This window comes from Mucilaginibacter sp. CAU 1740, assembly GCF_039839285.1.
Classification (GTDB): Bacteria; Bacteroidota; Bacteroidia; order Sphingobacteriales; family Sphingobacteriaceae; genus Mucilaginibacter.
The window spans coordinates 576713-692055 of sequence record NZ_JBDOQS010000002.1 but is presented as its reverse complement, the minus strand read 5'-3'; the positions used below and the strand labels follow the sequence as shown (position 1 = coordinate 692055).

General features: G+C 42.8%; 84 protein-coding genes (1 of these 84 cut by a window edge). 26 read left to right on the top strand and 58 right to left on the bottom strand.

Translation table 11 applies throughout. The annotated features are described in order from the left end of the window. The 5 genes from AAFN85_RS07045 to AAFN85_RS07025 all read right to left on the bottom strand — a co-directional run. Positions 1-364: the start of a VCBS repeat-containing protein gene (locus tag AAFN85_RS07045; RefSeq protein WP_347526366.1), read on the bottom strand. Its footprint begins 2978 nt before the window's first position; the window shows 364 of its 3342 coding nt (coding positions 1-364); it begins with the start codon at positions 362-364; its stop codon lies beyond the left edge, outside the window. Further along, the gene (locus tag AAFN85_RS07040) at positions 351-3653 is read right to left on the bottom strand and encodes a VCBS repeat-containing protein (protein WP_347526365.1); all 3303 of its coding nucleotides are present in this window, start codon (positions 3651-3653) and stop codon (positions 351-353) included. Before AAFN85_RS07040 ends, AAFN85_RS07045 begins: the two co-directional genes overlap by 14 nt. A gap of 70 nt (positions 3654-3723) precedes the next feature. After that, positions 3724-5262, bottom strand: coding sequence for a RagB/SusD family nutrient uptake outer membrane protein (locus AAFN85_RS07035; RefSeq protein WP_347526364.1), 1539 nt, complete (start codon positions 5260-5262; stop codon positions 3724-3726). Between the two features lie 10 nt (positions 5263-5272). Then, complete coding sequence (locus tag AAFN85_RS07030) at positions 5273-8266, bottom strand: SusC/RagA family TonB-linked outer membrane protein (protein ID WP_347526363.1); 2994 nt, start codon at positions 8264-8266, stop codon at positions 5273-5275. Between the two features lie 563 nt (positions 8267-8829). Continuing rightward, a complete protein-coding gene (locus tag AAFN85_RS07025; protein ID WP_347526362.1) occupies positions 8830-10440 on the bottom strand; it encodes a DUF6377 domain-containing protein in 1611 nt (536 codons plus the stop codon). Positions 10441-10836: 396 nt separating this feature from the next. On the opposite strand from AAFN85_RS07025, the gene AAFN85_RS07020 reads away from it, so the two are divergent. Together AAFN85_RS07020 and AAFN85_RS07015 are read left to right on the top strand one after the other, a co-directional pair. Continuing rightward, positions 10837-11436 (top strand): hypothetical protein, encoded by a 600-nt coding sequence (locus AAFN85_RS07020; protein WP_347526361.1) that lies wholly within the window; start codon positions 10837-10839, stop codon positions 11434-11436. A gap of 176 nt (positions 11437-11612) precedes the next feature. Next, positions 11613-12077 (top strand): RNA-binding protein, encoded by a 465-nt coding sequence (locus AAFN85_RS07015; protein WP_347526360.1) that lies wholly within the window; start codon positions 11613-11615, stop codon positions 12075-12077. A 75-nt stretch (positions 12078-12152) separates the two neighbouring features. Here the strand turns inward: AAFN85_RS07015 and AAFN85_RS07010 are convergent, their stop codons facing one another. After that, complete coding sequence (locus AAFN85_RS07010) at positions 12153-13889, bottom strand: phospho-sugar mutase (protein WP_347526359.1); 1737 nt, start codon at positions 13887-13889, stop codon at positions 12153-12155. Positions 13890-14264: 375 nt separating this feature from the next. Further along, positions 14265-15656 carry a serine hydrolase gene (locus AAFN85_RS07005; RefSeq protein WP_347526358.1) on the bottom strand — a complete coding sequence of 464 codons (1392 nt, stop codon included), beginning with the start codon at positions 15654-15656 and terminating at the stop codon, positions 14265-14267. Positions 15657-15887: 231 nt separating this feature from the next. Between AAFN85_RS07005 and AAFN85_RS07000 the strand changes: the two genes are divergently transcribed. Then, the gene (locus tag AAFN85_RS07000) at positions 15888-16397 is read left to right on the top strand and encodes a hypothetical protein (protein ID WP_347526357.1); all 510 of its coding nucleotides are present in this window, start codon (positions 15888-15890) and stop codon (positions 16395-16397) included. Positions 16398-16452: 55 nt separating this feature from the next. Here the strand turns inward: AAFN85_RS07000 and AAFN85_RS06995 are convergent, their stop codons facing one another. From AAFN85_RS06995 to AAFN85_RS06960, 8 genes are all read right to left on the bottom strand, one after another. After that, entirely contained in the window at positions 16453-16746 is a 294-nt protein-coding gene (locus AAFN85_RS06995) for a helix-turn-helix domain-containing protein (RefSeq protein WP_347526356.1), read from the bottom strand. A 146-nt stretch (positions 16747-16892) separates the two neighbouring features. Beyond that, positions 16893-17657, bottom strand: a complete 765-nt coding sequence (locus tag AAFN85_RS06990; protein ID WP_347526355.1) for a hypothetical protein — start codon at positions 17655-17657, stop codon at positions 16893-16895. Between the two features lie 189 nt (positions 17658-17846). Continuing rightward, positions 17847-19868 carry a hypothetical protein gene (locus tag AAFN85_RS06985; RefSeq protein ID WP_347526354.1) on the bottom strand — a complete coding sequence of 674 codons (2022 nt, stop codon included), beginning with the start codon at positions 19866-19868 and terminating at the stop codon, positions 17847-17849. A 95-nt stretch (positions 19869-19963) separates the two neighbouring features. Continuing rightward, positions 19964-20725 carry a ThuA domain-containing protein gene (locus AAFN85_RS06980; protein WP_347526353.1) on the bottom strand — a complete coding sequence of 254 codons (762 nt, stop codon included), beginning with the start codon at positions 20723-20725 and terminating at the stop codon, positions 19964-19966. Between the two features lie 15 nt (positions 20726-20740). Continuing rightward, the gene (locus AAFN85_RS06975) at positions 20741-21265 is read right to left on the bottom strand and encodes a hypothetical protein (RefSeq protein ID WP_347526352.1); all 525 of its coding nucleotides are present in this window, start codon (positions 21263-21265) and stop codon (positions 20741-20743) included. Between the two features lie 387 nt (positions 21266-21652). Further along, positions 21653-22411 (bottom strand): ThuA domain-containing protein, encoded by a 759-nt coding sequence (locus AAFN85_RS06970; protein WP_347526351.1) that lies wholly within the window; start codon positions 22409-22411, stop codon positions 21653-21655. Between the two features lie 24 nt (positions 22412-22435). Further along, entirely contained in the window at positions 22436-23566 is a 1131-nt protein-coding gene (locus tag AAFN85_RS06965) for a redoxin family protein (protein WP_347526350.1), read from the bottom strand. Between the two features lie 16 nt (positions 23567-23582). Continuing rightward, positions 23583-25430 carry a glycoside hydrolase family 9 protein gene (locus AAFN85_RS06960; protein ID WP_347526348.1) on the bottom strand — a complete coding sequence of 616 codons (1848 nt, stop codon included), beginning with the start codon at positions 25428-25430 and terminating at the stop codon, positions 23583-23585. A 361-nt stretch (positions 25431-25791) separates the two neighbouring features. On the opposite strand from AAFN85_RS06960, the gene AAFN85_RS06955 reads away from it, so the two are divergent. From AAFN85_RS06955 to AAFN85_RS06925, 7 genes are all read left to right on the top strand, one after another. Further along, positions 25792-26229: a hypothetical protein gene (locus tag AAFN85_RS06955; protein ID WP_347526347.1), complete on the top strand. Its 438-nt coding sequence runs from the start codon at positions 25792-25794 to the stop codon at positions 26227-26229. After that, positions 26222-26692, top strand: a complete 471-nt coding sequence (locus tag AAFN85_RS06950; RefSeq protein ID WP_347526346.1) for a PTS sugar transporter subunit IIB — start codon at positions 26222-26224, stop codon at positions 26690-26692. The genes AAFN85_RS06955 and AAFN85_RS06950 overlap by 8 nt, the downstream gene beginning before the upstream one ends. Positions 26693-26733: 41 nt before the next feature. Further along, entirely contained in the window at positions 26734-28320 is a 1587-nt protein-coding gene (locus AAFN85_RS06945; RefSeq protein ID WP_347526345.1) for a PTS system mannose/fructose/sorbose family transporter subunit IID, read from the top strand. A gap of 13 nt (positions 28321-28333) precedes the next feature. Further along, the gene (gene ptsP, locus AAFN85_RS06940; protein ID WP_347526344.1) at positions 28334-30046 is read left to right on the top strand and encodes a phosphoenolpyruvate--protein phosphotransferase; all 1713 of its coding nucleotides are present in this window, start codon (positions 28334-28336) and stop codon (positions 30044-30046) included. Beyond that, positions 30043-30309 carry an HPr family phosphocarrier protein gene (locus tag AAFN85_RS06935; protein WP_347526343.1) on the top strand — a complete coding sequence of 89 codons (267 nt, stop codon included), beginning with the start codon at positions 30043-30045 and terminating at the stop codon, positions 30307-30309. Before ptsP ends, AAFN85_RS06935 begins: the two co-directional genes overlap by 4 nt. Positions 30310-30482: 173 nt before the next feature. Next, the gene (locus tag AAFN85_RS06930; RefSeq protein ID WP_347526342.1) at positions 30483-31241 is read left to right on the top strand and encodes a 6-phosphogluconolactonase; all 759 of its coding nucleotides are present in this window, start codon (positions 30483-30485) and stop codon (positions 31239-31241) included. Positions 31242-31463: 222 nt separating this feature from the next. Beyond that, positions 31464-34373 (top strand): glycoside hydrolase family 9 protein, encoded by a 2910-nt coding sequence (locus AAFN85_RS06925; protein WP_347526341.1) that lies wholly within the window; start codon positions 31464-31466, stop codon positions 34371-34373. A gap of 231 nt (positions 34374-34604) precedes the next feature. On the opposite strand, the gene AAFN85_RS06920 is transcribed toward AAFN85_RS06925, so the two are convergent. The 4 genes from AAFN85_RS06920 to AAFN85_RS06905 all read right to left on the bottom strand — a co-directional run bounded on the left by AAFN85_RS06920 (position 34605) and on the right by AAFN85_RS06905 (position 42527). Then, the gene (locus tag AAFN85_RS06920; RefSeq protein WP_347526340.1) at positions 34605-35744 is read right to left on the bottom strand and encodes a glycoside hydrolase family 18 protein; all 1140 of its coding nucleotides are present in this window, start codon (positions 35742-35744) and stop codon (positions 34605-34607) included. 24 nt (positions 35745-35768) lie between these two features. Beyond that, on the bottom strand, positions 35769-37028 hold the full coding sequence (locus tag AAFN85_RS06915) for a DUF5009 domain-containing protein (protein WP_347526339.1): 1260 nt from the start codon (positions 37026-37028) through the stop codon (positions 35769-35771). Positions 37029-37047: 19 nt separating this feature from the next. After that, positions 37048-40047 (bottom strand): glycosyl hydrolase family 28-related protein, encoded by a 3000-nt coding sequence (locus AAFN85_RS06910; protein ID WP_347526338.1) that lies wholly within the window; start codon positions 40045-40047, stop codon positions 37048-37050. 995 nt (positions 40048-41042) lie between these two features. Beyond that, a complete protein-coding gene (locus tag AAFN85_RS06905) occupies positions 41043-42527 on the bottom strand; it encodes a PLP-dependent aminotransferase family protein (RefSeq protein WP_347526337.1) in 1485 nt (494 codons plus the stop codon). Between the two features lie 83 nt (positions 42528-42610). On the opposite strand from AAFN85_RS06905, the gene AAFN85_RS06900 reads away from it, so the two are divergent. Next, positions 42611-43216: a DoxX family protein gene (locus AAFN85_RS06900; RefSeq protein ID WP_347526336.1), complete on the top strand. Its 606-nt coding sequence runs from the start codon at positions 42611-42613 to the stop codon at positions 43214-43216. 25 nt (positions 43217-43241) lie between these two features. Here the strand turns inward: AAFN85_RS06900 and AAFN85_RS06895 are convergent, their stop codons facing one another. Next, positions 43242-44015, bottom strand: a complete 774-nt coding sequence (locus tag AAFN85_RS06895; RefSeq protein WP_347526335.1) for a hypothetical protein — start codon at positions 44013-44015, stop codon at positions 43242-43244. A gap of 224 nt (positions 44016-44239) precedes the next feature. Here AAFN85_RS06895 and AAFN85_RS06890 point away from each other — a divergent pair, with 224 nt between their 5' ends. Continuing rightward, positions 44240-45856 carry a carboxylesterase/lipase family protein gene (locus tag AAFN85_RS06890; RefSeq protein ID WP_347526334.1) on the top strand — a complete coding sequence of 539 codons (1617 nt, stop codon included), beginning with the start codon at positions 44240-44242 and terminating at the stop codon, positions 45854-45856. A gap of 89 nt (positions 45857-45945) precedes the next feature. Here the strand turns inward: AAFN85_RS06890 and AAFN85_RS06885 are convergent, their stop codons facing one another. Both AAFN85_RS06885 and AAFN85_RS06880 read right to left on the bottom strand, forming a co-directional pair. Next, entirely contained in the window at positions 45946-46542 is a 597-nt protein-coding gene (locus AAFN85_RS06885) for a dihydrofolate reductase family protein (RefSeq protein WP_347526333.1), read from the bottom strand. Positions 46543-46603: 61 nt separating this feature from the next. Further along, positions 46604-47026, bottom strand: a complete 423-nt coding sequence (locus AAFN85_RS06880; RefSeq protein WP_347526332.1) for a DoxX family protein — start codon at positions 47024-47026, stop codon at positions 46604-46606. A gap of 159 nt (positions 47027-47185) precedes the next feature. On the opposite strand from AAFN85_RS06880, the gene AAFN85_RS06875 reads away from it, so the two are divergent. After that, on the top strand, positions 47186-48166 hold the full coding sequence (locus AAFN85_RS06875) for a helix-turn-helix domain-containing protein (protein WP_347526330.1): 981 nt from the start codon (positions 47186-47188) through the stop codon (positions 48164-48166). A gap of 82 nt (positions 48167-48248) precedes the next feature. Here AAFN85_RS06875 and AAFN85_RS06870 read toward each other — a convergent pair whose 3' ends face one another. The 13 genes from AAFN85_RS06870 to AAFN85_RS06810 all read right to left on the bottom strand — a co-directional run bounded on the left by AAFN85_RS06870 (position 48249) and on the right by AAFN85_RS06810 (position 65987). Next, on the bottom strand, positions 48249-49985 hold the full coding sequence (locus tag AAFN85_RS06870; RefSeq protein WP_347526329.1) for a carboxypeptidase-like regulatory domain-containing protein: 1737 nt from the start codon (positions 49983-49985) through the stop codon (positions 48249-48251). 4 nt (positions 49986-49989) lie between these two features. Continuing rightward, positions 49990-50940 (bottom strand): FecR domain-containing protein, encoded by a 951-nt coding sequence (locus AAFN85_RS06865; RefSeq protein WP_347526328.1) that lies wholly within the window; start codon positions 50938-50940, stop codon positions 49990-49992. Between the two features lie 4 nt (positions 50941-50944). Continuing rightward, entirely contained in the window at positions 50945-51523 is a 579-nt protein-coding gene (locus tag AAFN85_RS06860; protein ID WP_347526327.1) for an RNA polymerase sigma-70 factor, read from the bottom strand. 42 nt (positions 51524-51565) lie between these two features. Further along, positions 51566-53947, bottom strand: coding sequence for a carboxypeptidase regulatory-like domain-containing protein (locus AAFN85_RS06855; RefSeq protein ID WP_347526325.1), 2382 nt, complete (start codon positions 53945-53947; stop codon positions 51566-51568). Positions 53948-54117: 170 nt separating this feature from the next. Continuing rightward, positions 54118-56490, bottom strand: coding sequence for a response regulator (locus AAFN85_RS06850; RefSeq protein WP_347526323.1), 2373 nt, complete (start codon positions 56488-56490; stop codon positions 54118-54120). 197 nt (positions 56491-56687) lie between these two features. After that, positions 56688-57050, bottom strand: coding sequence for a hypothetical protein (locus AAFN85_RS06845; RefSeq protein ID WP_347526322.1), 363 nt, complete (start codon positions 57048-57050; stop codon positions 56688-56690). A 392-nt stretch (positions 57051-57442) separates the two neighbouring features. Beyond that, the gene (locus AAFN85_RS06840; protein ID WP_347526321.1) at positions 57443-59875 is read right to left on the bottom strand and encodes a TonB-dependent receptor; all 2433 of its coding nucleotides are present in this window, start codon (positions 59873-59875) and stop codon (positions 57443-57445) included. Continuing rightward, complete coding sequence (locus tag AAFN85_RS06835; protein WP_347526320.1) at positions 59876-61240, bottom strand: HTTM domain-containing protein; 1365 nt, start codon at positions 61238-61240, stop codon at positions 59876-59878. It lies immediately after the preceding gene. A gap of 4 nt (positions 61241-61244) precedes the next feature. Further along, complete coding sequence (locus AAFN85_RS06830; RefSeq protein ID WP_347526319.1) at positions 61245-62375, bottom strand: imelysin family protein; 1131 nt, start codon at positions 62373-62375, stop codon at positions 61245-61247. A 78-nt stretch (positions 62376-62453) separates the two neighbouring features. Next, positions 62454-63560 (bottom strand): DUF4856 domain-containing protein, encoded by a 1107-nt coding sequence (locus tag AAFN85_RS06825; RefSeq protein ID WP_347526317.1) that lies wholly within the window; start codon positions 63558-63560, stop codon positions 62454-62456. A gap of 84 nt (positions 63561-63644) precedes the next feature. Beyond that, positions 63645-64292, bottom strand: a complete 648-nt coding sequence (locus tag AAFN85_RS06820) for a response regulator transcription factor (protein WP_347526316.1) — start codon at positions 64290-64292, stop codon at positions 63645-63647. Positions 64293-64500: 208 nt separating this feature from the next. Further along, positions 64501-65388 (bottom strand): SMP-30/gluconolactonase/LRE family protein, encoded by an 888-nt coding sequence (locus AAFN85_RS06815; protein ID WP_347526315.1) that lies wholly within the window; start codon positions 65386-65388, stop codon positions 64501-64503. 101 nt (positions 65389-65489) lie between these two features. Continuing rightward, positions 65490-65987 (bottom strand): hypothetical protein, encoded by a 498-nt coding sequence (locus AAFN85_RS06810; RefSeq protein WP_347526314.1) that lies wholly within the window; start codon positions 65985-65987, stop codon positions 65490-65492. Positions 65988-66065: 78 nt separating this feature from the next. Between AAFN85_RS06810 and lysS the strand changes: the two genes are divergently transcribed. Together lysS and AAFN85_RS06800 are read left to right on the top strand one after the other, a co-directional pair. Then, positions 66066-67787 carry a lysine--tRNA ligase gene (lysS, locus tag AAFN85_RS06805; RefSeq protein WP_347526313.1) on the top strand — a complete coding sequence of 574 codons (1722 nt, stop codon included), beginning with the start codon at positions 66066-66068 and terminating at the stop codon, positions 67785-67787. A 194-nt stretch (positions 67788-67981) separates the two neighbouring features. Then, positions 67982-68197 (top strand): hypothetical protein, encoded by a 216-nt coding sequence (locus AAFN85_RS06800; protein ID WP_347526312.1) that lies wholly within the window; start codon positions 67982-67984, stop codon positions 68195-68197. 57 nt (positions 68198-68254) lie between these two features. Here the strand turns inward: AAFN85_RS06800 and AAFN85_RS06795 are convergent, their stop codons facing one another. After that, on the bottom strand, positions 68255-68806 hold the full coding sequence (locus AAFN85_RS06795) for a DUF2892 domain-containing protein (protein WP_347526310.1): 552 nt from the start codon (positions 68804-68806) through the stop codon (positions 68255-68257). A gap of 72 nt (positions 68807-68878) precedes the next feature. Here AAFN85_RS06795 and ung point away from each other — a divergent pair, with 72 nt between their 5' ends. Next, positions 68879-69556: a uracil-DNA glycosylase gene (gene ung / locus AAFN85_RS06790; protein WP_347526308.1), complete on the top strand. Its 678-nt coding sequence runs from the start codon at positions 68879-68881 to the stop codon at positions 69554-69556. Between the two features lie 264 nt (positions 69557-69820). On the opposite strand, the gene AAFN85_RS06785 is transcribed toward ung, so the two are convergent. Further along, positions 69821-70291 carry an Lrp/AsnC family transcriptional regulator gene (locus AAFN85_RS06785; RefSeq protein ID WP_347526306.1) on the bottom strand — a complete coding sequence of 157 codons (471 nt, stop codon included), beginning with the start codon at positions 70289-70291 and terminating at the stop codon, positions 69821-69823. A gap of 130 nt (positions 70292-70421) precedes the next feature. Here AAFN85_RS06785 and AAFN85_RS06780 point away from each other — a divergent pair, with 130 nt between their 5' ends. Genes AAFN85_RS06780 through smpB form a run of 3 tightly spaced genes read left to right on the top strand, consistent with a single transcriptional unit; the run spans position 70422 to position 73450 of the window. Further along, positions 70422-71075 carry a metal-dependent transcriptional regulator gene (locus AAFN85_RS06780; protein WP_347526305.1) on the top strand — a complete coding sequence of 218 codons (654 nt, stop codon included), beginning with the start codon at positions 70422-70424 and terminating at the stop codon, positions 71073-71075. Next, entirely contained in the window at positions 71068-72969 is a 1902-nt protein-coding gene (locus AAFN85_RS06775; RefSeq protein WP_347526303.1) for an Nramp family divalent metal transporter, read from the top strand. The genes AAFN85_RS06780 and AAFN85_RS06775 overlap by 8 nt, the downstream gene beginning before the upstream one ends. Before the next feature lie 28 nt (positions 72970-72997). Continuing rightward, positions 72998-73450 (top strand): SsrA-binding protein SmpB, encoded by a 453-nt coding sequence (smpB, locus tag AAFN85_RS06770; protein ID WP_347526302.1) that lies wholly within the window; start codon positions 72998-73000, stop codon positions 73448-73450. A 112-nt stretch (positions 73451-73562) separates the two neighbouring features. Here the strand turns inward: smpB and AAFN85_RS06765 are convergent, their stop codons facing one another. The 4 genes from AAFN85_RS06765 to AAFN85_RS06750 all read right to left on the bottom strand — a co-directional run bounded on the left by AAFN85_RS06765 (position 73563) and on the right by AAFN85_RS06750 (position 80110). Next, a complete protein-coding gene (locus AAFN85_RS06765) occupies positions 73563-74222 on the bottom strand; it encodes a protein-L-isoaspartate(D-aspartate) O-methyltransferase (RefSeq protein WP_347526301.1) in 660 nt (219 codons plus the stop codon). A 215-nt stretch (positions 74223-74437) separates the two neighbouring features. After that, positions 74438-76069: a 2-oxo acid dehydrogenase subunit E2 gene (locus tag AAFN85_RS06760; protein ID WP_347526300.1), complete on the bottom strand. Its 1632-nt coding sequence runs from the start codon at positions 76067-76069 to the stop codon at positions 74438-74440. A 42-nt stretch (positions 76070-76111) separates the two neighbouring features. Next, on the bottom strand, positions 76112-77359 hold the full coding sequence (locus AAFN85_RS06755) for a competence/damage-inducible protein A (RefSeq protein ID WP_347526299.1): 1248 nt from the start codon (positions 77357-77359) through the stop codon (positions 76112-76114). 6 nt (positions 77360-77365) lie between these two features. Then, the gene (locus AAFN85_RS06750) at positions 77366-80110 is read right to left on the bottom strand and encodes a putative LPS assembly protein LptD (RefSeq protein ID WP_347526298.1); all 2745 of its coding nucleotides are present in this window, start codon (positions 80108-80110) and stop codon (positions 77366-77368) included. A 52-nt stretch (positions 80111-80162) separates the two neighbouring features. Between AAFN85_RS06750 and AAFN85_RS06745 the strand changes: the two genes are divergently transcribed. Together AAFN85_RS06745 and AAFN85_RS06740 are read left to right on the top strand one after the other, a co-directional pair. Next, positions 80163-81095 carry an N-acetylmuramoyl-L-alanine amidase gene (locus AAFN85_RS06745; RefSeq protein ID WP_347526297.1) on the top strand — a complete coding sequence of 311 codons (933 nt, stop codon included), beginning with the start codon at positions 80163-80165 and terminating at the stop codon, positions 81093-81095. Between the two features lie 111 nt (positions 81096-81206). After that, on the top strand, positions 81207-82151 hold the full coding sequence (locus AAFN85_RS06740) for an MlaD family protein (protein WP_347526296.1): 945 nt from the start codon (positions 81207-81209) through the stop codon (positions 82149-82151). A 266-nt stretch (positions 82152-82417) separates the two neighbouring features. Here the strand turns inward: AAFN85_RS06740 and AAFN85_RS06735 are convergent, their stop codons facing one another. The 4 genes from AAFN85_RS06735 to AAFN85_RS06720 form a co-directional block, all read right to left on the bottom strand. Next, positions 82418-83332: a ribonuclease Z gene (locus AAFN85_RS06735; RefSeq protein ID WP_347526295.1), complete on the bottom strand. Its 915-nt coding sequence runs from the start codon at positions 83330-83332 to the stop codon at positions 82418-82420. Between the two features lie 21 nt (positions 83333-83353). Further along, positions 83354-83731 carry an STAS domain-containing protein gene (locus AAFN85_RS06730; protein WP_347526294.1) on the bottom strand — a complete coding sequence of 126 codons (378 nt, stop codon included), beginning with the start codon at positions 83729-83731 and terminating at the stop codon, positions 83354-83356. Positions 83732-83780: 49 nt separating this feature from the next. Further along, complete coding sequence (locus tag AAFN85_RS06725) at positions 83781-84725, bottom strand: phosphoribosylaminoimidazolesuccinocarboxamide synthase (RefSeq protein WP_347526293.1); 945 nt, start codon at positions 84723-84725, stop codon at positions 83781-83783. 146 nt (positions 84726-84871) lie between these two features. Beyond that, on the bottom strand, positions 84872-85837 hold the full coding sequence (locus tag AAFN85_RS06720) for a PhoH family protein (protein ID WP_347526291.1): 966 nt from the start codon (positions 85835-85837) through the stop codon (positions 84872-84874). Between the two features lie 102 nt (positions 85838-85939). Between AAFN85_RS06720 and AAFN85_RS06715 the strand changes: the two genes are divergently transcribed. The 5 genes from AAFN85_RS06715 (at position 85940) to AAFN85_RS06695 (ending at position 91652) form a co-directional block, all read left to right on the top strand. Then, positions 85940-86716: an SAM-dependent chlorinase/fluorinase gene (locus AAFN85_RS06715; protein ID WP_347526290.1), complete on the top strand. Its 777-nt coding sequence runs from the start codon at positions 85940-85942 to the stop codon at positions 86714-86716. A 16-nt stretch (positions 86717-86732) separates the two neighbouring features. Continuing rightward, entirely contained in the window at positions 86733-87257 is a 525-nt protein-coding gene (locus AAFN85_RS06710; protein ID WP_347526289.1) for a hypothetical protein, read from the top strand. A gap of 29 nt (positions 87258-87286) precedes the next feature. Continuing rightward, a complete protein-coding gene (locus AAFN85_RS06705) occupies positions 87287-89119 on the top strand; it encodes an ABC transporter transmembrane domain-containing protein (RefSeq protein WP_347526288.1) in 1833 nt (610 codons plus the stop codon). 165 nt (positions 89120-89284) lie between these two features. Further along, positions 89285-90688, top strand: a complete 1404-nt coding sequence (locus AAFN85_RS06700; protein ID WP_347526287.1) for an MBL fold metallo-hydrolase — start codon at positions 89285-89287, stop codon at positions 90686-90688. A gap of 214 nt (positions 90689-90902) precedes the next feature. Further along, positions 90903-91652, top strand: a complete 750-nt coding sequence (locus tag AAFN85_RS06695; protein ID WP_347526286.1) for a hypothetical protein — start codon at positions 90903-90905, stop codon at positions 91650-91652. A 275-nt stretch (positions 91653-91927) separates the two neighbouring features. Here the strand turns inward: AAFN85_RS06695 and AAFN85_RS06690 are convergent, their stop codons facing one another. The 13 genes from AAFN85_RS06690 to AAFN85_RS06630 form a co-directional block, all read right to left on the bottom strand. Next, a complete protein-coding gene (locus AAFN85_RS06690) occupies positions 91928-92881 on the bottom strand; it encodes a D-2-hydroxyacid dehydrogenase (RefSeq protein WP_347526285.1) in 954 nt (317 codons plus the stop codon). Between the two features lie 86 nt (positions 92882-92967). Continuing rightward, positions 92968-94035 (bottom strand): 3-phosphoserine/phosphohydroxythreonine transaminase, encoded by a 1068-nt coding sequence (serC, locus tag AAFN85_RS06685; RefSeq protein WP_347526284.1) that lies wholly within the window; start codon positions 94033-94035, stop codon positions 92968-92970. A gap of 202 nt (positions 94036-94237) precedes the next feature. Beyond that, positions 94238-94888: a ribulose-phosphate 3-epimerase gene (gene rpe / locus AAFN85_RS06680; protein WP_347526283.1), complete on the bottom strand. Its 651-nt coding sequence runs from the start codon at positions 94886-94888 to the stop codon at positions 94238-94240. Between the two features lie 128 nt (positions 94889-95016). Beyond that, positions 95017-95484 (bottom strand): hypothetical protein, encoded by a 468-nt coding sequence (locus AAFN85_RS06675; protein WP_347526282.1) that lies wholly within the window; start codon positions 95482-95484, stop codon positions 95017-95019. Continuing rightward, entirely contained in the window at positions 95485-98073 is a 2589-nt protein-coding gene (locus tag AAFN85_RS06670; protein WP_347526281.1) for a hypothetical protein, read from the bottom strand. 135 nt (positions 98074-98208) lie between these two features. Continuing rightward, the gene (locus AAFN85_RS06665; protein WP_347526280.1) at positions 98209-100566 is read right to left on the bottom strand and encodes a GAF domain-containing protein; all 2358 of its coding nucleotides are present in this window, start codon (positions 100564-100566) and stop codon (positions 98209-98211) included. Positions 100567-100582: 16 nt separating this feature from the next. Next, on the bottom strand, positions 100583-104188 hold the full coding sequence (locus AAFN85_RS06660; RefSeq protein ID WP_347526278.1) for a BamA/TamA family outer membrane protein: 3606 nt from the start codon (positions 104186-104188) through the stop codon (positions 100583-100585). A 53-nt stretch (positions 104189-104241) separates the two neighbouring features. Then, the gene (locus AAFN85_RS06655) at positions 104242-105138 is read right to left on the bottom strand and encodes an SdiA-regulated family protein (RefSeq protein WP_347526277.1); all 897 of its coding nucleotides are present in this window, start codon (positions 105136-105138) and stop codon (positions 104242-104244) included. Beyond that, positions 105125-107170, bottom strand: coding sequence for a polyphosphate kinase 1 (gene ppk1 / locus AAFN85_RS06650; protein ID WP_347526276.1), 2046 nt, complete (start codon positions 107168-107170; stop codon positions 105125-105127). The genes AAFN85_RS06655 and ppk1 overlap by 14 nt, the downstream gene beginning before the upstream one ends. A 112-nt stretch (positions 107171-107282) precedes the next feature. Next, on the bottom strand, positions 107283-108530 hold the full coding sequence (locus AAFN85_RS06645; RefSeq protein WP_347526274.1) for a Pycsar system effector family protein: 1248 nt from the start codon (positions 108528-108530) through the stop codon (positions 107283-107285). 264 nt (positions 108531-108794) lie between these two features. Continuing rightward, positions 108795-111365: a DUF3857 domain-containing protein gene (locus AAFN85_RS06640; protein ID WP_347526272.1), complete on the bottom strand. Its 2571-nt coding sequence runs from the start codon at positions 111363-111365 to the stop codon at positions 108795-108797. Between the two features lie 156 nt (positions 111366-111521). Continuing rightward, positions 111522-111878: an endonuclease domain-containing protein gene (locus AAFN85_RS06635; protein WP_347526271.1), complete on the bottom strand. Its 357-nt coding sequence runs from the start codon at positions 111876-111878 to the stop codon at positions 111522-111524. Positions 111879-112056: 178 nt separating this feature from the next. Beyond that, on the bottom strand, positions 112057-115080 hold the full coding sequence (locus AAFN85_RS06630) for a DUF2723 domain-containing protein (protein WP_347526269.1): 3024 nt from the start codon (positions 115078-115080) through the stop codon (positions 112057-112059). Between the last annotated feature and the right edge of the window lie 263 nt (positions 115081-115343).

Sequence of the window (115343 nt, the reverse complement as noted above, 5' to 3'; positions counted from 1 at the left end):
CAGCCACTCCTGCTTTGGTGGTGATATCTTCAAACTTCATCCCTCCTTTGTTAAGGTAAAGTTTGTTATCGCCCTGGTTGGATACAAAATACAGATCGGGCAGGCCATCATTATTAAAATCGGCCGAGGCTACTCCAGCCCCATTATAAAAGTACAGGTAGTCCAAAATGTTTACCGAGTCGGATACGATGTTTTTATTGATAAAGCCCACACCAGTTTGGGTAGCGGGCAATAATTTAAATATACCCTCTCCTACCTTTTTTTGCTTGCACGAAAACAGGCATACCAGCGCAAGCCCAAACATAAAACCCAATGATAGAATCCTTTTAACCGGCAGCATTATGTAGATGTTAGCGTAGTTCATAAGCTTTAAGCGGTTGGTCGTTAATACCAAACAGATAATATTTGTTGCCTTTACTGTTTTTTATTATTGCCGATGAGCGTACCTGCCCGTTCAAGTTTAAACCCGTTGTTGCAGAGGGCGAATACACAAAACCATCTTTTGTATATTGATAAACCAGTCCCCGGTTAGCATCAAGTCGCCCAACTTCGGGTTTAAAACCGTAAAAGTTGCCGCCTAAAATTATTTTTGGTTTGCCGGTGTTATCCATATCATCGTACAAAATGGTATTCACCATTGATAATTGAGCATCGGCAGGCAAGGGTTTACAGGTAAAGTTACCGCCTTTATTAAAAAACACCGCCGAAGCCAGGAAATTCATTTGGTGTGTTTCGGCCCCCTGAAGCATATCTTCAGTAAATACCTCATTAAAAGGTTTACCTGCGTAATCTACATATCTTAAAAACCGCTTTTTCAGTATCGGCATCTGCCCTACCAGATCGGGCTTCATATGGAAAACGTAATTTATACCGTCGCTTCTGTACATGGATGTAACACATTCTTTGGTGCCGTTGTTATCAAAGTCTTTAACGTGGATCTCCATCGGCCTATCAAACGAGGCCCTGAATTTTGAATTAAGGCCTATATTACCGCCAATAATATCCAGGTTACCATCGCCATCAACATCAGCAATTTCTAGGCTGCTCCACCAGCCTTTATAATTATTAAGCTGTTTATCTTCGGTAAACTTGCCTTTGTTGTTTTTAAATATCCGGATCCCCATCCAATTACCGGCAACGATCAAATCGGGCGAACCATTTTTATCAATATCGGCCCATTTAGCTGTGGTTACCATTCCTAACTTGGTATCGGCACCTAAAACCTGTGCAGATACATCAGTAAAATGCCCGTTGCCATCGTTGTGAAATACGTATGATCTTGGTGAACAGCCATACAGTCCCGGCACGCTCCTGCCGCCAATAAACAGATCGGGCTTACCATCCCCATCATAATCGGCAGATACAACTACTGAAGTATTAACAGCCGCGGGCAAAGTCCGGCCTGCATCGCGGGTAAAGTTTCCTTTTCCATCGTTTATAAAAAAGCGTGGATTATAAACCGGTGTTTCGGCCTCATCGGCATTACCGCCCACGCCAATAATTAAATCCTGATCGCCATCTCCATCAAAATCACCGAAAACAGCACCCGCGTTTTCAATGTATTCCTGTTTCGCAAAATCGGGCGGAATGGTTTGTTTAAACCGGCCATCTTTTTGCTGAATGTAGATGGCTGCGAAGCTATTTTTCGAGCTACCGAAATAGAAGTCGTCCAGTCCATCACCATTAACATCGGCAGTTGCCATATAGGGGTTTTCTGTCGAGAGCATTTGCAGCATCAGTCGCTCGTTATCGAAATCTATAAAATCATCTTCCTTGTGTTTAGGGATACTATCAAATATCGCTTTGGTAACATCGGCAAACAGCGTTTTAACGGCGGGTTTGTTCCAATTATATTTCAGGTTGGCATCTGCTTGCCGGTAAGTATAAACACCTTCGGCTTTTACATTTTTAATAAGTTGATAACTGCCACCGGGCCAAATCACCTGAACCGAATCGGCCATGGTATATTTGCCCATACCAATGGTGAGCAGGTTTGCCGAAGTGCAGCTTTGAAAACCCCGTGTTGGCTGATTATAGTACAGCACCGCGCTGCCCTTCATAAATACTTTTATAGTGGCACCAATGCCAAAAGTATTTAACCCCATCCCCTTAAGCTTTATCTGAATATGATGATTGCCATTTTTTTCGGCATTGTTTTTATAAATTGAAGCAAGCGAATTTTCATTATTTACAATCAAATCGTTATCGCCGTCGTTGTCCAGATCGGCGTAGGATGAACCGTTGCTGAAACATGGCTTATCTAAACCAAAGTCTGCCGATTTATTAGTGAAAGTGAGGTTGTGGTTATTAAGATATGCATAGCTCGATACCGGCGTTGAGGCCATTTTATCGGTAAAATCTTTGTAATCGAACTTTTTACGGCCCTCTGCAATTTTGGCCATATTATCGCGGTTACCTAAAAACTCAATATAGTCCTGGTCGGTAAGATCTTTGTAAATACCGTTTGATACAAAAATATCCTTCCAGCCGTCGTTGTCCATATCAAACATCAGCGCGCCCCAACTCCAGTCGGTAGCGGCTACTCCCGAGTAAAAAGCCGTTTCGGAAAAAGTGCCATCGGCGTTGGCTACCTGTAAACAGTTTTGCATATACTGATTATAATAACCGTCGCGTTGTTTGGCCTTGATCACATCATACGATTCGAACGAGGTTACTCTTTTCAGGCGTTTATCCCCTTCGGGCAGCATTTCGGTAGTAAAGATATCATAGCGTCCGTCATTATTAATATCGGCAATATCCGAGCCCATCGAGGCAAGGCTCAGGTGGCCGGTAAGCTCCTGGATATCTTCTTTAAAAGTTCCGTTTTTTTGGTTAATGTAGAGGTAATCCCGCTCAAAAAAATCATTAGATACATAAATATCCGGGTAGCCATCCTGGTTAATATCAGCAACTGATACCCCCAAACCAAAACCAATATCACTCGAATAAATTCCCGCCTCTTTGGTTACGTTGGTAAAGTGCCCACCATCATTGCGGTATAGCCGAGCACCGCCAAGTTCATCAACTACAGCACGTAGGTTCTGGCTAAAGTCAAACGATTCTATTGGCCTGAACGAGTTATTTAATACAAAACAGTCCAGATCGCCATCGTTATCATAGTCAAAAAATATGGCCTGGGTTGATAACCCATTATCTACCAGGCCATATTTTTCGGCTTCTTCTTTAAATGTGCCATCGTGCTGATTGATGAATAGTTCGTTTCCTTTTTCCTTACCCCTTGCATTGCCGCTATGGCAAACATAAATATCCAGCCATCCATCGCCATTAATATCAACCATGGTGGTGCCCGTGCTCCAGTATTTTGTACCTTTTACGCCTGCCTTATCTGTTACGTTTTCAAACTTCCAGTTGCCTTTGTTAATGTATAACTGGTTACCTCCCATGTTTGACGTTAAATAAACATCGTTTAACCCATCGTTATTTACATCGCCAATAGCCACACCACCGCCATTATAGTAGTTGCGATAGGCAAATACATTAGTACGGTCCTGATCATTTAACTGGTTTATAAAATTGATGCCTATCGCTTCGTTATCCTGCAGCGTAAACAAGGTGGCTTTATTACCTCTGTTGCATGAGCATAAAATGATGATAGCGGCAAAAAAAAGTATGAGGGGTAATTTTAGACGCATATAAATGAAGATAAAACAAACGTAGCGGAATACTCCGCTACGTTCCTTTCAATCAAATAAATCTCAATTATTAATAACCTGAGTTTTGTTTCAAGTTAGGATTGGTATCAACCGCGCGTTGAGGAATTGGATAAACAGTTTTGCTTTTATCTGTTTTAGCTGGGCGCTGATCAACCGGATCGTTAAATTTCTCAAAGCGGATCAGGTCGTTCCTTCTCCAGCCTTCCCAGTACATTTCACGACCGCGTTCGGCAAGCATGGCAGTTAAGTCAAGCGATGCTAAAGCCGATGCACCACGAGGGGTACGAATTTGATTAACGATCTGTAAGGCTGTTTGGCCACCGGTAGCTGTACCGCCACGTAAAATAGCTTCTGCTTTTTCAAGTAAAACGTCGGCATAACGCAAAATTACATAGTCATTATCCTCTCCGCTATCGGTAACAGTTCCATCTGCGTTAGGGTGCGGGAAGTATTTGAATACCCTGATACCTTGCGCTTCGGTTGAATAGTTAAGGTTAACAACCTCGGTAAACACCAACGGCTGACCGCCCCTTTGTTTCAAAGCAACGTGGCCAGGGCCATATTGCTGCCCAATGGCGAAACCTGCACGTAAACCAACTTTATCAGTTAAGCCCGGATAATCAACACCACGGCGTTCATCGGTTGCTTCGAACGATTTGTAGAAATCGGCCAGAGTAGTGAAGCCATTCCATCCATCAGGTGTCTGGTTGTAGTGCAAACCCATTTTCCAACGGTTTTTTGATGATGCAGGTACGTTGGTAGGTGTATTGTAAATACCGAAGATATTACCGTGCGATTGCTCAGTGTTGTCCCATGCAAAATCCTGGAAGTATTTACCGGCCGGTTCAAGCGTATAACCGGCAGCTGTAACCTTATCGGCATACTCAATAACCTTATCCATATCGGCTTTGGCAAAGGTAAACGGACCACCAACAGTTGTAGCGGTGTATACAGCCCTGTTCAAATATACTTTAGCCAATAATGCATCGGCTGCCGCCTTGTTTGCTACACCTATGTTTGCAGATGTAGTAAGATTGGCGTCGGCAAATTCCAAATCTTTGATAATAAAATCGGTGGCGTCTTTACGGTTATATACAATAGGCGTAGCCGAGTTAGGTGCCGTAGGATCACGAAACGGGGCCTGGCCATATAAGTCAACCACCTGGAACATGAAGTATGCCCTAAGGAAACTTGCTTCAGCTTTGATCTTGTTATCAGTTGCCCTTGATATAACCTGGCTTGCACGGAATACACCGATGTTCAATTGATCCCAGGTATCGCTAACCTGGTTGTGTGATGGCGTCCAGGTGTGCGTATGTAGCTTGCGCCAGGTTCCAAAATCACCCCAGTCGGTACCGCGGGTTGGGCCCATCATTTCGTCTGTTGAATGCTCTTGTAAAGCGTATGTATTGGCCTGATCTGTTTGGCCGTATAGTTGAGAATAAACGCCGTTAAGATCTGCTGAAGAGGCGGCACCGCCTTGATCTACAGAAACCGAACCGTAGGTTTTCTCATTTAATTTTGCACAGCTTGCGGCAGTTAAAAGTATTATACCGCTAATAGCTGCTATTGATGCTCTTCTTTTCATGCTAATATTTTTAAAAACCTGCATTTAAACCTAATGTGAATACGCGTGCGCTTGGGTAAGGCGTGTAATCGATACCTCTTGATGGCACACCGTTTCTTTCTTTATTGGTATTAACCTCTGGGTCGAGACCGCTATAGTTGGTTATCAGGAATAGGTTTTGGCCTGTTAAAGAAACGCGTAATGTTTTGATAGACTTGCTTTTTACCGGCACGGTATAACCTAAGCTGGCATTGCTTAAACGCATAAAGTCGCCTTTTTCGAGGAAGCGTGTTGAAACTTCGCCAGAGTTAAGCGGGTTTTCGTTAGTAGCAGCAACATCTTTAGTTACGTTACGACCGCTAACTAAGTTGCCTTTGTAGAAAAACGCGTTGGCCGTGTTGTTATAGATATAAAAGCCGGTAGCGCCATTAAGCAAAAAGCTAAGCGTAAAGTTTTTATAAGTAAACGTATTGGTTAAGCTGGCAATAAATTTAGGGAGCGGGCTGCCTTGTGGTGAAGCCGCGTCAATGCCCTGCGGATAAATACCGAAACCGTTTTTATCAAGTCCTGAATAGTTAGGCAGGTTAAATGAATACAGCGGGTAACCATCGGCAATAAACTGCGCATATGCACCAGATAAACCCTGACCATCAATATTACCTGTAATAATGTTACGATTGCCAAAGTTTTCAACCCTGTTTTTGATCGAGGTCATGTTGTAGTTAACATTCCATGAAAAGTTTTTAGATTGAATGGCCATGTAATCAAGAGTTACCTCGATACCTTTATTCCTTACATTACCAGGCAAGTTGATCCAGATCCTTGAAGCAGAAGCTGGCTGTGCAATATCCTGTAAAAACAAGATATCGGTTTGTGATTTATTGAAATAATCGATACTACCTTTTAACACGCCGTTAAACACCGAGAAATCAATACCAGCACCGTAAGATGTTTGGGTTTCCCATTTCAAATCGGGATTAGCAGCACCTAACGTAGCGCTTGAAGTACCGGCGTAATTTGTTTGTTTTAATGATTTTGAAGCGTATGAAGGATAATCCTGGTTACCTGTTTTACCCCAGTTTAATCTTAGGCTCAGGTTATCAAAAGTACCTTTTGGCATAAACTCTTCATTGCTTAGGTGCCAGTTAAAACCAAAAGCCGGGAAGTTAGCATATTGACGGTTTTCGCCAAAGCGTGATGAACCGTCACGACGGATAATAGCGTTAAAGATGTAGCGGTCTTTATAGGTGTAAGTTGCACGGGCAAAATACGATTGCAGTTTGTAGCTGCTGCTATCAATACCGTTACGGTTACTAAAATCATGAGGCATATGGTTTTTAAAGGCATTAAAATCCTTTACAAACTCGCCTGCAGTTGGCGTGCCCCAAGCCAGGTTAGCCCTGTTAAAGCTTTTAAATGTTTGGAAAGAGTAGGCTGCCAATACCGTTAACGAGCTATTATCCTTCCATTTTTTATCGTAGTTTAAAGTATGCTCAGTGGTATAGTTCGTTAATTCGGTATGTACCAAAATACCGCGACCATTACCGGTTGCCGAAGGCACTTTAAAATCGCCAATGTTAGCCTCATCTGTAAAACCTACGATGGTTGGATCATAAAAAGTTTTTCTTTGGCCTCTTGAGATATCTGCGCCAACATTACCCTTGTAGTAAATGCCACCGAATAATTTTACAGTTAAGGTAAGGTTATTCAGATAGCGGTTGATATTGTCTCTATCATCGATCTGATTTAACAACGAAACAGGGTTCCTGAAGCTATTGCCTTTAGGGAAACCGTTTTCATAACCATTTAAGTTGAAATACCTGCCCTGATCATCACGAACCGGAATAGTAGGATTAGTTTGGATTGCAGCACCAATCAAACTACCGTTAAAGCCGGCATTGTTGGTAATTGGAGCAAATTGGTCGCGTTGGTTTGAGTATAAAGTTTGAAGCTCGAACTTAACCCTATCGCCCAAAAATGATTTAGTACCGTTAACACGTGCTGTGAAACGTTTAAGATTGGTATTTTTAATAATACCCTGTTGATTATCATAACCAACTGCTGCACGGTAATTGTTATTCTGATCTTTTCCGCCGCCAAATGAAAGGTTATAGCCTTGAGATACCGAAGTACGCAAGATCTGGTCTTGCCAATCAGTATTAGCACCATAATCAACCCCGCCGGCGCTTGAAGGGCCAGCGTTTGAGCCCACACTCTCAACACCTTTTAAAAAGCCTGTACGGTCAAGCAAATCATATCTTTTAGCAGCATTACCTAAACTTGTGGTTGCGCTAAACTGTATGCCTTGTCCTTTACGACCTTTTTTAGTAGTGATGAATACAACGCCGTTAGCGCCACGTGAACCGTAAATGGCCGCCGAAGATGCATCTTTTAACACCGAGATGTTTTCGATATCGTTAGGGTTGATAAACGCCAACGGGTTACGGGCAGATGAACTACCTGCGCCGCTATCAAAACCACCTGCAGTACCGCCATTATCCAAAGGAACGCCATCTACCACATATAATGGACTAGAACCCGAACGGATTGAACTGGCACCACGGATATTGATAGTAGCCCCCGCGCCAGGCTCACCGCTTGAAGGGGTAACCTGCACACCCGCGATACGACCTTGCAATAACTGCTCTGGAGTGGCAATTACACCTTTATTAAAGTCTTTACTGCCTAATGATGAAACAGCACCCGTAGCATCTTTTACTTTTTGTGTTCCGTAACCGATAACCACAACTTCGTTAAGCGCTTTGTTAGCTTCTTCCATTTGTACATTAATAACTGCGCGATCATTTAAAGGCACAGTTACATTTAAATAGCCCACATAAGTAAATGTTAAGCTTACCGCATTTGCGGGTACTGAAATTTTGTACGATCCGTCGGACGTTGTGATAGCGCCGCCCTGTGCACCAATCGCAGTAACAACTGATACTCCAATTAAGGCGGAGCCATCCTTTTTGTCGGTCACTTTACCGGTTATAACCTTATTTTGCGCCATAGCAGGCTGCATCATAAGGCATAAAACAGCAAAGAAACATACACTGAGTAAATGTTTAATTTGCATAAAACTTGAGATTTAGTTGAAATTGGTTTGTTTTATTGGCTTAGGTTTTAACCTATAAAATTGAGCACCTACATTTTTATACGGATCCACACATATATTGTTGGGGCACTATATTTAATAATACCTTCAATATAAGCTTTGTGCATTAAAAGCCTTCAAATACCAAACAGATTAAGCAGGTTAGTACAGGATGAAGGTTAACAATAACTGGTTGTTTAAAAATGTAACGGTTTACGATTATTACAGGTTAAAATCTAATGCAATTTAATTATAAAACAGATCAGAAAAAGGGTTATGGAGCGCGGTAACGGTGATAATGGCTTATTTTAATATTTTTATAACTTTTTTAGATGTTTTTTAAAATTAAAAATTTGATTTACAACATCTTAAGTTTAATTAACTTCAAAAAAATATAATGTTTTTTTAATGATTTATAATACTTTTTGAACAAAAAAAGGGAGCAAAATGGTATCTCTTGCTCCCTTTAGGGTATATCAAAAATCTTAAAATACTTAATCGTAATCAAAAGCTTTAATATCCATTATGCGTTGTTCAAAATGTTCGGGGTGTAATGATTTTGCTTTAATGCGCATTTTGTAAACGTAAATGGTATTAACAGAATACTCCAATATTTTGGCTATGGTTTCGTTATCGGCAATACCCATTCTTATAAGGGCGAATATCCGCAGGTCGGTATTTAATACTTCATCCTCATCGGGCCAGATCTGATCTTTCTCGGCAAACAAGCTATTGAACACGGTTATGAAATTAGGGAAGATCTTCAGGAAGATATGATCAAAGCTGTAATAGAGGTTCTCCCGCTCCTTTTTTATATCGATCTGATCTACAAAAGTATGGATGGCATCATACTTTTTCATTGATAGCTTGGCATCTATCGAGATCTTTAAATTTTCGAGTTTAACAATGTAACCCGATATCGCCTTAAAAAACTGGCCAATGTACTCTTCCTTGATCCTGGCATCTTCAATAAGCTTACCGTTAATATGGTTTAGCTGGGTGTTTTTACCTTCTATTATCCCCTCTTTAACTTTAAGCTTTTTTAACTGCTTGGCTATCATCACCAGGAAAAATACAACCAATAACGCCAATACCGTAATGATAACCAGGAAAATTAAAAACCTATTTTTTTGATGCTCGGTATTGTCAAGTTCTGCTGCTGCTATAAGCGGTAAAATGGCACCTATCTTGATTTTTCGCTGACGGGCACCGTAAAAATCCGCGTCGGACTTGGCTATCTGGATAAAATCATACGCATCCTTTATATTCCCTCGCTTATAAAGTATTTCGGCCACACTGTATAAAGCCATGTTTTCGCGGGTGGAGGATTTTATATCAGCTATTGCCGATTGGATCATTAGGTTAAGGCCCTCATCGGATTGGTTATCTTCAAGGTTGATCTGCCCTAAAGAACATGATACCATGGCACGCAGGTGCGTAGAGATAGAAATATCTTTTTCTAACAATTTGGTAAACCTTATCCTCCCCTCTTTAAAATCCTTTTTTTGAAACCCTTGCAAGCCGAGCAAATAGGTACGTGTTATTTGATCGCTACCGCAATAAGCTACTGCCGAATCAATAGATTGATTGCCAGCTTCAATGTAATTGGGGCTAAAATATTTGTCGTTATTATAGTTAGCCAGATCGTAATTGCATCGGCCTAAAAAAAAATAATAGTCAACCTTATCTGTATTGCTCAACGTGTTAACGTTCACCTTGCGCAAATAATCAAAAGTTTCGTTAAACATGCCAGATGATAGCAGGATAAACGCCATTTTAACATAGCTATGAAACTCTTTAGGCTTGTTACCGGTAACCTTGCTTAATAAGATCATCTTATCTACATAAACATAGGCCGAATCAAACTGGTAAGATTTATACTCGGTGTACAACTTATCCCAAACATCAAACCGGGCATCGTAGTCGGTTGGTGATAATTCTCCTAACGAAGCCTTTATACTTTTTATACGCTGCTCTTTAGCGTCTTCGTATTTTTCTTTTTTTGATATTTCGGTTTTTAACTCTTCCAGTATGTTATCAGTATTGCTTAAAGCATTGGCGCACATACTGAACAATAAGAATAGCAGGCAGAAGAAATATCTCATGTTTTGGTTTAACAGCTGTAAGAATATGGCAAGCTTTGCTTAATCCGGGTTTATATACCCAAATATATACATTACAAGCATTGCTAATACGTTTTATAAACTATTTGTTTTAGGGATAGTAAGTGAACATTTAAACAGAATACGGATACAATGTAAATTAATGGTTACTCTTTAATTGATGGCACGCAAAATAATTAACCATTAAATAAATCAAACGTTAGCAAAAACATACGCTGTTGTTTTTCGAAGACAAAACACATGTAATAATTTAATTAATTATTGCAAAACAGCTGCTAATAAACCCATAAAATTAAATTTTAAATAAAAGTTAATTAAAGCAAACATATAAGTTGTGGTGGCACTGGGCTTGTTTAGTTACTATTCAAATCCCTGAATATGAAAGCAAAACACAACACACAAATTTATCGGCTTGTAGGCGGGTTGTTTTTACTTATACTAAGCGTTACACCATCGCTGGTATGGTCACAGTCTGCAGTAAATGGCTCTGTCGAGTCCCTTAAAGCAAATAATGGTTTCGGGAACCTGGTTCTTGGCCATAATATCACTGAACTGCCTGCACAAAACCTCACTTACCTTGATGGCGATAGCAGAGTAGACCCGGATAGCTGTTTAAAATATCAATATAATGATGATAAACTACTGACCCTTGGCGATAGTTTATCTTTAGATGCCATTGGCCTGCGCACCTATCAAAACAAAATAGTTAATGTGTACCTGTTTTTTAAGATGCAGGATGCCTATAAAGTACTGAGCAATTTTTTAAATGCGTACGGCCCTTGCACCTCCCGGCCGGATGCCTACTCTGATATTTACAATTGGGATACCAGCCAACTAAGCCTTAGTTTAAGATACCAGGTAAAAACAGAGATAGGAGTTGCTATATTTACCAGCAAAGAAATGGAAAACACGATGGCTGCCGATAAATACAGCCAATCACTTAAAACAAGCTACCAATCAATTTCGGCTTTGCAATAAGATAGTGGATAATAAGTTGGGGCGCAAAATACCCCTACCTGTATAAATACTGTCGCAAATTGGCCGAAAGTGAAAATAAACTTTATCTTTAAGGTAAAAACATCCTTTTATTTAAAAAAAATGAAACGAAATTTGCAATCGGTGGTTATCTATCATCTTAAATCTTAATTTTATAAATGGTCAAATTATTTGTCGGCGGATTTCCACTGGAAATGACCGAACTGGAAATTGTTAAAATGATAGGCCCACATGGCGATGTGGAAACCATTAAAATTGTACGCGATAAAAAAACAAGGATCTGCAAAGGTTATGCATTTCTTGAAATGAAGGACCGTACCGGTGCCGAAAATGCTGTGATAGCATTGGATGGTATGCAAATAGCCGACCGTGTACTGAGCGTGAAAATAAACGATGATTTTGTAAAGAAAACGCCTCCTCCACGTAAATCATTTGGCGGCGGATATGGCAATAATAATCGCGGTAATAATTCGGGAGGCCCTCGCAGCTACGGAAGTGGTGGCGGTGGCGGCTACGACCGTGGTAATAGTAATGGTGGTGGTGGTTACAGATCACCTAACAGCAATGGTGATGCATCAGGCGCACCATCTGATAGGCCGCGTCGCCCAAGAAAAACATTGTAAATTCAATTTACTATCAAATAAAAAATCCCATCGGTTAATAAACACGATGGGATTTTTATTTATGGGGCGATTTGATTAAACGCCCAGATCTTGCATTATTGAGGTTACTTTGGCATCAAGTTGCTTATCTGTTTCGGCATAAGCTTCTTTATTTTCCAATTTACCGTTTACGCTGCAATAAAATTTGATTTTAGGCTCGGTACCTGAAGGACGTGCAGAGATGATACTGCCATCTTCGGTAATAAATTGCAACACATCTGATGTTGGCAATTCGATTGCTTTGGTGGTGTTGCTGGTTAAATCAGTTTCTACACGTTTTTCGTAATCTTTCAGCGTAACCACTTTTGATCCGCCCAAGGTGGCAGGAGGGTTAGTGCGGAATTTCTCCATCATCTCCTTGATCTCTTCAGCACCGGTTTTACCTTTTTTGGTTAATGAGATCAGTTTCTCTTTATAGAAACCATATTGGATATAAGTTTCTAACAAAGCCTCGAACAAACTGCTGCCTTTGTCTTTATAGTAAGCGGTCATCTCGGCAATAAACGCGCTTGATACAATAGCATCTTTATCTCTCACTAATTCGCCAATCAGGTAGCCATAGCTTTCTTCGCCACCGCCGATAAAGGTTTGTTTACCTTCAAACTGCGTCATCAATTCACCTATGTATTTGAAGCCTGTAAGCGTGTTGTAATAGGTTACTTTTTTTGCTTCGGCAATCTTTTCTATCAGGTTGGTAGTTACAATGGTTTTAACAATGTACTCTTTACCGGTAAGCTTGCCTTTATCTTCCCAGGCGCTTAATAGGTAATTGATGAGCATAGCACCTGTTTGGTTACCATTAAGCAGTATAAACTCACCATCGGTATTTTTTACAGCGATACCTACACGGTCGGCGTCTGGGTCAGTAGCCAATACCAGATCGGCATCAGTTTCCTGCGCTTTTTTAAGTGCGAGGGTTAAGGCTTCTTTCTCTTCAGGGTTTGGATAAATTACTGTTGGGAAGTTACCGTCTGGAGTGATTTGCTCTTCAACCAGGATCACGTTTTCAAAACCAAAGCGTTTTAAGGCCTGAGGCGTTAAGGTGATACCGGTGCCGTGAATTGGCGAGTAAACTATTTTCAGATCTTTTTGACGTTGGATAGCCTCCGGAGATACCGAAAGCTCAACAATTTTGCTCAGGTAAAGCTCGTCGATATCCTCTCCTATTTCTTCGATGTTGGCATCAACACGGGTAAATTTAATATCGTCAACGCTGGTGATCGCCGCAACCTCATCCATCACAGCTTTATCGTGCGGGGCAACAAACTGGCCACCATCGGCTCCATAAGCTTTATAGCCGTTATACTCTTTAGGATTGTGCGATGCAGTAAGCATTACACCGCTTTTGCAACCTAACTGGCGTACCGCGAAAGAAAGTTCGGGAGTTGGGCGCAACGCCTTGAAAAAGTACACGTAAATATCATTTGCCGAAAACACCTCGGCAGTAATCGTCGAGAAGAAATCAGCATTGTTACGGCTATCGTGAGCTATGGCAACTTTAATTTTTTCGCCGGGATATGTTTTTTTCAGATAATTGGCCAAACCTTGTGTGGCCGCGCCAATAGTGTATTTATTAATACGGTTTGAACCCGGGCCCATAATGCCACGCAGACCGCCGGTACCAAACTCCAGGTCGCGGTAAAACGAATCGGTTAGTTCGGTGTAGGCTTTATCGTCAATTAGCTTTTGAATTTGTTGCTTTACATCAGCATCGTAATTTCCTTGCAGCCATGAGTTGGCTTTTTCGAGAATAGTAGGGTCAAGTTCCTGCATATCGGGTATATGTTTTCAGTTTATCGGGTTCGGTTAAGTTTCAAAAACCTGTATAAAAACGGCTTTTTTAACGGGTTAAAGTTAAACCATCTTTTTAAATATGCCAGTTCAAAATGCAATAAGTTTAAAAATTGCTACACATATGTTCAAAGCGGATACGTTGCAATTAACAACGCTGTTTAGCTAAAGTTTGAACAGCCTTAACATAAAAAAGGCAAGTCAAATAAATGACTTGCCCTTTTTATCGGCTTTTATATTGCCTGCCAGCCGGTTCGCATTAAAGCAAACCGGCATTAACAGGCGGATATATAGGAGTTTGGAAAAGTATAGCTGTGAAATCGGCCCGCCAAGTTCCCCTATATTGGCAAGCCTCTCCTATTTATCCAATTCGGCTATGATCTTTTTGGCATTATCGTTTGTTGGATCGAGCTGTAGCGATTTTTTGTAATTGAGCAATGCTAACGGCTTATTACCCTGGTTATAATATGCTTCGCCCAAACTATCAAAAACGTTGCCCGACTTAGGAAATAATTTTGTGTTGTACTCAAAAACGGTGACTGCGTCGGCCATGCGTTTGTCGCCCATTAGGTAATAGCCTAATTCATTAAGGGTATCTTCACCGTCAAAACTATATTCATCAGCATGTTTAGCTTTAACATCATTATAAAAAGCGATGATCTGCGTGCCGTTTAACGAATCTATTTTAGTATGAAATTCGTCCGAGAACGACTTTTTGATCTGCGCGTAGGGTTTACTATCTAAAATAGCTTCTATCGATCTATCGATGGCGTAAAGGTTACCTTGCTTGTTATTGGTCATCAGGATAATGGTGATCCCTTCGGGCACTTTGCTTACCAGCAGTGCCTGGTAATTCATGCTGGTGCCATCATGTATATGGCTTATCATTTTATCGCCATCCATACTTCCACCGCCAAGGCCGGATTGCCTGTTTGCAGAAACACCATTAATAATCTCGCGGGTGGTAACCGGGTTGATGAGTTTAAATTTGGCTATAGCATTTGCCCATGCATGAAAATCATCAAGCGTTACAGCCGTCCAGCCAGATATCGGATAGAAAAATGGATCTGTTTTGCCTTGATTATCATACGCGCGAGCTACTAAAGCATCCTTTTCAGTTGGGTCGATAACGGCGGTGTTCATCCCTGTGGGTTTAAGTTCATAATCCTCAACAAACTGTTTAAAGCTCATGCCGGTTATTTTTTCTATGATCCGGCGTTGTAAAAACACGTTGTTATTGTTGTAGTTGTATTTTTTGCCCGGCTCGGAGTTAAGCTGCGTTATCTTCATTAAATCAGCCATATTATCGGCATCATTTTTAACGGTTTTCCATTGTACATCGGGCAAACCGCTGGTGTATTGCAACAGGTTGATAATGCTGATGGTGTTTGCCCAGGAAGGCAACTCTGGCAGGTATTTAGATACCTTATCATCCAGACTAAGTTTACCTTGTTGCTGCAACATCATGATGCCAACCGCATTAAACTCTTTGGCTATTGAGCCGATGTGAAACCGATAGGCCTCGGTAAGTTTGGTAGTTTTAGCGGCATCTGCATAACCTATTGCGGCCTTATAAATCACTTTACCATGATCGGCCACTAATAAGTTACCGTTAAATATGCCAAGCCTGTTGGCACGACGGACCAGCGTATCAATGTTCGCAATCTTACTTTGCTGCGCCTGGACAAATCCGACACCAGCCATAAAAGCAGGGAACAATAGCAAACTATGTTTTAAATTCAATTTCATAAGGCGGGGTTTTATGATATAGAGACGACACTAACCTACGTTATGTTACAAGCAATGTGCTATTACTTGATTTCCTGATTTATGGTTTTGATAAGAGGATTGACCGTGCGAAAATTATCGGGTACTTTACAGCTTTGAAGTCACAGGTGCTGTTGATTATTTAAGGCTAATTATGATGAGGAGTTTTGATGATATGCTTTGTTAATGGCTAAATTAGCAAAGCAATAAGCTATGGAGATTAAATATCAAACGGGTTTAAGAGACAATCCTGTAATCAAACCTACAACAGGAATAATGGCAACTGGAATAGACTTTTCCTTCACCCTTGAACCGTTAACTATTGATGAAATTATCCATTTAGAAATTAATTATAACTCTGGAAATCCATTTCCGACATCTCTACGGGAACTATTGTCTCTTGCAGGCAAGGACTGCTATGTTCTTGACTATAGCACATTTGACAGCCAGATAGATCTACAAAATGAAGTTCGTGCCGACCTTATGGAATTCAAATACAACATCGCGCGACCTTTTTTTGTTCTCGATGTGCATTATGGAACAATACCTTTTCTTTTTGTGTATTTAGATCAACCAACAGATGATCCTCCAGTGTATATGGCAGAATTAGATGAAAACATCCACGGAAAACCAAAGATGGAAATTAGATGGGTCAATTTCAGTTTGTCTTCATTTATTAACGATAGAGTTGAGTATCTGAAAGCTGGAGGGAATCCATTTTGAAATAAACAAATTGCACATGCAGAAAAACTGCTCTGGTGGCAATTTCAAAACAACATCATTCCCGTAATACCATTGCCAACATTTCATTTTTAATAGCCGGAGGCAAAATCATCATCGGTTTTGATACAATTTCTTTATCCTTTAACGGCGATGGGCAACTCCCAACCAAAACAAAGCAGCCTTTTTCGGCTTCAAAAGTCACTATTATTTTTAGTTGCTTAAGCGCTTCAATATCCTGGTAGGCGGTGCGGGTACTGATATTGAAATGTTGTTTCAGCAGGTCGATGCTCACCACATCCCTGCTTTGCAGCAATACCAATAGTTTAAGTAACCTGTCGGCCCTGTTCATGTCTTAACACATTTTTTCACACAAAGGTGTTATGGTGTAATGACAACAGTGTGTCAGCAGGAAAATTCGTGAGTGGGATATGCAGAACCAGACTTACGAAGTTTTAAAAACTTCGTAAGTCTTAAAAGATTGCTATTTTTAGTGCTTCAGCAAGGAAATATCAAAACCGGAAAATGCGCGTGGGGCTGCTCGGCATGAGCGTCGTAATGCTCCCAAACGGCATTTAATTGCGAACTGCGGTTGCTCAACACAAAAAGATCAACCTGCATAATATTTGTCAATACGTCGATAGTTTTAGCAACCTCTCTTTCTCTAATATTCATCAGGCTGAGGTTATGATTAATAAATGATTGTGCGAATACATTTTCAGCATAAGCATCGTGCATGTGCGGCACACCAGGTTCGGCTACGTTAAACAGCTTGGCGCTGGCCTTAGTTGATGAAATTAGCTGATTTATAAAATAAGTGATCGACTTTTTGGCAAACCTAAGATCGGTTAGATAACCGATGTTGTTCATGCTAAAACTAACATCTTCAGGCACTGCTAAAACCGGGTAGCATGAATGGTTAAGTGCCGCTTTTAGGTCGTCATTAACTTCACGCGAGGTTCCTGAAACTCCTTTTACAATAATGCCGATATCATATTTAACAGTTATTTCATGCAATGACATACCCAATGTATCCAGGTAGCTTAGATGGATAATATGATCGGCATGATGCTCATGCGCATTTATCTCATCGTGTATAAAATCATTATCCGTAACGTGTTGCGAAGCAGGTAAACTGCGCGACTCGGGTACCATGTACGTAACTACAACCTTTGCATTCAATTTTTCACTTAATTCACCGGCGTAAGCGAGGGCGTTCCGGCTCTCACTTTTTAGGTTGTGGATTACCAAAATAGATTTCATATATAGTAGATATTAGATGAGATGTGTTAAGATAAAACGCCATATAATTAAAAAAGGTTTTTTAATTTCTAATTAAATCCGTCATAAAATTGTCAAGTCATTATTAAAACCGGGTTAGAGTTATCAAAACAGAAAAAACCTTGTTTCGGCATCAAAACAAGGCTTAACTAAAAATTAATTGAAAAGGTTTTATTGATGATCAATATCAGATCCAACCTGCTTCTTTTCCACCGGTTTAAATTGTTGTTTGATAAACTCCGGATTGCTGTTTCCGTAGGTTGGATTACTTGAAAAGAAACCAAAAGGCATCAGCGTAAAACCCATGTGATGCACCGACATGATTGGCCATTCTTCCGGGCGAACAATGTGCGTGATGCCGGCCACGTACCAAAGCACCACATCGTTATCCCCTATCTCGCGGTTTTTGGCAGTCCACTCGGGCAAGCCGTCGTAAACTTTGTTACTGGCGGGGTATTTACCAGCGGGATAAATTTCGTTTTCATGATACTGCGTTACCCAAAATTGATGATTTAAAAAGCCTGCCTTTTTACACAGAAGCGAGGTTTGCGGAACAAAGGTTTTGGCCTGCCCGCCGGGCATCAGCATATAGCCTACGTGGCCGCCAAAATCATTCATCTCCTTATTATTCACCACGTGCCAGTTGCGGGCGCTTTGGTAGTTAACATCGCGTTGGGCTTCCTTCTCGTTCATAAACATGGTATCATCTACATAAAACGCGTTTTGGTAAGGGTTATCCTTACCCGGTGGCACGGCTTTGCTGTTCATTTCCATTACGCTATTATTCTGCGCGCCATCAATGTCCATATCCAACCTGAAAACAAAAAAGTGCTGGTGATTGATAGCCTCCACATGTTTATGCACCAATGTACCGAACGAGTGGCCCTGGTACGAATAATCATTTTTGTTGATACCCATGCTCATTTCGGTAGTGCGGTGTACGCCTTTCACTTCTACAATACCGGTAAGCTCGATATCTACATCGATAGTGCCATCCTCCTTAAACCGCCAGGTGAAGGCATAATCATAGTTCTCGATCATGGTATAGTATTTAATAACCAGGTTGGTAGCCCTGCGTGATACCGTGCCGTGACGCCATAATACGCCGCCGTATTCTTCATAAACAGCAACCGCCCTATCCACCTGGAAAGGCGTACCGTTTTCCCTATGAAGGATGGCTGGCATGTACTCTGCATTCTCAGGCGCGTCGGCACCGGGAGTTAGGGATTGTGCTGTGCCCTGCCCTAAGCGGTATTCGCCTGCATCAAAAAAATTATAGGTTGCCTGGAACAGATCGGGCGAGCCGTAGGGTACAACCATTTCGGGCATCGAACCGCGGTACATTATTGAGCGTTCCTTACCATTATCGTTAAATCGCACATCGTAAATTACCAATCCTTCGCGGTTATCTACCCCGTAGCGCAGTTGCCAGTTTTGCCAGGTAATTTCATGGCCGTTAACGGCAAAGGTATGCCCTTGGGGCTGTGTGATCATGAGCGGTTTTGGTGCGGGCAGTGTTTCTTTAACCGAATCTTTATTGAAATAATACAGATCGGTTTTATCGCTGAAAGCATTGGCTTCGTCCACAATCTTCAGGATCTTGCCTGTAGTGAAATCCGTGTAGGCCATCAAGCCCTCTATATCCACATTATTCTTTTTGCGCCGGGCAATCACCATCTGCTCCCGGTGACCGATAGGCGCGATACCGATATCGCCCACAAAAATGCTGCGGTGCGTTACCGAGTCGATAGAGATACCGCGTTTTTTCAAAGCAGCTACCCAGGCTTTATCCTTGCGTACAATGATGTTAGCTACCGAATCGGCCTCGAGCCCCATCCCTATTACATTGGGGATGTTTTTAACCGAGATCACTTTTTCTGCATTCAGATCAACCACGGCTTCGGTAACGCCGTTTTTGCTGTAATCATAAAAACTGGTAAAAGCCTCACGCCGGGTGTGCGCGCCGGGTTTATAGGCGAGCACCTCGCTTTTGGGCGGCTCTTTCAGGTTAATGATGTTAAAAATATCCTTGCCGGTTGTCGTTTTACTGTCTTTCAGTATCTGCACAACCTTCTTCATTTCTGCCGCCGAAAGCGGGTCGAGTGGGTAAGTGTTGCCGCCGGTTTGGGCAAATGCAGGGGCGCTGCAAAGCAACCCTATGCCAATAGCATAAAGTAATGGGGTTTTAATCATTTTATGTTGTTTAAAGAGTGTCGGTTGTTAAAGTCTCTCTTCTCAAACTTTAGGTTATAACCGGTCTCGCAAACAGTATAAAAATCAAAACGGTGTTATTTTTTAGCAGCTAACCACAAAAGGGCATCTTCAAACATTTGGTTTTGCTGGGGCAAGGTAAATATCAGGTCGCCGTGGCCCATGTTCATGTACAGCATTTTGTATTTGGTGTTGGTCCACACCACAGGGATATCACCATCGCGAATGATATCCTTTTTACCCAGCGGATAGTTTGCCGGATCGAGCGTTACAAGTACTTTAATATCTTTATTATCGCGCGGATTGGGTTTCCAGCCATACCACTCGTTTATGGGTGCTACATAGCTTTTGCCCAGGCTTTTGGTTACAGGGTGCATGTTATCGTCAACAATCATTTTGGCGGGCAGTGGCGGCCAGTTGTTGTTATAAAATGTAGCACCCAAAAAGCTCACAAACCACGGCCATTTGGTGTACTTATCATTATAGCCCGACACGTGAAAACCCAGCCATGCCCCGCCGTTAGTCATAAATTTTTCAAAAGCGCTGCGCTGAGCCTGGTTATGCGGAAACTCGTTAAGCCAAACCACCACCTGGTAGTCTTTTAGTTTATCATCGTTCAGGTCGCCCCAATTGCTGGTGGTATCAAAAACAAAGTTTTTTTCCTTAGCCATTTTGCCGTAGAATTTAATGGCATCCATGGCAAAATCAACATGGTCGCTCTCTACATCGGTAGAGTACAAGGCCAATACTTTAAATTGTGGTTGCTGAGCAAAGGCGATGTTACCCACCAAAAGCATCAGCATAAAAAACATTGCGGAGTATATAAGTTTCTTCATCATAAATGCTTTAGCGGGTTATTTATTCATTTCATTACCAAGCGAATCCATCACGCCATTTACAGCCGCGCTGATCCCCCTAAATAAAGGCTCATCATCGCCCGACCATGGGTGCCCTCGCCTGAAATCCCACCAGCGGTATTCAATTTTCGAGTATTCGTTTGAGATACCTTTTTCTATCGGCTTTTCATAAACATCATACACTTTTACCTCGTAGGTAGCATCGTAAACAATTATATCAACCACAACCCTCACAAAGTAATAATTGCCGGTAGTGCCGATGTTTACGCGGGTGGTGTAAGTGCCTATAATTTCGCCTTTCTTTTCGTTTGCGGTGGTTGTCGTTTTTTCATCGCCTTTAAACCAGTTTTGGGCTTTATTGTATAAGTCAGCTTTTTTAAAGGCTGGGCTGAGGGCGTAAACGTTATCAAAATACACTTTGCCATTGCGCATTTGCAGCAAAACGGGTGATGTGTTATTTCCTTGGGCTACGCTTATAAATGGCATTAGAAAAAGGAACAGGATCAGTAGTTTTTTTATCATAGTTTGATTGGTTATGAGTGGAGTTTGCGGTTAGGTAAATATCAAAAAGCCGGGGGTAGATTGTTAATTTGAAGGCACTATTTTAGCACTACAGGTTTGAAATAAATCTCGCAACTTCTTAACTGTCAGAAACAACATTAATTAAATAGATATACACAAAGCAAATAACAGTTTAACATAGTTATCGATACGAGGCACCTACGGAGCCCTCTATTTCTGTTTCCGTTTATGCTATAAACACGTTACTCCTACGGAGTACCTTGCAAACTTTTTAGCTTAAGCTTCTAATACTCCGTAGGAGTAACGTGTTTATAGCAAAGTACCTGCAATTATTCCCGGCTCCGTAGGTGCCACGTACTATAAAAGCGACTGGCTCAACGCCCTATTCTATTTTTTAGCAGCCCAGAAAATAGCGTTACTAAACAGCGTAGTATAATCCTTACTCTCAAAAAGCAAAGGCGAATGCCCCATAAAAATGTAAACGTTGCGCGCCTTTTTAGCCGGATTAGTCCAGATCACCGGGTGATCGCCCATGGTTATACCATCTTTTGGTTCATAAGTCGATTCATCTACCGAAGCCAGCACATGCACATTAGTCCGCGGACTTTTATCATACGTGTACCATTCCTCTTTCTGCACCAAAAACGATGATGATACCCCTTTCATAACCGGGTGGACTTTATCTTCAACGTTCACCGTGCCTTTGGCAAAAGTGGCTATGTAGTTTTTAAACTTAATGCCGCCCATATAGTTCCAAAACCAGTTCCACATCGGGTAGCCGTCAAACTCACCCAGCAGGGTTGCATGGTGAAAACCCATCCAGCCGCCTTTACCCTCGTCAATATATTTTTCAAAAGCTTTTACAGCCGGTTCTTTCCAGGCATAGGGCGGATAATCTAACTGGATAAATAGTTGGTAGTTAGATAAAAATTCTTCATTTATCTTATCTGTGTTTTGGATATAGTCGATAGAGAAATTGCTATCCGCAGCCAGTTTATCCAGCCAAACTTTAGCAGCTTTTGAATATTCGATGTGGTGGCCGCCGTTTTCATAAAGAGCTATAACTTTAAAACGCGGCGCTTTTTGAGAAAAGGCGCTTAATACAGTTAACAGGCAAAAACTTAGTATCAGGGTTATTCTTTTCATGTTGATGATTTACAGGTTGATGGTTTATTTATAGATCCTACCCATCATCGGGTTATTCCAGATCACTTTTTTTAGTTCCTCAATATCGATAGCACCTTGATGACTATACACCACTTTTCCTTCAAGATCAACCAGCATGGTATAAGGCAGCGCGCCATCCCATTTGGGATCTACAGCCTCGATCATTTTATATTTATCATCGCCAGTATAGATGTAGTTGGTACCGGATGATTGTTTGCGTTGTAAAAACTTCAGGGCTTTATCTTTATTAACGGGATCATCGGCACTGATGCTTACAAACTCTAATCCCCTATCACGGTACAGCCTGTTTAAAGTAACCAGGTCGTCGAACTCTGCAACGCAAGGGCCGCACCAGGTAGCCCAAAGGTTGATGAGCCTTAACCTGTCCGAATGATTTTTCACCACGCCTGCAATTCCGGCGGCGCTGATGGTATCTATCTTAACAGGTTCTTTAGCCCATTGTATTTGTGCTTTCTCGATCCAGTCCTTCTTTTCGGCCCATTTAACCGAGCAGCCAAAGGTTTTGGTAACCGGCACGGCCACTTCTTTACCGGCAAGCACGGCATCGATAGCATTTCTTACATCCTGCGACTTGGGTGTTTTTGCAGGGTTTTCCATATCATCAATACGGCCGTTGTAGCGCAGTTTTCTATCCTTATCAAACACAAAAATATGAGGCGTGGCTATCGGGCCGTATTTGTTGGAGGCTATTTCTGTTTCACCATCATACAAGTATGGGAAGTTGAAGCCTTTATCTTTGGCGCGTATTTTCATATCATCAAAACCGTCGCCCAAATCACTGTAGCCCAGCTCATCGTATCTTAATGAGGTTGGATTATTAGGATTAATAGCAACAACACTCACGCCTTTAGCAGCATAATCGCTGGTGAGTTTGATCACCCTATCCTCATAAGCCTGCGATGTTGGGCAATGATTACACATAAACACGACTACCAGCACTTTGGCGTTTTTAAAGGATTGCAACGTATAGGTTTTTCCATCGATGCCGGGCAAACTAAAATCCGGCGCCTGTGCGCCGATAGCCAGCGTTTTATGTTCATCGGCAAAGGCGAATGCCGGGCTGCACAATAACAGCGTGAGGATTAAGCTTATATGGGTCTTTAACTTCTTCATAGCAAGATATAATTGTTTATAATTGATCGCTTGTTGAAACTGCCAGCAGGTACCATGCCGTATGCGGAAGCCATTGCTCGGCCCAGCGCCAGTCGGAATCTTTGCCCGAAACTGCATAAGGGATATTGAAGTCAATATCATCCTCATTTTCAAAACCCGAGGTAATGCCGTTTACAATACCGCCCGGAGCATTGGTATATTCAAACGTGCCGAAAAAGCCGTAAGCCGGATTATTATGCCCGGTACCTTGCAACATACTTGCATCGAAGGGGTTTAATCCCAGTATCCAATTGAGTTGGTCTATCGCGAAAGCGGATAGCTGATCATGGAAAGGCTTATCGTCTTTAAACAGGTTAGCAGCCATCCTCGCGGCGGTAGCTAATGAGCCGAGCCGTGCGTTCTCTCCCTGCCACCACGGCGAGGCATCGCTGCCGTGCGGGAAAAAGAAAGCGCTTTTGCGGTTACCCAAAGTATCCTGCACCAACTCGCGACTATAGCCGAAGGGGTTATTTACCTCGTGGGTAATAGCCAACTCAAACTCCATTGATTTCCTTACGGCAGCTTTGATCTTAGCCTGCACAGCTGCCGAAGCCTGCGGATAGTAGTATAATAAACTCACCACCGGCAAACCTCCATCCGAAGGATGGAAGAACGGGCGGTCTTTATCATCGGCACGCCAAAAATTTTGGTATTTATTCCATGAGGTAAGGCGATTAAGCAGGTTATTGGCCCGTTTTTCGGCAGCGGTTTGGTAAACCGGTTTGTGGGTTACTTTATACAGTTCGGTAGCGGCGCTTAAGGCACAATAATCATCAAGGATATTTTCCTTTTTATCGTAATCCATTTGCGGATTTTCCTTCTCTAAAAAGGCAAAAGCGTTTTCGGCGGCTTTCAGATAATCGGCATTGCTGTACTCGCCCGATGTTGGATAAGCCGATGCCATAGCCAATGCAGCGATACTGATCCCCGCGCCCGAGCGGTAACTGGCCTGGTAAGTACGCCAATCTTTCCCGGTAGTAGTTTTGGTAAACGATTGATCTTTATTTTGTTTGATACGATAGCTACCCTCATCGGCCTGGATCACCCGATCTTTAGGTAATTTACCCGGCCCCGGCGATGATACAGAACGATAGAATGATCCGTTTTTGGCCTGCATGCGCACCAAATAATCAGCACCATACATAGCCTCATCCAAAATACGGCGATTAAACTGGCGGAAATCAGTTCCTGATCTGGCCGATAACAGTTCGTAAGTTTTGAATAGGCTAAAAGCAGTTAAGGAAATTTGCTGCGGGTTAAAGTAGTTGGAGAATGAGAGGTGTGATAAATGCTTGCCATAATCGCCGGTGGCATCGTACCAGCCACCATGTGCATCAATGGTATCGGTAGTTCCCGATAGTACCAAATGATGGTCGGCTTTGTCCAACAAACCAGAACTGCGCTGCCCTTTAAAGTAATATACTACATCAGATATGGTCGCTTTTTCCAATACATTTTTTCCTATTATAAAAGGATAAGATGAGACGGTGCCTTTTGGTGAGGTGAACTGTATTTTATAAGTACCTGGCGTAATAAAGCTGCTAAAATCAAGCGCCCAGAATTCAAAATTCTTCCATTTATTTACCGGGCCACTATAAGTGATCCCCCCTGAAAAAACAGTGTTGCCTTTTTCGGCATCTATTAAATTAAAATTGCTTAGTGTAAGGTGGCTATCGGCTACAATAACGGCGTGTTTAGCTTTATTTTCTTCATAACCCACATGGTTGGTCACCACTTTTATACTTTGTGCCTGCACAAAAAACGGAGATGCAGCTAAAAGCAAGCAAGCAGATAATACTATAGTTATATGTTTTTTCAGGTTCATATATAAAGTTAAGGAATTATAAAGCCGCGGTTAGGGAAGCGTTTTGCATCCGGTTTCAAAACTAAAAGATAATGTTACCGGTGGATATTTTGCTGCCACTACATTAGCACTACCATGGCTAAATCACTCAATTTGTTACAAATAGCCCACTAAGGCGCATCACCCTTGGTCACCCTTTTGCTTACCCGTTTTAGCGCGAAATCAATACAATAAATAACAGTAGTGGTGTTGTAGTGGCTTCAAAATAGCAATTGAACAAAGTTTCATTGATAATTGCAGAAGATTAAATTTCATACATTGTATAAACCAATTATGAAAAGCCGCGCCCACAAAACGCAGTTATAAAAACCTTAAATAATTAATGGAGAATACCGAAGGAACACGAAAATTTCTGATAGCTACGCATGGCAGGCTGGCTGGTGGTGTAAAATCATCGCTTGATATTATTACCGGCGCCATGGATAGTATTTTTTTGATAGAGGCTTATGTAGACGAAAACCGATCTATCGAGGATGATATTAAAGCGGTGGTTGACCAGGTTGGCGATAACGACGAGCTGATTGTGTTTTCGGATATTATGGGAGGCAGCGTTACCAACCAAATTTTGCAATACGCCCGCCAAAGCAATGTGCATGTAGTATCGGGCTTTAACCTGCCTTTGGTAATTGAGATAGTACTGGCAGATACCGATACCCCAGCGCAGGAAGTAATTGCCGAAGCCATAGAAAACGCCAAACAACAAATGGTGTACGTAAACCAGCTTTTAGCCGCACAAACGCAGGAGGAAGACAATGATTAAACTTATTAGAATAGATGACCGGTTGGTACATGGCCAGGTAGCCTTTACCTGGACACCCGCCCTTGGTGCTGATTGCCTGCTGATAGCTAATGATAAAGTAGCTAAGGACGAATTTATGAAGATGACCTTAAGCCTGGCCAAACCGGCGGGCACTAAACTGCTCATCAAAACCGTAAAAGACGCCGCCACTTTTTTAAACGACGAAAAAAGCAAAAACGCCAAAGTACTGGTGCTCATCAACAATGTAAAAGATGCCGCTGCTTTAGCTGCTGATGTGCCCGAGATCACCTCAGTTAACTTCGGCGGCTTACGTTCAAAAGAAGGTTCAAAGCTGATCTCGAAGGCCATCGCTGTAAATAATGATGATATTGAAATCATCCGCGAGATGCTGGCTAAAGGCCTCGAGCTGGAAGTACGGCAGGTACCTACCGATAACAAGCAGCTTGTTGAAAGCCTGATTTAATTAAACAGATTCAAAACCCATACAAACAATCATATAAATCCTTGTCAGTATCATACTTGCTCATCGCGCTGATAGCGATGTTTGGACATTCGGAAGATTTTCTGGGCACGACCCTGCTCAGTCGCCCGCTGGTGCTTGGGCCGCTGGTTGGCCTGGTGCTTGGCGATGTAACGCAGGGCGTGATCATCGGCGCAACTTTAGAGCTTATTTTTATGGGCAACATTAAAGTAGGCGCAGCCATTCCGCCAGATGTAATTACCGGCGGGGTGCTGGGCACAGCTTTCGCCATTATTTCGGGCAAAGGGCCTGCTATCGCGTTGGCCATAGCCGTACCGGTGTCCATCCTTGCCGAAATGGTGATTAGCGGGTTGTTTGTATTAAGGGCCATGCTCAACAAAAAATTCAGTCAATATGCCGATGAGGGTGATTTTGCAGGGATTCAACGGCTGCATATCATATCGGGTTTGTTACGGCCTTTGCTGATGGGCATAATAATAATGCTGGCGCTGCAGTTAGGCGCGGGCGCGATGAAATCGTTTTTGGATATGATCCCGGCATGGGTACAAACCGGCTTACAGGTTGCGGGTAATATGCTGCCAGCATTGGGTTTCGCCCTGCTCATGAACCTGATGTTCAACAAAAACATGGCACCATATTTCTTCCTCGGGTTCATGCTGGCGGCTTATTTAAAACTGCCGGTTATAGCTATAGGCGGTTTTGGGGTGATCATCGCGCTATTGGTAACACAGGTTGCACCAAAACCGGCCATTGATGACGATGATGATTTTGGAAATGACGAAGAGCCCGCCGAGCCAGTAAAACTCAACCCAAAACTGAGCAAAAAAGATATCCGTTCGCTGTTTTTCCGTTCGCTGGCATTGGAGGCCAATTTCAATTTCGAAACCTGGCAAAATACCGGCTTCGCTTTTTCCATTATCCCGGTTTTAAAAAAGTTTTATAATACTAAAGAGGGTATGGCCGCGGCTTTGAAAAGGCACCTGCAGTTTTTTAATACCAGCCCTTACGGTTCAACACTCATTATGGGTATCACCGCCGCCATGGAAGAGCAAAACAGCGGCGACGAAGATTTTGATGAAGAATCGATCAACTCGGTAAAGCTTGGCTTGATGGGACCATTAGCAGGCGTATTCGATTCTCTTTTTTGGGGAACTTTTAAAGTGATAGCTGCAGGGGTGGGTACTTCGCTGGCTATTAAAGGGAATATTATGGGGCCGTTGTTGTTCCTGTTGATATTCAATGTACCGCACTTGTTGCTTCGGTATAAGTTGACTTTTGTGGGATACAATGCCGGTACACGGTTTCTGCAAAACCTCGCCAAAAACAATGTGATGGACAGGCTCACCAAAGGCTCATCTATTTTAGGGCTAATGGTGGTTGGTGCCATGCCTGCTACACTGATGAATATCACTACGCCATTGCATATCGGCACCGATAAATCTGCCGTGGGTATCCAAAGTATTTTAGACCAGGTGGTGCCTGCCATGATCCCGCTGGGGCTTACCTTTTTAGTGTACTATTTTGTTAAAAAAAATATAAAAACCACATACCTGTTGTTAGGCCTGCTGTTGCTTGGTTTTGCAGGGAGTATTATTCACCTGTTTGCATAAAGAAAAGATATAAATGAAGGGAATTGGAGTTTCACCGGGCATAGCCATAGGCAGGGCGTTTGTGATCAAGAAAAACGCGCCCGCTACAAACGGTATTGTTTTAAAAAACCAGGTAGAGATTGTGACCGAGATCGAACGCTTTGATATCTCGGTGGTAAACGCGCTTGGCGAGATAGATGCCATCAAAAACAGCTCGCAACTGATGCTGAACGATGATGACATTGCCATACTCGAAACACAGGTTGAGCTGATCAACGATCCGCAGATCCGCGAGGATGTGGTAGCCAAGATCGAGGCCGAAAAGAAAACCGCTAACGATGCCCTGATAGAAGTTACAGCCGGCATTGTAGCGCTTTTTGAAAGCATGGACGATGAGTACATGCGTGCCCGCTCGGCCGATTTCCAGGATATCGGCAACCGCATCCTCAAATACATTAACCGTACCGGCGATACCAATGCCCGCTCGTTCGAGCCGGATACCATTGTTATTGCCGACGACCTCACCCCTTCCGACACAATCACATTAGACCTTAACCTTGTCACCGGTTTTGCAACACAGGCAGGCAGCCGCACTTCGCACGCGGCCATTATAGCCAAATCAAAAGGGCTGCCCGCTGTTGTAGCCTGCGGCGATGAGTTAATGACCATCAACCATAACGATTTTATTATTCTCGATGGCCTCAGCGGTTCAGTTTACGTAAACCCAGGAGAGGAGATTATCAGCCGTTACTCAGCCAAATCGGATTCATTCAAACAACAATCCGAAGTGCTGAAAAAAGTAAAGGATAAACCGGCCATTACAGCCGATGGAAAACAAGTAACCTTACTTGCAAACATCTCCAGCGCCGACGACTTGGACATGGTTCACGACAACGGCGGCGAAGGCGTTGGCCTTTTCCGCACCGAAATGCTTTTTATGGACCGCGATACTTTCCCGGATGAGGAAGAACAGTTTGAGTTTTACAAAAAAGCGGTACTGCAAGCCAAAGGTAAACCCGTAATTATCCGCACCATTGATATAGGCGGCGATAAACACCTCTCCTACTTTAACTTACCCGCCGAACTTAATCCTTTCCTCGGCTACCGGGCTATCCGTATCTCGTTGGATCAGGAAGGCTTGTTCATGGTACAACTGAAAGCTATTTTACGGGCATCGGCATTCGGCGCGGTAAGTATTATGTTCCCGATGATCTCGAACGTAAAAGAGATCCGTGATGCCAAACTCATCCTCAACAAAGCAAAAACCGAACTTACCGAAGCAGGCATAGCTTTTAGTGAAGATGTAAAAGTTGGCATTATGGTCGAGATCCCTTCGGCGGCGGTTACCGCGGATATACTGGCTAAGGAGGTTGATTTTTTCAGCATCGGCACCAATGATCTTTGTCAGTACACGCTGGCTGTCGACAGGATGAACGAGAAGATCACTCACCTTTACGACCCGTTTAACCCCGGCGTGCTGCGCCTTATTCTGAATGTAATTGAGCAAGGCCGCGAGCATAACTTACACGTAGGCATGTGCGGCGAAATGGCTTCTGATCCATTGGCTACCCTACTATTATTAGGCATGGGTTTGGAAGAATTTTCAATGAGCGCAGCATCCATCCCCGCTATCAAAAACATCATTATCAATAACACCGAAGCCCATGCCAAACAGGTTTGCCAGCAGGTAATGGCTATGGACAGTTCGGAAAACATTATTGCCTATTTAAAAGAGATAACCCAATGATAACTAAAGATTATATCATCACTTCGGCACAAGGCATGCACGCCCGACCGGCAACCCAACTGGTTAAACTGGCCAAAGGCTTTAAAGCCAACACCAGTTTAAAAAAGGGCGACAAAACTGTTAAACTTAACAGTCTGCTCAATATCCTATCACTCAGTATTAAAGGCGGTGAAACCGTTTCGGTAATTATGGATGGCGAGGATGAAGTGAGCGTAGCCGTTGTTATTGATGATTTTTTCACCAAACAGCTTAAAGAATTATAGAGAAGCGCTGTCCGAAGTCTCTGACTTCGGACGACTATGCAAGTAGTCTGTGACTACAGTGTATTTCGATAAAAATATATCATGTGCCTGTAGTTACAAACTACAGGCATACAAGTTCGAAGTCAGAGACTTTGAACAGCGGAACAGGGAAAGAAAAAAATACTACATTATAAATGAAAGTAACTATAACCAAAAGCGAACAGGAATTTGACATAACCGCGGCATGGCGCATCATAGCGCAGATGCTGGAGAAAAAAAACTCGGTGATCGGCCTGTCAACAGGACAAACTACTATTGGCATGCACCGTATCGTATCTGAAATTTATGCGCAGTATCCGTTCGATGTATCCAACATCACCCTGTTTAATGTTGATGAACTCACTAATTTGGAGCGGGAATATGCAGGCAGTTGTTATACCATGATATTGAACCAGATTGCCGGTCCGCTGGGGATACCTGATGAGAATTTTATTATGCCGCCTACCCTTTCGGACGATTTTGTGGCCGAGAGTATCCTGTTTGAAAAACGCCTTGCCGAACGTGGCGGTGCCGACCTGCAAATGCTGGGCATCGGCAGCAATGGCCATATCGGTATTAACCAGCCTGGTACGCCGTTAGAAAGCGAAACCTGGGTATCGCCAATGGACCCTGATTTTGAAGCGCGCGTTCGTCGCGAAACACAGGTACCGCCCGAGATTGAGCTTGGCGGTTTAACCCGCGGTATCAAAAACATTATGCATACCCGTAAACTCATCCTGATTGCAAAAGGCAGCCATAAAGCTGAGATTGTTAAACAAGCTATCCTTGGGCCGGTGGGTACGGATATCCCGGCTTCAGTGGTACAATTGCACCCTAACTGCGAGATTTTGCTGGATGCCGATGCCGGTGCTTTGGTTGCTGATCATGCTAAAGAACGTGGTTATAATTGGTAACCGATGATAAACTAATAAATAGAAAAAGGTATCCTGAGTTTTTTTGGGATACCTTTTTTATTAAACCCAACTCTCCACAGCGTCATTGCGAGGGACGAAGCAATCGCGAACTATACAGGGCGAATCTGCATGCCGCTCTGCTTCCGTGCGATTGCTTCGTACCTCGCAATGACGCGGCGGAATGGTATTGCAAACATTAATTACGCTAATCCCTCTTCTTCTATGAAATACATCTACCTCACACTAATCGCCGCCGCCCTTCTCCTATCTGGCTTCTACCTCATCCGCGAACCGTTGACCGAACATACTGAAGATGGCGCCGCCTACCGCTGGCTACACAAAAAAGTGGAGGACAAACGCTTGCTTGATGATATGGAGAATTTGGATAACTGGCGCTCCTTCACCTCATCGGGCGTACAGGTGGTTGATGCCCGCAAGGTAATGGTAACCCCGGATTCGAGCAGTTCGGTTGCAACTATCGAATTATCCGATAAATATGTGCATAGCGGTAAGCAGGCTTTGTTAATGAATACGCCTACCCGCCTGGCTAATGCCGCACCTAAAAACGGCAGACATTGGGGGCGCTCTGGTGTGCGGAGGTTATTTAACGGCGAGGACTGGACAAAATATAACCGAATTTCGATCTGGGTTTATCCCGATCTGCCCGGCTTTTACACCACCGCGCTGGATTGCCAGTTGTTTAACGATGGTGTAGAAAAACTCCCGGCCATCTTCGGACAGGAAGGACAAACTTCGCTCACGCTAAAAAACCATGAATGGAACCATCTGGTTTGGGAGATCAGCAACGTGGCGAGGGATAAGATCACGGCTTTCGAAATGTCGTACGGCTTATCGGGCAGCTACCCCGGCGAGGCTGGTAACATCCGCTTCTACTTTGATGATATGGAACTGGAAACAGTGAAAGCTGATAAGGTTGAAGGATGGGATGTTGAACAGGGCAAAATATCCTTTGCACATACTGGCTATCAAACCGGCGCGCAAAAAACAGCCATCGCAAACGGCATACAGGCAAAAGATTTCAAACTGGTTAATTCCGATAACGGAAAGATTATTTTACAGAAAGCCATTCAAAAAATAACATCACACCTTGGCAGCTTTGATGTTATGGATTTTTCAGAGGTACGCGCGCCCGGAAATTATATACTACAAGCGGGCAGCGTCAGTACGAGGCCCTTCAGAATCGATGTCGATCCCTACGAACGCACCGTATGGAAAGCTATCAACTTTTTCTACGCCGAAAGATGTGGAACCGAGATCCCCGGCATCCACGGCCAGGAACATGAAGACTGGCTTTGTGTACATGGTGATAAACGCATAGTGATTAATGGTGGCTGGCACGATGCTGGGGACTTATCCCAAAGTTTTGAGGCTACAGAAGAAATTACCTATGCAATGCTAAGCATGGCCGAAAAACTGAATACCCGCAATGAAAATCCTAAACTTTACCAACGTGTACTGGAAGAAGCCAAATGGGGGCTGGATTGGATCCTGAAAACAAGTTTTGGCGATGGCTACCGCAATACCGGTTCTATCAACAGCCGCCGTACCAATAACATCATTGGCGATGATGACGATGTGATCACTACGGCGCAGAACACCCCAATGGCCAACTTCGAGGCTGCTTCAGTAGAAGCTTACGGATATCGGGTATTTAAAGACATCGACCCAAGATATGCCAGCTACGCACTTCAAAAAGCTGAGGCTGATTGGCAATTCGCGGTAGATGGGCTGCCAAATCTTAAACCGGTTACAGATCAATGGCGCGGCACCTTCGATTCAAATAATGTGGAAGATGAACTACCATCGCAGATCATCCTCTCGTCCATCGCTTTATGGAAAGCCACAGGTAATAATAAATACAAAGAACTCGCCATAAAACAAGCACCTTTTATTACCAATGCCCAGCAGCGCGAAAGACCGGATTGGGATACGCCGCTAACCGGCTTCTTTTACACATCAACAGCAAAAGAACGCATCTTGCATTATTGCCATCGTGGCCGTGAACAGGCGCCAACCATGGCCTTAACACAGCTTTGTGAAGCTTTCCCTAATGATAAGGACTGGATCAAATGGTACACTTCGGTAACGCTGTATTCAGAATACCTGAAAACCATTGCCAAATACACCGCGCCTTACAATGTGATGCCCGCATCGGTATATACTGATACAGAATACGAAAGCGTGCCCGAAAGTCGCCGCGAATCATTTCGTAAACAGGTTTTAAAAGGTGTACCGCTCGGTAAGGGTCATTATCTGCGCCTGTTCCCGGTATGGATGGATTACCGCGGACATTTCGGTACTATTTTACCGCAGGCGCAGGCATTGGCAAACGCGGCCCATCTGAGGGGCGACCTGCCATCTGCACAACTTTCCATCAACCAACTGGAATGGATCATTGGCCGTAACCCATTCTCGGCAAGCACCATGTACGGCGAAGGTTATGATTATGTGCCGCTTTACACCCCATCATCCGGCGATATGGTTGGCGGCTTACCAGTAGGCATTCAAACTAAGGATGAAAACGATATACCATACTGGCCGGTTCAAGCGATGTGGACTTATAAGGAGATCTGGGGCCACCCGGTTACCAACTGGATATGGCTGTTGAAAGATGTAGAAGGCCCGGCCATAGTTGAAGGGATAGCCAATGCTCCTGTCATTTTTAAAGAGTTGAGCACCGGTTTAACTACCATTGTAAAACCAGACGCGCCAACCAGAAAGTTTAAAACGAGCCTGCCGCAGGGGCAATATGATATTACAAGCAACGGCCAGTCGCTAACCCAAACTTTATTGCCGGCATCAAACTATCATTTGGATCTCCGTAAGGATAAGTTCTTGAAATTTCAGTTATCAAAAACCGTGATGGCAGATGGCGAAGTAGCTATAAAAGTAAACGTATGGGGAAGCGGTTCCCATAGCTTTAGCATCCGTGCTGATAACTTAAACCTTGGTTCTGCGCCTAAACAAGTTACACTTAAGCAAGGGGTTCCTTTAAGTTTTGAATGGAAAGGAAATATTGATGATAAAAAAGCTGCGTGGGTAGCTGTGGTTATTCCGGATGATAATATATCGGCGAGGGAGGAGATTAGAGGGACTGTTTGGGAGAAGTAATTATAAAAAAATACAACTTCCTTACGCTGATCTGTGATGAGTGATATTCTACACGCCATTGAAAGGATATGTCAAAATTGGGCCTCCACTATTGCGTTACAAACGCAAAACCATATTAAGCACTCATCACAGATGAGCGCAAGAGAAAAACAAGCATAAGTTTATACCTAAGCAAAAAAGCCGCCCGGCAATCCGGACGGCTTTTTTGTTTGTACAAGATTTAGGTTATTATTAATTTAAATGACTGTTTGCTGCATCCAGCAGGTATTCCTTTTTATCATCGGCATATTCCCAAAACATCACTCCTGCCATCCCTTGCTTTTTAACATACTTACATTTCTTTTTTATCGACCATTCATCATCAAAAGATAAAAACTGGCGGGTAGTTGGATTGTACAGGTATGGGGCTTGCGCGCTTTTATCACGATAGTATTTAAAAGCTTTATTGGTTAACAAGCTATCTTTAATAAAAGTATAACCTCCGCCGCGCATCCTTCCGAGGCTTTTTGAACCCAAGCCTGTTTTGGTACTATCTGATACCCTTACCGAGCGGGAGTAAAACGCCATGCCCAGTACCAGTTTTTCGCGCGGTACACCTGCATTAATGAATGCCTGAGTACCAGCGTCGGAGTTATTTTCGGTTTTAAGGTATTTGGAGCCATATAGTCCGGTGTGGTGTACAGCCAAATCGGCACCGTAATCATAGGTCATGAGGTTGATGTAATCCAATAGCTTGCCTACTTTATCCATTTCGGTGTTTTGAGTAAACCGCTCAAAAGCGCCTACGGCAGCGGTAAGCAATTTCTTTTTTCCTGTCTCCTTTTGCAGTTTATCGAGTTCGGCACGCAACTCAACAAACATCAGGGTGTAATTCACTTTATCTTCCGGGCGGTAAACGTTACCTGCTCCATAGGCGTTAGGATACTCCCAATCAATATCTACCCCATCCATTTTAAACTGCCTAATAATATCCACAGCGCTTGCGGCGAATGCTTTACGACCTGTATCAGTAAGCGCCATATCCGAAAAGTTTTTACTCCAAATCCATCCGCCTATTGAAATGAGCACCTTAAGGTTGGGGTTCTTTTTCTTCAAACCAACAAGATATCTGAAGTTAGTTGTATCGGTGCGGCGATGCGTTAACCAAGCCCGGTTGTGCTGCACATCAACAAAAGCGTAATTAATGTGCGTGAGCTTTGTCGGGTCGACCATGGTGGTATCCGTTAGGCCTCGATAACCGCCCACATAACCTATTATCACATGTTTTTTTTGCTTCACTTTTTGCGCCTCGGCATTGAAAAACGCCAATATTAAACATGTAAGCACCCCGGCAAGGCGTAACACCCTGCAAAATTTAGAAATAGTTGTCATTATAATTATTTAGAGATGAAAGGTTTAAATTTTAAGTCGTAATCGTTTCTTTTCCATCAGGCCACCCAGCAGTATAATTAAAAAAGCTGTGGCAAACGACCGCAACAGGCCGGGCAAGCCGTTGTTGATCAGGCTGGGATATCGTACATTGAGCAATTCGAGAATAAACACCTGGAAGTATGGGATCAGGTAACATGTTAACGTACTGGTACCCGCCGGTTTTATCCATTTAAAGGCGTTCACCTTGCCCTTAACATCAACCACATAAATTAATATCAAAAACGCCAGCGTTGTAATACCCGAACAGATAAACACCCAGGCTGGCGTTGAGCGGATCTTAGAGATCCCTTCGGCATAAGGCCTTATTGCGAAACCTGCTACCAAAAGCAATACGCCAACAATAGCCAGCGTTGCCCAAATGCGTTGGGTTTTACCCGTTTCAACCAGTTTGGAATAAATACCCGAAATTACTACGCCTCCCATAGTGAGTGTCATTGTCGAGGCATCGTGGATGATCCATAATGGTTTTAAAAATATAATGGCATTGCCGATGAAAGTACCGGTAACATCATCGCCCGCAATTTTCACTATCGATTCATCGCGCATTACTTTGATTTTAAATACACTATGAGCAATAATATTGACAGCCGCCAATACGATCCAGGCTACAATGAGCGAATTTAATTTTCCCTTTACCGCGAAATAGATCAGCGCACATACCAGGTACGACCAGCCTATCAAACCCAATATTCCCCACCATGATGGTTCCATGCCATGAACCTCGCCATCTTCGCCGCCTTTATAAACCACAGCCATGGCAATCAATAACGCTATCCCTAAAATCTGGAGCGCATATCTCCTGCCCTTGGCCATGGTTTCGGGATAGTCCAGCCAGATGAGGAAAAACGCTGTAGTGACAACCAATGCCCAAACCGCTTTGGAGATCACAGCCGCATCCGAATTAAACTCTTCCATATTTACATGGAAAAAGCCCATGATAAGAAGAGCCCCACTGCGAACAAGGATGTAAAACAACACATCTTTAGCGCTATCCCCCTTTTTAATGCGATTATTAATAGCGAATGGCAACGACAAGCCAACAATAAATAAAAACGCCGGAAAGATAGTATCGGCAAAACCCATCCTATCTTCAAAACCTTTGGCATGATCAATCCATTCAGGAATATGCCTTACGCCGCTGGCATCGTTAACAAATATCATCAACAGCATAGTGATGGCCCGCAGAACATCGATAGATAAAAGGCGCTTGGGTAATTGTTGCATTAAATTGTAATTAGGTGTGTTATTTTATTTTTACCGAAAACAATGAGTTGTGACTTGTAATATACAAAGTATTATTTCCGGGTCCGCCGAAAGTTAAACCCGTTGGGCGTTCGGGTACTTTTATTTCGCCGGTCTGTTTGCCGGTGCTATCGTAAATGTATACTTGTCCGTCGGCTATGTATACGTTGCCCAAGGCATCGGTTGTCGAGGCAAACTCTCCCCTTTCGGCAAAGTATTTCAGATCGCTGATATAGCCTTCGTTGTTTACCGTTGTACTAACCGTACGTTTATCATACTCATCGCTGCTGTACAATGGCTTTCCCGGATAAGCCTGGGCCAGCGCTGTTGAACGGGCCAGGTCATAAACTACCGGAATAATGGTAACACCATCGGGCGCTACAAAGCATTCGGTTGGTTTATTTATGGTTACGGTATTAAAATCATGGTAATCCCTCCAGCGGTGAGCGGGATATAAAGCTTTATAAACCTGCTTTACCTGGCCCATAGGTATAGTATTCAGTTTTTGGATAGATTCATCAGGATTTTCCGGGTTGATAGAATAAGCCCAACTTGCAAAGCCTGAGTTTCCCCAACCGCTGAATGAGGTTCCCGCTGCATCGGCTGGGTTATCAAATTTTTCGGGTTTGCCATTTACCAGGTATCCGGACCTGGGTATATATTTAAAAACCACCAATAAGTTATCGTTTTTATCACAAGCTAATGAAAGCGGCTCCCAAGGATAATCGGCCAATAAACTGATCTGCTTAGTTACCGCCGACCATTTGTAGATCCGTTTCATCCGCTGCTCGCTGAAGTAAACATTTCCTTTACTATCGGCACACGCTGCCGAAGCAAATTCAAAACCTGTTGCCAGTTTGGTAATTTTTCCATCCGCAGGCAAATCAGCAATGTTACTTTGATCATTGATCATCAGCCTTGCAAATTCCCAGGGCCTTACTTCGGTATTGGTATTGATATCATACAGCGGCAAGGTGCTGGTATATTTGATTTGGCTGTAGTTGTGTACATTCAGCATTTCGATGTTTTTGCCGCCCCATTTGCGGATAGAATACGGCGCGGGTTTATTAACCCTGATCACCCTAAACATATACAGATTAGCAAAAACCATATTACCCGAATTTTCCAGTTCCATAGGCTGGCATTCGGTACTTTCACGGCTTTCCTCTTCCAGCTGCATAGCGTACACCTTCCAGTTGGCAACGTTGTTAAACCTAACCTCGTTACGTACGTGGTGCTCTATCGACATAGCGTAGATTCTGCCTGGAGTTTGGGTATTTGATATATAAGTACCCGCTGTTGCATAAGTATTAGCGCTCCAGATATCTTTAAAAGTACCGCCGCCACCGTTGGTTACCCAAAGGCTCCAGTACTGGGTATCCCAGGATGCATCACCGCCATTTTGCGCGCGACTGTAAGCACCACCTCCCGATTGCGTTCTGGGTGTACCAACCCTTTGCATGCCGCCGTGTCCACCTATAAACTTCACATCGTTCATATACGATCTTTCGCCCGCCATCCATTTGCAGGCCACTGCGCGCGGATTATCGGCACAGGTACAAAGACCTATCCCACTTAAAATATTATTGCCTCCTTTTGATGACTCGAGCAAAGCAACCGGGCCGCCGAAGCCGCCAAAAGCAGGCGTATTATCGGCAATTAGAAATTGGGTTGCTATCGGGTTGAGACCTATAAGTTTGGTATCTGGCTTTAATTTAATGGTTTGGCTAACGCGATACCAACCTTGCGGCACGTATATGGTTTCGTATTTATCTATCGCCGCCTGGATAGCCTGTGTATCGTCGGTAACACCATCGCCTTTAGCACCGAGGCTTTTTAAGTTTGCCCAGGTATTTATTGCGGGAAAATCGGGTATATCTTTTTGCGCAGGAGCGGGTAAAGCACTTAATTTTTCCTGCTCGTTAATGGTTTTATACTGCGGTTCGGCATCAAGGCCATCTATTTGCAGGCCGTAGGTAAAGTTTTTCACCCTATATATCGCCCCGGCTCCCGGTGTGGTTTTGCCGCTGCGCCGATAACTGGCCAACACCGGTACATTACGGCAAACTACATTGCGCAGGTTGATCTGGTTAAAGGCGTTATCCTCGTTACTGATAATGATGGCAGGCCCGCTTACCCCATCGAAACGGCAATCTTCCATAAAAAGCTTTTCGTGGTAGTTGGGATTGATACTGATCACCGTGGGCACATTTTTTACATTCATACGTACGATGGTCAAGCCGGCTTCCTGGGTACGGATGGCGGCTTCGCCCTGGCCTTCAAAATACGTATCCACCATCATAAATTGCCAGCCTGGTGATGGCTTAGTGGTGTAAATACCATATTGGCCGCCAAAAAAGCGTACATCTTCCATCTCGTTACCTACATCAAACATCCCGGCCAGGCCTTTGCCTATCTGTACATCAACATGGGCTATAAAACTGTGCTGGGCAAAGTGTGTGCGCATAGCTACGGCGTAAGGGTTGCCATCCTCTATTTTTAGATTGATGTTTGATATCGAGCTATAAAAGGTAGAAGCTCCGGCATCATGTACCTCATCGCCGGGTTTGGATAGGTTGCTCACAAACCAAAACATGTATTTAGCATGGCCTTTATCATTCTCATATTGAGTTTGAAAGCCGGGCGAATTTTTGGCGAGGATGATCTCCGGGCGATTTTTGCCGTAACCTATCAAGCGTACAGCAGTAGGTATGTAAATGGTTTTGGAGATGAGATATTTCCCTTCGGGGATGAAAAGCACGCCGAAATTGTGTTCGGTTTTTACTTTGGTGATGGCAGCCTGTAACTCGTCGGAAACATCGGTTTTACCATCGGCCTTGATCTTGAAATTATCCGGCGTAAAATAAACAGCGTCCGAATCCTGCAGGCGGGCGGGATAGATCGATTTACCGCCATCATCTTTTTTTATAGGTTTTGAAAGGCCAAAGCAAATACTTTGGGCAGAAAAGGCAACAGCAATTAACAGGGTTAATTTTTTCACTTCAGCTTATAATAATGGTTTATACGGCGTGAGATACTTGCTTAAAACAGAATAACCCACCCTGCAAATGTATCTGATAGGGTTATCGGATACTATTATTATGGCACTACATCACCACTACGCTGTGTAACATTATATATAAAGCGTTGATACAATAAAAGATGATGGTGCTGATAATGAAGGAAAAACGGAGAGAAATTGGTATAAAACAAAAATGGGCAACCAAAGGCCGCCCATTCATTAACTGTTTTTATTCAGCTGAAATTACTTTGCAGTTTTTCTGGCAGGAGTTAAAGGAACAATAATTACAGCTAAGAAAAGGGCAACTTCTAATACGGTTAACATGACTTTAATTTTTAATATTTTGATTATTGAGTTAATTTTTGCGGAATAACACAACCGTTCCTGCAGGCATGCCTTATGGCCGGGATGCAAGAACAATTGTACCTATCCCGGCTGCGTTTGCGCTAAATATGTGCCAGTAAAAAATCAATGCTATAAATCAGCTATTTAGATAAAAAACCCTCGTTTTTGAAATTGTTTTTTTTCGATTCCCGTTGAGAAAAAAGAGTTTTTAGACCATTTAAATTTCATTTTTTATTTAACTACCAGAAAAACAGGCATATTTTCATCCGAAAAAAATTAAAAAACCCTGTTTTATCAAATTTTTTCGGGTTAATACCATAAACAAGAAGTGAATTATTTTTTAAGAAATATTTTCATGACCTTATTGCTATCGACAGCAAAATGATCTCAAAAATTTTATTCAAAACATTACTTTGTCAAAAAAACAATCGGGCATCTCAAATTAAAACTCCGCTTAGCTTTTTTATAAAAATTTAACGCCATTTTGTCACTGACATGACACGAGGCGGTTTTGGCAGAAAAATTCCAGCTTGAAAGTATGACACGACCTGACATAGCACTGACAGCGTATTGATAAAAGGCATATCAACCTATAAAACACCCCTATGCCAAAAATCAAATCAGCATAACTAACGCACCTTAAGGATAGCCCGCTTCCAGATCTCTACAGCCTCAATCATTTCTTTTTCATTCAACGATGCAAAGCCTATCCGTACAAAACTGTGCTTAAATGATCTGTCATAATAATAATCGGTACCCGCCCCTATAGATAAACCCAACTCATTCGCTTTTTCAGATACCAGGGCCGAATCAAGGCCATTGCGATACTTTATCCAAATAGCAAAGCCGCCGTCGGGTATTTTAAATTCGATCAGATCGCATAACTGTTCGCTCAGCAAGCGGCATAGCGTGTCCCGGCGTTCGTGATAAAGTTTGTTGGCATTTTTAAGATGACGGCCTATATCACCATTTTTCAAAAGGTTTGCCATGGCTTCCTCCAACAGGTGCTCTCCCTGGCGGTCAATATGCCTGCGTAAGCGGGTGGCTTGCTGCAAAAAGTTTTTGGGGGCCACCATAAAACCTATCCTAATGCCAGGGGCTATGGTTTTACAAAAGGAGCCTACGTAAATTACATTGCCATCATAGTCGGCGCTGATAAGCGGTAGTATCGGCCCGCAGGTGTAATGAAAATCGAAATCATAATCGTCCTCAATAATAGCGAACTGGTACTTTTTGGCCAGTTCGAGCAGGCGCATACGTCGTTCCGAACTTAGGGTGACCGTGGTTGGTTGATGGTGATGCGGTACAACATACAACATCCGCACTTTTCTTTCGGCGCAAATAGCTTCCACAGCGTCGATATCCATACCCTGTTCATCCACTGGTACCAAAGCCAGTTTTGCCCCGGCCTGTTCAAAAACCTCATTGGCACCTATATAGCCCGGATCGGCCACAATAACCACATCGTTTTTGTTGATGAGCACCTCGGCACAAAGATAAATTGCCATTTGTACACCTTTGGTAATCAGGATATCATCGGCACTTACATGTAATCCCCTTGTCTCGCCCAAAAAACGGGCAAGTTCGGTGCGCAGGTTTTCTGATCCCTGCTCCGATCCATACATCAGGTATTTATGTGTGAAACGATAGCCTGCCATCCGCCGGTATTCGCGCACCATTAACTCAACCGGCGCTATCCTCGTATCCGGGAAACCTTCTGTAAAAGTGATATTACCTTCGGGAAGCGCTTTAAACTCCGAACGATGGTTTACACGTTCATTGTCTACCTTAAATGAGGTACTATCGGCAAGCTTATGCTTTTGTACAGTTTTATCAATTGACCGGGCCGATACCTCGGGCAGGTTATTAGCTACATAGATCCCCTTGCGGGCAATAACATCAACCCAGCTTTGGGCGTACAATTCATCGTATGCCGCCACCACCGTTTTGCGGTGCACATTTAACGATGATGCAAGCGCCCGGCTTGCCGGCAATGCCGAGCCCGGCTTTAAAGTGCCCTGCCTTATGTACCTGATAATACCATTACTAATTTGCAAATAAACAGGGATCTGGCTGTTTTTATCTACGCTTAATAAACTTTCGACAAGCATCATGGTGGACTATCGCTAATGTAAATTGTGGACTACAAACATAGTCCATAGCGTTGGTATTTTTGATCATCAAATCCAATAAAACCATGTCAATCAATCAAAAAGCATCATCCTTGTTCCTCCGGTTAGCCATCGGCGTAAGTTACCTTTGGGAAGTAGCAGATCGCCTCGGTTTATTAGGTCCTAACGGACAAGCACACGTAGGCTGGGGCGATTGGAAACATTTTACAGCTTACGCCAAACAGGTAATGAGTTTTTTACCATCGGCATTGGTAAATCCATTGGCCACCTTAGCAACCATTGGGGAGGGTGGCTTTGGCTTTCTACTCATCATCGGTTTATTTACTCGCATAGCAGCAATTGGCAGCGGCCTGCTTAGTTTATGTTTTGCTACCGCGATGGCCGTCTCCTTTGGTATAGAATCGCCGCTGGGATATTCAGTGTTTACATTGAGTGCCGCGAGTTTTTTGCTGGCGGGTTCAGCGCAATTTCCATGGAGTGTAGACAATTGGTTGGGATCGCGTAACATCAACAGGAAATTAACTTCCTATCAAACATCACAGCATACCGCAGAACAACCTGCCGTTGATCATCCCCTAACCATTAAACCCGCATACGATTATGAAAGCACCTACTCATCATCTGAAATAAAACAAATCAAAGCCCTGGTAAAGCTCGATTACCGGATTTAAAGTCCCCCCGCCGAAAGATTGCCTGTTACAATTTAGGATGGCGATCTTTTAAATTAACGATGATGGTATCTTCTGATATTTCCGGACTTCGGTATATGATCTGTAGTTTTTTGTTACTGATCTTTTTTGCAAGACCTTTAAAGGCGACAAGTTCTTTTAACAGGCGTTGATTGGTGGTATCTGATTTTATAACAACAATCTGGTCAATACCTGCAATACCATACGCGTTAGCAGCTTCCGGCAATGGCGGAAGCTGCCACTCCCAAATGGGAAACCAGTATAATGTGTTCCATTTACCGTGCTTGTATGTGAGGATGGTATAGCTATTTAAGCTGGACCAGTCGGCGTTGTTAGTTACGTAAGAGACCTCATCATTTCCATCGCCATTTAAATCACCTTCGTTTTTAAGATAAAGTAAACCAAAACTCCCTCCCGAATTTATTTCCAGCCTGTTAACAGATGGTTTATCACATTCTAAAAACGAATGCGTTTTTCTTTTAAAGGCCATATTATGGCTATAGTCATAATCCGCCTCATAAAATTTATTGGTTTCCTTATCGGTAATCCCATCGTGAAAACGCTCTATTAGCTTTTCCGGCTTTCCGTCTCCATCAAAATCGCCCGAAATAACAAACCGATAACCGAACACAGGTCGCGGCTTTTTAGTCACCGTGTCTGTTGGTGCTTTCTTATTTGCTGCTTTAGATTTTAGGTTAAGCGCATCGGTTTTGCGCGGTGCGTTATTGCATGAGCAAATACAAAAAAGTGCTATGACGATGTAAAACAGGCGTAGGTACATAAAACTATCGAATGATTAAATTTAGGTAAATTATATACCATTATTGATTGGCCAGCAATAATTTATCTGCCGAAATTATCCGCGTAAAAAAACTGATATATATTGCTTTTACAAAACCCATTGTGTTATATTCACACAATAAATTCATCACACGAGGATTTACTTCTTCGTTGTTATCTGCACCATTGGGATAACTTGTTTTGTAACCAATTAACCAATATATCATGAAAAGAAACAATACTTTCTTGTTGCTTTTATTTGCTTGTGTTTTATCATCATCTGCATTTGCTCAAAGCGCCGAGCCTGTTGTAGCCGGTAATGACGTAGCGATAACCAATACCGAAAGCGGGAAGGTAAAAGGCTATATCCACAACGGCATTTTCACATTTAAAGGCATCCCCTACGCCAAAGCCGATAGGTTTATGGCACCTCAAAAACCCGATGCCTGGACAGATGTGCGCAGCTCAAAAACCTACGGCCCGGTTTGCCCTACCGATCCAACGCTGACTGTAAACGACGAGTTTGAATTTGCCTTTCAGCATGATCTGGGTTATCAAAACGAGCATTGTCAATCGCTTAACGTATGGACACAAAAGCTAAACGACGGTAAAAAACGCCCGGTAATGGTATGGCTGCATGGTGGCGGCTTTACAGCAGGTTCATCAATCGAGTTACCATCCTATGATGGCGAGAACCTGGCCAAAAAAGGCGATGTGGTGTTGGTATCGGTTAATCATCGTTTAAATATCCTGGGCTTCTTAGATCTTTCGGCCTATGGCGATAAATATAAAGGCTCGGCCAATGCTGGCTTACTTGATCTGAAACTGGCATTGCAGTGGGTACATGATAATATAGCCCAGTTTGGTGGCGATCCGGATAATGTAACCATCTTCGGCCAATCGGGCGGTGGCGGTAAGGTTACCTGCTTAATGAACGCGCCATCGGCTAAAGGTTTATTTAAGAACGCTATTGTTGAGAGTGGCAGTTACATCACCAGTTTCAACGAGAAACCGGCTACCCAAAAAGTTGCCGCAGCCTTGTTGGATGAACTTCATTTACAAGCATCACAGGTTGATTCGTTACAGAAAATCCCTTACGATATATTGAACGAGGCAGGCAAACGGGCCATGCGCAAAGTATCTGCCGAGCTGCGTAAAGAAGGCAAAAGCATGAACGGCTGGGGACCAGCTTTAGACGGCGATATCCTGCCTTATCAACCATCTGACGCGACAGCTAAAGAGCTTGCTAAAAACGTTCCTCTTTTAGTAGGCACAACTAAAAACGAGTTTACACCATTTGTTCCTGCACCTAAAAACCAAACAATGGATGAACTGAAAGCCGTTCTGCAGAAAAAATACGGTGATAAAACTGATGCTTTTATGGCAGCGGTAAAAAGCACCTATCCTACGGTTTCAACCCCTGCCGGTTATACCGACATTGAATTTAATTTCCGTGCAATGGCTGTAAAGCAAGCTAATGAAAAAGCGGTTAGCGGTGCTGCACCCGTTTATATGTACTTGTTTACCTGGCAATCGCCGGTAAATGGCGGCATGTATAAGGCCATGCACTGCATGGATATCGCTTTTCAGTTTAACAATATCGCCCGTTGCCAGGAAATGACCGGCGGAGGTAAAGAAGCCTATGCATTGGCAGACAAGATCAGCAGTGCCTGGATCAACTTTGCTAAAACAGGCAATCCCAATACCCCATCGTTACCAAAGTGGCCTGCATATACTGCCGAAAACGGCGCAACTATGATATTGGATAATCAGTGCGCACTTAAAAATCACCCGGATGATGAATTATTGAAGATCGTTGCTTCGGCTACGCCGAAACCTTAAACACTTCTGATACCTTGCGCTCGTTTGCAACGAGCGCTTAACGTGGGTGTGCGTTTATAATGCACCGGCGATACAATCGCTAAACCATATTAAGCACTCGTTGCAAACGAGCGCAAGCTTGTTATATCCCTGCAAATCATTAAGCTCACGCCCGATCCAAATCTATTTACCGATATCGATTTCAATTCGTTTACAGGTTGATTGATGAATGGTACTCCCTTGCCCAGCATCACCGGATGCACCCACAGCTGATACTCATCAACCAAACCAAAGGCAGCCATTTTTTTTACCGTGCTGATGCTTCCGTAAGTAAGGATATCGCTTCCGGGCTGTTTTTTTAAATCACTTATCGCTTGTTTAACATCCGTATTTATTAATACCGAATTATGCCACGTAACATGCCGCATAGTTTTTGAAAGCACCACCTTGCGGTAGTTATTCATCATTTCGGCATAGGCAATATCTTCGCGCGGAAAGTTTATATTTTTTGCCTGAAAGGGCCAGTAAGCGGCCATGGCCTGATAGGTTTTTCGGCCCAACAATAATGTATCTGCCTGGCTCAGTATTTCTGCAACTTTATAGGCCTGCTCATTGCTCCAGCTTTGCAGGTGCCAGTCCAACCCACCATCTATATCGGCGGCAAAACCGTCGAGGGTGATATTTACTGATACAATGAGCTTCCGCATGGTTTACAACATTAGTCCGGCCTGTATTTTACTTGCCCGGCAAATTCAATTTGATCAATTATTAAGCTACGCTGGCGTTACCTGCCAATACGGTGTTGGTTGCAGACAGATCTTTTACCGATTCATATTTTTTCCATAAAAAGTAGGTGAAGAACATTACAGCCAGCATTACAAGTGGAGCTATATAATTGGCCGGACCGCCGCCAACAACCGTCCATGATAAAAATGCGCCAATGAAACTGATGGTGAAACCCGAGTAAGCCCACTCTTTAATAATACGGTACCTGGTTTGCAGAATGGCGATAATCCCAAAGATCTTTGCCGAACCCATAATTACCAGCAGGTACATTGGGTAGCCAAGTTTAGCCAGCGAATCCTTACCAGCCTGTTGCATGGTTATACCTCCGTAAGCATCGCCCAGCATAGCCAGAGCAAATAAAATGGTGAAGATCCAGTACAGGGTTTTGATTGTTTTTGGTTTCATGATGATATTGTATTGAGTGATTTGATTTTAATTGGTTAACGATACAAAGTTATACAGGTTGTTAAAATTGCGTGGTGTGTAAAAAGGACGAATAAAGGGGTTGATTGCGACTTTTGTGTTTTTTATCTTTATCAAAAACCAATTTACAAAAATCCACCAATGAAACATGTATCTATCCTGATCCCTAACGAAGCCGTTTTAGCAAGCATTGTTGATGCACGCACCATATTTACCGGTGCTAACGATTTTCTGCAGTCGCTGGGCCGGGAGCCGGTTTTTGATGTACAGATGATAGGTCTGGCATGGGACACCAAAGTACATAACGGCATGTTCTCGGTACACTCAGATCTGCTGCTGAGCGATCTTCACAAAACTGATATGGTGATCATCCCCGCTATTAGCGGCGATTTGGAAAACGCCGTTAAAGTAAACCAGGAATTTGTGCCGTGGATCATTAATCAATATAAAAATGGTGCCGAGGTGGCCAGTTTGTGTATAGGATCATTCGTATTAGCTTCAACCGGGTTATTGAACGGTAAAGAATGTTCAAGCCATTGGATCACTGCCGAAAAATTCCGGGCGATGTTCCCGGAGGTTACTTTGGTAGATGGTCGTATTGTTACCGAACAGCAAGGTCTTTACTCAAGCGGTGGTGCTACCTCCTACTGGAGCTTATTGTTATTACTGATAGAAAAATACGCAGGAAGAGAGATAGCCATTATGGCCGCCAAAATTTACGCTTTGGAAATAGACAGGAAAAGTCAATCGCCATTTGCCATGTTTACCGGGCAGAAAAAGCACGAAGACGACCCAATAAAACAGGCTCAGGAATACATTGAAAATAACGTTACCGAAAAGATCTCCGTAGAAGAACTATCATCAAGATATGCTATAGGCCGGAGGCATTTTGAACGGAGGTTTAAAAAAGCCACCAACAATACACCTGTTGAATATATCCAACGGGTAAAGATTGAGGCTGCGAAAAAACAACTCGAAACATCGCCTAAAAACATCAACGAGGTAATGTGGGATGTTGGCTATACCGATGCTAAGGCGTTTAGAACAGTATTTAAAAAGATAACGGGTTTATCGCCTATCGATTATCGGAATAAGTACAATAAAGAAGCGGCTGTGGCATAACTTCGCCTAAATTATAAGGCACGCAAAGACGCGAGGGCGCAAAGAAAAACTTAGCGGCTTTGCGCCTTTGCGTGCTTAAAAGCTACAACAAGCTAATCCCTGCCGTCCAACCTATCCAGCCCTTAGTTCTGCTCCCCCAATCAATTAAGCCGAGTTTGTTTTTGATGATCTGTTGAATATCGCTATCCCCGGCATGATCGCCATAATTGGTGTAAATATTAAATGATGGCCCGGCAAAAAAGCCAAATTTAGAGCCTGCTTTAATGTTGAACAAAGCGCTGAGCCTGTTTATCTGGTTTTGATTTTTCCAGCCTTTAGCCAACAACAAATGAGTCGCCCCTTCTGCCGAGAGCGAATACTTATCATTAAAAATAAAATCGTGCCCTACACCGAAGCCATAGCTGTAAAACTTGCGCTTATCGGTAAAATTAACACCGCCAGATATTACCGAGTATAGCTTAGCATTACCTGTTTTAAAAGCGAGGTTGGCAGTAGTGATCTCATCGCTATAAACCAATATTTTAGCGTAGCCATTTTTTGAAATATTGACCAGGCCAACGGCATAACCATCAAGCGTGTCTGCAACATTCACCATCGCGAAAGCAAAACCTTTCATAACGTGGGCTTTATTAAACAACCCTGCTACCTCTGCCCCCTTAGATGTGCCTTTGGTTATATTGGCTAATCCTGCAAACAGAAAGCCTTTGCTATCCTTTTTATCATAGTTATAAATACCTGCAACCTGGAAAGCATTGGCATAGCCATCAACATGGTTAAATATTCCGGCTATTTGCACACCGGTGAGCGTATCCTTCACCATGTTAAAAACACCGGCTGCCTGCAAACCCTTCATGCTTTTCAAATCATTATTGTTGATACCTGCCAGTTGCACACCGCTACTATTACCGCCAACCACATTGAACAAGCCCGCTGCCTGCAAAAATTTCACATCCTGCTTATTAAGGTTAAATAAACCGCCAAGCTCAACACCATCTACCCCGCCGTTGTATCCTCCCAATAAATTGAGCGAAAAATTATTCACCACCTGCCCACTCATCAAACCATGGCTACCCAGTCCCGGCAGAAACGAAGTTTGTACCGGCACTTTAGATACAAAACCGCCGAGGTTCATATTTTGAACTTTTTGTCCGGATGATACAAACCACCGGCCCAGCCAGCTGCGTTCGGTTTTGGTTGAAGTGGCACCTTCGCTGTAGTAGTAATTGCGGGGCTTGATGGATACATTTACATTACTTAAAAAGTTAATGCTGGTGTCTTTATACATTTCCTTACTCACGGTAAGGGTAAGTACGCCATCGGCTTTTACTTTGAGTTTGAAATAACCGCCGGCATCGGTAAGTGTAGATATGAGGGTACCTTTATCATAAATACTGGCATTTTCGAGCGGTTTGCCGGTATTATCATCAAGTACATGCCCGCTGATGTAGTACACATTAGCGGGATTAATTGTGCTATCGGGTATTAAGGATAATCGGTAAGGTGTGGGCCTTAGGATAATGTAGCCCTGCGCTTCCTTGTAATCAACCTTGCCATGAAACAGCTCATTAAGCAGGTTTTTAATGGTTTGTCCAGATGTTGCCATGCTTACAACGCTATCGGTTTTAATAACGTCATTACTATACGAGAAATAGAATTTCCCCTTATCGCCTATGATGGTAAGCACATCGGCTATTTTCTTTTGCTTTACATTGAGGGCTACAACCCGGTTAAGGTTGTCTTGCGCTAATGCATCGGTGATGAGCAAACAGCCCGCCAATGCCAGGAATATGTAGAATATAATATTTAATCTGTTTTCCATCTTGTTATTTTATGATGATAAGATGTGGTTTCCGGATGATCTCCACACCAAGCGTCCCTTTAATAACCTTAAGGATATTGTCAAGCGAGTCTACTTTGAATGTGGTAGTGATTACCCGGTTACCTGTTTTTTTATTGTCGATAACGATATTGACGTGATAAACCTCGTTCAACACTTCCACCAGTCGCCATAGCGGGGTGTTATTGGCCACAAATTTTTGGGTACGGTAATAATTGTACAAGTCATCCTGGGTATTTGCCTTTCTGAATTTGCCCGACCTTACCGTTACCTTCTCTTTCGGTTTCAGGCGTACCTCTACCTCCTGCTGCATCACCTGCACAATGCCGGTTTCTACAATAACTTCGGTGCTATCGCCCGCGCTTTTGATGTTGAATGATGTGCCTACCACCCGTACGGTTACGCCGTTTACATGGATCATGAATGGCTTACTTTTATCATGCGCCACATCAAAAAAGGCCTCACCTTTTAAATCAACCTCACGTGTATTTCCAGCAAAATGATCTGGATAAGTTAACTGTGATGTTTTGTTGAGCGTTACTACCGAGCTATCTGCCAGGGTTATCTTCCTCACCACATTATTGCTTTGCAGCGTTAACAGGTTAGGTTTGCCTGGTTTATTTAAGGTGTAAATCATCGCCGCACATCCTAATATAGCAAGCCAAATAGCGGCTACCCTTAGCCGGCGGTTTGGTTGACTGATAGGTTTTACTATCGCCGTTGGTTTAGCATCCGTGGCAAGTTGTTTAAACTCGGCCCATGATGTTTCGGGATCGAGGTTACTTTCTATTTTAAGGTTGCGGGCGGTATCCCATATCAGTTTAAAATGGTTAAAGTACCTGCGGTTATCTTCGCTTTGTTCAAGCCAGCGGCTGATGGTTTCATTCTCAACCGGCGTGGTTTCGTTAAGCATGTATTTGGTTAATAATTCGTCCATCGTTTTAAATATTTAAAGCCCTGCTAATAAACCATATCAATAACGGCAGATAGTCTACCAGTTTAAGTCGTAATGTTTTAAGGGCCTTGCCCATCTGGTTTTCGACTGTTTTTATGGAGATGCCAAGTTCATCGGCAATTTCCTGGTATTTCAAATCCTCAAACCTGCTTAGCTGGAAAACCGTTCGGCACTTTTCGGGCAGATCGTTCATGGCCTGTTGTAACTTCTCCTTCAAATCAAGCAGTTCCATGCCTGTGCTCTCTTCCGCATTATCCTTCGTCATATACAATACATGTTGCTGATGATCAACCTTTACTTTCTGGTGCCTGAGGTTGTTAAGGCATTCATTATATACAGCGCCATACAGGTAGGCTTTTATCGAGCCTGAAAACTGGAGCCGTTCCCTCCGCTCCCATAGTTTCAGGAACACGTTCTGCACCATGCCTTTAGCCGTACCCTCATCTCTTAAAATAGAGATGGCGTACACGTGCAGCGGCCGGATGAAATGTTTGTAAACCCCTTCAAAAGTTGCCTCATCGCCCGAGAGCAGCAGGGGGATTAATTGTTCGTTATTTAAATCCACAATCTGGTTGTTTGGGCACATAGCCCGTTAAACATTGGGTTGTTAAATCTCTATACGGTAGTTGATGGTTGGGAAAATCCCTATCCATTTATTTTTTTCGATGATCCGCTTGCTGGTGTTATAAAACAGACCGGTGTTGTTGCGCCTGTTAAGCAGGTTTTGAATATCGAGCAGCAAAAAGTGCGACACCTTTTTGCTGTTGATCCGGTAACTGGCCGAAAAATCGACACGAATATAGGGATCGGCTGTTAATGTGTTGGTTTTGGATTGATCAACTATCTGCTCATCGCGCTTAAAAGTTTCATCAACCAAAATAGGCGTGTATTTACGGCCGCCTGCATAAATGAGTTTACCATTAAGGCCAAACAGGTTTTTATGGTTATCGCCAGTAGCCCACTCTTTACCAGCCACCAAATTGGTTACGTATTGGGTATTGAAGGTGGTGTTAAACTCCTGTCCGCTTAAAGCTTTGTATTTTGAGTTGAATACTGATGAAGTGATCATAAAATAATATCCTTTATTCAACGAGCGCTCAACCGATACCTCAACACCGTAGTTTTTACCCGTGCCCTTGTTTACCAATGATCGATAATCATCGCCGCCGATGGCTGTATTATCAGATACATTCAGCACCGAGAAATTATCTGTGGGATCTGAAGATACAGGCACATTGTACAGGTGCTGGTAGTAAGCCTCCGTTTTAAACTTGAGGTGATTAGAGAACAGTTTTTCATAACCGGCCACCAACTGCGCCGATTTGGTTGGCGAAAGTTTGGTGCTCACTGCTTCGTTTGAAGTAGCACTTTTGGCAAAGTAAAATGAAAGTGGTTCGAGCCTGCTATAGATCCCTCCGGCTAATGACAATTCCTGATCGGGTGTTACACGCCAGTTTAGGCCAGCCCGTGGCTCATAACTCCACGTTTTACTCAGATTGAAATAGTTTACGTGGATACCTGTATTTAAGCTCAACGTTTCACCAAACTCATGTTTGTTTTGAATAAAGCCATCAAAGGTTGATGCATTGCCCTTTTGGTTCAGCAATTCTTTCAGCGTTTTATCATCGCGCTGATATTCCAGGTCGTACAGGTTATAGGTAAGGAAACCCGCGTTAAGACCCGCACGGATATTGTTATTATTGCCCGAACGATAGTTCACTATACCTGCGTAACGCACCGCACCGTTATCATAATGGTTCTTTTGGAACAAACTTGGCTCAAACTTGCTGGTAAGGGTATCAACTTTGGTAGATAAACGGCTTTGCGATACTGAGATAATATTACTGAAGTTAAGTCTGTTGTTGGCAATATAAATATGCTTCAACCCGGCGCTGCCAGAGTAATAACTATAGTTAAGATCCCAGGCGTCGATACGTTCATCCCATTTGGTGGTATCACGATCCGCTTTCTTGTTATCGTTACCTGCCCCACCTACGCCAAACAGGGAGAATGTACCCGCGCTTTTGGTTGGCAGCACGATATTGAAGGAAAGATCCTGGTATTGCGGCACGCCCGAGTCGGATACTTTTACACCGATGGAGTTCAGCAAGCCTAAAGTAGAATAACGGTAACTAACCAGGTATGAGGCATTGCTACCTTTTTTAAAAGGCCCCTCCATGGTTGCCCCAAAGCCAAGTACACCCGCGGTGAAGGAATATTCTCTTTTATCGGTGTTGCCCTTCCTAAAACGCAGATCAAAAACACCGGCTGTTGCATTATTGTATTCGGCGGCTAAGGCACCGGTATAAAAATCAGACGTACCGATCACGGTGGAGTTAAGCATGCTCACACCGCCTCCTGCCGAGCCTTCGTTGTTAAAATGGTTAGGGCTAACGATCTCTATACCCTCTAAGCGCCATTGCAAACTTTTAGGCGAGTTGCCACGCACAATGATCTCGTTATTATCACCACCGGCAACCACGCCTGCAAAGCCTTGCGCCATACGCGCCGGATCAAAAAGCGCACCGGCGTAACGGTTGGTTTCTTCGGGCGAGAACGACCGACCACTGGCCATCGCCATGGAATTGATGGGCCGCTTGTTTGATGTGGCGCTTACCACCACTTCGTTAAGCTGGGTATTCGCAGGCTCAAGCTCGATATTCAGTTCGGTTTCTTTACCGGTGATCACCAGTATGTCGGTCAATACCACTTTATTATAACCGGCATAGCTGGCCTCAACAACCTGGCGACCCACAGGTACTTGTGTAATATGGAAAACACCGTTGGCATCTGTAGAGGCAGCGCGGCCAGGTTGGATAGAGGTTACTTTAACAGTAACACCAGGCAAAGTTTGTTTTGAGCCTTTATCAACAATAATACCCCTGATGGTTTGGGTAAATGATGCAGGTTTGTTTTTATCCTGCGCTATGCTTTGAAACCCTGATATCAGGAAAATAAGTAACGGCAATAAGGAAGATAATTTGTTCATTTTAGTAAAATTTCTCCTGAAACACGCCAGGATCATTTTACCCCTATGAGGAAATGAAAAAAATTTGTCTGAAAGAAAATTATCTGAATCAGAATTTACAGAATTTTATAATTTTCAGAATACTACCATTGATTTGATTCTGCTAATTCTTAAATTCTGTAAATTCTGATCTATACATGCTCCTGCTTAAAAACATGGTGCAAAACCTTGCCCCGCAACTCATCCGGCAAAAAGGGTTTCATCACAATATCATCAAAACCTATTCTGATGGCATCGTCTTCAACATCTTTGGGCATATTGGCAGTTAGGGCTATGATAGGAATATTTACGCCGTTTAAACGCATGCGCCTCGTAGCTTCGTAACCATCCATTACAGGCATTTGCAAATCCATCAATACTAACCGGTGCTTATTGGTATCCAGCAAATCTAAGGCCTCTTGTCCGTTTGTGGCTACGTTGGTAGTAGCACCCCAACGCTTTAAATAAGTTTGAGCAACCAATACGTTCATCGGATTATCATCAACCAATAGTATATCAATACCGTTAAGCAGCTTGTCCGAATCGTCAGCCTTTGCTTTAGCCTGCGTAGGTTCGGGCTTAAGGGTTGCCTTTTCAAATGTTTTAATAAAATAGAATATCGAACCAACCTCTTCTTCACTTATCAACTGCAGCGCGCTGTTTTGTAATTCGAGGATCTTTTTACTGATAGCCAGTCCTAAGCCAGTACCACCAAAACTGCGGGAAATTGATGAGTCGGCCTGGGTAAAGCGCTCGAAGATTAGTTTCTGCTTTCCACGAGGGATGCCGATGCCGGTATCCTTTACAAATACCATCAGCGTGGCCGATGTTTCTGTTTGCTCTTTTACTTCGATGCCTAAAACTACCTCACCACTTGGTGTAAACTTAATGGCATTATGCACCAAATTGGTTATTACCTGCGAGATGCGTGTTGGGTCGCCCAATACTTTATGTTGTAGCTTTTTGTCCAAGTCGAGCCTCAAACCTATACCTTTATCATGTGCCGTGGTTTGCAGGCCGCCTACCACATTGCGGGCAATGGCTGCCAGATCCATTTCAATGTTTTCAAACGTGATCTTTCCGGCCTCTATCTTGTTATAATCCAGCACATCATTCACAATGGCCAGTAGGTTATTGGCCGAAAACAGCATCACGTCCAGATGCTCTACCTGGTCGGGCCGTGGGTTGCTTTTAAGCAACAGGTGGCTCATACCTATAACCGAGTTTAGCGGTGTACGGATCTCGTGGCTCATGGTGCTCAAAAACTCGCTTTTCACCTTTAAGCCTTGCTCAGCTTCGGCCTTGGCTTTTTTCAGCACAAATGATACCCGGTGAGCTAATACCAACGATTGTAAAAAGAAAAAAGTGAGATAAGCCAAAAAACTGACAAGCTGCAGCGGCGGCATCAGTCCCCAGTAATGAAACAACGAGATCCCAAATACCGACATTAACGCGAAGGCGCTCCACAAAGCATAAACAGAACCAGGCCTATCATTACGCCATGCCTGCGAATACACATATGGAATGTAAACGAGGCAAAACAGCATCACCACTAAAAACGGGTTAACCAATTGTGTAAAGATCCAGGCGGGCAATACCAACGAGGCTAACGTGAACAAAGCACAAACAACAGTAATAATATTCACTATCCGCCTGTTTATATCAAGCGGGTATAGGTAGCGGCTATATAAACCAAATAGGCCTATCCCTAAAAACAGGCTCATGTACTCAATGCGGGCGGTTACGTACCAATCAATATCGGGCAATAAACTGTGTAATACATAATTATCTGTACCGATAATGCGGTAGCTATACACAATAGAAAACAAGGCGAATAACAGGATAGCTTTGTCCCGGCTACCCAAAAGGTATAGCCCCAGGAAAAACAAACCGCCCATGATCAAACAGCCGGTAAGCAACAGATCGATCCCTTCGGCCCTGTGCCTTGCCAGTGCGATCTCTTCTCTCGGCCCAATATACATCGATTTGCTAATGCCACCTTTGCTGTGCACAAAATTGGCTATCTGCAGGGTAAGCCTAACCGTATCCATATCAGCAGGCAAATCCACGGATTTGTATTCCCAATGCGGTACAAAACCGGTTTCGGAGGTACTGATCTGCCCGTTTTGCGCGCATTCTTTATTGTTTACAAACAAACGATAAGCACAATAAGTATCGGGCATGGAAATACGAAGATCGTGACTGCGGGGTGGTAATAAAATGGTTAACCGGTAGGTTGCGTAGCCATAAGCGGGCAATTCCTTCCCCTTCCATTTAAAACCGTTCCATTTAAACGGAAACTCAACCAATAGCCTGTTTTTAATGCCAGCTGTATCACTGGGGTTAACAAACTGGTTCCAATAGAACTGCCAGTATCCGCGAAGTTCAACTTTAGTATCAATGGGATGGTCGCGCAGATCGAGTACGCCGTGTACAGCAGCAACATAATTAGTGGCCCGGGCAACTTTGGTAAATACGCCCGACAGAATAAAAAATAGAAAACAAACAAACCACCTGATTTTCATCGCTTTAACAAAACACCAAAAAAACTTTAATTAATGGCGTTAGGATTGTACTTATATGCAAACGCTCTGCCAAATGTAGCCGGGTTTTTATACAATTTTTCCTAATAAGATGTGAATATAACAACCGTTAAGAATATATATTATTATTTGGTTGGAGTTCTTTACAGATATAAACGATAGGTTAATTTCTGTCACAATTAAATAGTTTTAGTTAATCGCATAATCCTGATCCGATTATATTGCTGGAGTAAAACCGGGTAAAAATTATAGATAACATTACTAATGGTGATTGCTGCAGCCATAATAAATTTTCTGTCTACGAAAGCCGCCGCTGTAGTAAATAAAAAAAACAACAGGCACATCATGTGAAAGCGTTCGTACATGTTTGTGGTTTTGAGATACGCTGCCGGATCATTTTTTTGAGCGATGACCTGGTAACCGGGTTTGTTTTTACGCGAGATACTGTTTGCGATATCGCCATGCTGAACAAATTTGCGGATAAACCTAACCCCTAAGCGCTCATAAAACGCGGTGCTTCTGCTTAGTTGAAACTTAGCCATTGCTTTTTGCGGGAGAAAAATGGGAATTAAACTAATGGTGATGAAGATGTAAAAAGCCGGCGTTAATCCTACAGAAAACCAATACACAACTATGGCCGCAAAAAGAGTATCGTCCAGAAAAAGTTGATGAATTGGTTCATAGTAGCTAACGCTCAAAATCTAATATCGTGATTTTGAACTTAAATTGAATAAACTCCAATCAACAGCAACCGCTTGTAGATACGAGGCACCTACGGAGCCGAAACACTCTTTTGCTATTTTCTATAAACACGATACCCCTACGGGGTGCTCAGCATAGCTTTTAAAACTCCGTTAGGAGTACTGTGTTTATAGTTCAGGTTTACGAAAATTCCGGCTCCGTAGGTGCCTCGTGTAGATGATTGATATTAATCTTACAACTTCACCTGCAAGGTTAAAAAATAGCTCCTCGCGTTAGCCGGGATAATACCAGGCCCCGGATAGCTATCGGCCCGTCGGGTAAAATAACGCTTATCGGCCAGGTTATTTACCGATCCTTCCAGCGTGAGTATTTTACTTAGATCATATTGAGCTGAAAAGTCCATTACGGTATAAGCAGGTACCAGGCCGTCGATAGCGTTGGTGGTTAATACCGCGTTGGTTGCATCTGTAAACTGCGAACTGGTATAGGCCAACTGGTAATTAGCTTTGAAATGTTGATATTGAAAATTTAAACCGGTTTTAAATATAACACTGGGTGCCAGTTCAACTTTTTTGCCTTCGTAGGCGGCTTCTTTACTGTTTACGTATCGTGCATTGATAAGTGCCAGGTTGCTGAATACTGATAATTTGGTATCGCCCGGGTGCTTGTTGATAAAATGCAGGAGTTCCAATTCGGCAAATGATTCCAGGCCAAGATTGCGCGATTGCGATACATTGGTACGATATAGTTGAACATTATTGGTTGAATCTACCCTTAATATCGTCCCTATCCGGTTGTTATAATTGATGTAGAAAACACTCACATCATAGTTAAGCACGCCATTTATATTACCACGGAAACCCAGATCGGCCGAGTAACCTTTTTCGTCGCTCAGGTTGGGGTTAGTTTGGCGATTTTGGTTGGCCGACCTAAAATCGTTAAAATTGATACCCCGGTAGTTTTGCGAGATATTGGCATAAAACTGCGCAGCTTCACTTTTATAATAGCTTAAACCGATGCCACCTATCAAAAAGTGGCGGCGGCGGTCTTTATTTTCATCTATCTTCTGGCTAAAAAAAATATTCCCCGCCCCATCCTTCCTGGTATTGGTATAAAAACCATCTGCCTTAGTAATAATGTTTTCGTATCTGAGGCCGGGGATAATGCTAAACTTTGGCGTTAACCTAAATATGTTTTCGGCGAATAAGGCTACATTGTAATTGGGGAATTTATATTTCGAATAGGCGTACGAGTCATCATTGCCAATAAAATTAAAATCGGAACGTTTTCCGGTCGAACCATCATTACCCTGCCCCTGCTGCCTATCAGTGTTGCCTTTGTAATACCTTAGGCCAAACAACAGGTTTTGCGGGTTGCCATTCAAATTATAGGTATATAACAGGCGGCTTTCGTTACCATAATTAAGGTATTTATCCCGATACAGATCGCGCGGACCGCCTGCATCCGGACGGTAAATAAAATTCAAATTACCCAAGGCATCCCTGTTTGCCGAAAGGCCGAAAAAACGGGAGTTAAATTTAAGGTTATTGTTGATCTGGTAATCTAACAGCACCGCGCCAAGGTTCCAGTTCACTTTAAACCAGTTACGCGCCCGTACCGATTGATGCGGATCGGCAGCAAATTCATCATCCGTTAAACCGCCCGGCTGGTGGGCAAGGTAATCCATAAAGGTGTATTGAAAGGTAAGCGTGAACTTATCTGTAGGCTTGTAGGTTACCGACGTATAGCCAAGATTTACGTTGAATTGAGAGTTTGGCCGCCAGTCGTCGCCTTGTTTATGCTGAAAAAAAACGTAATACTGCACCTTTTTCACTGTGCCGCCAATGCTATTTGTAAAATTGAGAAAATTCCATGAACCCACGGTCTCGCGGGAAGTGAACTCGAAAGGTGTATTTTTCGGACCTTCCTTCATTTGGAAATTGATGATCCCGCCAAACTGCGTGCCGTATTGAAGTGAAGCCGCGCCACGGAGAATCTCTATCCTATCCAATAACTCGGCAGTTGGCGAATAATAGCTTTCAGGATAACCTAAAGCATCGGCGCTAATATCATACCCGTTTTGGCGCGTATTAAAATTAGTAACCCGGTTAGGGCTTAAACCACGGCCGCCAATACTTAACTGGATGCCTGCGCCATCGTTTTCCCAGATGTTAAGGCCTGCTACTTTACTATAGATCTGTCGGGTATTGTTGGTTGCAGCATTAGCCACCTGGTCGCCCAGTACAATTACCTCGCTCTTTTTACCTGCGTTAATGGTTGTACCCTCAACGGCTTTAAGGCGGGTTACGCCAAAGGTTTTCTCTTTTTCGGCTTTTACCTCAACATCTTTTAGTTGTGTTATATCCTGTTCGAGGTTGATGTCCATTGTCAGATCGGCATTTACTTTAATCTCCCGGTCGATGCTTTTAAAACTCACCGCCGATACTACTAATGTATAATTACCGGGTTTAATATTTTTAAGCTGATAGTGGCCGTCGGCATCACAAATTACCCTATAGTTTGTTGCTTTTAAGCTAACCGATGCCGCGGGGATACCCTCGCCGGTAGTAGCTTTAATATCGCCTTTAATGGTAAACGTTTGCGCCGAAATTTTAAGCGCACCGGTTATCATAAACAGGCAGATCAATATAAACGTATTCTTCATTTAGTTTTTGTTGTTAAATGGAGTGATCCATTTTTTATGACCGAAACCCTCCTGTTCATTGGCCAGGTTAACGGTAGTATCAATATAAAGTCTGCTTCCGCTGCCGTTAAGGGTTACGTAGCTCTCCGCTGTTATTACCGGGTGTTTAATACCTTTTTTCTGATATTGGGCAGCGAGAAAATGAGCGTACTGCAGGATCATATCGGGCTGGGTGGCCATCATATTTTCCTGTAGTTGAGTAAGATATTGTGAATTAACGATCTCGGCAGAGTGCCCTGTTTGCGGATCTTTTACATGAAAGAAAGCTGTGCCGCCCTTTTCCATCAGCATTACCCGCCACGAAAAGCGGTAGCCTTCTTCCGTCCAATATAATTTACCGGGGTAAAGCATAAAGCGGAATGGCATCAGTAGCTGAATAATAAAGTGAATGGTTATTATGGTATAAATAGCTTTTATTTTAAATGGAGATGGCTTGTATGCGGTAGATACATTTGGTTCCTGACTTTTGAAGATATTCCTAAAAAAGCCAATGATCCGCAACTGCACATCATCCGAAAAGAAAACAACCGTAACCAATATCATGATATACGGGAACATGCCTATTTTGAAAAACCAGCCCGTTGCCAAATGAAATATAACCACAGCAATGTATGCCAACTTGCGGGTTGGTTTATACAACAATGCGAAGCCTACAAACAGATCGAACAAAGCCCCAAACCAGCAAAACACGTAAGCCACCCAGGCATACTCCATCAAACCGCCAATTACAGGCAATTGACTATTAGCCGGTAGCCAAATGCGCAAGGGCATAGCGGCGATAAGCCAATCGTAATTTAATTTGGATACCCCTGCAAAAAAATAAACCAGCACCAGCTGGGCTTTAAATATATTTACACACCATGCGGGTACCATATTTACATGTATAGCTGGTTTACACCAAACATCAACAGAAAAATAACGGTTGGCAGGTACCAATACCATTAAAAAAGCAAGCACGCTAATGAGATAATAATGATTGAGGTAAAAACTTTTATCGATCAGCTCTACATAAGTAAATCCCAGAAAAAACACCATCGCCGCCAAGCGGTAAAAAAGCCCAATGGCCATCATCAGCGCAGCTAAAGCTATTAAAGCAAACAGCACATACATGCCGGTAGCACCTAAGGGCCTCACCCAATCAAACCCGTAAAAAGTAAAATGCAGTATAGGCTTGATATAAAACGCGCTCACCCATCCCTTTAAAATAAAACGGATGGTGCTGATAAACATAATACCCCCGAATGCCATTCGTAAAACGGCAAGCGGGGCTATGTTTACAGGGGTATTAATAAAGGCTGATAATTTATCCCTCAAAGCGTTGGGCATGGGTTTAGTCTCCGTCGTTATCGCCAAAGGTTATCGCTATTCCTAATTTTGATGTCATATCGGTTTTAAGCAATACCGTAAGCTTTTGCAGCTCGGCATAAGCCGCGGTTACCTGCGCGTTGTTGTTTTTGATATTATCCGATAATGGATCGGTTAATACGTTAAGCTTCGCGATAGAAGTTGTGAACTGGGCTTTGATCGCATCATTAAGCGGTTTGCCATCGGTATAGGTGGCATTGGCTTTTATTAGGTAATCATCCAAACCCAAACCATCGCCAACAGCGCTTTTGCCCAAATAGATATTTTGAACAGCTGCGATATGCAACAAAGCCAATTTAACCGACTCTTTTGAATAATAAGCCTGAACTTTTGTTGGGAAGGTTGTGCCTAACGATTGTATCCCGGCGGGAATACCTATTTCCTGGTTTTTCAGGTTTTCATAATCCTGTATCAGCTGGTTTACCAGTTGCCCTGTCGAGCTGCCTACATCAGTACCATCGGCATTTAAAAAAGTGGTTTTATAAGCACCGTTCCAGGCAGATAATATTGACGCTGCATTGGTTTTCAGCTCGGCAGATAGCGCGGCAAGGTTTTTTTTGCGGTTGGCGGCCAATGCATCGGTAGTATATTGGGCTAAAACAGCTGTATTATCTGCACCTACTCCAAACAACAGGTAATCGATAGCCGGAAAGCCTTTTGCCGATAGGTTTACCAACAGGTTTGGATTGTACACATCATCTTTAATGTTGTTGTTTATTTGGCTAACATTAGTTGGAAATGTATTGGTATTAGCGCGAAAAGTTGCTGTTTCGGCCGGGCCGAAATCAAATGCGGAGGCTGACTGCCATTGCTCGTAAGCGGATTTAAAAGCGGTTTGCAAAGCGGTTAGTTTGGCGGCATCGGGTGCGGTATTAAAAGCGGTAACCGCAGCATCCAAATTAGCAGTAACACTAACGTATTGCGTATAAGCAGGCAGGATAATATTAGTCTCCCAATTGGTAAGCATTGCCTTGCGGTCGAACGAGTTTCCTTTATCGCCACCACCACCATTTGGCGAGCTGCCCGATTTTGAGCATGATTGAATTATAAAAAACGCCGAAACAGCTGTTAAAGCTGTGATAATTATTTTTCGCATAGTATCTGTTTTTATAGTAAAACCACCTGCACATTTTATTGCGCAGATGGCTGTTTATTGATTATTGAGCGATAAAGATTAAAGAATATCTTTTACTGCCTGGAAGTCATATTGAGCGGCTACAGCATCGCGGATCTTGTTCACATCTTCCAACGTTAAATTGTAGAAGTTTTTAGGGAACAAGGCTAACAGGGCATCGATCTGGGCATCTGTGATCTTACGTTTCGGGTTGTATTTTAACGAGTAGATGAAACCGTAGCACTCAGATAAGCGGCTGTTACGCTGAATATCATCGCTGATAGATTCTTTAACTTCTTTAACTTCCTGCAAAGCGGCAGCGGCAGTTAACCTTTCAAAAGCCTGCAAAATAATTGTAGCCTGATCTTGTTTGGTTTTGGTGTCTTTAGCATGAATAGCGGCACGACCTTTCAAGAATGCATCCATCAGCAGCTTGTTGGCTTTATAGCCCGAATCTACCTGGGTGCTGTAGCTACCCCAAAGTTTAGCTCCTGTTTTATTGGTAGGAAAATCGATAGGAACGCCCCAGTAACCGAAGGCCAGGTCCCAGTTGTGCTCCTGCGCGGTACCTTTACCTGCAACTACGGTGCTGTTATCAACAGATTCGGCAATACCGGCACTCATGTAGTTATTTACAATTTGGTAGGTGATCAATCCGCCCATAATGGCTTTGTTAAATACCTGTGCATAGTTAACACCGGCAGCAGTTAACAAAAATTTTGAGCTTGCGTTGGTTGAGCTTACACCCCAGCCTGCCACACCTTTAGCGGCATCTTTGCCCGATGCGGCACCTGTATTTAAGCTATCAACAAAACGGTTAAAATCTGTTTGGAACAACGGCGCGGTTTGATCTTTTAAGTTGATGCCTGCTGTATTGTAAGCAGCGGTAGCAAATGGCGAGCCTGTGTTAGTAAACATACTTTTCAGTTTGGCTACATCAAGCGCGGTGCCTTTAGCTACAGTTGCAGCTTTCATTATGTTTTGCATTTCGGTGATCATACCTAAGCGGGTGGTCGATTCAGAAAAATCAACGTTAGCAAAGTTGTACGTGGTAGGCACATCATACTTTGGTGTAGTATCCGGCGTAGGATTTTTGTCGTTCTTGCAGCTTGCGGCTCCAAGCATAACAACCGAAAACAAGGAAAATACTGTAAGGGTTCTTTTCATTTTGTGGTATTGTTGCGTGTTATTTATAATGGTTCAAAATTAGAACCATCCCATAAGTGCAACAATACCCCCGCGGGGGTATATTTATAATTGGTCTAAATAAGAATTAATATACCCGATAAGTAATACCAGTTCAGCCGCGTTTTTAAAGGTAAAGCCAAGCTTTTTGATGATGTTTTTACGATGTGTACGAACAGTGTGAACGCTTAGAAACAACTCATCTGCAATATCTTTATTAGGCTTTCCCTCGGCAATCAGGTTTACTATTTCGGTTTCGCGCAGGGATAAAACAGGGATTCCCTCTACCTTTTTAGCAGGCAGTTTATCGCCGAATAAAGTTTTCATAGTGCTTTCGCAAAAGTATTGCTCGGCTTTGGCAGTAGCGTAAATGGCGCTGATAAGCTCATCACGGCTGCAGTTTTTGCCAACAAAATTTTTCACCCCCTCGTTCACTACCTCCAATATTTCATTCTTTTGTTTTCGGTTAGAGAGCACGAGCACTTTGGTCAGGTCAAAATCCTGGTGAATCTCCTTAACATCGCCGATATTGAAATTATGAACAGGATCGATATCAATAATAATAACATCAGGCTTTAAATGGGCCAGCATGGTTTTAAGTTGCGCAGGAGTATCGGCAATACCGGCAACATTAATATTGTCAATATCGGCTAAAAGTGAAATTAGTCCCTCGCGGGTAAGCAGTTGATTATCGGCGATGATGAGGTTGAGCATTTAATATATTTAGTCTTATTATAAATAAGACTACGGCAAAGGTAGGTCAGGCGTTGCTTTGGTTTTTTATTTTTTAAAAAGTTTTTTTGCTATTTCGCCTAAAAACGTCATTGCGAGGCACGAAGCAATCGCGAACTACAGGGCAGACCTCCCTATGTGCGATTGCTTCATACCTCGCAATGACGTCTTGGTGATATCTTAATTACCTTTAATCCACTCCCTTAATATTCATTTTAAAAGTATATACAGCTTTAGATGCCGTAATAAACAAAGTATCCTTATTTTTTCCACCGAAGCAGATATTGGCCGTCCACGGTTCGTCAATATCTATGTGACCTATCTTATCCCCTTTTGGATTAACAATGGTTACACCTTTGCCGCACATATAAATATTACCTTTTTCATCGATGGTCATGCCGTCGCAGCCCATGGCTATAAATAAGGTACGGTTGCTTAGCGATCCATCTTTATTGATATCGTAACGATAAGTTTTATTGTCGCCGATATCCGCTACATACAAGGTTTTCCCATCGGGGGTACCAATAATGCCGTTAGGACGTACAAACTTATCATCAACAATTACGGCCGGGCCTTTTCCTTTGGCCAGGTAATACAATTTCATACCGTCCAAATCGGGTTGCTTCCGTGTCCAGTAATCACGTTGGTAGTACGGATCGGTAATGTAGATACCACCATCAGGGCGTACCCAAACATCATTAGGGCCATTAAATTTGTGGCCTTGGTAATCTTTCAGCAGTACAGTTACTTTACCTTTTGGGCTGATTGACCAAAGTTGATCATCAGCATCCGCACAACTGATCAGGTTACCCTTTTTATCAAAGTACATCCCGTTTGATCGGCCCGCGCTATCCAGGAATACAGAAAGCTTGCCATCGGTATCATATTTCCAGATCTTGTTATTAGGCTGATCGGTAAAAAACACATTGCCTTTTTTATCAACCGCCGGGCCTTCGGTAAAGGAGAATTGTTTGGCTACCAACTGCGCTTTGGTATCGGGTGCATAAAGCTCTGTTTGTGCTGATAATTTACCGGTAAGCGCGGATAGTAGTAATATAAGTGCGGGTAGTTTTTTCATGGTTTATACAGGTTACTTTTGGTTTTGCTAAAGTAACACGTTTTTAAAACCAATTATTTTATAGGGGTAAAATATTTGATACAGGTAGTGGTTTTGTATGGTTACAAACGTTTTTGATCATCAAGCAATCTAAAATATTCATCACTGGCTTCGTGAAAATAGTCCTTTCTGTATACATTGCTCCAATCAATTCCCATATAATCGAACGCGCTTACCGAACCAGCTCCATCCATCGAAGTTGTTTTAGTTTCTGATAGGATCGATCCTTTATCGAATACTGCATAACTAACATCGTCTGGCACATCTGCCCATTCTGAATAATACAAAAGCATAAAGCGTCGAAGCGTAAGATCGGTTTGCTTTAATACATAAAGAACGGAGAGCGGGTCTTTACTTTCGCTACCTGATTTGAACACGCTATCTGATTGTTCATCTATTCCATCTAATTTTCCGCTCTCAAACAGATCCAAGAATGAAATAACCGCCCAATAACCGCAGTTAACGGGTATGGTAAGTATATCGCCTTTATAAAAATGAGGCACCGATGCCGGAATGTTAACTTTCTCCTTCGTGATAATACAACTGTAACTTGCCCCCATAAATGATAGTTTATTATCTGCTAAAAATAAAATTTAAAAAACCTATTTTTGCACCTTTATTAAAATACCGTACATCACATGAGTATTGCATTATCCGAACAGGAAATTCTTCGTCGCGAATCCTTACAACAGTTACGTGCATTGGGTATTAACCCATACCCTGCCGAAGCTTTTAATGTTAACGCCTGGGCACAGGACATTGCCGATAATTTTAAGGATAAACCCGAGGCCTACCAGGATGTTGTGATCGCAGGCCGGATCATGAGCCGCCGTATAATGGGCAGCGCATCGTTTGCCGAGTTACAGGATTCAACCGGTCGCGCACAGATCTATCTGAAAAGAGATGACATTTGCCCTGGCGAGGACAAGACATTATACAACACTGTATTTAAAAAACTGCTTGATATTGGCGATTACGTTGGCGTTAAAGGCTACGTATTCACTACCCAAACCGGCGAGATCTCAGTTCACGTACGCGAACTGATCGTGCTTTCAAAATCGTTAAAACCGCTTCCGGTTGTTAAACGTGAAGAAGACGGAACCATTCACGATGGCTTTACCGATCCTGAATTACGTTACCGTCAGCGTTATGTTGATTTAACGGTTAACCCGGCTTACAAACAAATTTTCATCAATCGCTCAAAAGTGATCAGCGCTATGCGAGGTTACTTTAACACCCAGGGCTGGATGGAGGTTGAAACTCCTATCCTGCAGGCCATACATGGCGGTGCGGCGGCACGTCCGTTTGTTACCCATCACAACACGCTGGATATGCCGCTGTATTTGCGTATTGCTAACGAGCTGTACCTGAAAAGGCTTATTGTGGCCGGTTTTGATGGTGTTTATGAGTTTGGTAAAATGTTCCGTAACGAAGGAATGGACCGTACCCACAACCCCGAGTACACTGCCATGGAAATTTATGTAGCCTATAAAGACTATATATGGATGATGGCCATGGTTGAAGAGTGTTTAGAAACTGTTGCCCGTGCCGTTCACGGCATCCCGGTTGTGCAGGTTGGAAATAATGAGATCAATTTTGCAGGCCCGTACGAAAAACTATCCATGTATGATTCGATCCTGAAATATACAGGTATTGATGTGTCGGCGAAGGATGAAGCTGGTTTACGCGAAGTTTGCGCTCAATTGGAAATCGAAGTAAACGAAAGCATGGGTAAAGGCAAATTGGTTGATGAAATATTCAGCGCAAAAGTTGAGCATCAGCTAATTCAACCTACCTATATTACAGATTACCCTATTGAAATGACACCGCTTGCGAAAAAACACCGCAGTAAAGACGGTTTGGTTGAACGTTTCGAGTTGTTTGTGAATGGTAAAGAGATAGGAAACGCGTATTCAGAGTTGAACGACCCTATCGATCAACGCGAGCGTTTTGAAGAGCAACTGATTCTGGCCGGTCGCGGTGATGACGAGGCGATGGCTATGGACGACGACTTTTTACGTGCCCTTGAATATGGTATGCCGCCAACATCAGGCTTAGGCATAGGTATCGACCGTTTGGTGATGTTGATGACCAACCAGAGCACTATCCAGGAAGTATTGTTCTTCCCGCAAATGCGCCCTGAGAAAAAAGCTAAAGTTACCAGCGTAGAAGATTTTGTAAATATCGGCGTACCCGCCGAGTGGGTTCCGGTATTGAATAAAATGGGCTTCAACACCATTGAAGAACTAAAAGCAGGTAACCCTAATAAAGTATTTAACGATTTGGGCGGAATGCGCAAAAAGTTGAAATTGGATATTACTATGCCTACTAAAGATGAGGTAATGGCCTGGTTTAATTAATATATAAATATAATTTAACTGTCACAAAAGGGCGATATCGGATAATGTTCGATATCGCCCTTTTTAGTTGATCCTTAGCTCGTTGCGATAGTCAACCCTCCTTGGATAACAATTTGTTAACAAAACCATAAAAAAAGGAAAACTTTTGATATTAACTTATTCTTTATTATTGTATTATACAACTAATACGCATTATGACTAACTCAATATTAGAGATAACCGAAAACGAATACCTGATCAAATTAAATAGGAGCAACTTTAACCTGTCGTTCATCAGGAGTTTATTAAAACTTGTTGAAGTGGCTAACCCTTCTGAAACTCCAGACTATTCATATACTGACACCTACGTTCAGCCATATCAAAATCACTCGGCTACGCCTGACTATTTTAGCGCCATTGAAGAAAAATAAAAGGGACGCGGTTTACGCGTCCCTTTTATTTTTTTATTCCTTTTCTTTTCACTTTCGTTAAAACTGGCGGTAACCACCTCTAACTACCTGCTGCTTATCCATTTGTGCCATCTGGCCTTTCATCATCTTAATTTGCTCGGTAAGCAATTTATTTTTATCATCTTTTGATGCTTCTGATAACAAACGGGTTGCTTCGCGCTTATCGCGCTTGGCCATCGCTATACCTGCAAGACTCAATTTTGCCAATGCTGTATTGTGCGACATTTTCATGCCTAACGATAAAGCTTTCTTAAAATATTTCTCGGCTTTCATCGGCGCTTTGCGCGATTCGATCAAACCGATCAACAGGTTGTAATAACCGTGCTGGGTTTTGTACAATTGCTTTTCATAATCGGTGATCTTCAATAACCACGCTTCCGATTTTACCGAATCTTCCTTCCTTAAAAAGTACTGGGCAATGATCATGTTCTCGTTAAAAAAGAAGCTTAACAAAACGATACCGCCTAAAAACAAAACTAAAATGCCCCAGCCCCAAAATCCAAATGCACACAGTGCAATTGCTGCTCCCATCACCACACAGGCAATAACTAACCGAACAATGTTTGACATAATTTGTGATACTATATATTAGCGCAAATATCTGTTTATTTGTACGCTAAACCAACATCTATATAAATATTTATGGCGATTGCATTACCACCATCATGGCTTGAGGTTTTAGAGCGGGAATTTAACAAGCCCTACATGGTAAAACTTAGAGAATTTTTAAAAACCGAGCGCGATTCGGGACAAATAGTATACCCCAAAAACGGCGAGATCTTCAACGCTTTTAACACTACCGATTTTCAGGATGTTAAAGTGGTGATATTAGGGCAGGATCCCTATCACGGTGCACACCAGGCACATGGCTTATCATTTTCGGTACAAAAGGGCATCGCTATCCCCCGCTCGTTAATGAATATCTATAAGGAGTTGCAGACTGATATACCCGGATTTACACCTCCATCGCACGGCAACCTCGAAGAGTGGGCCAAACAAGGCGTACTATTATTAAATGCTACGCTTACCGTAAGGGCCAGTACCCCAGGCTCACATCAAAAACGAGGCTGGGAAGAATTTACCGATCATGTGATCAAAACTATCTCTGATAAAAAAGAAGGTATCGTATTTATACTATGGGGAGCCTTTGCACAATCAAAAGCGGTATTGATTGATGAGAAGAAGCATTTCATCATCCGCTCGCCGCACCCATCGCCGTTCTCTGCCGATCGTGGTTTTTTTGGCAGTAAACCTTTTTCGAAAACTAATGAGATCTTGAAAAAAGAAGGTAAACAGCCGATTGATTGGCAAATACATTGAGAAGAGAAGCAGGACGACAAGAATCAGGAGACAAGATTTTTTGAGTTGTAACACATCTCAAAACGTCATTGAGGTACGAAGCAATCCCCAATTAGCTGAGCGGCTACGCAAATCCGCCCTGTACAGTCGGGGATTGCTTCGTACCTCGCAATGACGGCTTCTATATGTTGTCAGACGGTCTTTTATAAACAACAAGAGCCAAGAAATAAAAGATATCCATCTTCCTTTCTTGACTCTTGATTCTAACAGTCTTAAATCTCTATCTTAATATTCCAGCGGCACTATCGGTTCCTTTTTACTGGTCGACATGATCATCATGGTCTGAAAAGTTTTAACCACAGTGATGCGGCTTATCTTTTCCATGATCAGTTGTTCGTAAGATTTGATGTCGCGCACGTAAACCTTCAGCAAAAAATCGCACTGACCGGTTACGTGGTGGCATTCTGTAACCTCCTTGATATTTTTTATCTCATCCAAAAAAGTCTGGATGGTGTTTTTCTGGTGAAAATCAAGCGAGATCTGGATAAAGGTTTTGATACCTAACCCTAATTTCTCCTCATCTACCAGTGCATGATAGCTTTTTATATATGCCGCGTTCTCAAGTTTACGCACGCGCTCAAGCGTTGGAGCGGGCGAAAGCCCTATCTCATTAGATAGTTGAAGGTTGGTTATCCTTCCGTTTTCCTGTAAAATCTTGAGTATCTGTAGGTCTATTTTATCTAATTCAGCAGCCATAGTTGTTAGCAAATATAATATTTTCCCCGCTTTACAAAATTTAATTTTTCGTGAAAGTAATTAAGCAGAAACATATTTCTTAACGTTGAAATTTTTAGATTAGTCTAAATTATTTATTAGATTTGTTTAAATGAATACTTTAGCCGAGGAAAACTACTTAAAAGCCATCTATCATCTCACTGTAAATGATGGCAATGCGAGCACAAACAGCATCGCTTCCTCGCTAAATACCAAAGCATCTTCGGTTACGGATATGCTCAAAAAGCTTGCCGATAAAGCTTTGATCAACTATATCCCCTATCAGGGTGTGAGCCTAACAACCTCTGGCGAGAAGATCGCCTTAGGAATTATTCGCAGGCACCGGCTCTGGGAATATTTTTTGGTGGAGAAACTCAACTTTAAATGCGATGAAGTTCATGACCTTGCCGAAGAGATGGAACATATCTCATCGCAACAACTCATCGACCGGCTGGACGAGTTTATGGGCTACCCCAAACATGATCCTCATGGAGACCCAATCCCAGATTGCGACGGCAATTTTAGTAGTGACGAGTTAAAGCTGGTTTCGGCAGCCCTGATCAACCAAACCGGCGTGATCTCGGGTGTCCGTGACCATAGTCCTTCGTTTTTGCAATACCTCGATAAGCAGGAACTTACTATAGGTTGCCGGGTGACAGTGACCGATATTATAGAGTACGACCATTCGGTTACCCTTTTACTAAACAACAAAAAGATACATATCAGCCGCGAAGTGGCTAATAACATACTGATAGCAAATGAATAACACCAATAGCGAATCCTTAGGAAATGTACACGGATCGGTATCCACCGAAAACAAAACCGGCTGGCGCAAATTAATGGCCTTTTTGGGCCCTGCCTACCTGGTGAGCGTTGGATATATGGACCCGGGCAACTGGGCAACCGATATCGCGGGTGGCAGCGCCTTTGGATACAAATTGATCTGGGTGCTTTTTGTATCTAACATGATAGCGTTGTTATTGCAATCACTTGCGGCACGGTTAGGTATAGTTCGTGGACTTGACCTGGCACAGGCTTCAAAAAATGCTTATCCCCGCTTTGCTAACTTTTGGCTTTATATACTTGCTCAAATCGCCATTGTAGCCTGTGATCTGGCCGAGATCATTGGTATGGCCATCGGCTTGAAGCTTTTATTTCACTTGCCGCTGATCTGGGGCGTGTCCCTTACTATTACCGATACCGTGCTGATGCTTTATTTAATGAATAAAGGCATGCGTAAGCTGGAGGGCTTTATCATTTCAATGATATTTATAGTAGGCCTTTCTTTTTTAGTAGAGATGTTTATTGTACATCCCGATGTGGTGGAAGTTGCCAAAGGGTTTATCCCCGGCAACCTATTTAAAGGCGATAAAATGAGCCAGCAGATGCTGTACATTGCGATTGGTATTATCGGCGCTACCGTAATGCCTCATAACCTATACCTGCACTCATCATTAGTACAAACCCGTAAAATTACCCGTACCGAAGAAGGCTTCCGCTCGGCTATCAAATTCAACCTGTTTGATACCGTTATAGCACTTAACCTGGCATTTTTTGTAAACGCGGCTATATTGATATTAGCCGCCGCTTCTTTTTTCAGGAATGGCTATTTTGAAGTAGCCGAAATTCAGGATGCCTACAAACTATTAGAACATATTTTTGGCGCAATAGCTCCTACCCTTTTTGCCATAGCGCTGATAGCCTCAGGCCAAAGCTCAACCATTACAGGTACGCTGGCGGGGCAAATTATTATGGAGGGGCATATTAACCTGCGTATCGAACCCTGGTTGCGTAGGCTTTTAACCCGTTTGCTGGCTATTGTTCCTGCCGTATTTACTATTCTTTATTATGGCGAAGATGGACTGAGCAAACTACTGATATTAAGCCAGGTGGTGTTAAGTCTGCAATTAGGTTTCGCGGTTATCCCCTTGATCCATTTTACATCCGACAGGAAACGGATGGGCAAATTCGCTATTGGTAGTTTAACCCGCATCTTGGCATGGGCAAGCGCGTTATTGATAGTTGCACTGAACGCCAAGCTGGTGTACGAGCAAATTGCCGATTGGATTGGAGAAACATCATCACCTGTATTGATTTATGCAATAGTAGTTCCAATAGTAATTGGAATAGCCATATTATTAGTATATGTTTTCTTAAGACCATTACTGTTTAAACATTACGACCGGCCAGCTATAGTGCCACACGGCATTGCCAATGCCATTACCGAGCTTGATGCCATTACCTATAATCACATCGGCGTAACTATCGATTTTTCGAGCAATGATACCGAGTGCCTTCGCCATGCTATAATGCAGGGTGGTAAAACGGCAAGTTACACGTTGATCCACGTAGTTGAAACAGCCGGAGCGCGATACTACGGCGGCCAGGTAATGGATAACGAAACCCAGGTTGATTTTGATAATCTCGACAAATACGTTTGTGCGTTAAAAAACCTTGGCTATACCGCCGATGGACAAATTGGCTACGGCAACCCCGCCAGTGCCATTGCAGAAATTGTAAAAAACGAGCAGATTGATTTTATCGTAATGGGATCGCACGGGCATAAGGCTTTGAAAGATCTCATATTCGGCACAACAGTAAATTCGGTGCGACATATGGTGAATGTGCCGGTGCTGGTGGTAAAGCCAACTTCAAACTAATTTTGTAAGTTTGCGGTTCGAATAAATTATGAGCCAGGATAACATCTACATAAAAAATAAAAAAGCTTACTTCGAGTATCATATACTTGATAAGTACACAGCAGGCATACAGCTGCTGGGTACCGAGATCAAATCGATACGCCAGGGGAAAGCCAATATTAACGACGCTTTTTGCACGTTCATCAACAACCAGTTGTATGTACGCAACCTCCATATTTCTGAATATTCATTTGGCTCGTTCTACAATCACGAGGCTAAACGCGACAGGATACTTTTACTTAACAAGAAAGAGCTTAAAAAACTTCAAACCCGTGGCGAAGAAAAAGGATTGACCATAGTGCCGCTTGCCCTTTTTATCAGCGAGCGCGGTTTTGCAAAACTGGAAATAGGATTGGCTCAAGGCAAAAAGACTTTTGATAAGCGCGAAACTATGAAGGAGCGCGACACGAAAATTGAATTGGATAGGGTGATGAAAAGGTAGTTTTGATTTCGGATTTGGGAATTGGGATTTCGGATTGAAGAATCAGTAAAATCAAATCCCAAATCTTTTAATCCATAAATCCGATATCGAACATCCGAAATACGAAATCACCCTACCACGCCTTATCCCCTACCAAAGGCACAAACCTAAAGGTATCCAGCACTATCTTCTCGTAATCGTTTTCAGCAACTTTAAGGATAGTTACCATCTTTTGGGTTTCTTCATCCCCTACCGGGATCACAAGGATACCACCTATATTTAATTGCTTTAACAATACTTCGGGCACAGTTGGTGCGCCGGCTGTTACGATGATCTTATCGTAAGGTGCGTATTCGGCTTTACCAATCGATCCATCGCCCAGAAAAAAATGCGCGTTATAGCCCATTTCATTAGGCAATACAAATTTAGTGCGATGATATAGTTTTTCCTGTCTTTCTATGGTGTAAACGTTAGCACCAAGCTCAAGCAAGATACAGGTTTGATAACCCGATCCTGTACCGATCTCTAACACCTTATCTCCCCTGCGAATGTGCAATAATTCGGTTTGATAAGCTACGGTATATGGCTGTGATATGGTTTGCCCCTCACCTATTGGGAAGGCAATATCCTGGTAGGCCTTATTCCAAAAAGTTTCATCGAAAAAGTAATGACGTTTTACCGTGCCTATGGCTTCTAATACGTGCTCGTCGCCTATCCCTTTTTTTCGTAAAACATCAACCAACCTTTTGCGGGCACCTTGTTCGCGGTAATTATCAATATACTTGTAAGCCATTTTCAAAGGCAAAGTTAACACGATTTTTGGGATGCTTTGTGCTGATAGTCCATTTTAAACTACAGTGACGTTTATGTGGTTCATTCATAAAAAATTAAAGTTTGCACATTGGCTATAACAAATGAAAACGCCGTTTATAGCCAAACCGGAAAACTTATGATAAAACAAAAACGCCGGGCTTATCGTCCGGCGTTTTATTTATTCTGATCAGAGTTTTATACTTCTCTTGAAGGATCCCATTTCTCAAGATAATCGGCAACACGCCTTACAAATGATCCTCCTAAAGCACCGTCAACAACCCTATGGTCGTATGATAATGAAAGGAACATCATATGGCGGATAGCGATCACATCGCCTTCCTTAGTTTCAATTACAGCTGGTTTTTTCTTGATAGCGCCTACGGCTAAAATAGCTACCTGCGGCTGGTTGATAATAGGCGTACCCATCACGTTACCAAACGAACCTACGTTGGTAATAGTAAATGTGCCTTCTTTAACATCATCAGGCAACAATTTACCGATACGTGCACGGCCAGCCAGGTCATTAACCGCTTTGGTTAAACCTACAAGGTTCAATTCATCAGCCTTTTTAATTACCGGTACTATCAGGTTACCACTTGGCAAAGCTGTTGCCATGCTGATGTTGATAGCAGCTTTCTTGATGATTTGCGTACCGTTAACGGTTACGTTGATCATCGGGAAATCTTTAATAGCTTTAACAACCGCTTCGATAAATATTGGCGTAAAGGTTATTTTCTCACCTTCGCGTTTTTCAAAACTGTTTTTGATCTTCTCTCGCCATAACACAAGGCTGGTAACATCGGCCTCAACAAACGAGGTTACGTGCGGCGATGTCTGCTTGCTCATCACCATATGATCGGCAATTAAGCGGCGCATCCTGTCCATCTCAATGATCTCGTCGGCGCCTGATGTTGAAGTTGCCGGCGCACTTGCAGGCTTACTTTCCTGAACAGGTGGTGCTTGTTCAACTTTAGGTTCTTCAGCCTTAACCGCAGGCTCAGCAGGTACGGCGGCAGACGGAGCAGGCTCTTGCTCTGCTACTGTTGGTTGCGTTTCGTTGACAGCAACGGGTTGTTGTTGTTCTTCTTCTTTAACAATATCAGCTACCGGTACAGGCGGCGGAACCAACGATTCGGTTGATGGAATAACCGTTTCAATTGGCGGACTTACCAGCTCAACCGGTGGCGGTACATTTTGTGTATTTGCAGCCGGAGCCGAAGTTTTAGCCTGCAGATAATTCAACAGGTCGTCCTTAGTTAAACGGCCATCAGAACCTGTACCTGGAATAGTATCCAGTTCGTTAGTGCTAATGCCCTCCTGCGCGGCAATATTCCTTACCAATGGCGAATAAAAACGACCTTCGGCTTTAAAAGCGGGAATAACAGGTTCAGCTTTTTGTTCCAGCTGATCGATACCCGGAATGCCAGCCAGGTTTTCGGGCTGTTCGTTCACCTCCGGTTGCGGCTCATTTTTTACTTCGGTAAAAGGGATGGCCTCGTGGTATGTATCTGTAGTTTTAAATTCTTCAACGGGTTGTGAAGTGATGGTTTCGGTAACCGGCTCGGGAGCAGGCGTAGCTTCCGGCTCTTCAGTTTCAATAATAGCGATAACTGCCCCAACCTGTACAACATCATTTTCTTTGTACAATTGTTCAACCAATTTACCGGCAACAGGCGATGGCACATCCGAGTCTACCTTATCGGTAGCGATCTCCATCACCGCGTCATCAGCAGCTACCTTATCTCCGGGGTTTTTAAGCCATTTAATAACAGTCGCTTCCGCAACACTCTCCCCCATTTTCGGCAACAAAAGTTGGTATTTAGCCATACGTAGAATATACTTTGACCCCAAAAATATAGATTTAAACCTTTACTTTTCAATTTCTGCCAGTAAAGTATTCAACATTGATAAGGCCATTACCGCGCTCCTTTCGATGTTTTGCCGGCGTTTACTACCAAATGTGTATTTCTTTATCAACGATTTTTGTTTGCCTGCAACTGCAATCCACACAGTGCCAACGGGTTTGTCTTCCGAGCCTCCGCCGGGGCCTGCAACGCCGGTGATTGCTACTGCAAAATCCGATTTAAAATTTAACAGCGCGCCCTCCACCATTTCTGTCACGGTTTCTTCGCTAACTGCTCCGTGTTGCCACAAAGTTTCATTTTTTACGCCCAAAATACTTTCCTTTAACTCGTACGAATACGATATCGCGCCACCCAAAAACACCAACGATGAGCCGGGATGCTGCGTAAATAAATGAGATAAATATCCACCGGTACAACTCTCGGCTACAGATAGGGTAAGCTTACGGCTTTCCATCATATCCAGTATGGCTTTTTCAAGCGGGATATCCTTGTCAATTACAAAAGGTGTACCTATACGTTCAATAAGGCGGGCAGCAAACTGATCAACTTCTGCTTGCAACATTGCCTCATCTTCGCCAAAGGCACTCAGGCGCAAACGTACCTGGCCCAGTTTGGGCAAATAAGCCAGTTTAATGTGCGATGGCAGATCATTCTCAATATCGGCTATCCTTTCAGCAAGGAAAGATTCGCCTTCGCCTACGGTAAGTAAAGTTTTATGGATAATAACAGGCAGTTTCAGCGTGGCCTTGATCTTTGGGATCACCTGCCCTTCCATCATGTACATCATTTCGAAAGGCACGCCCGGCATCGACACATAAATAACGCCGTTATGGTTAAACCACATTCCTGGTGCCGTACCGTTCAGGTTAAGCACCACCTCGCAATTGGCGGGTACCAATGCCTGTTGTTTATTGATCTCGAGCAAAGGGCGGTTGTACTTCGCAAAAATGCGTTCTACATTGGCCATCGCGTCTTTATCTTCTACCAGTTCAACGCCAAAATATTCGGCCAGGGTTTTCTTGGTGATATCATCCTTGGTTGGGCCTAAGCCTCCTGTAATAAAAATAACATTGGCACGACCGGCAGCTTCCGACAAAGCTTTCAATATATGCTCCCTATCATCACTTACCGACGAGATCTGCTTCACCCTTAAACCGATCTTGTTTAACTCGGTGGCCATCCAGGCCGAGTTGGTATCAACAATTTGTCCGATCAATATTTCGTCGCCGATGGTAATTATTTCTGCCAGCATTTTTAATTAATAAAAGGTTGATGTTGGGTTATAGTCGCTCCGTTTGCTCAGTTTCAGATCCTGCAAAATAGAAGCTTTCACTTTTAGAGTTACGTTATACATTTTGTATACACCAAAAGGTATCCACTGAAATGAGAGGTCCCAGCAATGCAAATCGCGATAAATGGAGAACGACGTAGCACTTGCAAATTTTGCCGCCTTAATATCATAGGTTGTGGTAGCCTGGATCTTCCACTTTTGCGTAAGATTTACATCGCCAGACATCTGCACCGTATTACTCGTATTTTTATTATTGAGATAGTTTTGATAGCTGAAACTATAGTTTAGTGATAAATTCCATGGCACATTGAAATCTACATAAGCATTAGGGTCGCTGTTTACCAACGCTAACCTTTGCGCCTGGTTAGGGTTCATGGCGGCCATGGTATTCAACGCCGCGTTGCCCGGAGTTGCCTTGGTTGAATTTAAGCTTCCCCCCATCGAAATATTTAAACCTGTTAATGTAGGGAACTTACCATCCTGCCAGGCATAACGGTTAATATACCGGCTTGTACGCACTATCTGGTTGTTGGCTATTGAATCGCTAACCCTGATCACATAAGGGCTGAAAACGCCCGAGAAACTGATGCTAAGCTTTTGATTGAAGATAGCCGTGTGGCCCGAAAATGAAATATCCGATAGTTTCATGGTATCGGCCGCGAAGTTGTAAAAGGTAGAGAAGGATAAACCCTGCAAGAGCATGATCTTTCTATCGTTACCGGTTGTATCGGTACTTTTAGCCTTTACTTTTGCCTCTATCGTATTATCAACAGAGAAGTTTAAGCCCGCCTGCCTGCCTGCCGATGGTCCACCGTAAACCCCATTTTGAAAAATAGAATATTTTTGGTAGCTGTACGGATAAGGAATAGTCGCCTGGCTCACCGCGGTTTTATAATATCCAAAACTCGGATCGCTAAAATCGGGACGGTAGCTAAAGCTCAATGATGGCGTGGCCACGTGCCTGATAGCTTTCAGGTTACCGTGCTTAAAATATACGGTACCATATAATTTGGTAGAGAAGCCGGTACTCACACTATACTCACCGGCACGTTTAAAGCCGGGTACGGTGTCAATAACCAGTGTATTTGAGCCGGAAATACTTCCCCTTTCAAACCGTTCATTAATGCTTTGAAAATACCAGCGCTCTACATAGTTAACACTACTGTTAAACTGGAAATACTTAAGTACGTTTAAACCTAAACTTACAGGTACAGTATGTTGAAAGCCGTTTTGCAAGCGTTTTGATAAAGTTTCACTTTTAAATAACTGTGATTCGGGCACGTCATTTACTTTGTTTGTACCAACCAGGTTATAGCTTACCGTAATTTTTTGATACCATTTTTGTTCACCCACCCTATCTTTCGAATCGAATGGATTGATAGATGACATACCGAAGGCGATAGTAGGCAACTCGATACTCACCGTTTTACGGGCAATATCCTGGCTATGCGATATACCGACACTTAAGTTAAACGGCGTTCCTGCCCAGGTTTTTCCGTACGAGATACTTGACCTTAAGCTACTTTGCGCAAGGGTGTTTACATTATAATTATTTACTGCCGGTGAGTTTCGGAAAAAGCCGGAAGTTCCCGCATCTACCGAAGCACTGAATGTTGAACCCGGATTTGCATTTGCATCCTGCACGTGCGACCAGTAAATATGCGCATCTTTTGTAGCCGGATCGCCCTCCAACCCGTAATTGTGCGAACCGAAACTCAATGTAACGTTGCCGGTGTATTTATATCTTTTAAGATAGCGCGCTGTACTGCTTAACTCGTACGATCCTTTTGAGTAAATGGTACCTGTGGTGGTCAAATCCACATAATCGCTGATACCGATATAATAACCAAAGCCCCTCAGGTAAAAACCAAGCGAATTATCCTCACCAAATGTAGGCAATATCACACCCGAAGTACGGGTATCCGGCTTAGGGAAAAAGCCGAATGGAATAGCCAGCGGCAAAGGTACCCCTTCAATTTCCAGGTAAGCAGGGCCAGATATGATCCTCTTTTTTTCACCTATACCGCGTGTTATCACAATACCAAAGTGCGTATCCGGGTAAGGCAGATCGCAGGTACTGTAAATTACGTTGCGATAGGCTACCTCATCATCGTTCAGTTTTTTTGCCTGCCCGCCCGATATAAAGTTGCCATCCTGCTCGGATGCAGGGTTATAAATTTTCACCTTCTTGGTTTCGTAGTTAAAAAACAGCGAATCGGCGGCTACCGGTTTATCTGATTTTTGTTTGAGAATTGGCCGCCCGCCCAGGTAACGGTGCGTAACAGGATCGTATTTACCCCTTGCAAAAACAACGTGGGTATTTCTATCTACCCTGATATATTCGGCATCCAGCTCAAAATCTTCGTAAGTTACACGGGCCTTACCGTATAGATGGAGGATGTTATGATCGTTATCGGCATGGGTCGAGTCTTCGGCCGTAGCTTTCACTTCTGCCTCGAGGCCGCCATTCTTCTTTTTCTTGGTGGTATCATTGGCAGGTAAAGAATTTACCGGTTTACCATTTCGGAGCGGCGTAATTGATCCGGATTTTTTACCTTTAAGAAGTTTCTTATCACGAAGCGAATCGAGTTTTATAATAGTATCCGCTACCGGCTTTCTGCCATAGTTGTAATTTAAAACCGGACCGGCATGTGCAGCCCCGTTTACTATTAATATAATTGCAAGCAGAAAAAAGAAGGTTGTGGATTTCAAAATTGATTATGAATAGTATTTTTGCAGATATAGTTAACAGCGTTCAAAAATAATGAAAAATAAGGCATTGAAAAGATTGATTTATAGTTTGTGTGTGTTGTTGGTTGTCCTTTCATGTTTTCCTCGTAATTCATACAGCTCTGTACCAGGTAAAGCAGGTGTTCTTAATACAGATACCGTGGTGCCCGGTAACGGGTTTAAAATAAAAACAGTGATCATTGATCCCGGGCACGGCGGCAAGCCGTCAAGCAATGTGGGGCATTATTCGCATGGTGCATCGGGCTCATATTCGTCAGAAAGGAATGTAACGCTGGCTATCGGCCTTAAATTGCAGGCTGCTATAGAAAAAGAGTTAAACGGCGTAAAAGCTGTGATGACCCGCACTACCGAAGATGACGTTTCATTTGAGCGCCGTGCCGAAATTGCCAACGAAAATAAAGGCCAGCTTTTTATCTCACTCCATTGCAATGCACTGCCAGACAGGATTATACGTGAACGCGTTGGCACTAAACATAAAAAACCGGTATATCATACCGAACGCGTAGCCGACAGATCGGGCAAGGGCGTATTATTACTGGTGTATGGTTTGCACCGCACACGCGAAGAAGAAAAAGCTATCCAAAACAACCAGGTTGGTGAGGAAACTGAACTTGACGGTGGCGCATTGGATCCGGACGATCCGACAACTATTATCCTAACCAACGAGTACAAGCGTAAATTTCGCCTGCAAAGCATCAAGCTGGCAACATTAATAAACGGCGAGTTTACAGATACCGATGGCCGCAGAAGCGAAGGCATCCGCGAGCAGGGTATTTACGTACTTTGTCATAGCGCCATGCCTTCGGTACTGGTTGAAACAGGTTACATCACCAATCCTGATGATGAAAAATACCTTAATTCGGAAGAAGGACAAAACGAGATTGTGGCGACTATTGTGCGCGCAATTTCAACTTATAAAAAGGACATGGAGCAGGTTTCGCAATAATTTGTGCTTTAAACTGTTACCATCCTTATAAATAACACGTACATACAAAACATATAGGCCTGTTGCAGGTTTATCAACTTAAATACATACACAAGGGTTAAAATCTACCGAATGAAAATTTCTAACGAAACCAAAATTGGCGCGCTAACGGCCATTGCAATCACAGTACTTATATTAGGATACAGCTATTTACGCGGCAATGATGTTTTTTCAGGATCGAATAAATACTACGCCATTTATAACAGTGTAGATGGATTAACCGTTTCAAAACCGGTATTGGTAAACGGGTTCCAGATAGGCCGAATCTCGAAAATGCAATTACAGCATGACGGCCGCACCGTTATCGAGTTTAAAATAAATCCAGATGTGGATATTCCGCAAAATACTTTGGCCAAATTAGAAAGTACAGACCTCTTGGGCAGCAAAGCCATAGTTTTTGAGCTGGGTAACAGCAAAGTTTTGGCAGAAGATAAGGATACGCTTAGGGCAGATATACAAGGTAGCCTTGCAGAAAGCCTACAACCAATTCAGAAAAAAGCCGAATTACTGATCACTAAACTTGATTCGTCACTTTCGGCCATCAACAAAATACTCAACCCTAACTTCCAAAAAAACATCGACCGCAGCTTTATGAGCATTGCCAACTCGCTGCAAACTTTAGAGGGTACTACTAAAAAAATAGATCACCTTGTTGGTTCACAAACAGGCCATATTGATGCGATCTTATCAAATGCAGAAACTGTTTCGGGCAGTTTAAAAACAAGCACACAACACCTTACCGGCATGACTGCCAACTTTGAAAAAGTAAGTAATGACATTGCCGCGGCAAACATAAAACAAACACTTGATAACGCTAATAAAGCCATGGCCGATTTACAGGCAACTATGGCTAAGATTAACAGTACTCAAGGCTCATTGGGCTTGTTATTGAACGATGATAAGATGTACAAAAACCTTGCTGATGCTTCGAACAACTTAAACAACCTGTTTATTGATTTGAAAGCCCATCCAAAACGCTACGTAAGCTTCTCGGTGTTTGGTGGTAAAAAAGACTAAGAGATTTTAATATTATAGGAAAGGCCATTGCTCATATTGGGTAATGGCCTTTTCGTTTTTATATGGTTTTACTACACAAATTATCCAAGTAGCTGCTGCCTAACCGCCGCGTCATTGCGAGGCACGAAGCAATTGCGAACTTTACAGAGGGAATGGATTTGCATAGCCCCTCGACTTCCGTGCGATTGCTTCGTGCCTCGCAATGACGTGATGAATATATCCTCGTTAAGAAATTTAGATGAAATATAGTCGATGACCGTCTGCTACTACTCAATCACGAAAGTTTTTCCCTCAATAGCCAATTCAGTTTCAGGAAAAACACTTTGTGCTTCATGCAGCAGCTCATCAAGCGTGCGGTAACGAGCTGAAAAGTGGCCAATGAGTAGTTTACCAGCATTTGTTTTTAGGGCTATTTCGCCAGCCTGTAAAGCAGTTGTATGATGGGTAATCACTGCCCTATCCAACATATCATTTAAAAAAGTGGCTTCGTGATAAAGCAGTGTTGCATTACTGATCTGGGTGAAATAATTTTCATTATACATCGTGTCCGAACAATAAGCGTAAGTTTTTGGCTCGGCCGAATCGATTGTCAGTTCTTCGTTTTTGTAAACCTTGCCGTTTTCGTCGGTATAATCTCCTCCTTTTTTCAGGATTGAATAATAGGCTACGGAGATATCCAGAGATTCAATTTTTTCTTTGATCAGTTTGCGTAAGCGTTTTTTCTCTTTAAATAAAAATCCGGTACAGGCAATGCGATGATCAAGCGGGATAGTTTCGATGATCACATCGTTATTAACTATAACAACCTCGGATTTTTGCGCATCTGTAAAAATGTATTCCAGTGGAAATTGCAACTCAGTATCGGAATAATGTAATTGCAGATCGATGATCTCTTTTAAAGGTGCCGGGCAAACCAGTATAACCGGCTTTTTGCGCCCGTTAAGGTGCATGGACGAAAGTAAGCCTACAAGCCCAAGGTAATGATCGCCGTGAAGATGACTGATTAAGATATGATCGATGCGGCTGGCTTTCATATCAAAGCGGAGCATTTGTTGTTGTGTGCCCTCGCCGCAATCAATTAAATACAGGCGCTCATTGATATTGAGCACCTGTGAAGTGGGGTTTCTGTTAAAGATCGGGGTTGCCGAACTGCTGCCAAGTATTGTTACCTCAAAAGTCATAATAGGTAAACAATAAAAGGTTTATCTTGCTTCTTTCTTTAATTCTTTTTCAATCTCTTCCATAAAAATAAGATCGACACCTTCTTCGGAAGTTGGTACAATGGTTAACACATTATCCAATTGCGAAATGGTGATCAAACGGGCAACGGCGTCGTTTAATCCGGCCAGTATGAATGATCCTGTAGCATTTTTACACAAGCGATGACCAACCAACAGGCTGCTTAAGCCCGATGAATCGGCAAATTTAACCTGCGACAGATCAAGAATGATATTGCGCTGTCCTTCTGTATTGATCAATATCAACTCTGACTTGAGTTGAGGAGTAACTATTGAATTTAACTTCGATTCGTTAAGTTTCAATACTATATATTTCTCGTGTTTATCTACAGTGAATTTCATTCTTATTAAATTAATAAGCTAATATAAATATTTTAACGATATTTTAAAATTACATGTTATTAAGCGCTTCGCTTATAGCTATATATACGCGATCTACTACATTATTGTTTTCTGATTTGATAAAAGCTTCGCCAGTAATTTTTTCGTACAGCTCAATGTATCGCTCGGATATCGAATTAACAATTTCGGGCGTCATTTCGGGTACAACCTGTCCGTCTTTTCCCTGGAAACCATTTTCGATAAGCCACTTGCGTACAAACTCTTTCGAAAGCTGTTTTTGCGGCTCACCTTTCGCCTGGCGCTCTGCATAACCATCGGCATAAAAATACCTTGATGAATCGGGCGTATGGATCTCATCTATCAGGTAGATCTGATCGCCAACTTTACCAAATTCATACTTGGTATCTACCAAAATCAACCCTTGTTTGGCGGCAATTTCAGTACCACGTTTAAACAAAGCCTTTGTGTAAGCTTCCAGTTGAACGTAATCTTCTTCAGATACAATGCCTTTTGCAAGGATATCTGCACGTGAAATATCTTCATCGTGCCCTACCGATGCTTTGGTTGTTGGGGTGATAATTGGCTCGGGCAGGATATCGTTTTCCTTTAAACCTTCGGCCAAAACCTCGCCGCAAACCTGGCGTTTGCCTAAAGCGTATTCGCGCGCGGCATGACCAGCCAAATAACCACGGATCACCATTTCTACCTTAAACGGCTCGCAAATGCGACCGATAGTAGCACTCGGATCAGGAACCGAGATAACCCAGTTAGGTACAATATCGGCAGTGGCTTCTAAAAAACGAGCTGCAATTTGGTTAAGTACCTGTCCTTTGTATGGGATTGCTTCGGGAAGCACCACATCAAACGCCGAGATCCTGTCGGTAACTACCATAGCCAGGTATTTATTATCTATCGTATAAACATCGCGTACTTTCCCTTTGTAAAATGCTGTCTGATTGGGAAAGTTAAAGTGTGTTTCTTTTATTGAGTTCATTCTTTTAGTGATTGGAGGTTAAAGATCAGAGGTTAGGACATTTCCACAACACCTAATCTAAACTCACTTTATTTTCAAAACCAAAGGTTGCTGATCAGAAATAAGCTTTTCAACTAATCTCTAATCACCAACCTCTAATTAACTAATTACTGTATATCCCCGTAAGCTTCCAATATTCGCTTAACAAGTTTGTGCCTTACAACGTCTTCTCCGCTTAGGTACACTATTTCGATGCCTTTAATATCGGTTAGGATGCGCAAGGCGGTGTGCAGGCCCGATTGTTGTTTCTTAGGTAAGTCGATCTGCGTAACGTCGCCTGTTACGATAAATTTGGCCGATGGCCCCATACGGGTCAGGAACATTTTCAGCTGCATATCGGTGGCGTTTTGCGCCTCATCCAAAATAACAAAACAGTTATCAAGGGTACGGCCACGCATAAATGCCAGCGGAGCAATTTCGATGGTGCGGTTTTCGAGATATACTTTCAGCTTTTCGGCCGGGATCATATCATCGAGCGCATCGTATAGCGGCCTCAAATATGGGTCGATCTTTTCCTTTAAATCGCCGGGCAAAAAGCCAAGGTTCTCCCCTGCTTCAACCGCCGGGCGGGTAAGGATGATGCGTTTGATCTCTTTGTTTTTAAGAGCACGTACAGCCAACGCTACCGCGGTATAAGTTTTACCGGTACCTGCAGGACCAATGGCAAACAGGATATCGCTTTTGTTGATGCTATCAACCATGCGACGCTGATTGGTGGTACGCGCACGCACCATTATACCGTTAGGGCCAAAAACAATTACTTCGCCACTGGCAAATTTATCTACAGTAGTTGATTCGGTAGCCGGCGTATTAACGCTGGCTTTTGAACCGAGGATCCGCTCGAGATCGGTTATGTTAAGATTTTCAAATTTCTCGACATGGTTTACCAGGTTTGTAAATTTTTCCTGGAAAATATTCAATTCATTATCGTCGCCCAAAACCTTTACTTCACTGCCACGCGCAACTATTTTAAGCTTGGGGTATTGTTTCTTAATGATCTCAAAATGATCATTGTTCGGTCCCCAAAGTACAGCGGGGTTCACGTTTTCAATAGATAGCTTAAGTTCGTTCAATACTAATTTGATTTTTTAGTTACAGATTTTTATGAATTAAAAATTGAATATTTGTAGCTTCAAATGCTACTACAAGATTAGCAATAAATATTTATAAAATTAATGGCAATTATAACATTAACTACTGATTTAGGCGATAAAGATATTTACCAGGCTGCTTTGAAAGGCAGTATCTACAAACTGTTGCCTACAGTAAATATTGTTGATATTACCAACAACGTTGCTGCCTTTAACGTGCAGCAAGCGGCTTTTATACTTAAAAATAGCTTTCACTACTTCCCCGATGACACCGTACACCTTATAGGCATAGATACGGTTTATAATGATCATACCAAGTTTCTGGCTGTTCGCTATAAAAAACATTATTTTGTTGGTGCCGATAATGGAATCTTTTCGCTGATGTTTGATGAGGCACCGGAAGAAATTGTGGAGATCAACATTATGCAGGACCTTAAGTTCCTGCACTTTCCGCTTGCCGATATTTTTGTAAAAACTGCCTGCCATTTAGCCAAAGGCGGCAAGCTGGACGAGATAGGTTTACCTGTTGAGGAGATCGAAAACAAGATGAACCTGCAACCTGTTATCGAAAAAAACCAGATCAAAGGTGTGGTAATTTATATCGATTCGTTTCAGAACGTGATCACCAACATAACTAAAGAGTTTTTTAACCGCGTGCAGCAAGGCCGCCGTTTTGTATTGAATTTTAAACGAAACGAAACCATTACCGATTTAAGCTGGCACTACAACGAGGTGCCCGTTGGCGAAAAACTTTGCCTGTTTGGCATTAGCGACCACTTGGAAATTGCCATTAACAAAGGTAACGCCAGCGGTTTGTTGGGCCTGAACCTGAACGATAAAGTGATCATCGAATTTCAATAACCCCCTTAATTGATACATGAAGAAGTTTGTACTGTTTATATTTTTCGCGATAGCATCTGCTACTGCGTTTGGCCAAAGCCCTGTTAATTCAGACTCGGTTGCTTACCAGCTACAGCGGCAAAAAATAAACAACATGCTTAACGCGCGTAAGCAAAAGTTTGGGCAGTATCAGCAAAGCCTGAGCCAGCATACCGGGATCTTCGGTTTTCAAACCAAGGATGATATCCGCAGATCAGCCGGTATTTTAATGGAGATCTCTAAAACAGATGATGCTATTTTTAGGGAGCTAAAAATATTGTTGGAATACCGGGATTTTCAGCAGAAACAAATTCAGAGCCACAGCCATGATGCGGAAAGCGCTAATGATGCTTACTTAAAGGTTATCAGCCATTTACAGCAACAAAACGTATTGCTTAAACAGCAGGTAAAAAACACCGAAGAGCATTACAATATGAAGCAAAATATTTTTGTGGCGGCCATTGTTCTCATGAGCGCGTCAATTTTATTGCTTATGTTCCGTAAAAACCGGGTTAAAGCGTAAATTCGCGCCTTTAACTGATAAACGCATACATGGCCAGAGGACGATTGAATAGTGGCGCTAAAACTGAAGCAGAACTACCCAAAGCAAAAATAAACCGCAGCAGCTTACAAAATGTAGCCAAACTGCTCACTTATCTTAAACCCTACCGCTGGAAGTTTATTGCCGGATTAATCTTTCTTTTTATATCAAGTATCGTTGGGTTGGCGTTCCCTGCTATTCTTGGATCATTGATCAACGCCTCTCAAAATAAATTTGATTATTCTTTTTTGCCTCATAGCATTGGAGCAATTGGTTTGGGCGGAATGATTTTACTGTTTTTTCAGGCTATTATATCTTTTTTTAGAATTTTATGGTTTGTGCAGGTTTCGGAAAAGTCGTTGGCTGATATCCGCCGTGATACCTATTTCAAACTCGTAACCCTCCCGATGAACTTTTTTGCCAATCACAGAGTTGGTGAATTGAACAGCCGGATTTCTGCCGATCTATCTCAAATACAAGATACGCTGACCACTACAATTGCCGAAATTATTCGCCAGGGTGTGCTGATGCTTGGAAGTGTGCTGTTCCTTACCATAGTTTCGCCTAAGTTAACACTTGCCGTGTTGGCAATACTCCCGTTTTTAGTGGCTTTTGCTGTGATATTTGGCCGTTTTATACGCAAGCAATCCAGGCAGGCACAGGATAAACTCGGAGAATCAAATACTATTGTTGAGGAAACGCTTCAGGGAATTGCCAATGTGAAAGCTTTTGTAAACGAATCGTACGAAGCAGCACGATATGATAAAATATTGAGGCAGGTAGTTAACATAGCTGTTAAAGGCGCTAAATTCAGAGGGATATTCGCGTCTTTTATCGTATTTTTCATGTTTGGTACTTTTGTGGCCGTGATTTGGTATGGCTCGGTTTTAGTCCATAACCACGAATTGCTTTTTGGCGACCTGACCAAATTCATTATGTATTCCATTTTTGCCGGTGCGGCTATGGGCAGCTTCCCCGATTTATATGCCAATCTGCAAAAAGCTATTGGTGCGAGCGAACGTGTATTGGAGATACTTGCAGAACAAGGCGAAGATATCTCGATGATAGAAAGCAATAACGCTATCAAACAAACCATTAAAGGCGATCTGTCATTTGAAGACGTGATATTCGCTTACCCATCCCGCCCGGAAATCACCGTACTCAAAGGAATTTCATTTAATGCCGATGCAGGGCAGCGTGTGGCTATTGTAGGGCCAAGTGGTTCGGGAAAATCAACCATGGCATCTTTGATATTGCAGTTTTATCATCCGCAAAATGGCAGCATTTTGTTTGATGGTAAGCCTGCTGATAATTATTCATTAACGGATATCCGTAACCAGGTAGCCATCGTTCCGCAGGATGTATTGCTGTTTGGTGGTACTATTTTGGAGAATATCGCTTATGGCAGATTAAATGCCTCGAAAGAAGACATTATTCAAGCCGCTAAACGTGCCAACGCCGACCAGTTTATATCATCCTTCCCCGAAGGTTATGAAACTGTTGTGGGCGAGCGTGGTGTGAAATTATCAGGCGGTCAGCGTCAGCGTATTGCCATAGCAAGGGCATTGCTTAAAAACCCATCTATATTGATACTCGACGAGGCTACTTCATCGTTAGATTCCGAATCGGAACGCCTGGTGCAGGAAGCTTTGGAAGAATTGATGAAAGACCGCACATCCATCATCATAGCCCACCGCCTGTCTACCATTCGCGAAGCTGATAAAATTGTAGTGCTTGAAAAAGGCAACATTATTGAAAGCGGCAGCCACACCGAACTCATTGGCAATGAGCAGGGTTTGTACCGTTATTTAAGTCAGCTGCAATTTGAAACAAACCAGGCATAGCTTCCGGCTATAATTTTATTGGTTTATAACTCCAACTTATAGCGGGGTAATACGTTTTACAGCCAATAAAATTAGATTAAACTATTATATTCACAGTTTAAATATTACCGATAAACGTAATACTATATCGCTGCGTGGAAAAATAACACGCATTGTACATCGAAAATGAAATTAACCATACACGGGGCAGCCCGTCAGGTAACCGGCAGCATGCATTTGCTTGAGGTTGGCCAATATAAAATTTTAGTGGATTGCGGACTTGACTATGAAAAAGACCGCAGTGTACTATCAAACGAAAATTTTCCTTTTAATCCCGAAGACATCGATGTGGTGGTGCTAACCCATGCGCACATCGACCATTCGGGCAACCTCCCTACCCTTATCCGTTTAGGTTTTGAAGGACAGATACTGTGTACCCCTCCTACTGCCGACCTGACCGAATTACTGCTGTTAGATTCGGTAAATATATTTATGCGTAAAGCAGCCGCCAATAACGGAGGCAGGCATAAACGTGGCCGTGGTAAATTCAATACCCACGCTCAGCCGCTGTACATGCAAAAGCATGTGATGGATACTGTTGATCGTTTTGTAACCATCAGCTTTAATAAACCATTCCGCATTACCGGCGATATCGAACTTACTTTTGTACCCGTTGGCCACCTGTTAGGCGCAGCCGCAGCTGTATTTAAAGTAATTGATAAAGGCGAAGAGAAATCGATAGCCTTTACCGGCGATATTGGCAGGAAGAATTACCCGGTATTGAATGATCCGCAACCACTCCCCCCTGTTGATTTTCTGGTTTCGGAATCAACTTACGGAGGCCGTTATCACTCAAAAGATAAAACAGTTGAACAAACCCTTATCGAGATCATTGAAAAGGCTTGTATCAAAGAGCAAGGCCGTTTAATTATCCCGGCATTTAGTATTGGGCGTACACAATCGTTAGTTTATACTTTAAATAAGATCTTCAGTACAGGTAAGCTACCACCGGTTAAGGTTTTTGTTGATAGTCCGATGGCTACGCAGGCTACCGAGGTATTCCGCAAGTTTCATAACCATGTAAACCAGGAGGCGCAGGATTTTTACCAAAAGCGTGGAGATGAGTTTGAGTTTGATAACCTTACTTACGTTGAAACTTTAAAAGATAGCCGCCAGATCTCCAACTATTGGGAACCTTGTATTATCATATCTTCGGCAGGAATGCTGGAAGGTGGCCGCATCCAGGACCACTTGTTTTATAACATCCAAAATTACTACGCTACCATCCTTTTTATAGGCTATTGTGCTAAGGGAACTTTGGGGCATCGCTTATTACGAGGTGATTCCATAGTTCATATTAAAGATCGCGATCTGGCGGTTTATGCCACCATCAAACAAACTGATGTATTGAGCGCGCATGGCGATCATAATGATTTAATGGATAATATTAAAGCCATCGGCCCTGATAAATTAAAACATGTATTCCTGGTACACGGTGAAGGCGAAAGCATGCAGCTTTTGGCTAATGATCTGGAAAAAGAAGGCTATGGGGTTACCATGCCGGAGAAAGGTGTAAGTTATATTATATAAAATATCTGCCGCAGGTTTAGCGCAGCGTAACCTATAGTGTACAATGGCTTAAGTTTTCAACTTAAGCTCCATCAATCAGCCACATATTTGGCACATGAGTTGAAAACTCAAATAATTTTGCACCACGGGTTACGCTGCGCTAAACCCGCGGCAGTGACTTTTTTATTTTTTTATGGAAATCCACCAACGGATGCATCATGGTAAATAAACTATCATGATGAAAATATTTCTATTCGCATTACTACTTGCCTTTTTTACACAATGTACTTCAGCACAAACATTCAAGCCTGAATATGGCGCGCCCCTTGTTGTGCTTGTCGAAAAAAATCCGTGGTTAACGGTTATCGGCTCTGATGTGCCGACTTTTGTACTTTACGAAAACGGGCAGACCATCTACAAAAAAGCTATCGGAAACAAGATCAAGTTTTTCAAAACATCAATCCCCAAAAAAGAAATACCGGCTGAAATCAAAAAACTTGGCGTAACAGATAGCCTTCAAACGTTGCCATCATACATAGCAGCCATGGAGGCCACCGATCAACCGACGAGTGAATTGATCATTAATTATGATTTCCGTGCTCAAATAAATGTATATGGTAGCCTACGTTACGAGAAAAGCCCGGCAAGAGAGAAAACCCCATCGGCATTTTTAAAGGTATTTGATAAGCTTATCCATTTTAAAGATGCCAAAGCTAAAGAATGGCTTCCAGATAGTATCGAGGTAATGTTAACCAGCTACAGCTACTCTCCAGAAACGCCAATTAACTGGCCTACCCAATGGCCTGATTTAAAAGATAAACACACTGTACAAAGAAGTGTTGATCTGTACAGCGTTTATATCGACAGAAAAGAACTTGATAAACTGAAAAAGCTTATTAGCTCGTTGGGTGAAAAACAGGCCGTAAAAGTAAGCGGAAGGTTGTTTTCGATTGCTTATCGCTTACCGTACCCAAATATCAAGTAATATTCCTTATCTGCCTTCAATCTGCCGCAGGTTTAGCGCAGAGTAACCTGTGGCGTATAATGGCTTAAGTTTTCAACTTAAGCTCCATAAATCAGCAGCATTTTAGTACAAGGAAACTTGCCGTATGGCAAAGCTCCCGTCCACTTGAGTTTGAAAACTCAAGTAATTTTACACCACGGGTTACGCTACGCTAAACCCGCGGCAGCATTTTTGTAAAAGTAGAAAGGGATGCATCTTGCGATACATCCCTTTCTACTTTTATATTTATTGATAAATTAAGCGTTTTTAAAATGCTCAATGATCAGGCTTGCAAGTTCAACACCGATACGTTCCTGCGCCTCGTTAGTAGCTGCACCGATGTGCGGTGTTAACGAAATTTTAGGGTGAGTTAAGATCTCAGCACGTGGGGTTGGCTCATTATCAAACACGTCTAACGCCGCGAAAGAAACCTGGCCGCTGTTTAAAGCGTCAACCAAAGCCAACTCGTCGATCAAGCCGCCGCGAGAGATATTTACCAGGCCAACACCTTTTTTAGTTTTAGCCAATTCTTCGGCACCCAAAAGGGCTTTGTCGATGAATGGAGTGTGCAGCGTGATCAAATCAGCAGTGGTGATGATCTCATCAAGCGTAGCTTTTTTAACTGATACTTTCACAGTTGTACCGCCACCTAAAACAAGATCAAGCTCTGGGTTAAAATCAAAAAGATCATAAGCCAAAACATCCATACCAACACCGATAGCAATTTTAGCTACTTCCCTGCCGATACGGCCAAAGCCTACAATACCTAAAGTTTTGCCGCGAAGCTCAACACCTTTAGCGTAAGCTTTCTTTAAACCATTAAAGTTTGTAGCACCTTCAACCGGCATTTTGCGGTTGCTATCAGGCAAAAAGCGTACAGCACCAAATAAACTGGCGAATACTAACTCAGCTACTGATAATGAAGAAGATGCAGGAGTGTTATAAACACCAATGCCTTTTTCTTTGGCATAATCAACATCAATATTATCAACACCTACACCACCACGACCGATCAGTTTCAGGTTAGGCGTAGCGTCGATCAATGCTTTACGTACTTTAGTTGCACTACGTACGGTAATAGCATCATAGTTGTTCAATTTTTCAGGAAGTTCTTCCTGGGGGATATTGTTGGTATCAACAAAAAAACCGGCATCTTCCAGCATTTTTTTGCCTATCGGATCGATACCATCGTTAGCTAATATTTTGATCATCTCTTTATATAGTCATTGAGTCATTAGGTCACTGAGTCATTGCCATGCTAAATGACTTAATGACCCAATGACTTTAATGAAATAAATTATTTATTCTTTTCAGCAAATTCCTGCATTACGTCAATCAGCACGTAGATGCTGCTTATTGGCAACGCGTTGTAAATTGAAGCACGGAAACCGCCTACGCTTCTGTGGCCTTTAATGCCAACAATGCCGCGTTCTTCGGCCAGTTTCAGGAATGGTTTTTCCAGCTCAGGATTTTCCATTACAAAACATACGTTCATTTTCGAGCGGTCTTCAAGGGCTGCTACTGCTTTGAACAGTGGGTTGCGGTCAATTTCTTCGTAAAGCACACGTGCTTTAGTGGTATTTTCCTGCTCAATAGCAGCAACGCCACCTTTTGCTTTTAACCATTTAAGGGTAAGCATTGATACGTAGATAGCAAACACCGGAGGGGTGTTGTACATTGAACCACCTTCAATTTGAGTTTGGTAGTTGAACATAGCAGGAATGCTACGGCCAGTTTTACCCAAAAGCTCATCTTTTACGATAACCAAGGTAACACCTGCAGGACCCATATTTTTCTGAGCACCGGCGTAGATCAAACCAAAATCGGCAACGTTAACTACACGGCTGAAAATATCAGACGACATATCACAAACCACAGGGATAGGCGATTTAAAAAACTCCTGTAACTGTGTACCGTAAATGGTATTGTTTGATGTAATGTGGATGTAAGCAGCATCGGCAGGGATCTCGAAATCCTTAGGGATGTAGGTAAAGTTAGCCTCTTTTGACGAAGCCACTACTTGTACCTGACCAAAAAATTTAGCCTCTTTCAAGGCTTTGTTAGCCCAAACGCCTGTTTCAACGTAAGCTGCTTTTCCGCCTTCTGGCAACAAGTTGTAAGGAGCTAATGCAAACTGGGTGCTTGCACCACCTTGCAAAAACAATACAGAGTAACCTTCAGGAACGCTGAATAATTCTTTTACCAGGGCAACAGCTTCGTCTAAAACAGCTTCGAACTCTTTCGATCGGTGCGAGATCTCGAGCAAAGAAAGTCCTGTACCATTAAAATCAATAACTGCTTCTGAAGCTTGCTTTAAAACTTCGTGTGGTAAAATGCCTGGTCCGGCACCAAAATTATGTTTCATATAATTAAAGAATTGTAGGTTCGTAATAAACTATTAGAAAGTTTATATTTTGTTGGGCCGAAGTTAATTAATTTGACAAAATATATAGAGTTTATTTACATTTTTTGAAAAAATATACAATTAATCAACAAACGGCCTTTTGATTGCAAAAAATTAAATTAGCCTATAGGGTTGGTAGTAATTATTACAATTGTAATAACTTTTACGCGTGTTTGAGTTGTGAAATGGCTGCCGGCTGGCTTGCCGACGAAAACACCGAAGTACCTGCAACCAATACATTGGCACCGGCCTCTACCAGTTTTTTTATGTTGTTGGCATCTACCCCGCCGTCGATCTCGATAAGCAGGTCGGGATTTTTCTGAGCACTTAGTGTTCTCAGTTCTTTGATCTTTTTATAAGTGTTTTCGATAAAGTGCTGACCACCAAAACCGGGATTAACTGACATGATCAAAACCATATCCAGTTCGCCTAAAATATCTTCCAGTAAAAAAACAGGAGTTGCAGGATTAATGGCCACCGCTGCTTTACAACCTAATTGCTTAATTACCTGAATGGTGCGGTGCAAATGCGGGCAGGCTTCGTAATGTACGGTTATACTATCAGCACCGGCATCTTTAAAAGCTTTGAGGTAACGATCAGGATCAACAATCATGAGGTGAACATCCAGCGGTTTGGTAGCATGTTTTTTAACCGCGCTAACTACCGGAAAGCCGAAAGAGATATTCGGCACAAACATACCGTCCATAATATCAACGTGAATCCAGTCGGCTTCGCTGTTATTGATCATTTCGATATCGCGTTGCAGGTTGGCAAAATCGGCTGCTAAGATAGATGGTGCTATGAGGTGATTCATATGCAAATATATAAAAGCAGGAAATCTATGGGCTTGATCGGCTAATTATTTTTATGGAAGAAGTGTAAAAAAGACACAATAGCGACTAAAATTCATTTTTTACAAAACAAGGGCATAGATTCGCAATCTCAGTTTTGGGCGTTATAGTTAATGTCTTTATAACCAGAATAGCGTTCCAACCTCTGCAGATCTATTCTATCTGCTACTTCCTCGTCGCTTATACTCTCTATAAAATCATTATATCTTTCGGTGTTACTTTTTAATATAAGTTCATATTCATGCCACCATATTTCGCCGTTATATGATTGATAAACATAAAAAGCTTCCCCATTGTTAAACACTACGTAGCACCACCAGCTTTCCAATATAAAAGCTTTGTCTATGCTTAAATTACTGCCCAAAATACGATGATCTACCATTTGATAATTATCAAGAACTACTAAGGATTTATCGGCTATAATCGAAAGATCCCAACCATCAAAAAACAAATAATAATCACCTAAATCAAACAGCACAAACAACATATTATTATAAATGTCGTGAGGCCCTGAAATATAAATAGCAACAAGGTCCTTGCCTGTTATATCAAACATCATTTAAAATCTGAATCCAATAGTAATATAAGGTAACGATCCCTCTTTCGAAAAACCCATTACCGCCTCAATCAACACCAGCTGAGCCGGGATCACATAAAGTCCCCCACCGTAACCATCATGCCACCTATCTGATGATTCGCCAGGCACCCATACCCTGCCAACATCATTAAAGCCTATTAAACCGAATGAACCCGGCAGCAGGTACGATGTAAAATCCATCACCTTTAAGCGCAACTCGAGGTTATTATAGGCGATGGTTTTACCGGTAAACCTATTGGTATGAAATCCCCTGAAATTTTGTGATCCACCCAGTTTCATTTGCTGAAAGTAAGCCGCATTGCCTACTGTGGTGCCTAAGCCGGTGCGGTTAGCAATTACCAATATAGAATCCCTGTCTGGATTAAGATAAAAACTAAACTCTGACAATACTTGTCCGTAGGTATTATGACTACCTGATCCGCCGCCGCTAAAGCCGCTTGCCGTTGTAGTCCATAAAATACCTTGTGTAGGGATGATTAGTTTGTTACGGGTATCCACCGTTGCGTTAGCTGTTAGGCCTCCATAAACTTTAGTACCAAAAACTTTTTCATTACCGAAGGCAGCGTTGTAAGCATTTAAAAAGCGTTCATCATTGTTAGATGCCTTGCTGTTGTAAAACTGCCCGGCAACACCTGCGCTTACATGTAAACTACCAAAATCGCGGTGCAGGGAAACATCGCCGGTAACGTAATCATAACGGTTGCGATAGTAGGAGATTTCCCTGTCGCCTTTGTTCTCGAAGGTGGTATTATTACCTATGCCAAAAAAGTTGCTCAAATTGTGCGGACCGCGTGAGAGCAGGTTGATCCGTAGGTCATTATCTCCGATGGCTTTTTTCCAATCGGCTAAATAAGTAAATAATAAGGATTTGCGTTCGAGCGAGTAGTTAACCAGGAACTGTTCCCTAAACGCGTACGGTTCTTTACGGAAACCATGCCGCTCGTAGCTAAACCCGCCTATCAATAAAATACCGATATCGTTACTATAATTAGCCAGTACTATAGGTTCAAACCTGTCAAATTTGAATGCCGTTTTATCGTAGCTATTCACAGCTGTATCTGTCGAGGTGCGAATTTTCGCTAAAGAAGATGACGGCAGATTATTTTCCTGATCCGAACGATCATAGATGTAATTTTTTGATTTATTGTTAAGTGAGCTATCTACCTTAAAAGTATCCTTCCCCTCCCCGCCTATCATGCGCACAATAATTGGCGATGATGTAGAACCGGTAACCTCAAATTGGTCGTTGCCATCAAAGCCGTATAGTCTTACCTCTTTGGTAACATCCGGTTTAAAAGTACGTTGGTAGGTTATCTTATCAATACTACCATCCTTTTTGATCTTGTTTACGGTAACCGTGATATCTCCGTTGGTTTCGTGGGCAATGGTAAACTTATCCGTTTTATCACTGGCCGGAACGTCAACGTATATCGAAATAAACTTATAGTATTCAAGCGCCTGTTTTTGAAGGATGTTTCTACGGGCTATCAGCTTGCTAATGATTTCCGGGCCGGATAGTTTGTAAATAGTATCAGGCATTAATCTCACCGCCTTTTTGATCAGATCATCGGTAAGTTTGCTTTGCACAAAGGCTATTTGTTCTTTCCAATCATCCTCACTTAAACCGTTTAGAAAATACCTGTCGAAATAGCGGGCATTAAAATTCCAGCCGTTAATATCCCTGATCTCATCACTGTAACCCTGAAATTTTGATTTGAGCCATTGATGGGCTACTATCCAGGGGAAAAGGCCTGACGTTTTGTAATATACCTGGTCGCGGTCGCGGGGAACAGGCTCGTAAATGGTTTCGTGTTTGCCATCTTTCTTTTCCCAGCGCCATTGGTCTTCGTGTCGGTCCCAATCGCCTAAAAGCATATCGAGCAGGCGGGCACGCAATACAGTTTTCTGGTCAACGCGGTTATCGTTATCGTCCTTTAACTTGCGTTGTACCTTTTCAGTGTTATCCGTTTTTTCGGCATCAAGCGGTTCACGCTCTTCAAATAAAAACACCTGGTTTGCAAAATCCTGGCGGTATTCACCTAAAGCAGGATCATCCTGCACGTAAACAATTTTAGGGTTAGAATGCGGAACGCCAAGCGCTTCGGCCAGCGGCGGCACAGTTAATGCAGAGAAAGGGTGAGCGGCAGATACCTGGTCTTGCAGGATATCTTTAGCCACCGTAGGCCTTAAATTAACAGGAAGGCCTTTTTCAGGATATTTCTGTAGAGTACGGATAACCCATTGCTGCCCGGTTGGATCCTGCAAACGCAGTGATTTGGTTTGCTTTCCGCCGCCGCGTTGCAATATCTTAAGGCCACCTTTTTCTTTATCGATATGAAATATGGGCAGGGTAACCGGTGCAGCCCACAGCGCGCGGTAATTATCACCTAAAAAGAAACGATGGGTGCCGCTTACGTTGTTATATGATGGCTCTATAGCCAGTTTAATGCTATCGGGGGCGGTTTGGGCATAACTATTATCGGCTTTAAATAAAAAGCCCACGGTAAAAAGAAGTAATAAGGAATTAAACAGGTATTTACCGTGCCCCATAGGTTTTTCAGTTAAGCGATAGTAGTATAACCCTATATTACAAAATAGTTTTGGTTGTCTGAATCAGAATTTACAGAATTATAGGATTCTCAGAATTTTTACATGATAATCAGATTCTGTAAATTATGATTCAGACTAATTTTCCAACAATCCGCTCGCATAATTAACCCCAACCCGCAAAGCTTTCAATCCGCTCACACCCTGTAATTCTTCTAACTCCAAATATTCCAGATCATCCAACAAATAGCCTTCCAGTTGCAGATACTTGATATATTCATCATACTCGGCTGCTTCGCCGGGATTAAAATATACCATAGCAATTTTGCCTGGTTGGGTAAGGCGCTCGAAAGTTCCGGCTATCAGCACTTTATCGATACGTTTTTTGATCACCTCGTAGCGGATGTTGTATGCACCTTCCACATCAAAGCGGCGCTCATCGTTCCTGAAACTGATATCTATCGGGTTTGAATGGATGAATACCAGGTGCGTGGTTTGTAGTGGGCGAGATAGCTGTTCGGATAAAACGTTGGTCATCCTGGCAATTTCGGCCATAGACCTGATTTGCCATAACCTGATATTTTTAAGATACAGCACGTCAAATGCGCGTTGCGGCGCTATGGATTGGCCTATGTAAATATCATACTCCACCCCATCGGTACGGAACTTTTCGAAATAGCAGGGGAATGATTCCTGCACTTCGGTTTGGGCTGCTTCTAAATATTGATTGATGGAGGTATTGATGAGCTGCATCGAGGTTTCCAGGTTGCGCCTATGCTCATAGGCTGCACCTTTTTCCTCGTTCATCGCGTCGAAATACAAATCGATAGTTTCCTCTTCGGCTGGATAATTTTTCCTGAAATGTTCAAGGAAAGGGTCTACTTCATTGTGCAGAAATGTATCCAACATCAACTCATCATTAGTGGTGATATAACCGCTAATGCGTTCCAACCACTCTTCGCATTTAGAGATCAGCTTGCCGGTAAGGCTTAGGCGGATATCTTTGCTTAAAGCCCTTAAAGTATCAACCAATACGGTAAGCAGGCTTTTTAGGTCTTCCTGCAAAGCGCTGTTACGCTCTACGGTTGAATTACGAATATCGATAGCACCAAACAATGGGTAAACATGGCTAAACGATACCGTTTCTATCTCAGGGCTTTTTTTCTTTTGATCTTTTTGTTTGATATACTTCCAGGCTACCTCGTTAAACTTCCATTGCACTGATGGCTGCAGCGAGGTGAATTTATTTTTGATAACGTTGTTAATACGCGATTCAAACCTGTCGATACTGTTTTGAAGCAACTGGGCTATCATGGGGATGGTTGCCTGTAACTTGGAAAGCAATTTTTCATAAAACACAATTTCATTATATGAAAACACCTCCATAATGCCCACATTTTTCTGGTTGTAGTAAACCGGGAAAATACCGTACGATTTTACGCCCGCCTGTTTCAGCACCTTCAAAAACGGGAACTTGGCAATTTTTTCGTCGGTTAGGGAATTGAAAAATATTGGCCGCGGGTTACTGCTGTAATCATCAACCACGGCATCGAAAGTTTCTTCGGCCAGGTGAAACTCTTTGGCCGCTTTTAACAGCACGCTTCTTGAACATTCCTCGTTATCAAATATCGGCTCGTTGTTGATGCTTAAAAAAGGCATCAGCGCAAACTCAATTCCCGAATCTTCGCTCAATGTTTTAAGCGAATGGATCACGTTTGCATATTGCTCTTTTTCGTTAGCAGTATGGTTCACCAGCTCGGTACGGATATTTTCCATCGCGTGCTGAAGGGTAATATCCGTAAGTGTTATGATAGTGAAACCTTTAAACTTAAACAGGTTTAAAGGCAAAACCTGCTCAATTAAATCGAGACTGGTATTACTGTGTAAATACGGCTCGATGGCGTCAAAATTCAGTTCAGGCAAATCGCCTTTAAGCTCAATTTCAACAAAACGGGCATCGGTATGGATATTAAAATAATGCGAAAGCCCGGTTTCAGGATCAACGTATGAAAACAACAGCTCGTTACGTATGGCCGACGAAAACCCATACATCCGCTCCAATATCAGGTTGTAAATAAACCTTTTTTGCCTGTCGGCAAAAACCTCGGTACGGGGCACATTAAGCGCGTACAGGTTGGAATGATGGCTGGAATGAAAATCATGAAAAGCCTCGGTACTGAAAAATACCTTATCGGGCACCGGTGTGCTCAACGCCCAGTGAAACTCTTTTTCGTTTGATATAGGTGGCGTAAGTATTGAGTAGATCAGCTCAAGCATTTCGCGGTGCTTTTCGGCATCGGCGGGGCGCATATCCAGGTCGATACATATATCGTGTTCAAAACGTCCTAAAACGTAGCGGTAAAACTCGCTTTTGAGCGTTTTTTCGGTTGATACCCTTTCGCGTAAATGCTCCACGAAGGGAGTGAATGTCAGGCAGGATTCAACCTGGCATATCGAACATTCATCCTTGCTTATATTTAATACTTCGGTGTGCATTGTTTATCTCTCTGTTTTAAAACCTGAAACCCGCCGAAAGGTATGGATACCATCCTTCTTCCGAGTAACCGGCTACAACTTTAATTACGGCCAGTTTCGCCGGCGCTACATATAAGCCAGCTCCCGTACCGTTGTGCCATTTATCTGAGCTTTGTCCGTTTTCCCAAACGCGGCCAATATCATAAAAGCCCACAAAACCAATCTGGCCCGGCACTATATAACTGGCAAAATCGGTTAGCTTAATACGCAGCTCCAGGTTGTTGTAAAAACTATGCTGACCGGCAAAACGGTACAACCTGTAACCCATCAAATTATCCTGCCCCCCTAAAAACAGCGATTGATAGAATGATGTTTTACCGATGGTGATACCACCGCCCACCCTATCGGCCAATACAATGGTGCTTTTAGCGTTCAGGCTTTTGTACAAGGCCACCTGGGGTATCAGTTGCGCAAAACTGGTTGAGGCATCATTCAACCCCTTATAGCCTTGCAGCTTAATATTAACGTAACTTCCCCATGCCGGCAGGATCTTGTTGTTACGCTTATCGTTCACAAAATCAACAACCAAGCCGGCGTGTAGTTTTGTTTTATCAAAGGTATAACTATCTGGCGCGTTGGTGAGTAACGGGTATGTAATAAAGCGGCCCACATTGTCATCAACGTCTAATTTATAGTATTGAAGCGATGGACCAACTGTTAACGAAGTGCCCGATTCATTGCGCCACCTGAAGGCCGGGTTAAAGTTGATAATATTGAAACGGGTGCGGTGATACTTTCTGAAATCGCCCTCTTTTATAAACTGTGTTTCGTTACCGCGACCAAAAAAGTTGATATTATCCGGGAAGTTCAATTCGGCGCTCATCAAATAATCGGCCTTGCCAAACGCGTGGATCCACTCACCGTTGTAATTAAATCTGAATGCCTTAGTGCTGAACGAATGACTGGCGAACACCGTTTGCTGATCATTATAAGGCAGCTTCTGGAAACCCTCCTGGTGGGTGTACCTGAAACCGGCACCTATCAATACACCTTCATCCGGGTTATAAGAAAAATTGGCCAGCGGCGCTATCACATTCATCAGATTAACCCTTAAGTATGAGGTATTAGCGCTATCCTTGCTGATGTGTTGGTTCACTCTCGATTCATCACCGGTGATGGTTAACTTTTTGCCATGATCATACAGTTGTACTGTATTTACCGATTTTACGATATTGTAGTTTTTGGTACCGGTACTATCAATAAACCGTAATTTGATAGGCGATGTAGCATTATCAAGCACCACCTTATCGCTACCACCACCAATGTAAATCCTTAGCTCTTTGGTGATATCGGGATGGAAATTCTGGTTCATGAGGGTGTCTTTCACTTCCCCCTCTTTATTGATCTTGTTGATGATCACATTTAGGCTACCGTTTGGCTCGTCCTTCACGGTTACCAGTTCGTTCTTGTTAGAAGCATGGATATCAACAATTTTATTGATGAACTTATAGTAATACTCCATAGCGGCCGGGATGTTGGCGCGGCGTTCTTTCAGTTGCTTCAGCAATACATCATGCCTTATTTTGTAGGATGATTCGGGCAGGCGGCGTAAACCGGCTTCCAGCACCTCGTCGGTTTCGGCAGATACGAAGTCATTTACAATTTTTGTCCATTGTTCGTGGCTGTATTGTACCGATGGCCAGCGCTGCATGAACATGGTTTTCCAAAGCGAGTATTTTACGTTGTAGATCTCGCCGCTAAAGCCTTGAAGGTTCGGTGCAAGCCATGGTTGGGCGGCTATAGTTGGTAATACGCCCTGGTTGGTATAAAATACCTGGTCGCGGTCGCGGGGAACGGCGGTATATAGCTTACCCTTGCCTTTTTCCTCATCTCGCCAGCGCCACTGGTCGCCGTGGCGATCCCAGTCGCCTATTAATAAGTCGAGCAGGCGGGCGCGCAGAAATTCTTCACCATCTATCGAGTTATCGTTATCATCCAGCATTTTACCGATCATTTTTACGGTATTGTCTGATTTGCCTCCCGGTTCACGCTCTTCCAGCAAACAAACCTTATTGGCAAAAATATTGGCGTATTGGCCTAACACAGGATCGGGCGATACTACACCGATCATAGGGTTAGCATGCGGCACCCGCGCGGCCGTAGCCAGCGGCGGAACGATCAATGCCGAAAAAGGATGTTGGGCACTCATGGCATCGTTAACCCAATCTTTAGCAAAAGTTTCCTGGAATTCATCGGGCAGGATCTTTTCAGGTTGTTTTTCCACGCTACGCAATACCCACTCCTTGCCGTCTTTATCAACCAACCTTAACGAGTGTGTTTGAAAACCACCGCCAATGCTTTCGGCTTTCAAACCACCATGAACCTGCGACAGCCTGATCACCGGCAACTTAGTTTCGGCAGCCCACTCCTTACGGTAATTTTCGCCAAACCAACGACGGTGAAAATTGCTTACGCTATCATATTTAGGATGCACCCTAACCACAATGCTATCAGCTTTAATTGGCGTATGCAAGGTATCAGGCATATATTTAACCGAGGTATAAGGTTGCGTATAAGTAAACGCCTGCTTAACGCCTTTATCACTATCAATATAGTACGTAAAGCGCATGCTGTTATCAATTAACAGATCGGCAGTTACGTAGCCTTGCGTAGCATCAGCAAATAGGGAATATTTTCCTTTAATGGCATAGGTTTGTTTAGCCCCTGCCCCGCTTACTACCTGTGTTTGTTTACTTTTAATAAACTGCAAACCGTGCTCATGGCCAGCAACATGTATTAGGTTCGGAAAATCGGCAAACATTGCATCCACCTTTTTGATCATGTCTTTATAAAGCGGATGACCGAGATCTTCCGGGTTAGAGAAAGTACACCTCAAAAAAGGATATAGCGAGCCGATAACGGGCAACGGGATCCAAAGATCTTTATTAGCTACCGTTAGCGGGAAAATATGATCTTTCAACGAGAAATAGCCGCCATGCGTACCATAGCTTTGAAAAGGGTGATGCGAGGCCAGGATGATCACCTTGTTTTTATTACGTTCGAAGATCAGTTTGATCTTATCGGCAATATCATCCTTGTTTTTGCAATCGCATTCAGCCCCCGGATTGCTTTTGCTGAAGGGGTATAACCACCATTCGCTGTCGAAAGCGATAACGGTTAATTTATCCGACAAGTTGATCTCTACCGGATCAGGGCAACCGTTTTCCGGCACCATTTTCAGCAGCTTATCGTTTTGCTCCTCCAAAAACTCCCACTGGCGTTTTATTTTGGCTAAACCAAGCGGTCCCATTTTGTCCCAATCATGATTTCCGGGGATAAAATATACCGGCGCACCGTTAGCCCTCATAGGCTGATATTGCGATTGGAGGATCTTTTTGGTTTCGGCCTCTTCCGGGCTGCCGGGAAGGCCCATACCGCGCGGGTAAATATTATCGCCAAGGTAAAATACCGAAGTTTTGTTTTTGATGATATTGGCCGCGGCATGTTTTAACACCATGCTTTGCTGGGTATCCATTTCGCCGGCATCGCCAATAAGGATCACGCGGTACTTCACCGAATCCTGGGCCTCGGCCTTAAGCATGCCCGCCAATAAAAGTAACAGCAAGGGTAATTTTTTGATCATAGGGATCAGATTAAGATGTACGTGTTTAAGGTTCAATTAAAGCTTTACAAGTACTACTTTGTAAAGCTGAATTTCAATATATTACCGGCGCTTAGCTGATCTCCCTCGTTAGAGATATACAGGTTGCGCTGGTTATCAAATGCCATGCCTTCGGGCTGGATAAAAATGGTAACGCTAAGCGGATAAACGGCTTTAACTTTCCAACCAGCATCGGCCACTACCAGCATTTTATTTACTGATGATACAATATACCACTCGTTTGTAGCCGTATTTTTAGCCATTGCCGAAGGGCGGAATGGTACACGTTTTTTATCGGCCAAACGCTCAATCTCCTTCACATCTATCATAAAGTTGCCGCTTTGTTTCAAGCTGCCATCGGCCTGTAGTTGCAAAATATAGCCGCTGCTGCTTTTGGATGATTTTTCGTCGGCGCAGTGCTTACAGAGCACATAAACCAGGCCTGTCTTTTCATCGGCAGCCATGGCTTCAAATTCCCCTTCGGGCAACAGGCCTTTTTGTTTTTGTACCCCTGCTGCTTCTTTCGTCCTTACCTGGTTAAAGGGGAAAGTAAATAACGTACCGTCGCTTTTAAGCATAATTACCCAGTTGCGGCAAATGGCCACATCTTCATAATCGCCGCTTTTGGCGAAGGTTGTATATCCGGCTTTTTTATCACCTAACTTCAGGTTGAATAAAAAACCTTCTTCATCCTGCTCGGCATATACCGAATCGCTTTTGCCATTGCGGAAGGCGAAGCCAGAGGTCTCAACCAAGTCATAAGGCATTTTATATTTTACCGGTTTGTTAAGATCATAGCCCGGCGGACTAACCGGGATAGCCTTCTCTTTATTTTTGCATGAAATGGTTAAAACAATACCCACAAGCGCCAATGTGCCGGTAATATAAATAGCCGCTTTGCGCAATGCATCCTGTGTTTTAAACCTTTTCATATGTTTTTTGCTGTAACAGTTCATAAATAGCCCGTTGCGATTGTACCAACGGTTCCGTTCTATCAACCCTTATATTTTGCAATTGTTCATTCAAAGTTACAGCCTGTACATTATCCTGCAATTGCAGCTCGATCATCTCTATCATCTCGTTTCTTATTCCCTCATCATACACCGGGAAACAAACCTCTATCCTACGATAAATATTACGGTTCATCCAATCTGCCGATCCCATGAAAACTTCAGGCTTACCGCTGTTATGGAATATGAAGATGCGGCCATGCTCCAGGTAGCGGTCAACAATACGGCGAACGGTGATGTTTTCACTCATCCCCTTTACGCCGGGGATCAAGCAGCAAATACTCCGCACTATCATCTTGATCTGCACACCGGCCTGCGATGCTTCGTAGAGCTTGCCTATCAAAACCCGCTCTTCGAGGTTATTCATTTTTATGGTGATAGCTGCCGGATTGCCTTTACGGGCCTGATCGATCTCCCGATCAATCAATTCGATAAACTTAGACTGCAGGTTAAATTGAGCCACCAACAAATGCTGAAAATCAATCTCATATCCATCAGATGATTTCGCTTTTTTGGCGAGGTAGATAAATAACAGATCCATATCGCGCAGCAACTGCGGATTGGCTGTCATCATGATATGATCGGTATAAAACGCGGCGGTGCTTTCATTAAAGTTGCCGGTTGCTAATAACCCTGCATATTTTATCCGGCCATCAACTACGCGTTTAACCAAGCCAACTTTAGCATGTACTTTTATGGCTTTATCACTGTATATGATACTGGCACCGGCGGCTTTAAGCCTTTTGGCCCATTTAATGTTATTAGCTTCATCAAAGCGCGCTTTTAGCTCAACCAAAACACGTACCTTTTTGCCCCGTTCGGCAGCACTGATCAACGCATTCACAATGCGCGAGTCGCTGGCTACGCGGTAAAGCGTAACCGAAATTTCCTCTACATCTTCAGCAATAGCAGCTTCGTTAAAAAAGCGAAGGATTGCGTTGTATGATTGATACGGCGCATGAAAAATACAATCGCCGTTAGCTATATAATCAAATATCGATTCATCGGCGCTGATCTGTCGGTTAACCAACGCGGGCCATTTGGTAAATTTAAGTCCGGGGCCACCTGCGGGCAGTCCCATCAAATCTTTCATGTTATGGTAAAACCCGCCCTCAACAATGCTTGAACCTTGAACGCCGAGTTTTTCCTCTATTAAATGAAGCATCCTTAAGGGGATGCCAGGCTGATGCAGAAAGCGGGTTGCTAAACCCATGTCCCGTTTTAAAAGTTGCTTTTCTATCTGCTCCTGAACATCACCATCGTAATCATCATCAAGGTCAAGTTCGGCATCGCGGGTAATCTTGAAACTATAGCAACCTTTTATCTCTTCGATTTTGAAGATCTTATCGAGGTTATACCTGACGATGTCGTCCAAAAACAGAATGTATTGCTTACCATCTTCATTAACACTAAAAAAGCGGGGTAACTGATTAGATGGGATATTGAGTATTACCGATTTCTCCTTGCCATCTTTTAAACCCAGGTTCACTAAAAAGTAAAGCCGGTTATTTTCGGGGAAGAATTGCTTTTTACCGCCCGCTAAATCAAAAGGCTGTAAAAAGGCCAGCACCTGGCTGTAAAAGTAATCGCTCACCCTATCCTGAATGCTTGCCGGAATTGGCTCATGAAAAAGCAGATGGATGTTATTCTCCTTTAGCAGCGGAATTAGCCTTTGGGTAAAAACCTGACCAAACCTGTTTTGCATTTGCTCAACCAGCTGCTGCGCTTTGTAAAGCACATCTTCGCTTTGGTCGGTTTTGTTAAGCAGGTTTAGTTTATGCAGGGCCATCACCACGGGCATGCGCACGCGGTAAAACTCATCCAGGTTGGATGAAAATATCGACAGAAAACTTACCCTTTCCAATACAGGTAAATCCTCACTTTCGGCCTCCATCAAAATGCGTTCATTGAATAACAGCCAGCTCAGGTCCCTGTCGAAAAATGAGTATTGCATAGTATGTTGTTTAGTTGTTAGTCGAAAGTCTTTAGTTCTAAGTCCAAAGAATAAAGTTCAGAATACGATACCCGACTTTTGACTTTTAACTCAAGACTTTCGACTTCAAGTACTACAATAATGATGAAATGATGAATGCCACAACCGAAACGATCAGCCCAAACATGAAAATGTTATAAGAAGCCCTTAGCAACCTGTACTTTTTACCAAGTACCACACCTTGCGAATAGTTATCGCGAATAAGGCTTCCGTACAGAAAATCCCTGTCTTCCATCATTTTTTCCATACCATCGCTGTATGCATCGTACGACATACGGTAGAAGTTACCGAAAAACAGCAGGTTGACTTTTTTACTGTCGATATCCTCGGGCGTAAACAATCCCGGCGGAATTGACGGACGCGTAGAAAGAATAGAAAAGATCATGGTAGCCAAACTTACCGAAAGCAGCATAAACGTTGGGATCAGCAGGTTTGAATGCTCATCCAATTTACGCAACACCAAACTGATAATAGCCGACAGGATAATGGAGTTCACCGTGATCATAATATGGGCTTTATTATCGGCCATATCGCTCAGGCGCTGGTGGTTGCTGGAGCTGATCCGGAACATGGTTTCGATACCACGGTCGGGGCGGTCGTTTTTATGTTTTTTGCCGTGATCTTTATCATGGTCGTCATGCTCTTTTTCTTTTTCGTGGGTGATGATGGTACCGCCATCTGTATTTACGGGAGTGGTGATCTCGGCCGGGGTTTCTTTAACCTCAACTTCAGCTTGTTTCTCTATCAGCTTTTGCAGGTTTTTCTGTTTCTGATCGTTAAGCAGCAAACGGCAGTAATCGGTATAATATTCGTGGCCCTGCAAAAATTCAATATTGTAGCTGCGCCATTGATCTTTATCGATCTCCTTCTTTTTGCAGGCCTCCATTTCTTTGCGGAGAAGCTTGTTTTTATCTTTAAAGTCATCGGTGCCGAGGTGAAACAGATCGGCATCACATAATATTTGCTGTAACAGATCGGTCGGATTTTGAGGCATCCGGGTAGCCTGGATACAGCCGTTTACTTTGTCGATAACCGGTTGTTCAACTTTATGCTGTTTTAAAAAATGATCGGCTATACCTACGCTTTTGGCTTCGTGATCGGCTTTATCAGTAAAATAACCGGTATCGTGAAACCAGGCCGCTGAAATCACTGCGAAGAAATCTTCATCGCTTAACTGGTAATGATTGGCTATTTGAGTAGCCGCCGCAACTACATCTTTGGTGTGCCTCAGGTTGTGATAAACCAGATCGGCATCGTGGTGAACATCAAAATAAGATATAACGTACTGCTTAACCTGTTCTAACAGCGGTTGAAATTTCATTGTAGTTTTTTATCGTTAAATGTAAATCAAATTTATTTTAAAAATCCCTAATTACAGCCATGAACAGGCAGAAACATAAAATATGGTTTAATGTTTATGGAACGTATGAGATTTTTGCCTGTTCGACAAAAGCAAAGGGCATACCACTATCCGGTTTAATTGATTATCAACCAATTGAGCATCCTTCCAGAATTAATACCCACGACATATCGTAAAGTGCCGAAAAACCAACAACCTGTAAAACGATATTGAGAACCCGAAAATTTAGTTTTCTGAACTTTCAGGGCCTTCGTAACTGTAGTTATATGGCGGGTGCGGTACAATAAAAGTTTCGTGTACACGCGATGATTTACGGAAATACGGAATCCAAATAGCAGCAATAATCACCGAACGCACCAAAGGGTTCAAGGCAGCCTCAGCAAGCTTAGCTCCGATAGTTGCCGCCAGGATATAATCGGCAACAAAAAACACCAATCCAAAAATGAAATATCCGGTAATAAAAGAGGGCAATATATCCCGTTTATTCAGCAACAACACCAGGCAAAACAATGCATATACCATCAAAATCAGATTACCCAACATTTCCACAACCAGCAGCAATTTAAAGTTAAGATCATGGCTGGTGCTATGATATAAACTCCATTTATGAAGGCTGAAATAATCTGCCGAGATCAAACTGGATGCGGTAACGATTACAGTACCAACCAAGCCCAGAGCTACCAGGATAAGCCATCCCCCAATCGGTACAAAGGTTGATCCATAAGCGAAAACTATACCCGGTGTTTCGCGCTGATAAAGCCAAACAGCCAGAAAAATAAGCCCGAATACCGCTAACACCGCAACACCAACCAGCGCACTATTTATAGTTGATGGCCGGGCAGCCTCATCTGGTGTGTACGAAAAACTATAGCCCAAACTGGTATTATTTAGTTTTTTGATATCGGCCCTGTACTCATCCAGCTTATTTACCGGCACATTATCCTTTAAAAACGAGAGTTTATAATTGAGCCTGAGCGTATCTCCCGCTGATGAAAAATTTGACTCGTAGCGGTAATAATCACGGTTAATGCTATCGTGATTTTCGCTAATATCCCAACCACCAGGCAATACCACCTTAATAGTGTAATCCGCATCGTAAGGATAAGTAACGCTCACCGGCGTTTTAACGCGACTGGTAATTGACGGAAACTGGTTATAAATAAAATTGGCAAACAGATCGGCGTTGTATTTATCAGACGTTGAATCCTTTTTCAGGAAATCGCCCACCTTATAAGTTTCAATTGTTATGAGGGTATTCTTTTTAAGATCATCTTTTACAACTATTGAATCTTTAGCCTCGATTTTATTGTAGATCTTCGAATAGTAGTCGAGGTAACTTTTCTCGGTTTCCGTCATTCCTGACGATTCCAGCTTACCACGCATGTAATCGGCTTCATCGCCGGTATAAGTAGTTTTTACCGTAAATAATACAGGAGAGGTAGCATCTTTTACGGTATAAATATCTTCGCACTTGACGCTGCCGCCTTTTGATGGCGAGATGATTGTTAAAGCGTTATTACCCGCTTTGAGCACCAAACCTTTACCATAACGGGGGAAATAAATATCTGTCCCCTCCCCGCCCTGGTTATCCATTGTGGCATCAACCCAAACCTGCTTACCATTTACGTTAGCCGTGACAACAGCATGGTTAAAGGCGTAGGCCGTTGGTATGTATTGCTCAACATGCTCATTCATATCTGCATTTACCAAAACCATTTGCGCATCAATATCATTAGCTTTCAGCATTGATACCAGCAACAACGATTTATCCTTACAATCGCCATAGCGCTGCTTAAATACTTTTTCGGGGTTATTGGCCCTGTGCGAGTACTCGCCTATTTCAATGCCCATATAACGCACTTCCTGCTGTACAGTAAGCGTTGCCAGCCTAAAGTATTTTGCTTTATCGTTGCCTGCTTCCTTTTTTAGCTCCACTATCCTATCGCCTAAAGTGCCTTTTATATTTAACGATGGCGGATTAATGCTTAAAGCCCAGTTCACCACATCGGCCCAATTATTAAACTCGCTCACCTGGATAAAACCGCGCTCGTTGTACCATGAAGGTTGTGTATCATCATCATGCGCAGGCGGAATCTGAAAACCCTCATAAGCGTAAGTTGTTAAACCGCCATTTTGCGTTATAACAGGCTTAGGTACGTTATTAAAAGTTTTAAAATTCAGTTTACGTTGCAACGAAGCGATAACCGCCGTGTAGTGGTGCGAAATGGGTGTGCCCCACTGAAAATACAGGTTATCGCAATATTTGCCGTTTAATATCGGGTTACGACCGGTTACCGTGTACGAGTATTCTATCCTGTCCCCTTTACGGATATCATCCAGAATACACAGTGCCGAAAAGCTTCCCTGGTAAATGAAATTAGATAAATCCTGCTCATCAGCCAAAACTTTAAACCCTGACGCTTTTAAACGATTTTGCGGTTTGCCATCACGCCAAACAATAATATCATGAAAATCCAACCTTTCGTAAGCAGGATCAAAGCTTACCGAAATTTGCGACGCATTTTGGATGCCCGTTTCTGAAACTATTTCGCGGATGATATGGTTATAATCGGCTTGCTTTTCAACCTGAATTTGTTGCTCTATCAATCCATAATAAAAACCACGTTCGATGGTGCGTGAAGATGGTTTTTGATTGTAAGGTTTAAGTGTGCTGATCCAGGTTGGTTTAGCAGAAATATGTACTGAAGGGGTATCGGCAAAAGCAGTCCCTCTGCACCAAACCAACACCACTAAACATAGCGAAAACACGAAACGGATATTAAAAAGCTTTTGCATACCGGCTATGAAAATAGGCAATCAGAATGAATTGAGGGCATTTATTTTAATATTTAACAATACATGAACAGTGTATTTGCATAGCGGCGAAGTTACTCACCCCGACATCGCTGCGCTCGCCACCCCTCTCTACGCTTCGCGTAAAGAGGGGGCTTTTTAGAGATTCATTTTGATTTTATTAATTACCGAGACAATATCATTTGAGATTTCTTCATTTTCAAAACGTAGTATCTTTAACCCTAACGCATTCAAAACAAAATCCCGATTTTTGTCGTAATCCTTTTTAACCAAATGTATAGGGCCATCAGCTTCGATAACCAATTTCGATTCGTAGCAATAAAAATCCGGGATATAGTAAAAGCTTTTTCCGAAAGATGATTGAACCTGAAGTGGATGCTGCCTAAGAAATTTTCTTCCTTCCAGTTTTCTGTTTCGTAGCTGTTCCCACAGAAGTTTTTCCGCGCCCGTTTGCTGCCGTCTTAATTCTCTGCAAAAGTCGGTTATGTTTATCACTATAAAAGATTTAGGTGCTTAAAGATAAGCTTTAACCCAACATCAACCAAGTAGCCCCCTCTTTACGCGAAGCGTAGAGAGGGGTGGCGAGCGAAGCAAAGCCGGGGTGAGTAAACTCTGAAACAAACAAAGCCACCCCGAAACCGGAATGGCTTTGCCTATCAAAAGATAAAAAAGACTATTGTTCGCTACCCAACACAGCGCGGAACTTAGTTTCATAATCCTTAAGCTGCGCGTCAAATTGATTAGCCAGGGCTGTTTGGTGATTATCCTTAGCAAACTGGGCTAAACCATTCAATACCTGCATACCGATCTGTACATCACGACCGTGGATACTGTTAATATCCTGCGTTAACAAATATGCATTGTAATCCAACTGATCTTTCAGGTAGTTATCAATATTGGTTGCCAGTTTATTACCCAAAACCACATCGTGCAATTGGTAAGCTAATTGGGCCAGGTAAAGTTTACGGCCTGCAACATCAACATACGGATACAGGTCAGGCAGTTCGGCATCATATTTCTGAACTACTTTAAGTGCCTGATCATTTTTACCTTCCTTCACCAGGTTTTGAGCCAGATCAAGGAATGTAGTTACCATTACCGGGTAAAACATTGAGGTTGACTCATGATCAAGATATTTGGCGGTTTTAAAGTTACCAAACTTAAACTTGGTCATCACGTTTTTATACATCACCTCTGTATTGGTTTTGCTCAACTGATCATGGTTGGTGGTATCCTTTTCAAACGGGATCAGGTGATAAGTAAAACCTTCTTTGTACAAGTATGGCTGTAAACCTATCAGGTTTTCGTTACCAATGGTGGTAGTAAAGCAAATAGGGCGTTTCCAATGGTTGTGGGCTAAAATATCAAACATGGCCAGGTTCTCTTTAGTTACATAGTTTGATGTAAATTTCCATTCCATAGTTTTTGCCAGTTTGCTTTTCTGCTCAGGCGTAATTACACCGTTTGCAACAACCTCGTCGGCATTGATATCAATTTTAAGGTTTTTTGTTGGCAGATAGTTACCAAAATCACCGCTTTGATATTCAACTTTGGTTGCTTTATCATCCGAAGTAATAAAGTCAAAAACCTCTTTAATGTCCTGTGCTTCCGGCAGTTTCTGATCGTTAAAATAGATCACATCCCTTACTCCCTCTTTATATTTATCAAAAGGCATAGTAATAGGCAGCGGAGCCGAGGCGTTCATTGGTTTCTGCATCTGACGGATATACCAATCGCCGGTAAATAAGCTCAGGTTAACAATGCGCACATCCGGACGGATGCCTTCAACTTCCTGATCGTACCATAGCGAGTATGTATCATTATCGCCATAAGTAAACAAAATGGCATTTGGCGGGCACGATATCAGGTAGTTATAAGCCATATCATGCGGGGTCATTTTGGTTGAGCGATCATGATCGCCCCATTCTTTGGCAGCCAGCAATACAGGGCAAGCCAATACGCCAATAGCAGTGGCACCGATAGCCGCCGTTTTAGGGTTAAGATATTTGCGGGCAATATCGGCAATAGCAATAACACCCAACCCTATCCATATAGCAAATGCATAAAACGAACCGACATAGGAGTAATCTCGCTCCCGCGGTTGCACGGAGGCTTGGTTCACATATAAAACAATGGCCAAACCAGTAAAGAAGAATAGCAATGCCACGATCAAGGCATCATTGCCACGTTTATTTATGTGGTAAAATAAACCAATCAAACCTACAAGCAAAGGCAGGCCATATAAAGGTGTATATGTAGTTGCAGCGGTTACCGATTTAGGCAGGTGCTTACCCCCATCAAAAATGCCGCTTGTCCAGTTACCATCAATATCTTCGGTACTTTGTTGCCCGTCGGCATCGTTGTAGCGGCCTACAAAGTTCCAGAAAAAGTAACGCCAGTACATTTGGTACATCTGCCAGCTAAACATCCATTTCAGGTTGTCGCCCATGGTTGGGGCCTGCCCTTCGGGTATGCGGAGCCATTGTTTGTAAAACTGCACATCGTTAGGATCGGTGCTGTACATACGCGGCAGGCTGGTAGTATGGCTGTAAACATAATCAGTTTTACGACCAGCATTTTCGTATTGTGTTTTTCCCTTGCGGTAAATGATGCTTCCCTCTTTTTGATCAGTAACCTGAGCATCATAAAACGGACCGCTTAATAATGGCACCTCGCCATATTGGATACGGTTAAGGTAACCGTACAAGGTAAAGGCGTTATCAGGATGTGAGTTATTCAGATCGGGGTTGGCAGTGGCACGGATAGGGATGTAAGCAAATGATCCGTAACCAAAATAGATAAACGCTACGCAAAGCAAAACCAGGTTAAGTACCGGTTTCTTTGCGCGGATGCTATAAATAATACCAAATACAAGAGCGGCTATAATGATCAACAGGAAAAATAACGCGCCTGTGCCAAAGCCCATCCCTAACGAGTTAACAAAATAAAGATCAAAGTAAGCGGCAAACTTTACAGTGTAGCCCCTTATTCCGTATTGCACCAGGCCAAGTATCACAATGCCAATTAAAAATGCAATGAGGCCACCGCCAACATTCACATTTTTGCTGCGACGGAAATAATATACCATGCCAATAGCAGGGATGGTTAACAGGTTTAGCAAGTGGATACCAATTGATAAACCAATAACATAAGCAATAAAAACTATCCATTTATCGGCACCCGGTTCATCGGCATGCTCGTCCCATTTTAGGATAGCCCAGAACACGATAGCAGTACAAAGCGATGAAAGGGCGAAAACGATAGTTTCTACAGCTGAAAACCAGAAGGTATCGGTATAAGTAAACGCCAGTGCGCCAACCAATCCGGCACCCATTATTGCATATAACTTGTAATCGTCAATAACCTCGTCGCGTTTCTCGGTCATCAGTTTTTTGGCGAAGGCGGTTATGGTCCAAAATAAAAACATAATGGTTGCGCCGCTGGCCAGTGCCGAACCCATATTGGTGAAGAAAGGCACTTTAGTATTATCACCAAATGATAGCAGCGACAAAACTTTGCCAATCATGGCAAAAACAGGGTAACCAGGTTGGTGGGCTACCTGCAAACGGTAGGCACATGAAATAAACTCACCGCAATCCCAAAAACTTACAGAAGGCTCCAGTGTTAAGATATAGGTAATTGATGCTATAATAAAGCATAGCCAACCTAACAGGTTATTGATTTTTTTGTACTGCATTTAATAGTATATCAATTGATTTAATAGCGCGGCAAATATCACCATTTTTATAACTTATAAAAAAAAAACACCCTTGCATGACAAAATTTAACAATAATTAACTTTTTCGCTATTGGTTTTAACCCAAACCCTTCAACTAAAATTATGTTTATCTTTGTGCGGCTTGCTAATAAACAGCTACATATAAACCTTTTTAAGTGCCTTACCCCCAGCGCTTATTAATAATCAAATTTTTATCTTACAACAAATAATCTTTACTTTGT

Coding starts and splice junctions, on each gene's coding strand:
- AAFN85_RS07040 (WP_347526365.1), bottom strand. CDS start 3,653: ATGCGTCTAAAATTACCCCTCATACTTTTTTTTGCCGCTATCATCATT.
- AAFN85_RS07035 (WP_347526364.1), bottom strand. CDS start 5,262: ATGAAAAGAAGAGCATCAATAGCAGCTATTAGCGGTATAATACTTTTA.
- AAFN85_RS07030 (WP_347526363.1), bottom strand. CDS start 8,266: ATGATGCAGCCTGCTATGGCGCAAAATAAGGTTATAACCGGTAAAGTG.
- AAFN85_RS07025 (WP_347526362.1), bottom strand. CDS start 10,440: ATGAGATATTTCTTCTGCCTGCTATTCTTATTGTTCAGTATGTGCGCC.
- AAFN85_RS07020 (WP_347526361.1), top strand. CDS start 10,837: ATGAAAGCAAAACACAACACACAAATTTATCGGCTTGTAGGCGGGTTG.
- AAFN85_RS07015 (WP_347526360.1), top strand. CDS start 11,613: ATGGTCAAATTATTTGTCGGCGGATTTCCACTGGAAATGACCGAACTG.
- AAFN85_RS07010 (WP_347526359.1), bottom strand. CDS start 13,889: ATGCAGGAACTTGACCCTACTATTCTCGAAAAAGCCAACTCATGGCTG.
- AAFN85_RS07005 (WP_347526358.1), bottom strand. CDS start 15,656: ATGAAATTGAATTTAAAACATAGTTTGCTATTGTTCCCTGCTTTTATG.
- AAFN85_RS07000 (WP_347526357.1), top strand. CDS start 15,888: ATGGAGATTAAATATCAAACGGGTTTAAGAGACAATCCTGTAATCAAA.
- AAFN85_RS06995 (WP_347526356.1), bottom strand. CDS start 16,746: ATGAACAGGGCCGACAGGTTACTTAAACTATTGGTATTGCTGCAAAGC.
- AAFN85_RS06990 (WP_347526355.1), bottom strand. CDS start 17,657: ATGAAATCTATTTTGGTAATCCACAACCTAAAAAGTGAGAGCCGGAAC.
- AAFN85_RS06985 (WP_347526354.1), bottom strand. CDS start 19,868: ATGATTAAAACCCCATTACTTTATGCTATTGGCATAGGGTTGCTTTGC.
- AAFN85_RS06980 (WP_347526353.1), bottom strand. CDS start 20,725: ATGATGAAGAAACTTATATACTCCGCAATGTTTTTTATGCTGATGCTT.
- AAFN85_RS06975 (WP_347526352.1), bottom strand. CDS start 21,265: ATGATAAAAAAACTACTGATCCTGTTCCTTTTTCTAATGCCATTTATA.
- AAFN85_RS06970 (WP_347526351.1), bottom strand. CDS start 22,411: ATGAAAAGAATAACCCTGATACTAAGTTTTTGCCTGTTAACTGTATTA.
- AAFN85_RS06965 (WP_347526350.1), bottom strand. CDS start 23,566: ATGAAGAAGTTAAAGACCCATATAAGCTTAATCCTCACGCTGTTATTG.
- AAFN85_RS06960 (WP_347526348.1), bottom strand. CDS start 25,430: ATGAACCTGAAAAAACATATAACTATAGTATTATCTGCTTGCTTGCTT.
- AAFN85_RS06955 (WP_347526347.1), top strand. CDS start 25,792: ATGGAGAATACCGAAGGAACACGAAAATTTCTGATAGCTACGCATGGC.
- AAFN85_RS06950 (WP_347526346.1), top strand. CDS start 26,222: ATGATTAAACTTATTAGAATAGATGACCGGTTGGTACATGGCCAGGTA.
- ptsP (WP_347526344.1), top strand. CDS start 28,334: ATGAAGGGAATTGGAGTTTCACCGGGCATAGCCATAGGCAGGGCGTTT.
- AAFN85_RS06935 (WP_347526343.1), top strand. CDS start 30,043: ATGATAACTAAAGATTATATCATCACTTCGGCACAAGGCATGCACGCC.
- AAFN85_RS06930 (WP_347526342.1), top strand. CDS start 30,483: ATGAAAGTAACTATAACCAAAAGCGAACAGGAATTTGACATAACCGCG.
- AAFN85_RS06925 (WP_347526341.1), top strand. CDS start 31,464: ATGAAATACATCTACCTCACACTAATCGCCGCCGCCCTTCTCCTATCT.
- AAFN85_RS06920 (WP_347526340.1), bottom strand. CDS start 35,744: ATGACAACTATTTCTAAATTTTGCAGGGTGTTACGCCTTGCCGGGGTG.
- AAFN85_RS06915 (WP_347526339.1), bottom strand. CDS start 37,028: ATGCAACAATTACCCAAGCGCCTTTTATCTATCGATGTTCTGCGGGCC.
- AAFN85_RS06905 (WP_347526337.1), bottom strand. CDS start 42,527: ATGATGCTTGTCGAAAGTTTATTAAGCGTAGATAAAAACAGCCAGATC.
- AAFN85_RS06900 (WP_347526336.1), top strand. CDS start 42,611: ATGTCAATCAATCAAAAAGCATCATCCTTGTTCCTCCGGTTAGCCATC.
- AAFN85_RS06895 (WP_347526335.1), bottom strand. CDS start 44,015: ATGTACCTACGCCTGTTTTACATCGTCATAGCACTTTTTTGTATTTGC.
- AAFN85_RS06890 (WP_347526334.1), top strand. CDS start 44,240: ATGAAAAGAAACAATACTTTCTTGTTGCTTTTATTTGCTTGTGTTTTA.
- AAFN85_RS06885 (WP_347526333.1), bottom strand. CDS start 46,542: ATGCGGAAGCTCATTGTATCAGTAAATATCACCCTCGACGGTTTTGCC.
- AAFN85_RS06880 (WP_347526332.1), bottom strand. CDS start 47,026: ATGAAACCAAAAACAATCAAAACCCTGTACTGGATCTTCACCATTTTA.
- AAFN85_RS06875 (WP_347526330.1), top strand. CDS start 47,186: ATGAAACATGTATCTATCCTGATCCCTAACGAAGCCGTTTTAGCAAGC.
- AAFN85_RS06870 (WP_347526329.1), bottom strand. CDS start 49,985: ATGGAAAACAGATTAAATATTATATTCTACATATTCCTGGCATTGGCG.
- AAFN85_RS06865 (WP_347526328.1), bottom strand. CDS start 50,940: ATGGACGAATTATTAACCAAATACATGCTTAACGAAACCACGCCGGTT.
- AAFN85_RS06855 (WP_347526325.1), bottom strand. CDS start 53,947: ATGAACAAATTATCTTCCTTATTGCCGTTACTTATTTTCCTGATATCA.
- AAFN85_RS06850 (WP_347526323.1), bottom strand. CDS start 56,490: ATGAAAATCAGGTGGTTTGTTTGTTTTCTATTTTTTATTCTGTCGGGC.
- AAFN85_RS06845 (WP_347526322.1), bottom strand. CDS start 57,050: ATGGCTAAGTTTCAACTAAGCAGAAGCACCGCGTTTTATGAGCGCTTA.
- AAFN85_RS06840 (WP_347526321.1), bottom strand. CDS start 59,875: ATGAAGAATACGTTTATATTGATCTGCCTGTTTATGATAACCGGTGCG.
- AAFN85_RS06835 (WP_347526320.1), bottom strand. CDS start 61,240: ATGCCCAACGCTTTGAGGGATAAATTATCAGCCTTTATTAATACCCCT.
- AAFN85_RS06830 (WP_347526319.1), bottom strand. CDS start 62,375: ATGCGAAAAATAATTATCACAGCTTTAACAGCTGTTTCGGCGTTTTTT.
- AAFN85_RS06825 (WP_347526317.1), bottom strand. CDS start 63,560: ATGAAAAGAACCCTTACAGTATTTTCCTTGTTTTCGGTTGTTATGCTT.
- AAFN85_RS06820 (WP_347526316.1), bottom strand. CDS start 64,292: ATGCTCAACCTCATCATCGCCGATAATCAACTGCTTACCCGCGAGGGA.
- AAFN85_RS06815 (WP_347526315.1), bottom strand. CDS start 65,388: ATGAAAAAACTACCCGCACTTATATTACTACTATCCGCGCTTACCGGT.
- AAFN85_RS06810 (WP_347526314.1), bottom strand. CDS start 65,987: ATGGGGGCAAGTTACAGTTGTATTATCACGAAGGAGAAAGTTAACATT.
- lysS (WP_347526313.1), top strand. CDS start 66,066: ATGAGTATTGCATTATCCGAACAGGAAATTCTTCGTCGCGAATCCTTA.
- AAFN85_RS06800 (WP_347526312.1), top strand. CDS start 67,982: ATGACTAACTCAATATTAGAGATAACCGAAAACGAATACCTGATCAAA.
- AAFN85_RS06795 (WP_347526310.1), bottom strand. CDS start 68,806: ATGTCAAACATTGTTCGGTTAGTTATTGCCTGTGTGGTGATGGGAGCA.
- ung (WP_347526308.1), top strand. CDS start 68,879: ATGGCGATTGCATTACCACCATCATGGCTTGAGGTTTTAGAGCGGGAA.
- AAFN85_RS06785 (WP_347526306.1), bottom strand. CDS start 70,291: ATGGCTGCTGAATTAGATAAAATAGACCTACAGATACTCAAGATTTTA.
- AAFN85_RS06780 (WP_347526305.1), top strand. CDS start 70,422: ATGAATACTTTAGCCGAGGAAAACTACTTAAAAGCCATCTATCATCTC.
- AAFN85_RS06775 (WP_347526303.1), top strand. CDS start 71,068: ATGAATAACACCAATAGCGAATCCTTAGGAAATGTACACGGATCGGTA.
- smpB (WP_347526302.1), top strand. CDS start 72,998: ATGAGCCAGGATAACATCTACATAAAAAATAAAAAAGCTTACTTCGAG.
- AAFN85_RS06765 (WP_347526301.1), bottom strand. CDS start 74,222: ATGGCTTACAAGTATATTGATAATTACCGCGAACAAGGTGCCCGCAAA.
- AAFN85_RS06760 (WP_347526300.1), bottom strand. CDS start 76,069: ATGGCTAAATACCAACTTTTGTTGCCGAAAATGGGGGAGAGTGTTGCG.
- AAFN85_RS06755 (WP_347526299.1), bottom strand. CDS start 77,359: ATGCTGGCAGAAATAATTACCATCGGCGACGAAATATTGATCGGACAA.
- AAFN85_RS06745 (WP_347526297.1), top strand. CDS start 80,163: ATGAAAAATAAGGCATTGAAAAGATTGATTTATAGTTTGTGTGTGTTG.
- AAFN85_RS06740 (WP_347526296.1), top strand. CDS start 81,207: ATGAAAATTTCTAACGAAACCAAAATTGGCGCGCTAACGGCCATTGCA.
- AAFN85_RS06735 (WP_347526295.1), bottom strand. CDS start 83,332: ATGACTTTTGAGGTAACAATACTTGGCAGCAGTTCGGCAACCCCGATC.
- AAFN85_RS06730 (WP_347526294.1), bottom strand. CDS start 83,731: ATGAAATTCACTGTAGATAAACACGAGAAATATATAGTATTGAAACTT.
- AAFN85_RS06725 (WP_347526293.1), bottom strand. CDS start 84,725: ATGAACTCAATAAAAGAAACACACTTTAACTTTCCCAATCAGACAGCA.
- AAFN85_RS06715 (WP_347526290.1), top strand. CDS start 85,940: ATGGCAATTATAACATTAACTACTGATTTAGGCGATAAAGATATTTAC.
- AAFN85_RS06710 (WP_347526289.1), top strand. CDS start 86,733: ATGAAGAAGTTTGTACTGTTTATATTTTTCGCGATAGCATCTGCTACT.
- AAFN85_RS06705 (WP_347526288.1), top strand. CDS start 87,287: ATGGCCAGAGGACGATTGAATAGTGGCGCTAAAACTGAAGCAGAACTA.
- AAFN85_RS06700 (WP_347526287.1), top strand. CDS start 89,285: ATGAAATTAACCATACACGGGGCAGCCCGTCAGGTAACCGGCAGCATG.
- AAFN85_RS06695 (WP_347526286.1), top strand. CDS start 90,903: ATGATGAAAATATTTCTATTCGCATTACTACTTGCCTTTTTTACACAA.
- AAFN85_RS06690 (WP_347526285.1), bottom strand. CDS start 92,881: ATGATCAAAATATTAGCTAACGATGGTATCGATCCGATAGGCAAAAAA.
- serC (WP_347526284.1), bottom strand. CDS start 94,035: ATGAAACATAATTTTGGTGCCGGACCAGGCATTTTACCACACGAAGTT.
- rpe (WP_347526283.1), bottom strand. CDS start 94,888: ATGAATCACCTCATAGCACCATCTATCTTAGCAGCCGATTTTGCCAAC.
- AAFN85_RS06675 (WP_347526282.1), bottom strand. CDS start 95,484: ATGATGTTTGATATAACAGGCAAGGACCTTGTTGCTATTTATATTTCA.
- AAFN85_RS06670 (WP_347526281.1), bottom strand. CDS start 98,073: ATGGGGCACGGTAAATACCTGTTTAATTCCTTATTACTTCTTTTTACC.
- AAFN85_RS06665 (WP_347526280.1), bottom strand. CDS start 100,566: ATGCACACCGAAGTATTAAATATAAGCAAGGATGAATGTTCGATATGC.
- AAFN85_RS06660 (WP_347526278.1), bottom strand. CDS start 104,188: ATGATCAAAAAATTACCCTTGCTGTTACTTTTATTGGCGGGCATGCTT.
- AAFN85_RS06655 (WP_347526277.1), bottom strand. CDS start 105,138: ATGAAAAGGTTTAAAACACAGGATGCATTGCGCAAAGCGGCTATTTAT.
- ppk1 (WP_347526276.1), bottom strand. CDS start 107,170: ATGCAATACTCATTTTTCGACAGGGACCTGAGCTGGCTGTTATTCAAT.
- AAFN85_RS06645 (WP_347526274.1), bottom strand. CDS start 108,530: ATGAAATTTCAACCGCTGTTAGAACAGGTTAAGCAGTACGTTATATCT.
- AAFN85_RS06640 (WP_347526272.1), bottom strand. CDS start 111,365: ATGCAAAAGCTTTTTAATATCCGTTTCGTGTTTTCGCTATGTTTAGTG.
- AAFN85_RS06630 (WP_347526269.1), bottom strand. CDS start 115,080: ATGCAGTACAAAAAAATCAATAACCTGTTAGGTTGGCTATGCTTTATT.